Origin of the sequence: Mesorhizobium sp. WSM4989 (assembly GCF_029625795.1) — a bacterium.
GTDB lineage: Bacteria > Pseudomonadota > Alphaproteobacteria > Rhizobiales > Rhizobiaceae > Mesorhizobium.
This window is the reverse complement of the sequence record NZ_JARTVN010000002.1, coordinates 797,929-909,859: the sequence shown is the minus strand read 5'-3', so window position 1 is coordinate 909,859 and position 111,931 is coordinate 797,929. Positions and strand designations below refer to the sequence as shown.

Sequence of the window (111,931 nt, the reverse complement as noted above, 5' to 3'; positions counted from 1 at the left end):
CCAAGCTGAAGATCGTCCCGATCAGCTGGGCGCAGCGCTGGCCGTCGCTGCAGTCGGGGGACGTCGACATCATCATCAAGGCGTCGGGCGGCACGCTCAGCCGAGATACCGAGCTCGGCCTGCAATTCTCGATGTCCTATTACCTCGGAACGACCAAGGTGATGGCGCATAAGGAGCTCAATCTGAAGTCGCTCAAGGACGCCGATGGCGGCTCGATCTGCATCCCCGCGGGGACGACCATCGAGCAGCAGGTCGCGGCCTATGCGCAGAAGGTCGGGATCAAGCTGGAGCCTGTCGTCATCGAAAAGACGGAAGAGCTCGAGCAAGCATACTTTTCGGGGCGCTGCGACATGTATGCCCAGTGGGGGCCAGTTCTCGCAATCGCGCGTGTCGCCAAGGGCAAGGTCGACGACCACGTGATCCTGCCCGACGTGCTCGCCGTCGAACCCGAGGTCATGATCGTGCGGCAAGGCGACGACAACTGGGTCGACGTCGCCAACTGGACGCTCTCCGCCCTGCTCTTCGCCGAGCAGGAAGGCATCACGTCCAAAAATGTCGATGAGATCAAGGCCAAGCCCACGTCGCCGGCAGTTGCCAAGTTCCTGGGTGCCGCGCCAGGCATGGGCAAGGGTCTCGGACTTCCTGACGACTGGGCTTACAACGTGATCAAGAAGGTTGGCAACTACGGCGAGATCTTCGATCGCGATCTCGGCAAGGAGTCGCCCTACAAGATGGATCGCGAGCTGACCAACCTCTGGAACAATGGCGGCGTCCTGTTCCCGCTGGTGATCGACTGACTCCACCTCTCAACGCAGCTCGCTCTGAGCTCCGCCTGGCACCGCCAGGCGGAGCCGGCGACAATTCGGGGAAGACCATGATGGTCAGCCTGCTAAGAAATCAGAGGGTCCGCAATACGCTTTTACAGGTTCTTTATGTCGGCTCGATTGCCGCGATGATCCTTGCCTGCGTGATGATCGCCCGGCGGAACCTGGCGCAGCAAGGCATCACCTCCGGCTTTGACTTCCTGTTCAAGTCGACGGGCTGGGATGTCAACTTCTCGCTGCTGCCCGCCACCGCCAACGACCCCTACTGGTGGTTCGTCCTCATCGGCGTCATCAACACGCTATTCCTAGGATGCACCGGGCTGATCCTGGCGACGATCGTCGGCACCATCGTCGGCCTGGCGCGGACCTCCTCGAACGAGCTGGCGCGGCTGCTTGGCCGCACTTATGTCGACATTTTCCGCAACATCCCGCTGATCCTCCAGGTCTTCTTCTGGTACGCCGTCATCACGCATCTGCCGACGCCACGCGCCGCGCACGAGGCCTTCGGCATTCTGCTGACCAGCCGCGGCCTCTATGTGCCGGTCCCCAATGTCGGCGGCGTCGCGTTTGCGGCAGCTTTCCTTGCCGTAATCGCGGCGATCGCGCTGCCGGTTTGGCTGGGCCGGACCACGCGCCTCAGCCAACCGCCCGGCGAGCGGCTCGGCATTCAACTGACCGCGGCCGCGACGGCACTGGCCAGCGCAGTCATTGTCCTTGCGCTGGGCCGCCTGCCGGACCTGCCGCTGCTCGACTTCCCTGCCCTGCAAGGTCTCAATCTCAAGGGTGGCCTGCGCATCCCTCCCGAATTTTCCGCTTTGGCCATCGCCATCGCCATCTATGGCGGCTCCTATATCGCCGAAATCGTGCGTGGCGGCTTCAAGGCCGTCGGGAAGGGCCAGATGGAGGCCGCACTTTCGCTGGGGCTGAGCCCCTGGCGCGTGTTCACGCTGGTGCGGCTGCCGCTGGCGCTGCGTGCCATGCTGCCGATCCTCGCGAACCAGTATGTCTGGCTGATGAAGGCGACGACCATGGGCATTGCGGTGGGCTTCACCGACTTCTTCATGATCGTGGCGCTGACCATCAACCACTCCGGCCAGACGCTGGAAGCGATCGGTATCCTGATGGCAGGGTTCCTGGCGATCAATCTCAGCCTGGCCGCCGTGTTCAACCGCATCAACAAAACCATTGCCCTCAAGGGCAATCAGTTGAGGGGGTGAGTGATGGAGATGGTAATTGTCGCTCCCCCTGCCCCTGGCAAGCTCGAAGACGTGAGGCGCCGTTTCTTCGCCACGCCGCTGCAGGCGCTGTTGTCGCTGACATCCCTGACGATCATGGCTTTCGTTCTCTGGAAGCTGCTGAACTGGGCGGTGTTCTCAGCGGTGTTCACCACCAGCGGCGGGCCCGAGGCCTGCCAGGCGGCGGCAGGAGCCTGCTGGTCGGTCATTGCCGCCAGGTGGCGCATCATCCTCTTCGGCCTCTATCCCTTCGAGGAGCAATGGCGCTCGGCCTTGGCCTGTGTGGCCGTCGTGGTCATGACCGTGCTGAGCTGCATCCCGGCCTTTTGGACCGGTAGCCGCATCGCGCTCGTCTGGGGCGCCGGAACGGCGCTCTACTATGTACTGATGAAAGGCGGCGTGCTCGGTCTTCCCTATGTCGGCGAGGAAGCCTGGGGCGGGCTGGCGCTCACCCTTTTCATCTTCGTCACCACCTGCCTGATCGGCTTCCCGCTGGCGATCTGCCTGGCTCTCTTGCGCCGCTCGGAGCTGCCCTGGATATCCAGGACCACGGGCCTGATCATCGACGGAGTGCGCTCGCTGCCGCTGATCTCTATCCTCTTCACCTTCGCCGTCGTGCTGCCTTTCGCGCTGCCGCAATGGATGGCAGGCGACAAGCTGTACAGAGTCATTCTCGGCTCGGCCCTGTTCTTCTCGGCCTATCAGGCCGAGATCGTGCGCGGCGGCATGCAGGGCGTTCCGAAGGGCCAGGAAGAAGCCGCCATGGCGCTCGGCATGAGCTACTGGCAGCGAATCGGCCGCATCCTCCTGCCGCAGGCCATGCGCAACGCGCTGCCGGCGACGATCAACCAGTTCGTGATCTCGTTCAAGGAAACCTCGCTGGTGGTTATCGTCGGTTTCTTCGAGATCCTCGCTTCCGGCAATGCCGCCTACGGCACCGGCGAATGGCGCTTCGCCTATGTCGAGGTCTATGCCTTCATTGCGTTGATCTATTTCGTCTTCGTCTTCAGCCTGTCCCGCTACGGTGCTTACCTCGAGCGCCGCATGTCGGTCGGCGAACGGTAGGGAGGCGCGCAAAGTGAATTCGACGCAGTCATCTGGCGCCGCGGTTCATATCGAGAACCTGGACAAATACTACGGCTCTTTCCACGCGCTGCGGAACATAAACCTTTGCGTGAAGCGCGGAGAAAAGATCGTCGTCTGCGGCCCCTCGGGCTCCGGCAAGTCGACCATGATCCGCTGCATCAATCGGCTCGAGCAGCACAATGGCGGGCGCATCACCGTGCTCGGCACCGAGCTCAACGACGATGTCGGCAACATTGACGGGATCAGGCGCGAAGTCGGCATGGTGTTCCAGCACTTCAACCTGTTCCCGCACATGACCGTGCTGGAGAACTGCATGATCGCACCGATGATCGTGCGCAAGCGACCGCGCGCCGAGGCCGAGGCGACCGCCCGGCGCTATCTGGAGAAGGTCCGCATTCCCGAGCAGGCGACGAAGTTTCCCGGACAGCTCTCCGGCGGCCAGCAGCAGCGGGTGGCGATTGCGCGCGCGCTTTGCATGCAGCCGCAGCTCATGCTGTTCGACGAGCCGACGTCGGCGCTCGACCCGGAAATGATCGCCGAAGTGCTGGACGTCATGGTGACCCTTGCTTCGGACGGCATGACGATGATCTGTGTCACGCACGAGATGGGCTTCGCGCGCCGCGTCGCCGACCGCGTCATTTTCATGGACAGCGGCGAAATCGTCGAGGAGGCGCCGCCGGAGCAGGTCTTCACCTCTTGCCGGAACGAGCGCACCCGGCAATTCCTGTCGCAGGTGCTGGGTCATTGAGCCAGGCGCCGCTGCTGTCTATACGCGGCGTGCCACACATCGCAGGTATCGCAATGACCGACCCCGTGACCGCTTTGCGCGAGATTCTCGGACCGAAAGGCTGGCTTTCGGGCACCGACGCCAAGCCTTATCAGCGCGACTGGCTGAACCGCTATGGCGTCGCGCCTTTGGGCGTTGCCAGGCCCGCAAACACGGCCGAAGTTGCGGCAGTCGTCAAGGCATGCCGGATGGCGGGCTTGGCCGTGATTCCGCAAGGCGGAAACACCGGCCTATGCGGCGGCGCCGTCGCCGATCGGGCGAGCGCGGTGATCGTCTCGCTTTCGCGCATGACGGCAATAGGCGAACCGGATCCGGAGAGCGGGTCGATAGCGGTTGACGCGGGCGTTGTGCTCGCCGCGTTGCACGACGTGCTGGAGCCGCATGGCCTGATGTTCCCGATGCATCTCGGCGCCGAAGGCAGCGCCAGGATCGGCGGCCTGATCGGCACCAATGCCGGCGGCAGCCAGGCGTTTCGCTATGGCATGATGCAGGACCTTGTGCTCGGCCTCGAAATCGTGACCCCGGACGGCGCGATGTGGGACGGCCTTCGCGCGGTGCAGAAGGACAATGCCGGCTATCAGCTGCGCAAGCTGTTCTGCGGGGCCGAAGGCACGCTCGGCATCGTCACGCGCGCTGTCCTCAGGCTCTATCCCACCCCAAAACAACAGGCGAGCGCGCTTCTGGTAATGTCCGACTTCGCCGCGGCCGTTTCCTTCGGCACCTATCTGCGCGGCGAGGCCGGCGAGTTCCTTGCCGGGCTCGAATTCTTCTCCGATGTCGGCCTGACGCTGGCGCTCAAAAATCTGCCTGATCTCGCCTACCAGCTGGAAACACGAGGCGACGTCTACCTGCTCGTCGAACTGGCGTCAGGTTCGGCGCGCGTTCCGCTGGACGAGATCCTCGATTCGGCACTGGAATGGGGTATGGAGGAAGGTCTGGTCGTGGATGGCGCGCTGGCCAATTCGGGCGCGCAGCGGGCGCAATTCTGGCGGCTGCGCGAGGAACAACCCGAGGGGCAGCGGCTGGAAGGCGAACAGTTGAAGCACGACATCTCGGTGCCGCCGGGCGCCATCGCCCGCTTCATCGAGACCGGCGCCGGGATTTGCGACGACATCCTGCCCGGCGTGCGGATCAACCCGTTCGGGCATCTCGGAGACGGCAACATCCACTACAATCTGTCGCCGCCGGAAGGCCGCGCCGATTTCGACGGCAAGGCGGGACAATTTGCCGAGGCGCTGGCTGCGCTCGCTACCGAGATGGGGGGCAGCTTCGCGGCGGAACATGGGCTTGGGCGCGCCAAGATCGCCATGGCCGAGCGGAATCGCAGTTCTGTGGAGCGGGAACTCATGGCGCGGCTGAAGGGCGCGTTCGACCCGCAGGGCACGATGAATCCCGGTGTCCTGGTTCGAATTGCAGAATAAAGAAAAACTTTCGAATGGATCGCATTTCTTGATTTCGCGTCGGCCCGCCAGAGTGCAGGTATAAGTTCGAAAGGCAGGCTCCGTCTGCTTGCCACCAGCGTAAGAGGATGCCGAAGCATGGTCCGCAATGGCGGTCGCCTTCTTGTCGAGTGCCTGATCTCGCTTGGCGCGACCAAGAGCTTCGGCGTTCCCGGCGAAAGCTATCTCGCCGTTCTCGACGCGCTGCACGACACGCGTGGAAAGCTGGACTACGTGCTCTGCCGCAATGAGGGCGGTGCGGCTTTCATGGCTTCCGCCTACGGCAAGCTGACGGGCACGCCGGGCATTAGCTTTGTGACGCGCGGCCCGGGCGTGACCAATGCCAGCATCGGCGTGCACACCGCCATGCAGGACAGTTCGCCGATGATCCTCTTCGTCGGCCAGGTCGGCACCGACATGAAAGGCCGCGAAGCCTTCCAGGAAATAGACTACCGGGCGGTGTATGGAACCGTCGCAAAATGGGCGGTCGAGATCGATGACGTCAATCGTCTTCCCGAAATCGTGGCGCGGGCCTGGACCACCGCTTTGACCGGACGGCCCGGCCCCGTAGTGGTCGCGCTGCCGGAAGACATGCTGACGGCCATGACCGGAGCCGCGCCGCTCGGCGGACCGGCGTCTGTCTTCGAAGCGGCGCCGGCACAGGAGGCAATTGCGTCGGCATTGAAGATGCTTGCCGCCGCCGAAAATCCGGTGCTGCTGATGGGCGGCACCAACTGGACGGCTGACGGACGCGCGGCGCTTCAGGCTTTCGCTGAGGCCTCCGATATCCCGGTCGTGACAGCCTTCCGGTATCAGGACCAGTTCGACAACCATTCGCCGGTGTTTGTCGGCGAGGCCGGCGTCGGGATGGTGCCGCATGTGAAAAACCTGATCCGCGATGCGGACGTGATCCTCGCCGTCAATGTCCGCTTCGGCGAGATGACGACCGACGGCTACACCCTGCTCGAAGTTCCCGTACCGCGCCAGAAGCTGATCCACGTGCACGGCTCCGATCGCGAGATCGGCAAGATCTATGTGCCCACGATCGGTATCCATGCCGGTCCGAACGCCTTCGCCAAGGCGCTCACCCCGATCAAGGGTTCTTGGGCCGACTGGCGCACGACGGCACGCAAGGCCTATGAAGGCACGTTCGCTGCGCCCGTGCAGCCCGGCCCGGTCGACATGGTCGCGGTCAGCACCTGGCTGCGCGAGAATCTCCCGGCCGACGTCATCCTTGCCAACGGCGCCGGCAATTTCACCGTGTGGCCGAACAAGTTCTTCAAGTTTGGACCGCAAGCGCGCCTGCTTGCGCCGCAATCCGGCGCCATGGGCTATGGCCTGCCGGCCGCGATCGCGGCCAAGGTCGCATACCCGCAACGCACCGTGGTCTGCTTTGCCGGTGACGGCGATTTCCAGATGAACTGCCAGGAACTCGGAACCGCCATGCAGGCCGGCGCGCAGCCGATCGTGCTGATCGTCAACAATGGCATCTACGGCACCATCCGTGCCCATCAGGAGCGCAACTATCCGGCTCGCGTCTCCGGAACCTCGCTCGAGAATCCCGACTTCGTGGCGCTGGCGAAGGCCTATGGCTTTCACGCCGAGCGGGTCGAATCCACGGGGGATTTCGCGGCGGCGTTCGAGCGGGCGCTTAGCTCGACGACCGGCGCCGTCCTCGACATCGCCATCTCGCCCGAAGCGATAACGCCCCGGCAGACCCTCTCTCAGATGCGCGACGCCGCGCTCGCTTCCCAGAAGGCCAAGTCATGACCTCCAGAACTGACGACATCCGTCTCGGCGCGGACATCGGCGGCACCTTCACCGACATCGCCCTTGATGTCCGAGGGACGATGTTTTCGACCAAGGTGCTGACCAACTATGCGGCTCCCGAGCAGGCGATCCTCGACGGCATCGCCATCGTCATTCGCGACGCCGGAATTTCGCCGTCCGAGATCGGCATCATCATCCACGGCACGACACTCGCCACCAACGCGCTGATTGAGCGCCGTGGCGCGAAGACCGCGCTGGTCACGACGGAAGGGTTCCGCGACGTGATCGAGATGCGAACGGAAAACCGCTTCGAGCAGTATGATCTGAACCTGCAACTGCCGACGCCGCTGATTCCGCGCGAGGATCGCTTCACCGTCAAGGGCCGCATCGGCGCGGAAGGCCAAGAGCTGCAGCCGCTCGACGAAGCCGCTCTGGAGGACATCGCCGACCGCATTGCGGCGGGTGGTTTCGGCTCGGTGGCGATCGGCTTCATCCATGCCTATGCCAACCCCGACCACGAGCGCCGGGCGCGCGAGATCCTCGCCAGAAAACTCGGCATCCCGATCTCGATCAGCGCCGAAGTCTCGCCGCAGATGCGTGAGTTCGAACGCTTCAACACGGTCTGCGCCAACGCCTATGTGCGGCCGCAGATGGCCGACTATCTCGCCCGCCTGCAGACGCGCCTGAAGGACATGGGCGCGGATTGCCCCGTCTTCATGATCCATTCCGGCGGCGGCCTGATCTCGGTGGGGACCGCTTCGGAATTTCCGGTCCGGCTGGTCGAATCCGGCCCGGCGGGCGGCGCGATCTTCGCCGCAGACATCGCCAGGCGCTTTGGTCTTGAGAAGGTCGTCTCCTACGACATGGGCGGAACCACCGCCAAAATCTGCCTGATCGAGGACTATGCGCCGCGCACGGCGAGAACCTTCGAAGTGGCGCGCACCTACCGCTTCTCGAAGGGCTCGGGCATGCCGATCTCCATCCCGGTTATCGAGATGATCGAGATCGGCGCCGGCGGCGGTTCCATCGCCTGGGTCGACGCCATGGGCCGTATCCAGACCGGGCCGGAGAGTGCCGGCTCGGAGCCGGGGCCGGCCTGCTACGGGCGCGGCGGCAAGCGTCCGGCGATCACGGATGCCGATCTCGTGCTCGGCAAGCTCGACCCCGACAATTTCGCCGGCGGGGCGATCAAGCTGGACAGCACTGCGTCCGAGCAGGCGATTCTGCGCGATGTCGGCGAGCGGCTGTCGCTCGATGCCATGTCGACTGCCTTCGGAATCTGCGAGGTAGTGGACGAGAACATGGCCAATGCTGCCCGCGTCCATGCGGTCGAGAACGGCAAGAACATATCCGACAATCTGATGATCGCCTTCGGCGGCGCCGCCCCGCTTCACGCGGCGAGACTGTGCGAAAAGCTCGGCATCGACCAGTGCATCGTTCCGCGCGGCGCCGGCGTCGGCTCGGCGATCGGCTTCCTCAAGGCGCCGTTCGGCTACGAGGCGCTGGCCTCGAAGCTGACGCGCCTGTCGCGGTTCCAGCCTGCCGAAGTGAATGCCCTGCTCGCCGATCTCAAGGCCTCCGCCGAGGGTTTTGTGCGCGGCGGCGCCAGCGGCAGGATCGTCTGCGAAATCACCGCCTTCATGCGCTATGCCGGCCAGGGCTGGGAAATCCCCGTGCCGGTGGCAGACGAGCCGTTCGGAGACGATGCCGTTGCAGAACTCAAGGCGTTGTTCGAGGAGAATTACCAGCGCTTCTTCGGCCGCGCCATCGAGGGGCTCGACGGACTGGAAATCGAGATCGTCACCTGGTCGGTCAAGGCGACGGATGTTCGTCCCGCCGTCGCCAGGCACGAGCTCACAACTGGCAAGACAACGAGCGAACTCAAAACGACCCGCGAGGTGTTCGATCCGGTCAGCGGCGCACCGCGCAGCTACGGCATCGTCGAGCGCGACTCGCTCCGCCCCGGCGATCGGATCGCGGGCCCCGCGGTCATCGTCGAGCGCGAAACTTCCACCGTCGTCACCACCAGCTTCGACGCCGTCATCCAGAGCGACGGCGCGATCCTACTGATCCGCAAAGGCAGCCAGGCATGAGCGATATTGGCGAAATCCGCATGCAGGTCATGTGGAACCGATTGATCTCGGTGGTCGAGGAGCAGGCGCTCACCCTGCTGCGCACCGCCTTCTCGACTTCGGTGCGCGAATCCGGCGACCTGTCGGCTGGCGTGTTCGACCCGCGCGGCCAGATGCTTGCGCAGGCAGTCACCGGCACGCCGGGCCACGTCAACACCATGGCCGAGGCGGTGCTGCATTTCATGCACGAAATCCCGCGCGACCAGATGTTCGAAGGCGACACCTACGTCACCAACGATCCCTGGCAGGGCACCGGCCACCTGCACGACATCACCATGGTGTCCCCGTCCTTCCTCAACGGCGAGCTCGTCGCCTTCTTCGCCTGCACGGCACATGTCGTCGATGTCGGCGGGCGCGGCTTTGGCGCCGACGGCAAGTCGGTCTACGAGGAAGGCATCCAGATCCCGATCATGAAGTTCGCGGAAAAGGGCAAGGTCAATCTCGATCTGGTCAGGATCCTGCGCGCCAATGTGCGCGAGCCCAACCAGGTGGTCGGCGATTTCTATTCGCTCGCTGCCTGCAACGAGGTCGGGCACCGGCGCCTCGTCGACATGATGAAGGAGATCGGCCTGACCTCGCTGGATGGGTTAGGCAATTTCATCTTCTCGCGCACCCGCGACGCCATGCTGGAACGCATCGAGGCGCTGCCCAAGGGAAGCTGGTCGAACGAGCTGGTGACCGACGGCTACGACGAGCCGGTGAAACTCGCGGCCACGGTGTCGGTCCGCGAGGACCATGTCGAGGTCGACTTCACCGCCACCGACCCGATGAGCCGCTGGGGCATCAACTGCCCGATCATCTACAGCAAGGCCTATGCCTGCTATGCGCTGAAATGCATGGTGGCGCCCGACATCCCGAACAATGCCGCCTCGCTCGCCTTCTTCACCGTGTCGTCGCCGGTCAACATCCTGAATGCCGTGCGGCCGGCCCCGGTGGCGTTGAGGCACATCTTCGGCCACATGGTGCCCGATCTGGTACTTGGCGCGTTCTCCAAGGCGTTGCCCGGAAAGATCCTCGCCGAAGGCGCCGGCGCGCTGTGGAACATCCACATTTCGGCGCGGCCCGTCGCCGGCGCGTCCGGCCGCCGCGCCGAAGTGCTGATGTTCAACTCCGGCGGCATGGGCGCGCGGCCTGAGCTCGATGGGCTGTCGGCGACGGCCTTCCCGTCCGGTGTCCATACGATGCCGATCGAGGCGACGGAGCATACCGGTCCGATCGTGATCTGGCGCAAAGAGCTGCGGCCGAATTCCGGCGGCGACGGCGAGTTCCGCGGCGGCCTGGGTCAGATCATCGAGATCGCCGCGACCGACGGCCACGAGTTCGACTTCTCCGCCATGTTCGACCGAGTGAACCATCCCCCGCGCGGGCGCAATGGCGGCGAGCCCGGCGTCGCCGGCGTGGTCAAGCTCGACGACGGCACAAAGATGCGCCCCAAGGGCTGGCAGCACGTCCCCGCCGGGCGGCGGCTGATCCTCGAACTGCCGGGCGGCGGCGGCTATGGCGATCCGGCCAAGCGCAGTGCCGCCGCGCGGGTCAACGACCGATCCAAGGGTTACATCTCGGAGAACGACCAATGAGTTACGTTGCCTCGCGCCTCTCGGCGGTGAAGCCTTCGGCTTCCATGGCGGCTTCGCAGGCCGCCAAGGCGCTGCGCGCCAAGGGTGTGGACGTGATCGACCTCGGGTTGGGCGAACCCGATTTCCCGACCCCGCTTCACATCATCGATGCCGCCCATTTCGCGGCGAAAGCAGGACAGACGCTCTACACCGCTGCCGCTGGCACCATCGAAGTGCGCGAAGCCGTGGCCGGCAAGTTCCGCCGTGAGAACGGGCTGGACTACACGGCCGACGACATCGTCGTCGCCAACGGCGCCAAGCAGATCATCTTCAACGCCCTGATCGCGACGCTGGAGCCAGGCGACGAGGCGATCCTGCCGGCGCCCTATTTCGTCTCCTATCCCGAAATGGTGAAGCTGCTCGGCGGCACGCCCGTCGTCGTCGAATGCCCGGAGACCACAGGTTTCCGGCTGACGCCGGCGCTGCTGGAAAAGGCAATCACGTCAAGGACAAAGTGGCTTTTCCTCAACATGCCCGGCAACCCGTCTGGCGCGGTCTATTCCGCGTCCGATCTCAAGGCGCTGGGCGCGGTCCTGGCAAAACACCCGCAGGTGCTGGTCCTTTCCGACGAGATCTACGAGCACATCCTCTTCGACGGACGCGAATTCGTCTCCTTCGGCAAGGCCTGCCCCGAGCTCAAGGACCGCACCCTGATCGTCAACGGCGTCTCGAAGTCCTACGCCATGACCGGCTGGCGCGTCGGCTACGCAGCCGGCCCCGCGCCACTCATCAAGGCGATGTCGACGATCCAGAGCCAGTCCTGCACCTCGGTGTGCTCGATCGCACAAGCCGCGACCGTCGCCGCCCTCAACGGGCCGCAGGATGAAGTCGCGCGCTTCCGGCAGGCCTTCGAGGCGCGCCGCAACCTGGTAGTGGACGGCATCAGGAAGATAAACGGACTGACGTTGTCGCCGCCGGAGGGCGCCTTCTACGCCTATATCGGCTGCGCCAGCCTGATCGGCCGCAAGACGCCCAAGGGCCTCGTCCTGGAGGATGACGCGGCCGTGGCCAACTATCTTCTCAACGAAGGACGCGTGGCGTCGGTGCCGGGTTTCGCCTATGGACTGTCACCCTATTTCCGCATCTCGACGGCGACCGGCGAAGGGGTGCTGGCCGAGGCGATCTCGCGGATCAATGCCGCCGTCGCGCAAGTGGAGTAAACGATGCCGCACTACGAACGTATATTGATCACCGGCGCCGCTGGCCGGCTCGGCTCGCAATTGCGCAAGGGACTGGTGCCGCTGGCAAGCAAGATCCGCCTGGCGGGCCGCGGGCCGTTCAGCGATCTTGCGCCTCATGAAGAAGAAGCCGTCTTCGATCTTGCCGACATGGAGGCGACCATCGCGGCCACCAAGGACTGCGATGCGATCGTGCATTTCGGCGGCGCGCCGCTCGAATGCGAGTGGCAGACCATCCTCGATTCCAGCATTCGCGGCTCCTACCACATCTATGAAGGCGCGCGGAAACACGGCGTGAAGCGCGTCGTCTACGCCTCCTCGGTACATGCCATCGGCTATCACGAAATCGAGGCGCACATCGGCGTCGACGCGCCGGTGCGCCCGGACAGTCTTTATGGCGTGTCGAAAAATTTCGTCGAAAGCCTCAGCCGGCTTTATTGGGACAAGTTCGGCATCGAGACGGTGTGCCTGCGCATCTTCTCGTCGTTCCCCGAGCCGGCCGACCGGCGCATGCTGTGGTCGTATCTTTCCTTCGCCGACTGCGTGCGCCTAGTCGAGGCATCGCTGACAGCGCCGCGCGTCGGCCACACCATCTCGTTCGGCCTATCCAACAACAAGCTGAAGATGGTCGACAACAGCGGCGCCGATCATCTCGGATTTATCCCGCAGGACAGCGCCGAGCCGTTCCGGGCCGCCGTCGAGGCGAAGACGCCAATTCCCGACCCAAGGAGGCCGTCGGTGAAATATCTCGGCGGCTGGTTCTGCGAACTCGGTCATCCGGACGACAAGCCCGAATAACCATGCCTCGCAAGCAGGTCAGTTCGGAAATGCCGATCTGACCGAGCCGACACGGGCGCTGCCATAGTGATCGATGGGTCAGTCCCGTGGCCGCACCTGCGGCAGCGCGGCCTCGAGCGACCGTTCGAACGCGTCGACCAAAGCGTCGACCTGAGCCTCGGTAATGATCAGCGGCGGACAGAAAGCGATCGCATCGCCCATGTTGCGCGAGATCACGCCGTTGTGCTGCATGAACCCATTGACCAGCGCACCGAGAGCCGCAGGCTTGCCCCATGGCGCCTTGCTCGCCTTGTCGGCGACCAGCTCGACGGCGGCGATCAGGCCGACGCCACGCACCTCGCCCACCAGTGGATGGGAACCGAGCTTGCGCAGCCTGGCCTGCAAATGCGCGCCGACCGTGCGCGCATTGCCGACAAGGTCGCGCTCCTCGATCAGCTTGAGGTTTTCCAGCGCGACGGCCGCGGCGACAGGATGACCGCCGCCGGTGAAGCCGTGGCCGAAGGTGCCGATGCGATCGCTCTCGTCGGCGATCGGTTCGAAAACCTTGTCGTTGATCAGCAGCGCCGAGATCGGCAGGTAGGACGACGAGATCTGCTTGGACAACACCATGATGTCGGGCTTGATGCCGAAGGTCTGCGAACCGAACATCTCGCCGGTGCGGCCGAAGCCGCAGATGACCTCGTCGGCCACTAAAAGAATGTCGTATTTCGACAGCACCGCCTGGATTTTTCCCCAATAGCCGGCGGGCGGAACGACCACGCCGCCGGCGCCCATGATCGGCTCGCCGATAAAGGCGGCGATGGTTTCCGGCCCCTCTGCGAGGATCAGCTTTTCCAGGTCGTCGGCCAGACGGCTGGAAAACTGCTCCTCGCTTTCGCCGGGCTCGGCATCGCGCCAGTGGTGCGGCGTCGAGGTGTGCAGGATATTGGCGATCGGCAGGTCGAAGGACAGATGATTGTTCGGCAGCCCGGTCAGGCTTGCGGACGCGATGGTGACGCCATGATAGCCGCGCTTGCGGCTGATGATCTTCTTGCGCGTCGGCTGGCCGAGCGCGTTCGACCGGTACCAGATCATCTTGACGGCCGTGTCGTTGGCCTCGGAGCCCGAATTGGTGAAGTAGGCCTTGCTCATCGGCACCGGTGCCATCTGCACCAGCTTCTCGGCCAGATCGATTAGCGGCGAATGCGCCTTCGAGCCGAAATCGTGGTAGAAGGGCAGCTTCGACATCTGCCGCATGGCCGCCTCGACCAGTCGCTTTTCCGAGAAGCCGACGGCAACGCTCCACAGGCCGGCCATCGCCTCGATATAGCGGTTGCCGGCAATGTCCTCGACATAGACGCCGTCGCCCTTTTCGATGACCAGCGGTCCCGTTTCCTGATGCTTGCGGGCATTGGTGTAGGCGTGCATGTGATAACGGATGTCGCGGGCTTCAGGGGAATTCGGTCTGGCGTCCATGATGGCTCCTGTCTGCGAGTGTAGGACCATCTCGCTGGTCGAGAAGTCCGAAATTTGCCCTCGTGTCTGAGCTGTGATGCATCATCGCGGGTTCAAGCCGCAAGAGCCGCCCTGTCACGATCGATAGCGCCATGGGAACCTGGCGCATGGTCGGTCTCGGAAGCGGCGGCGGGCACATCATTGCCCGACAGCAATGGACAACAGCCAAATGATCCTTGAGAAGGGGCTGTGAGGCGCCGCTCGCGCAACCGAATGGACTGGGCATGGAACGGGTTGACTGCGTGATTGCCGGTGCCGGCGTGGTCGGCCTCGCAATCGCGCGCGGCCTTGCCGCGCAAGGTTTCGACACGCTGATCGTCGAAGCGGCGGATGCCATCGGCACCGAGACGAGCTCGCGCAATTCGGAAGTCATCCATGCCGGCATCTATTATCCGCAAGGCTCGCTCAAGGCGCGGCTCTGCGTGGCCGGACGCGAGATGCTCTATCGCTACTGCGCCGAGCGCTCGATCCCGCACCGGCGTTGCGGCAAGCTGATCGTCGCGTCCGATGATGCGCAGGAGCCGGTGCTTGCCAAAATTCGAGCCAATGCCGCGGCCTGCGGTGTCGATGACCTGCGTTTCCTCTCCGCCGCCGAGGCTCACAAGCTTGAGCCGGCGCTGCATTGCACCGCTGCGCTGCTTTCGCCCTTGACTGGCATCATCGACAGCCACGCGCTGATGCTCGCCCTGCTCGGCGAAGCCGAGGGCGGCGGTGCGATGCTGTCGCTCAACACCCGCATCGTGTCGGGCCGGATCGAAGCCGACCGCATCGTTCTCCAGACAACCAGCACGGGAAGCGGCGAAGATTTCGAGATCGCCACATCGCGGCTCGTGAACGCGGCGGGGCTCGGCGCTGTCGCGCTTGCCGGCTCGATCACAGGATTCGATCGCCGGTTCCTGCCCGGGCTTCGCTACGCCAAAGGCAACTATTTTTCAGTGGCGACGCGAGCGCCCTTTTCGCACCTCATCTATCCCGTGCCGGAGCCCGGCGGGCTTGGCGTCCATCTGACGCTCGACCTCGGTGGCACGGCGCGCTTTGGGCCTGACGTCGAATGGACCGATGCGCTCGATTACCGCGTCGACCCCGCACGCGGCACCCGCTTCTATGCTGAAATCCGCAAATACTGGCCGGAACTGGCCGACGGCAGCCTGCAGCCGGCCTATAGCGGTATCAGGCCAAAGCTTTCCGGTCCCGGCGAAGCCAACAGCGATTTCGTCATCCAGGATACCGGGACGCATGGCATCGCGGGCCTGGTCAATCTATTTGGCATCGAAAGCCCTGGGCTGACCTCGAGCCTGGCCATCGCCGAGCATGTGACGCGCATCTTGCTGGAGCATCGCTAATGGATAGAACTCATCGGAGCTCGAGCGAAAGCATGACGCTGAGAAGCCGCCTCAGGCCTGCGGACCGCCCTGATCGCACCGGTCGCAGCAAACAATATCCTTGCGGGCCTCGCGGGCGCTGACCATAGTTCGGGTATGAAATTAAGTTTCCCTGTTAGATTCCGCAGCACGAAATGAGTTCCGCGAAAGAATCCCTTGTTGTCGTCGAGAGCCGCCCTGTCGAGAATGTGGGGCTGGTCGAAATCAATCGTCCCGAAGTGCGCAACGCGCTCAACCTCGAAGTGCGGCAGAAGCTGGCCGCCGCCGTGGCAAGCTTTTCCGAGGACACGGAAATCCGTTCGATCGTCATTGCTGGGCGCGGCGGCAACTTCGCTGCAGGAGCCGACATAAAAGCGTTTGAAAAGCTCGGCTCGGCCGACATGCTTCTGCAGCGCACCCACCGCTACTGGGACGCGATCGCAAGGTGCCCGAAGCCGGTCATTGCCGCGGTCGAAGGCTTCGCGCTGGGCGGCGGGTGCGAGCTTGCCATGCACGCCGACATCATCGTCGCCGCAAGGTCAGCCACTTTTGGCCAGCCTGAAGTCAAGCTCGGCTTGATGCCGGGCGCCGGCGGCACCCAGCGCCTGCTCAGGGCAATCGGCAAATACAAGACGCTGATGCTCCTTCTCACCGGCGACATGTTTTCGGCCGAGGATGCCGAGCGTGCCGGCTTGGTCAGCACCCTGACGGGTGAGGGCCAGGCCTTGCAGCATGCGCTGCAAATCGCTGAGAGGATCGGCCGTCTTCCGCCGCTGGCCGTCGAGCAGATCAAGGAGGCGGTCGTCAACGGCGAAGACGCTCCGTTGGAAACCGCCTTGAGGCTGGAACGCAAAGCCTTCCAGCTGCTTTTCGATACCGCGGACAAACGGGAGGGCATTGCCGCCTTCCTGGAGAAGCGCAGACCCTCGTTCAAGGGGCGCTGACTTGGCAGGCGCGGGAGGGGAGTCCATCAGTCGGATCGAGAAAGCCGGTGTCGTAGGCGCCGGGGTGATGGGTTCCGGCATAGCGGAGGTCCTGGCGGCGGCAGGCATCGATGTGATGATGGTCGATGATGCCCCCGGAAAGGCGGCGGCGGCCATCGAGCAAATCGCGTCGCGTCAGCGCGCCAGGGCAGCCGCCGGCAAAGTCAGCTCGGACGTGGTCGAGAAGCTGCTCGCCCATATCGAACCTGCCGAAACACTTGAGCGACTGGCAGGCGCCGATCTGGTGGTGGAAGCTATTGTCGAACGTCTCGAGCCCAAACGTCAGCTCATCGAGGCGCTGGAGACAATCGTCAGGCCGGACGCCATCATCGCGACCAACACCTCTTCACTGTCCGTCACGGCGATCGCTTCCGCGGCCAAGCGACCTGAGCGGATTGCCGGCTACCATTTCTTCAATCCCGTGCCCGTGATGAAACTGGTCGAGGTCATCTCAGGAGCTCACACGGCGCCTGAGGTCGAGCACACGCTGGTCGAGCTTGCAGCCCGCTTCGGCCACCGGCCCGTCGTCGCCAGCGACACGCCCGGCTTTATCGTCAATCACGCCGGCCGCGCCTTCGGCACCGAGGCCCTGGCCATGCTGCGGGAGGGCGTGGCCTCGATCGCCGAGATCGATGCGATCCTGCGCGACGCCGCCGGCTTCAGGATGGGCCCCTTCGAATTGATGGACCTCACCGGGCTCGATGTCTCCCACCCGGTGATGGAGGGTGTCTACAACCAGTTCTATCAGGATCCGCGTTACCGCCCTTCCGTCATCGCGGCGCAGCGTGTGGCGGCGGGCCTGCTCGGGCGCAAGTCCGGACGCGGCTTCTATGCCTACGACGGCAACCGGGAAGCCGTTCCGCCCGCATCGACACAGCCGGCGGAAACCGCCGGGATTCCGGACCGCGTCACCGTTCTGGCCGACAATGACGCCGGCGAAATGCAAAAACTGGTCGCGTCGGCCGGCGCCACTGTTTGCGGTCGCCAGGATCGGGCGCTAGGGCGAGACGGCCTCATCCTCGTAGGGTTGGAGGGGCACGATGTCGCCGGCGCCGCGATGCGTCTTGGCCTCTCACCTTCACTATGCGTCGGGTTCGATCCCTATTTCGGCTTGGACCGTCACGTCACGCTCGTCGCGTCGGCGGCGACATCCGACACGGCCAGGAGCGCCGCCCTCGCGCTTGCCAAAAGCGCCGGCCGCAAGGCGACCCTGGTGAGCGATAGTTGCGGCGCGGTCTGCCAGCGCGTGGTCGCGATGATCGTCAATATCGGCAGCGAGATCATCGAGCAAAAGATTGCATCGGCGGCGGATGTGGACGCCGCCGTACGGCTGGGGCTCGGCTATCCCCACGGACCTCTGGAGTGGGGCAACAAGCTCGGCCCTGCCCGCATTCTGCGCATCCTGGATACGATCCATGACCGCACCCGGGATCCTCGCTACCGCGCAAGTCTTTGGCTGCGACGGCGCGCCGAATTGGGGCTTGCGCTGGAAGAATAAGCTGGCCGGAAGGAGACGATTTGGCCCAAACGGTTTGGGCAGTTCAGCACTTCCGCGCGATGAACTGCCCGTGCCAGGCCTGAGCGCCTTGCATCAGCTCGAAATGTAGGAGCGATCAAATCCGGCTGTTTTGATCAGTCCCGGAAGATCGTGCAACTCGACGACCCCGTAACGGAATGAGGCCAGGGCGGTCTGTCGCAACGTTTTCAACACGCGACTCACATGCACAGCCGAAAGTCCCAATGCATCGGCCAGTTCGCCCTGGGTCAGCGGGCATTCAAAGCGGGCCGGATAGCTCGTTGCCGATCGATGTGAGCGGCAGGCCAGTTCGAGAAGGAAATGGGCCGTACGCTCAACGGCACCCCTTCTGCTGACGCTTGCCAGGTGTTCCGCAACCCTTGAATATCGATCCGCCTCAGCCCGCAGGATTGCTTCGCAGATGGACTGCGGATAACGCGCAGAACATGTACGGACGGGGCCGGCCAGCTCGATCGCGATAACGTCCGAGAGGGCCGTCACCGTATCGCCCGCTTTTCCGGCGAACTCGATCACCGCAATTTCGCGAGGAAGCGCAAAATCGACGATGAGACGTGAGCCATTTGGCAATGTCTTCGCAAATGCCGCCCAGCCGGCGATCATAATCAGAATAGAGGATTTGGTGTGGTATTCGCCTGCAATAGTCGCGTTGGCCGCATAGGTGCGGCGCACGGCTCCTGGCAGTACAGAGATTCCCCTTTCCCAGCTTGCGTCAGCAAGCGTGGGTCCTTTCACCAATCCAACTTGCTTCGATAAATTCATTTCCCCGAATCGCCCAAGCCCATGATCCACCCCCCCGGGTCAACCTGAAGCTGCAACTATCGACTAGGCAAAAAGTTCCATCTGTCACCTCATCCGAATTGCAGCGCAGTCTACCACCTTTTGGTACAACCCTACACCCTTGGTATATTAAAGTCGCTCAGGCAGCACAGCTTTGGCTTGCAGCGCACGGTTGTTCCGAAGTCAACGATACTGTCGGGCGCAGTATGCGGGATCGGTGCGGTGGGGCCTGCATTTCGACGGCATGCGGGCACGCCGCGGCATGCTGCTTGGCATATCGTCTGGACCATCGCAAAGCCCCCGGCGAGAGGCCGGCAGGATCTCGTCGGAGCAAGGACATTACGCGCGACGCCGCGGATGCAGTGAAAAGTTGAACCGCGCTGCTGAGACTCGGTCCGGACAGGCCGCCCGGGAATCTGCCGCCGCAAAACCGATCCTTGTCTTCGAACCTTTGTTGTCAGGGGCTCCCACCCGACGATGAGGCAAAATTGCGCCCTGCCGATTGCGTTGACGCCGGAGCCGCGGATTCCGGTCGCGGACCGGGCGCTTGCAGCTCTTGCCAAGGCGGCCCTGGGATATATCGCGTCTCGTTGTCTGGATTGTCCGTCGCGCCGACCGCGACGGTTTGCACCATTGCTCCGGCTTCCGGCCTCCGGCGCGAACGCCTGACGCTGTAGGTCTGTCGCCGCTCCTCGGCGACTTCCAGGCCGTCTATTGCCGACGCGACCAATGCGAGGCGGTCCTCGATTTGCTTCATACGCCTCCAGGTGGAAAGCAAGGCCAATGAAACGAGGACGCAATAGGCGAGAAGGGCGGCGACCGCTCCCGCCCAATTCTCGATACCCAACAAAAGCAACATGACAGTGCCGATAATGACGGCAAGGGTCCCGTAGCCCAGCTGCCGGCCCTTAAGAAGAAGCATCAGCGGCAGGGTTGCCGCCAGCAGAAGAATGACCCCGGGACCGTCGAGCACCCAACCTGCAAAACTCGGAACGACTTCGCTATAAGTGTCCATGTCAACCTCAGAACTGCCGAGGCCGGCCGCTTCTCTCATCGTCAGGAGCATCCTTGACGATCGTAGCGTTGTAGTGGACCTCCCTGAAGGGCGAGAGGAAGGTGTCTCGGCGACTTCTTAAAGCTCGGAGAGGCATACGGGGTAGACCAGATCGACCTTTAGCCGAGTTACTACTCAATAATGGTAATGGCGGCGATGTCCGCGAAGCTGATATGTTTCTGCCTTACCGGTGACGCGATCGGTGAGTGGGCGCAGAAGAGCGATTTGGACATGTCGGCGGGACACCAACCCTTACGATTCATGCGTTTGAGAGCGCATAACAGCTAGCTGCCCGACCCATTTTGAAATGAACGCCATTCAGCCGACGCTGAAGGGCTGGGAGTTGTGCTGTCGATCGTGAGGATTCGGGAAATGGCCAGTCCAACTGATAATCCGAGGATGATTCGGGAATTCCTGCCCCTCGACGTCAGGGAAGTCTTCGATTTCTTTCTTCGTCGGTGGAAGCTGGTGTGCGGAATTGCCGTCATCACTTTCACACTGTTTATGGCTGCCGCATATACTCTTCCGACAACATACACCGGCGTCTCTCAGATATTGCTCGACGCTCCGATCGACTATATGACTCCACAGGATTACTCCAATTCCGATTTTTCTGACAATCCAACATTCATTGAAAGTCAGATCGCTGTCTTGAGGTCTGCGTCACTTCTTCAGCAGGTCGTCGACAGCCAAAAGCTGGCGGAAGACCCCAAGATAGGACCGGGAGCATTGGTATGGCTCCAGAACGCGCTGGGAGTTTCGCGCGTCGGGCTTGGCAACGTCATTGAGCTTGATGTAGGCGCCTACGATCCGGAAAAAGCGGCATCGCTCGCGAACGCGATTGCCCAGGCCTATGTGGCAGATCGAATAAGGTCCCGTTACGAAGGGGTCCAGAAGGCCTCCTCGTGGCTCAGCGATCGGGCCGCCTATCTGCGAGCGGAGCTCAGCCGCTCGGAGCAAGCTGTCCAGAAGTTTCGGATCGATCACAATCTAGTAGCGACGCAGGCGGGCAGCTTGACTGACCAGCAACTGTCCGAGTTGAACGTCGCCCTAATCAATGCTCGCGCCGAGTTGTCCGAGAAACGTTCGCAATATCAGCAAGTTAGCAAGGTACAGGCTGCCGGAGGCGACATCCAGTCGATTCCGGACGTGCTGCAGTCGGTGGTGATTAACGCGCTCAGGGCTCAGCTCTCCGGAGTGACCCGGCGGGAAGCCGACCTCAAATTGAAGTATGGCGAGCGGCATCCCGAGGTCTTGTCCGCTCAGGCCGAGCGCCGCGACATCGAGGGACAGATCGCCGCCGAAGTCCAGCGCCTGATCGGCAATCTCAAGAACGAGGTCGACGCGGCCGAAGCTCGGGAGGCTTCTCTGGCTCGCGCCCTGGACTCGGTATCCAACCGCTCCGAAATCGAAGGTCAGGTTGGCGTCCAGTTACGCGATCTGGAGAGGATCGCGGCCGCGAACAAGGAACTCTTCGAGACGTTCCTGTCGCGCGCCAAGCTCACCGAGGAGAAATCCACCCTCCTCAACAGCGGCGTGCGTGTAATCACCGATGCCAGCGTTCCTGGCGCTCCGAGCTTCCCAAACAGGCCTCTTTTTGCGGCTTTGGGTGTGGTTTTCGGCATCTTCTTCGGGGGCGCCGGCGCCGTTCTGCGTGAACTCTTCGCTTCTGGCTTCATGGCAAAGAAGCAGATCGAGGAAGAATTGGCCGTTCCGGTTCTTGCGTCGATGCCAAGGATGTCAGGCTGGTCGAAAGACGTCCATGCTCAGCCTGTGGCCTATCTCGAGCGCAAACCGCTCTCCAGGTACAGCGAAGCGGTGCGGCGGCTTCGCCTCGGTATCCAGGCCACGCCGGAACTGGACCGTTCGCCGCGCCTGGTGCTCGTGACATCGGCGATGCCCGGCGAAGGCAAGACAACGCTGGCATTGAGCCTGGCTTGCTCGGCGGCTGCCGACGGCGAACGGGTTCTGGTCATCGACGCGGACTTGCGTCTTTCGGCCGCCACGGCCTTCTTCGGCATGGCTGACAAGGTCGGATTGGTCGATCTCCTGACCTTGCCGGTGAAGGCCGCAAACGCGATCCATCTGGACGAACGCTCGGGCATATCCATGCTGCCCGCAGGAGCAAGAACCCGCAACCCGCCTGCCCTTCTTGCTTCGGCGCGAATGCGCTCGCTGCTTGAGGAAGTTCGGGGCAAATTCGACACGGTGATCATTGACGCACCACCCGTCGGACCCGCGGCCGATGCCTCGATCCTGGCCAGGCATGTCGACAAGGTCGTCTTCGTCGTGAGGTGGCGGGAAACCTCGCGCGAGGCCGTTGCCGAAGGAATTCGACATCTTGGCGATCGGTCCAAGCTTGCCGGCATTGCCCTGACGATGGTGGACGAACCAAAGCTGCCCAGATACGGCCGTTACACGTCGCTCGAAAGCAGTGTCTCGGACAGTTACTACCTCAATTAGGGAAAGACACGGTATTGCGTCATGCTGCACACTAACTTCTGCAACAACGGTTTTCCTGACTCGGCGGACAAAAGTCATGGCGGCGAAGCTGCGCGCTGGTGCGTGGTCCAGACGCACCAGCATTCCGAGAGCCTTGCCGAGCGGCACCTGCTATCGCAGAACTTCCGGACCTATCTGCCCAAGCGCAGGCGAACCGTCCGGCACGCCCGCAGGGTCAGGACCGTCTCCAGCGCGTATTTCGACTGCTATCTGTTCGTCTCCCTGGCTGTCCATCAGCAGAGCTGGTACCCGATCAACTCGACCGTGGGCGTCCGAAAGCTCGTCATGAGCAAGGGCATGCCGGTACCGGCGCCTTATGGGGTGGTTGAATCCTTGATATCGGCAACCGATGAGGACGGGATTTTGCACCCGGACATCCTGTTGAGGCCGGGCCAGAAAATCAGGATCATAGACGGGCCATTTTCGGACCAGCTCGGGGTACTTGATCATGTCGGAAGCGCCGGAGCGGTCAGAATCCTTCTCGACATCATGAACCGGTCTACTCCTATCACTATTGATCGGGACAAGTTGTCGATAGTGTCTTGAAACTACTCGGTGAGTTTTTACTCACCGCTTTCGTTACACAGATGCCGAAATACTCGGCAGGGAGTGATGAGTTGGCACCCAATTCACCCTCGGTGCGGTAGCCTGCGAAGGTGATGTCAGAACCTGCGGGCCGGCACTGAGACGATTGGTCGTTCGACATCCCAGGAACACCAGCCCACCGAGGGGCTTGGACTTACCGCACGCCAGTTCCACGACGTTTCCGGCGACGACAAGCGAGTGATGCTCGCCCGCGACCAATCACGAGAAATCTCTTGCAAACACCACGCAAGTCCAAATCGGCAGCCTTCCCTCCGGCCGCGGCCGGAGACCTTCGGGATCGTCTGCAGCCGCAGCAGTATCGACGCTGGGCTACGGAGGCCAAGGCGGAGATCGTGGCGGAAACGTTGGCGCCGGGAGCGAATGTTTCAGCGTCGGCGAAGACTCTTGGCGCGGGCGCATTGGGCAGCCACTCAGGTGCAGCGCCGTATCAAACTGACGGAGAAGCTCCTTTCAGGCCGATCGAAACGGCGCCGGCACTGCCGATTGCCAGCGAACTGTTTCGAGCACTCAATGAAGCTGGCGTGAGGTACGGAATTATTCAGGATCTCGCGTCCGTGCACGACGGATTTGCCGGCCGGGATGATCTGGATGTCCTTTTGGACAAGCATGACTACCCGCTCTTCTGCTCCATCGTCTGTCAATTGCACGGCCGGCGCGGCGTGAGCCTCTCCTGCTACGACAATGTCTGTGCCGGCAGAGAAGACTGGTTCCTGCCTGACTTCACGCATGGCCGCTATCTCCATCTCGATATGCATATCGGTGCCCGCGTCGGCCGGGAATTTCGCAAGCGCTATCCGGCTTTCGATTATGCGGCGATCACGCGATGGGAGGCGATTTGCGTCGACGGAGTATCGGTTCCGGTGGTCTCTCCCGAAGACGAGCTTCGAATAGCGATTGCCCGCTTCGCCTTCCGCGCCTCGGCGCTTCCATGGAGGCAATGGATCACCCTCGACGAGGGTTGGAAGCAGCACTTTGCGCGCCTGCCGTCCACGTCGGACGAGCACGGCTTCCAGGTCGTCGACTGCACGTTTGACGGCGCAAGAACGGTGCGCTGCAGGTTCCTGCAAAGCGCCGACGCCTTGGCCGCCCACCGCGGAGATCTGGCCAGGCTGCGGCGTTCGATCCGGGAAATGTGTGGTTACACGGGACGCCCCCCTATCGCCGATGCGGCGGTGCATCTGGTGCGCAAGACCTGCTATCTCGCCCTGAGATCCCTCCACCGCTTGCTGCCGGGGCGCTTTCCACCGAAGAGACGGCCCGCAGCTGGTGGATTCGTGGTGGCCTTGATAGGTCCCGATGGCATGGGCAAGAGCACTCAGGCTACCTGGCTGAGGCAGATATTCGGGTGGAAATTCGGATGTGCCCAAGTCTATGTCGGAACTGGCGATGGCAATGGATGGCGGCTTCGCAAGGCACTGCAGGCCGTCGTCTCTCCCCATAGACGGCGCCTCAAGTCCCTGGCCCAGAACGATGGCAACGATTCCTCCGGCCGGGCTTGGTCGAAGGGAGGATTTGTCGCTGCCGCGTTGGCGTTTTGGGCGGTTTTGATCGCGTTTGAGCGATACGCTGTAGTGAAACGCGCACATCGATGGTCGACGCGCGGCATGATCGTCATTTGCGACCGGTGGCCGCAGGCGCTCGGCAGGGGATATCTGGACGGGCCGACCATCCCCGCTCGCCTGTTCTCCGTCCCAGGCCTGTCAGCCCTCGCCCGGCTTGAGCAGCGACTCTACGAGAAGATGGCGGAACGCCGCCCACACCTCGTTTTGCACCTCGTTTCAGACTTTGCGGTCTCCGAACAGCGAAAGCCCGGGGACATCAGGAAAGAAGCGTTCGACGCGCGGCTATCGCTGATGGCGGAACTGCGGGCGAAGGACAAGGATATCCGGACCGTTGACGCCAGCGCCGGCATAGAGGCCGTCGGCCAAGAGTTGTTCAGGCATATCTGGCTGTCTCTCTGAGAGGCAAATCGGGCGGTCCAACCGCCCCGCATCATCCCCGACGTGCAGCTTTTACGCGATCGCGCCGAACGACGGGCGAGCCCGGCCCGTGCCCCGAAACCCGCGGAAGGCGCCCCGCGACACTCCCGCTCGATCCCCTCGATCTCTCGCCGCTCCCGGATTTCATGTCCCTGAGGTACAAGCAAATGAAGATCGTTCATGTGATCACCAGACTGCTTCGAGCCGGCTCCGAGGAGAACACGTTGGCTTGCTGTCTCGCTCAGGCGCGGCACGGCCATGAAGTGCTGTTGGTTCACGGCGCGGAATACGACCCAAGGTTACGGGCATCCCTTGCCGGAGCCCTGCGAGTGGTGACGCTGGAAAAACTTATCAATCCGATCGCGCCATCCCGCGACGTTTCCGCCTTAAGGCAGCTCACCCGCCTTATGCGTGATTGGCGGCCCGACATCGTGCACACCCATCAAAGCAAAGCCGGCATTGTCGGCCGCCTCGCCGCCAAGGAAGCCAATATCCCTGGCATCATACACGGTGTCCACATCTTGCCTTTCGTGCATGTCGGCCGCGGGCAGAGGCTGGTGTTCCTGGCCGCCGAACGCCTGGCCGCGAGGTTCACGCGCGCTTTCATCGATGTCAGTCAGGCTATGCGCGACATCTGCATCGCCAATCATCTGGGCAGCCCCGATCAGCACCATGTCGTCCATTCCGGCTTCGATCTGGCACGCTTCGCGAACGCGCGGTGGCCGCAAGATCCGCATCTGCTCCTGGGGACGGCTGCCGGGGAGCCAAAGCCGCCGGTGGTCCTGATGTTGGCCGCGCTGGAACCGAGAAAACGCCACGTCGAGTTCATTGAGGCATTCGGCAAAGTCGTTGACCGAGTTCCAAACGTGCGACTGCTCCTCGCCGGTGACGGACCGGCGCGTTCGGACGTTGAATCGGCGATTGAACGATCCCCATTCCCAAACAACATTCGCATGATCGGCTACCATAGCGAGCCCGAACGACTGATCAGCCTGGCGGACGTGTGCGTGCTGACCTCGATGCGAGAGGGATTGCCTCGCGTCATGATGCAGTATCTGGCCGGCGGTCGAGCCAGCGTGGTCTCGCATTTGCCCGGCGTGGAAGAGGTTGTCCGCCATGGCGTGAACGGAATTGTGACGCCGGCCGAGGATGTGGGCGCCGCGGCGGCGGCTGTCGCCGGTCTTCTCGAGAACCAGCAGCACCGCACTCAACTGGCCGACGGCGCGAAACGCACCGACCTGTCGTCCTGGGGGCTGGACGCCATGTGCGAAAGCGTCGAGCAGATTTATCAATCCGTGCTGGAGCCCGCCCCTTCGGCCGCGAGGCCAAACGAGGCGAGAATTCGCGACCGCCTCGCCGGGCAAACCTTCGGGCTGCACGGATTTTGATCAGCCTTTGCTGCTCCGATGGAGTTCGCAATGCAGGATTACTTCTCGAACCATAGGAAGAACCTCGTGTCACGCTCCCGCCGGCGAATGTCGGCGGGCCCCGATGGCAGCAGGCTAGACAACCGGAGTACCGACGATGCGTATGCGTGTTGACCAGCAATTTCCTTCCAAGCCTCTGCGCATGAAGGACTGGTGCCGACGGCTAATTTCCAACTTCGAACCCGCGGTCGGCAGCATGCTCGCAATGATCGGTGGGCTTGCCGTTGCCATTGTACTGCTCACCGCAAGTGCCTCCCGCGCGGATGGATACACCTTCGACACCGGCGACATCCTGCGTGTGTCCGTGATCGGCGAACAATCCTATCCGCTGGAGGTCGTTGTCGATGATCGGGGCTCGATCTCACTGCCAATGTTGGGTGATATCAAAGCGCGCGGCCTGACCACCGTTGCCCTCTCGCAGGCCATCCAGCAAGCATTTCAGCAGCAGAAGCTGATCCTCCAGCCGTTCGTGAAAGTGGAGATCGGACAATACCGGCCATTTTTCATCTCCGGAACGGTGGCCCACCCCGGATCCTATCCGTTTCAACCCGGAATAACGGTTCGCCATGCACTCGCTATAGCAGGCGGGTTTCGCGCCAGCGCTGTGGGCAACACGGAGCCCGCCCTGGAAATAGCTGATCTGCGAAGCGCGCGTTCAAACCTGGCGCTTGAAGAATATCGCCTGAAGGTCCGTCTTGCTCGGCTCCAGGCGGAAAGTCGACTGGAAAAGTCCTTCGTCGCTCCTCCCGATTCGCCGGTCGAGTTTGGCGGGCAATTGATTGACGGCATCATCGCGTCTGAACAGCAGCAGTTGGACGCCCGGCTTGCCGCGTATCGGGATGACGTTTCCTACCTGGAGGCCTCGCTGGATCGGGCGAAGAAGGAAGCGGCCATGCTAGCCGCGGCCAGGGAAGAACGTGAAAAGACCGCGAACATCCAACTGCAAGAACTGCAGTCTGCCCGGTCTCTGCGGGAAAAGGGTTTGATAACGAACTCGAATGTGTTGACGGCGGAACGAGCACATACCAGCTATCGGGCTGAACTGGCGCAGACCGAATTGCAGCAGGAACAGGCGCAGCAGGCGATGCTGAACGCTGAAAGCGAGCTGCGAAAGAAGCACCAAAGTCACGAAATGGAATTGATCGGCCAGACCCAGGACGCGCAAGTTGAGCTCGGAAAAATCCAAAGTCAAATCAGATACGTGGCCGACAAGCTTCTCTTTATCTTCACTTACGGCGAACAGAGAACCTTCGACGACCTGCAGGGCTCGGTGAGGATTTCCATCTTCAGGCGCGACCAGAAGATCGCCCACGACATCGTCGCCGATCAAAACACGGAAGTGAGAGCCGGCGACGTCATCGAGGTTTCCGTCGTGGCCAACAAGGGGTTCTACGCTCCGGACTCTGGTATCTCTCCCAAAGTGCAAAATCCGGCCGTCCAGCGCAGCATGGTCGGCCAATAGAGCAGCAGATATCTTCGGAATTTTGACGTGATCTTTGGCACAGCATTGACGGCCTTTGGAGCGCGTCCCTGCCGGGCGAATTTCCATGCCAAGACGAAGCAGCGGCTGCCAAAGCGCCCCCGCGCAACTGCGCGCCGCAAGAAGTCGAGCAAGGCCCCGCGCCGCCGCCTCATCGTCCGACTTCCCGCTGCAATCCTGCTCCTCCTCGCCGCCGCGCTTGCGGGTGCGGAGTTTCTGCCACGCTTTGTTGATCTCGCCAGGGTTTCGCAGACGCGACCCTGGACGGACCTCGTGGCTGGCTGGCGCTATTTTTACGACCTGCAGGCCCTGCTGGCCGGTCCGGGCGCCCTCCAGGTTTTCGTGGCGGTCGCGGCCCTTGGTCTCCTCATAGCAGCCGTCCGCAGCGCAAGGCGGAGACGAAGAAGCGACTTGCCCGGCGCATTCGCGAACGCCGGCGCCCCGTCCCCGACCAAGGAACCGGCGCCCGGCTCCGAACTGGCCAGTGCGTTGCGTTCCTGCAAGGCAGCCTTCGCGGGCGTTGCAGTTTTCAGCGGCGTGAGCAACATCCTCATGCTGACCGGCGCAATGTTCATGTTGGAGGTCTACGACAGGGTGCTGCCGAGCCGCAGCGTCCCCACTCTGATCGCCATGGCAATACTGGCCGGCGTTCTGTTTGCCGGGCAGGCAGTCATCGACCTCGTGCGCGGCCGCATCATGAACCGGATCGGCGCTGAGCTGGACGAAGCGGTCGGGGGACGCGTATTCACCGCCGTTTCGAGGTTGCCCCTGTACATCGGCCAGCAGGGAGATGGATTGCAGCCGCAACGCGATCTCGACAACATCCGTACTTTTCTGTCGAGTGCCGGGCCTGGCACCCTGTTCGATCTTCCCTGGCTGCCCTTCTATCTGGCGATCATCTGGAGCCTTCATCCGACCCTCGGGACAACCGCCGCTTGCGGCGCGTTGGTGCTGGTGACGCTGACGGTCGCGACGGAGATCCTCACGCGCAGACCGATGGGCGCCGCGGTTCAAAGCAGCGTGAGGCGCAACAGCTTGGCCGAGGCCAGCCGCCGCAACGCGGAGGTGCTTCAGGCGATGGGCATGGGCAGGCGCCTGCACGACCACTGGCGCGAAGCGAGCCGCGAACATCTTGCGCTGCAACAGCGTGTCAGCGACATCGTTGGCGGTTTCGGCAGTTTCGCTCGCGCGTTGCGACTGATGCTTCAGTCGGCGATGCTGGGTGTGGGCGCCTGGCTTGTGATCGAGGGCGAGGCGACCTCCGGGATCATCATCGCCGGCTCCATCCTTGTAGGCCGTGCGCTGGCGCCCGTCGATCTTGCCATCGCCCATTGGCGCAACTTCGTCGGGGCGCGACAGAGCTGGAGCAGGCTGAGCAAATTGCTCGCCCGGTTGCCGCAGGACGCTCAACCGATGGCGCTTCCGGTGCCCGGGTCGAAGTTGACTGTGGAGCGCATCGCGATCGGTGCGCCGGGCGCGCAACGCATCATCGTGCAAGGTGTGGAATTCAGTCTGGATGCCGGCTCGGTGCTAGGCATCATAGGACCAAGCGGTTCCGGCAAATCGAGTCTGGTTCGCGGGCTGGTCGGCGCATGGCGACCGCTGGCGGGCCGTATCAAGCTGGACGGCGCCGCTCTCGACCAGTGGTCGTCGGAGCGGCTGGGCCGTTACATAGGCTACCTTCCGCAAGACGTCGAACTGTTCGCGGGAACGGTTGCCGACAATATCGCGCGCTTCGATCCCGGGCCGGACCCGCAGGCCATTGTCGCAGCCGCCCGCGCCGCGGGCGTCCACGAGCTCATCATCGGTCTCCCCAATGGATACGAGACGCAGATCGGAGAGGGCGGAACCGCGCTTTCAGCCGGCCAGCGTCAGCGCATTGCGCTGGCGCGCGCGCTGTATGGCGATCCGTTCCTGGTGGTCCTCGACGAACCCAACTCCAATCTCGATGCCGAAGGTGAAATGGCGCTTGCCGCTGCCATCCTCGCAATCAAGGCCCGCGGCGGCATCTTAGCGATTGTGGCGCATCGGCCGAACATTCTCAGCACAGTGGATTTCCTGCTCGTGATGAAAGAAGGCCAGACGCAGATGTTCGGCACCAGGGAAAGCGTTCTGTCGACACTCTTGCCCGCGCCACAGACCGTGACCGCAGGCCTGCAGCCGGTTTTCAAGCTCACCCCGACACCGCGTTGATGGCTGACCCGGAATGGAAATGGGGAAATGACAGCTGCCCTTTCGAACGTGTCGCTTTTGAACCGACGGTCGATCCGTCGCAATCTCCTGGGTGGCACGACCATCGTCGCATTGCTCGTCGGCGGAATGGGAGTCTGGGCCGGGACGGTGGATGTTTCGGGAGCGGTGATTTCGCACGGCACGGTGGTCGTCGACAGCAGCGAAAAGAAGGTTCAACACCCGACCGGCGGTGTGGTCGGCAAGATTTTTGTGCGCGACGGCGACCGCGTCAGGGCCGGAGACGTTCTGGTCCAGCTCAGCGACACCGTTCCGCGTGCCAGCCTGGCCTACGTGACGAAGAACCTGGATGAGCTCTATGCGCGAAAATCCCGGCTCGAGGCCGAGCGTGACGGCAGCGAGCGCATCACGCTTGCTCCGATGCTCGTCGCGAGAATGAACGACCCTGAGATAGCTGCCACGGTGGCGAGCGAACAGCGGCTGTTCGAGCTTCGTCGAACCGAGGTGTCTGGCAACAAGGCGCGCCTGCGCGAACGCATCGAGCAGTTCGGGAAGCAGATCGAAGGCTATTCGGCGCAGGAATCGGCAAAGACGAAGGAGATCAAGCTGATCAACGACGAGCTCGTCGACATACGCAGTCTTGTCGAAATGAAACTCACCCTGAAATCGAAGCTGACCGAATATGAACGTGAGGCAACGCGCATCGAGGGTGAGCGGGCGCAACTTGTGTCGAGCATTGCGCAGGCAAAGGGAGCGATCGCCGAAATCGAGCTGCAGATCCTGCAGCTGGACAAGGAGTTTTCCAGCGAGACCGGGAGCGATCTGCGCGATGTCGAGGCCAAGATCGCCGAGTTCGAGGAGCGCAAGGTCGCCGCCGAGGACCAGCTGTCGCGCATTGATATTCGCGCCCCCGCCAGCGGCACGGTCCATCAATCCGCAGTCCATACCGTTGGCGGCGTGATTGGCGCGGGGGATCCGATCATGCTGATCGTGCCCGACACCGATGCTCTCGCGGTCGAGGTAAAGGCCGCACCTCAGGACATCGATCAGCTCTCGATCGGTCAGCGCGCGCTTCTTCGATTCACGGCTTTCAACGTCCACACCACGCCCGAAACGGAAGGTATGGTCTCCATGATCGCGGCAGACGTGACGCGCGATCAGCATACCAACGAAATCTACTACACGGTGCGCATCACCCCCGACCCCCAGGAGCTGAAGAAGCTTGGAGCGCTCTCGCTGGCGCCCGGCATGCCGGTGGAAGCGTTCGTACGGACTGGCGACCGCAAGGTGCTCTCATACCTGATGAAGCCTTTGACGGACCAGATGATGCGTGCGTTCAGAGACCAGTAGCAGCGCGTTGTCGTGCGCATCCGTGCATCCTGGTTGACCTTTAGCGATAGGGGCTTGTCATGACGACAGCAGAGTTGAAACCTCCGATTTTTCTGATTGGCAACTACCGGTCGGGCACCACCATCACGCAGAAATTGATCGGGCTGCACCCGGATGTCGTCACCTGGTACGAGCCAAAAACATTGTGGCTCTATGCCGATCCGGCGCGCCGGCATGACGAATTTGTCAAAGCCGATGCCAGCGAGAAGGTCGTGCGCTACATTCGCAACCGGTTCCTCGACTATCAGCTGCGGAACGGCAACCGGCAAATCATGGAAAATACGCCCGCCAACGTCTTGCGCGTGCCATTTATCCACCAGATATTCCCAGAAGCTATATTTCTATATATTACAAGGAATCCGTTTTCCTATATAAGCTCCATGGAACTTAAGTGGCAGCGCGCAAAAAGTTTCAAAGGTCTTCTGCGACTATTGAAAGAAACGCCGGCCACACAAGTCCATTACTACGTGGGAGACGTCGTAAAGCAGATAGTCGCCAAGAGGATACTACACAGAAAATACACGTCGATCTACGGACCGCGCTACAAGGGAATAGATCGGGATTTGCAGGAGCATCAAAAATTGACAGTGATCGCGCGCCAGTGGGCGCGCGGCAATCGAATGGCCCGAGAGGATCTCGCCAGGCTGGGCGAAGGCCGCGTGCTGTCGTTTCGCTATGAGGATCTGATACAGGATCCCGAGTTGGTCTTGCGCCGTATCTATGAACATTGCGGGCTGCATTGCTCTGACGACATCCTTCGCGTGGCGAAGGAGATGATCGATCCCGGCCGCCAGCAGAAGTGGCTGCGCCTGGATGCGAACGAACTGGCGGCGATCATCCCCGAGGTGCGGGATGAGATGGGATTCTACCGCTACGAGATCCCCCCGTCCCTTCTCGTCGGGCATGGCTCGCGGCCCACGCGGGCGCCGTTGGCGTTTCAGCATGGCCATCCGAATATCCCCTCCCCCCGCTGAGCGGTTCCGGGGAGATGCATGGCCGCCCTTCTTTGGTCGGTCGAGTAAGCAAGGCGGCATGTGGAGATTGGCGTGAGCGACATCCGGCGCGGGCTGGCAAAACGCAGTGTCGTAGGCATGTTCTGGACGGGCCTGTCCATGGGCGCCTTGGCGGTTGCCGAGCTTGTCGCCCTCGTCCTCCTGGCCCGGTTGCTCTCGCCCAACGAGTTCGGTCTCTACTCCGCGGCACTGATCGTCATCAAGTTTTCGGCCATCTTCCAGGGCCTCGGCATCACGCCTGCGATCGTGCAGCGACCTGTACTGGAGGAGCGGCATCTCCGGGTCGGATATACCCTGTCGCTCTTCCTTGGGCTTACCGTAACCGCTTTGGTATGGGCGTTGGCACCCGCTATTGCCGGTCTTCTTCGCCTGCCCGAGCTCACTCCGATCGTGCGTGCGGTCTGCTTCATCTTTCTTTTCCAAGGAGCCTCCATGGTGGCGCTGGCCTCGGCCCAGCGTGCCTTGCGGTTCCGTTGGCTCGCGCTTGTCGACGCGGTCGCTTTCGCCATCGGCTACGTGGTCGTCGGTCCAGTGCTGGCTTGGCTCGGCTTCGGTATCTGGGCACTTGTCGCAGCGATCCTGGTCCAGCAGTTGTTCCGCACGATCGTGCTGCTCGTCGGCCAGCGGCACCCGATGCGGCCGTTGCTCGAGCGGAGCGCGATTTTCGAACTGCTCTATTTTGGCGGCGGCTTCACCATTGCGCGGGTCTGCAACTACCTTGCCACTCAGGTGGACAGGCTTGTCGTGGGCCGCTATCTCGGCGCCGATGCGCTCGGTGTCTACGGTTTGTCGTCCCAACTCATGACCACTCCGGCGGTGATCGTCGGCCAGGTTCTCGATCGCGTGCTGTTCCCCACCATGGCGCTGGTCCAGGAAGAGCCCGTCAGGCTTGCGCGCGCCTATCGCAGCGCGGTCGCCGGTTGCAGCCTGCTTGTCCTGCCGGCCAGCGTGGTGGTGGCGATCGTCGCGCCCGAATTGGTTCGGGTCATTCTCGGACGGGGCTGGGAAGGCGTGGTCGGCCCGCTCCAGATCCTGGCGTTCAGCATGCTGTTCCGCACGAGCTACAAGCTTAGCGACTCCGTCTCGCGGGCAACCGGAACGGTTTACGCCCGGGCCTGGCGCCAGGCTGTTTTCACCGTCGGTGTCTGCATCGGAGCCTTCACAGGGCAATTCTGGGGCGTGGAAGGGGTGGCGTTTGGTGTCGGCCTGGCATTCGGGGCAAATTTCTTTCTCATGGCGCAGCTGAGTCTCCGCGTGACCGGGATGACGTGGGCGAATTTTTTCCTTGCGCACCTGCCTGGCGTCGCGCTCGCCGGCGTTGTCGGAACCGGTATCTGGGCATTCGTGGACTGGCTTCGCGCCCTCCATCTATCGCCTCTTCCGCTGCTCATCGATACGGCATTGCTGGCGTCTGTGGGGGGCTTGCTGTTGTGCTGGCTCCTGCCGTCGCTATTCCTTGGGCGGGAAGGCCTGTCACTGCTGCGCCTGCTCGCGGCAGTCGTGCCCGCATGGCCAAGACTGAGGCAGGCAACAGACTGATCAGCGGCGGAACTCGAGGTCAGTTCCCAGGATCACGTTCTTCACGCGCAACGACGCCATCGCCTTGCTCGATCATGGGCTCAGCCTGACGCCCGATCGGGCACCGGGAGATTCCGTCGTTGCGGAGGAAATTTACGAGAGGAGACCGACTATGGCTGAACTATTCGAAGCGCGGCTGGCGGCCGCGGGCGATGATGTCGAGGAGAAAGGTTCCGGCTCGATTTCGACCAATGTCGACGATCTGGAACTGGGCTTTGCCAGCACGACCCGCCAGACGGTCGGCCTACGCTTCACCGGCGTCGATATCCCGCAAGGCGCGATCATCACCAGCGCCTACATCCAGTTCCAGGCCAATGAGGTGAAGACCGGCGCAACCTCGCTGCTGATCAAGGGCCAGGACACCGACGACGCAAGCGCCTTCACCAGCACCAGCTTCAATGTATCGTCACGGGCAACGACCGACGCGTCGGCGACCTGGACGCCGGCCCCGTGGACCACGGTGGGCGAGCAGGCCCTGGCCGAGCGCACGCCCGACCTGACGGCTATCGTCCAGGAGATCGTCAGCCGCTCGGGCTGGGCGGCGGTCAACGATATGGCGTTCCTGATCACCGGCACCGGCACGCGCACAGCCGATTCCTACGAGTACAATCCGACCAGCGCGCCGCTGCTGCACATCGAATATGTCTTGCCCGGATCCGGAAGTCCGGTGGCCTTCAACACGCCTGCCGATGCCGATCCCACTGCCAACCAGATCGCCGAGCTCGCCGCGGCGGGAGCGCCGACCGGGATCACCGCTTCGGCCACGGATCCCGACGCCGGCGCGACCGTCACCTACAGCCTCAACGACTCGCGTTTCGACATCAATGCCAATACCGGCGTCATCACGCGCTCGGGCACAGGCACGCTCGACTTCGAAACCCAGTCGTCCATCAATCCGACGGTGACGGCAATCTCTTCCGACGGCAGCACCGCCACCACGAGCTTCACCCTCGATGTCCTCGACAGCCCGGAGCCGATCGCGTTCAACACGCCGCCGGATGCCAACACCGCGGCCAACCAGATCGGCCAGAACGCTGCCGCCGGTACTGCCGTCGGCATCACCGCTTCGGCCTCGGATCCCGATGCCGGCTCGACGGTCACGTACACGATCGACGACACGCGGTTTGCCATCAGTTCCAGCACCGGCGTCATCACGCGATCAGGTACCGGCACGCTCAACGCCCAGTCCGAGCCGTCTGTCAACCTCACCGTCACCGCCACCTCGTCGGACGGGAGCGTCGTCACGCACCCCTTCACCGTCGCCGTCACGGCCGGCGAACAGCCTGTGGCCTTCAACACTCCGCCCGACTCCAACCCCGGCTCCAACCAGATCGCCGAGCTCGCCGCGGCGGGGACACCGACAGGGATCACCGCTTCGGCCACCGATCCCGATGCCGGCTCGACGGTCACCTATAGCCTCAACGACACGCGCTTCGCCATTGATTCCAGCACCGGCGTCATTACGCGCTCGGGCACAGGCAGCCTCAACTTCGAGACCCAGTCGTCGATCGACCTGACGGTGGCGGCAACCTCTTCCGACGGCAGCACGGCCAACAAGGTCTTCACCCTCGCCGTCCTCGACAGCCCGGAACCGGTTGCGTTCAACACGCCGCCCGATGCCAACACCGCGGCCAACCAGATCGGCCAGAACGCTGCCGCCGGTACTGCCGTCGGCATCACCGCTTCGGCCACGGATCCCGATGCCGGCTCGACGGTCACCTACAGTCTCAACGACCCGCGCTTTGCCATCAATCCCAGCACCGGTGTCATAACACGCTCGAGCACCGGCACGCTCAACGCCCAGTCCGAGCCGACGGTTGCGCTCACGGTCACCGCGACCTCATCGGACGGCAGCACCAACACCCACGCCTTCAATGTTGACGTCACCGGCGGCAGCACGCCTGGGACTTTCGAGGCCAGGGTGGCGGCCGCGGGCGACGATGTCGAGGAGAAAGGTTCCGGCTCGATTTCGAGCAACGTCAGTGATCTGGAACTGGGCTTTGACGGCTCTACCCGCCAGACGGTCGGTCTCCGCTTCACCGGTATCGATATCCCGCAAGGCGCGATCATCACCAGCGCCTACATCCAGTTCCAGGCCAACGAGGTGAAGACAGGCGCGGCCTCGCTGCTGATCAAGGGCCAGGACACCGACGACGCAAGCCCCTTCACCAGCACCAGCTTCAATGTATCGTCACGGGCAACGACCGACGCGTCGACAGCTTGGACGCCGGCCCCGTGGACCACGGTGGGCGAGCACGCCCAGGCCGAGCGCACGCCAGACCTCACGGCTATCGTCCAGGAGATCGTCAGCCGCTCGGGCTGGGCAGCGCTCAACGACATGGCCTTCCTGATCACTGGCACCGGCACGCGCACCGCCGATTCCTACGAATACAATCCCGCCAGCGCGCCGCTGCTGCACATCGAATATGTCTTGCCGGGATCCGGAAGTCCGGTGGCCTTCAACACTCCGCCCGACTCCAACCCCGGCGCCAACCAGATCGCCGAGCTCGCCGCGGCGGGAGCACCCACCGGGATCACAGCTTCGGCCACCGATCCCGATGCCGGCGCGACCGTCACCTACAGCATCAACGATGCACGCTTCGCCATTAATTCCAATACCGGCGTCGTCACGCGCTCGGGCACAGGCACGCTCGACTTCGAAACCCAGTCGTCCATCAATCTGACGGTGACGGCAACCTCTTCCGACGGCAGCACCGCCACCAAGAGCTTCACCCTCGGTGTCCTCGACAGCCCGGAGCCGATCGCGTTCAACACGCCGCCGGATGCCAACTCCGGGGCCAACCAGATCGGCCAGAACGCTGCCGCCGGCACTGCCGTCGGCATCACCGCTTCGGCCACGGATCCCGATGCCGGCTCGACAGTCACCTACACGATCGACGACTCGCGCTTTGCCATCAATTCCAGCACCGGGGTCGTCACGCGCTCGGGCACCGGCACGCTCAACGCCCAGTCCGAACCGACGATCAATCTCCAGGTGACAGCGACGTCGTCCGATGGCAGCAGCGCCACGAGCACCTTCACTGTCAGCGTCACGGCCGGCCAACAGCCCGTGGCCTTCAACACTCCGCCCGACTCCAACTCCGGCGCCAACCAGATCGCCGAGCTCGCCGCGGCGGGGGCACCGACAGGGATCACCGCTTCGGCCTCGGATCCCGATGCTGGGTCGACGGTCACCTACAGCATCAACGACACGCGCTTTGCCATCAATTCCAGCACCGGTGTCATCACGCGTTCGGGCACAGGCACGCTCGACTTCGAGACCCAGTCGTCCATCAACCTGACGGTGACGGCGACCTCCTCCGACGGCAGCACCGCCAACAAGAGCTTCACCCTCGCCGTCCTCGACAGCCCCGAACCGATCGCGTTCAACACGCCGCCCGATGCCAACTCCGGGGCCAACCAGATCGGCCAGAATGCCGCCGCCGGCACTGCCGTCGGCATCACCGCCTCGGCCAAGGATCCCGATGCCGGCTCGACGGTCACCTACACGATCGACGACTCGCGCTTTGCCATCAATTCCAGCACCGGCGTCATCACGCGATCGAGCAGCGGCACGCTCAACGCTCAGTCCGAACCGACGATCGATCTCCACGTGACAGCCACCTCGTCCGACGGCAGCATCGCCACGCACACCTTCACCGTCGGCGTCACCGCCACCCAGTTGCCGACATCCGTGACCTTGGCGCACACTATTCTGACTTCGCAGTGGTCACCGCCGAGCCCCGACCCGACCGATATCGTCTATATCTCCCATCTCGGCAAGCTGCTGGTGACCGATAGTGAGGTGGAGGAGATGTCGATTTTCACCGGCAAGAATCTCTTCCAGATGAATCTGAACGGCACCCTGACGGGCACGCTCACCACCATCAATTTCTCGGATGAGCCGGCCGGGGTCACCTATAATCCGGCGAACCACCATCTCTTCTTCTCGGACGATACCGGCACGAAGAGCGTCTACGAGTTGAACCCGGGCAACGATGGGCTTTACAACACCTCCGACGATATCGTGACCTCGTTCAGGACCGCCGCGTTCGGCAGTACGGATGCGGAGAGTATTGCCTACGACACAAACCGCGGCGTGCTCTATCTCGAGGATGGCACAACCCATAGGATTTACACCATCGCTCCGGGCCAGAACGGCAGATTCGACGGCGTCCCAAGCACGGGGGGCGATGATGTCGTGACGAGTTTTTCTGAAGAGGCGCTCGGAACCCCTTCTGACGGGGGCATCGCGTATGATCCGGTCCACGACCTGCTTTATGTCATCGTGTCACGCACCTCCGTGGCAATGGTGACGCCAACCGGGGATCTGCTGGGCACGCTCGACATCTCCGCCGCCAACGCGAAAAAGCCGGCGGGACTTGCCCTGGCGCCGAGCAGCGACGATCCGAGCCACCAAATGAGCCTCTATGTCGTCGATCGCGGCGTGGACAACGACTCGAATCCGACCGAGAACGACGGCAAGATCTATGAATTCCATTTGAACGATTGGCTGCTCGCCTGATCTGACAGGGGAGCGACCGCCAACAAACAAATACCCCGACCGCGGCGTGCCGCCAGCGATCGGGGTATCAAAATTGAAGCGCGCCGCCCGGATCAATCCCCGCGCGACGCGCTTTTGGTTCTCAAGACGCTGCTTCAGCGACCCTGACGGTCAACCTTACGACTGGCCGGGAGGCCCGAGGTGAATGTGGTTTTTATCGCCCCAGCCGTTGCCCGGGCGTGTTCCTCCCGATTTGGCGATTGCTCTGGAGTTCAGGCTGGTGCCGAGCAGAACCGTTATGGCCGGTGGAGTCACCGCCGCAAAACGCCCTGCCTTCTTGAGAAAGTCCCGGCGCGCCTGAGCCTCTGAAACGAGGACTTCCTGCGTCCTTTCCGAGCGTTTCGTGCTTTCGGTTGGCATGACGATTCTCCCATGCGGGTTCCAAAGTATCACAACAGCTTATGTTTCCCGATGCCAGGATACTAGTTCACCAAAAGGCTTAGATTTTCGCGCTTGGAAGCAAAAGCGTACGAGCGATGCGCCGCGCGAAATCGGACGAGCCCCCCCTCGCCGAACCCCTGGCGCTTAGAAACCGCCGCGTTCCCCAAATCAAATTCCCGGCCAGGCGCAACGGAGCGCCGATGATCGGGTGGGTTGCCGTGAAGACGCGCCTCCAGTGCTGGAAACGGACGATCGGGCGCCGCGCGCATCTTGCCGGGATCCTGGTTCCGAAGAAGTGATGCAAGGCCAGGAGCTGGGTATCCAGGGCATTGCGGGCGCTTCGGTCCGACATGGATGCCTGCAGCGCGCTCCAGTCCACGTTCTCGGTCTCCGCCAATTGCGCCAGGTCGTGAAGGTGCCTGAGATCAATCCTTCCGCGCCAATAGTCGCCCTCCTTAAACAGGTCGTGCACGATCCAGTGCAGAGCCCGGGACTGGGCAGTAGGAATATTCACCCACAAATCGTCGTGCTGGACGAGCTTGGGAGGTTCAAAGTCGATCGCCCGGCGCGCCCGGAGTTCCAGCATTCCGGCATCCTGCTCACGCGCCATGCCTCGCTCACCTGCCACCTCGACATAGCCGAGCTCTTCAAGGCAGATTTGGGCGGCAGCCGCTTCGGCCGGCTCCACGGCCAGATCGAGGTCGCTTGTCATCCTGCTGGGAGCCTGGCCGGCCGGCGCAAGGAACAAGGGAACAGCGCCCTTGAGCAGGAGCGGAACGATGCCGCGGCGATTAAGCGCCGCAACGGCTTCGCGCAGTTGCGCACGCAAGCGCAAGTTCCGCTCCCGATTGCAGTCGTGAACGAACCGGAGATATTCGTACACGTCCTGCGGCAGCCGGTGGATCTGGCCGGCGCGTGCGAGGGAGGAGAACAAATCCGGCGTGAGCAAAGTGCGATTGGCCAGGGCGATTACGGCGTGCCAATCGGCCCGGTCGGCCGGACTGCCGCGAAGTCCGGCGATCAGAGCCTCGAGCGCGTTGCCTCTGTGTCTCACCGGCATGCCTTCGTGATCAGCTCTACTGCATCATCGAGCTTCGAATAATTCAGGCAATAGGTGCCCGCCGATCCGATGACTTCGGTCAGAGTGTCGAAGGCGCTGCCACTCAACTCTCGGCCGGGTGCGAACGCCCCGTTGAGCAGCACACGCAATGCGCTGGCCGGGTCGATCGGCTCGAGGCAAGCTTTCGCGTCGCGACCTCGACGAAGCTGGATTGCATAGCCGATTGGTATGGGAGAGGACGGCACGACCTCGCTGGGCACCGCAAACCGAACTCGCCTGCGGTCTGGCCGGCGACAAACCGGAACAGCGTCGAGATCGGGGAAGCGTTCGGCCAAAAGCGGCCATGCTCCTGCCTTGACGGCAGGCGCAAACGGCAGACCAACGCCATGTCCCCGGGAGTCCAACAGGGTCACATCGTCAGATACGAAACCGAACCCTGCATTGACCAGCGCCAGGGTCAACGTAGTCTTGCCTGCGCCCGGGTTGCCGCAAAGAAGCACGATGCGCTCATTTTTGAGAAGCGCAGCCGCGTGCAGAGCAAGTTCGTAGGCGCTGCGATCGAGGACCTCGATCAGCATTTGCCCTTTCACCATGACGGGCAGCTCGTCGGGCGCGCAGGAAAGAACCCAGTCGCCATCCCGGAACAGGTGGACCCGTCCTTCATGCTCGACCAGTTGGAACAGAATGTCGGCAGTCTCTCGTCGGACCTCGAGATGCCGGAACACGGCGACCGCGGGAAAGGCGCAGGCTGCAGGATACTCGATGCGTACGGAAAGGCCCGCGATCGCGACGACCTGGCTCACAGCCTCTCGAGCCGACACAGACGGCGGTGCGTCGGGCCGTATCAAGCTCAGCCGCTGCCAATCCCTCAGCGCGGCCTCGACATGCCTGTTTGCCTCGATCCCATCGACGCCGGCGCGGGCCATCTCGGCCGAAATGGCGCGCGGCGATGTTCCCTCTTCCATGGAGCGCCAGATCTCGGCGGCAGTATCGTTGACGGCGAAGATGGCCCGCTGGGAAGGACTGAACAGGATATTCTGCCCCCTGACGCGTGCCAGCCGTCCCTGGGTCACAAACGTGGCCGGGATATGAGCGGTGGAGCCTGGCGGCGCCGTTCCGTTACCCGCCTCGTGATTCATCGAGTAGTCCTCTCCCCCTCTGCCGGAACGCGACGGCGGTCCAACCTGTCGTTGCGAAACAAGTACGTTCAATGGGCGAAGCGACAAGCGTTTCGGCAGGAGTTCACTTCGCCCAACACAGCTAAGCAACCGAGTGTTTGCCCCCGAGTGCGACTTCTCACAGCGCTTCGTCGGAGAACCGGGCCACGTTCTGATGCGCCGCGACCCATTGCAGATGCGCCTTGTTCCAGTATTCGCGCGCGTCAGCGCCCGTCAGCACCTTGAAACCGGATGGCGGCAGCGGCAATTCCGAAGGAATTGGTTCGTCGGGCAGCCACAGCAACACGTTGTCCCGGCTTTCGATAGCCAGCCCCCAGGTTCTTTCCAGGCGACGGAGTCCACGCATGTTCACCGAAGCCAATGCGAAAACCGATCCCGTTATCCTCAGCCTGGGTGACTGATCGACGGCCTTGATCGGCGCCTGATGTGTGATTTCGCCCTTGGAGAGAAACGGGTGCATGCGAATGAGGGTCCGATCGATCTGCACTGTCTCCCCTGTCCCATCCCGCTCGTTTGAGGCAGGATCCACGCTGATCCCCGAAAAACAGCCGTCGAACAGGCAATCCTCGACAATGCCGCTGAGCAGGTAGTCGTTCTCCACCGCATCATCCCTGATTTCGCTGAGCCAGCAGCCTTTCAGGTGAAAGCCGTCGGCCCGCGCCGCGAAACGCACGCCATCCCAGCAGCGCCGCGCGCGGACGCCTTCTATTGTCGCATTGGCGGTTCCGTCCCTGACCAGCAGAGCCGCGCTGTTGCAGTAGGTGTCGCGCCAATCGGAGGTCAGCGGCACCTGGCCGTCGAAGCGCCCCCCGATGAAATGAACGTCCGGACAGTTGCGGATGACCACCGGGTAGCGATTGACCGGCAGGTCTCCTTCGTCGCAGCCCATCATCGCGCTGGGCTCAGGATTTCTGCTGTTGGCGACTGTGAAGGAAGCATTCCGGGCATCGATTGTCGCCCCGGCTTCGAGATCCCGAAACATTTGTTGTTCGTAGCCGTGCTCGCCCGTCAGAACGAGCTGCTTGCCCTCCGGCATCTGCCCGCCCTCCGCCTGGTACGCGCCCGGCAACAGCGCGAACACGGGAGACAGCCCAGCAAGACCCATGAATGAACGGCGGTTCATCCTCATCCTCATTGACCTGAAGAAAGGGATTGCCGATGCCGGTCGAGACAGGCCGAACGGACCGCCTCGAGAGCTCTCGAGGCCACGGCTTCGGGCGAAGCAAGCCTTTCGATGTCGATGGCCGCCAGCACGCCCATGCGATCTTCCGTTCCCATTCCCCGCTCAAGGGCGGCCGCCATTTCGCGGCAGGCCCGATCCGCCGCCGACCAAAGGTCGGGATCGCTGTCCGGAGATGTCCGTTGCAGCCGCGAGGAGCGATCGCCCCTGGTCAGGAGCCGGTCTCTGGCGATGCCGGTCTCGCTGCGCAGGTGGACAAAAACCATGTCATGCAATCCGACGGCAGAAAGCATATCCAGCCAATTCTCGGATGTTTTTCTGCATCTGCTCTTCAGCAATATGGACCAGAATCCCTGCAGCAACCCCTGATCCATTATGATTATTGAATTTCTTCTTGCCCTCTCATGCTGGATAAATGCGACCAGGCTGATAAGATTCCAGACAAGCCTGATGGCATCAAGGCGCGACACTTGCCTGCTTTCGATGACGAAGCGGGCAATTCGAGCAAGCAACGAGCGAAACTCACGATCTAGCAGCCGAGGGGCGACAACGCCCATTCTGTGTATCTGCCTCTCGATGAATGTTCTTCCTTCCCACGCCACTCGCACGTCGCCTTCCAGCGGGCCGCACCGTCGCAGGCTGTTCGCCAGCAGGCCGGAGGTAGTTGTCTTTCCGACCCCGGGCAGACCAAAGAATTCGACAAATCGAATGTCTGTCCGCAGCGCGCGTGCTTCGACGCTTGGCGGGAGGCTTGCCGCCAGGTCACCAACAGTGTGCGAGGTCATTGGATTTCGGGTGGTACGATGAACTCTTGGAACGCCAATGAAGTCAAGGCGATGTGCGAGGGGCATACTCAACTTCAAGCAGCTGAGACCCGGTCCCGACATACAACCTCGGGGTCTTGGCAAGGCCGGTCTGCAGCGATCGCTGCATGCCGCGGTAGACTATGAGCAAAGCGAGCGGCAGCCAGAAGAAGGCGGCGGTTGACGGCCCGAAGGAATCGCTCATCTGGTTGGCGACCAAGTAGTTCCATACGGCGACCGATGTTCCGAGCACCATGACATTCACTTCGGTCGCTTGTTCGCTCCTGCCCCTGTCGACCAATGTGTGCAGAACGGCGCTGATCAGATAACCCACCACCAGCAGAACCATGATCACCACCAAGGCGAGGCCGGGCACTCCCAGCGTTCTAAAATAATCGATGAACAGGTTGTGGCTGTGCGGAGCGATGTCGCCCACCCATTGCCCTGCGCCCACGCCCATGAACGGATGCGACAGGCCCAGATCGATTGATATCGACCACAGTCGCTGCCGCGAAACGATCGAATGTGCCTCCCCGCCGGAGAGCTGAAGCGACAGCAGCTTGTAGGCCCGTGGGTTCAGGAACTGCAACATCATAAAGCTAGCCTGGAACAATATCGGAGCCGTAACGGTCGCCGCGATCACTGTTACCGGACGCTGCTTCCTTATCACCAGATAGATGCAGTATAGCCCGTAGAACGTGCCGAGACCGACGACCCCAAGAACGAAATTCGTCTTGGATCCCGATTTGACCAAACCCAGCAACCCCGCGAGGAGGCAAACCGAAAGGAGGATTCGGTGCCTTCGAGAAGCGACCAGCTTCGCGGCGACAAGCGGCAGACCGGCCGACAAGGCAATTCCGAGCTGGTTTGCGTGCTTGAAATAGCCCTCCGCCCGATCGGCGAATCGAGCATCGCCGAGGCCAATAACGACAAGGCAGGATGTAACAGCAACCATGATGGCCATGGTCATCCCAATCCTGTCGATTGCCTCAAAACTCCTAGGCCTCGCGGCGATCAATGCAATGGTCGGGATAGTGGCGAAACCAAACACCTGGGCGAAGACAGCGCGCATGGTCCTGACCGGATTGTCCGCGTGTAGCGCCGACAGCAGCGATAGAACCATGATGAGGGCAGATGTTGTCAGCACGGCAGTTGCCAGGGCCGTGTCGGTGCGATGCAGACGTTTTGTCGCTTCGGCGTAGGGAACGAGGCTTACCAGGCCGCAGAACAAAGCGAGCAAAAAGGAAATCGAGCCATCTGTTCCGGCAATCCGCGTGGCGCCAGGGAACCATATCGACACGATCAGCAAAAGGATGGAAGCCTGCAGCATCGATGGACGTCACGCTGAAAATGCTATGCAACAACCGCGGGCCGACGCGCTCTTGCCTCGCCAGGCTGCGTCCGGTGCCCCTGTGTCCTGAACGGCAACGCCAAGAAATAGAGACACAACGTTCAGTCCAGGACGGTGATTCAAGGCGCGCTGCCGCACCGCGGGTGAATACTCCGCGTACCTATTTCATAAGCAGCGTAGGCGCAGCGGGATGACAAGGAAATGAGCGAAAACGCGTCATTGGGACAAGGTGTCCTACGCCTTTTGTGCAAGGGCTGGTGGTGCTGCGATTCCAGTCTGCCTGGTCGAGATCCGGTCCAGCCGCGGCGGGGATTCGGTGTTGGTGCGGATTTGCACATGTGGGAGACTTGGGCGCGGCACACCGAGTCTTTCACACCGTAGGAGATCGCCGTGCTTTGGGGTCTTGTCGCTGTCGGCGTGATCGGCATTTTGCTCGGATTTCGTGTTCGCGCGCCGGCGCTCATCGTCATGACCGCGGTGATTGTGGTGTTCAGCGCCATTGCAGGCGGCATCGGCAGCCTGTTTGCCTGGGACCGTCTGCTTTCGATCCTGCTTTTCGTTGTCACGCTGCAGGGCGCCTACCTGCTCGGCGTCTTCCTCGGCATCGTGTGGCGTCGCGCCGTGACCGATGAGCATTGACGGACTGCGGCTGCCATTTCGTCGCCGGCGCCGGAATTTTTTTAAAGCGGCGATGCCGCCAATGCTCGCTGCCTTCCTCGGCAGTCAGGACGCATGATCGAATCTCATCACAGCGAAGACCGTCCGAACGAGAATGACGACGTCGGCCCCTATGGACCAGTTTCGCACGTAGCGGCTGTCGAGGGAGACACGGCTGGGATAGTCTATTGCGTCTCTGCCCGTCACTTGCCACGCGCCGGTCAGCCCGGGCCGGGTTCGAAGATAATCGATAGCGCAGGCGCCGTAACGTTGCAGCTCGTCGGGGACGACCGGCCGAGGGCCGACGCAACTCATGTCGCCGCGCAGCACGTTGATGAGCTGAGGCAACTCATCAAGGCTCGACTTTCTGAGAATGTGCCCCAGGAAGGTGACGCGCGGATCGTTCTTGAATTTCAAATTCTGCTCCCACTCCTTGGCGGCTTCGGGATTGCTCGCAAGATAGTCGGCCAGAACCTGCTGGGAGTTGGCAACCATGGTCCTGAATTTGTAGCAGGCGAAACGCCTGCCGTTGAAGCCGACCCGAGTGTGAGAGAATATCGCCGGTCCGCCGTCGGTCGCCAATATTAAGAGGGCAACCACAAGCATGATCGGAGCGGCCAGCACAAGCGCGATCGATGCGATGGTGACGTCCATGATCCTCTTGCGCCGCCCCCCAAGCGGACGATGGTTTTGGCCGACGCCTATTCCGGGTCTGCGGGGGTTCGTGTCGAATGCGCTGATTGTCATGAGCTTCGCCAAGGAAAACGGCTGATTTTAGCGCTCAACTTCACGCGGCGGATCATTCCCGGCAAGAACCGAAAAGGAGGTAGCGCCCTATCTGGCGCCGGTTAGCCTCTTAGCCTGAACGCGTATTGCCTGCGCGGTGTCGATAAGCCTTCTGATCAAACGGCGTAACACTGGCACCCATTTTCTGCAGTAGCAGTGTGGGCACCTTCGACTGTATTCGTGATCGACGAAATCAACTGGTCCGGCTAGGGGCGATCCAGACCGCCGACTGAATTCAGGCCCTAGCTCTGATGGCAAGGATGCCGAGAGAATGTCTGGAGCCACTGGTGCCGGATGGGCGAGCCGGCAGCCGTCTGGCAATGCCTGAAAAGCATGCGCGCGCATGCGACGAGATTCGACGAGACAGATCTTCCGCGTCGAAAGAATGCCTGCCAGCCTGTCAGTGGAGCACGCAACGTGACGCCCATTCCGAAGCCTTCGTCCGGTGACTTCCCCGCAAGGCCGGGCGCTCGTCAGTTTCTGGAGGTCGACCATGCGGAAGCACTTGCCGTCGTCCGCAAGCAGATAGCTTTGCTCGATCTTGATCTCTCCGGCCTCACTGTCGTGGCTGGCGCGGCGACGGGCTATCAGGCGGTGACTGCGACAGCCGCGGCGCTCGCCAATGCCGACCGTGTCGTTGCACTCACCCGCGTATCCTCCAGACATCCGAGCCTGGCGGCGGCCGCGGACGCGACGTTGGCATTTGCCGAGTACGCCAAGGTCGCCGAACGCGTGGAAGTGACGAACCGCATCGAAAGCCGCAAATGGCAGGAGGTCGACCTCATCACCAATTGTCCCCAGGTCGGACCGATTTCGAGATCGCTCATCGAGCTCTTGCCCTCTCACGCGGTCGTTGCGCTCATGGCGGAGCCTTGGGAGCTTCGGCAAGGCGTGTTGGACTTCGATGCCTGTGACGAGGCCGGCATCAAGGTTGCTGCTCCAAATCTCGGTCACCCGGCCATAGACCTGATGCCGGAATTCGCGCGCTTATGCCGGGTCCTACTCGAGGATGCCGGTGTCGATCAGCGTGCCTCGAGATTCGCCGTCGTCTGCGACACGCCCTGCGCACCATTCCTCGAACGTATGCTCGCCGAACGTGGAGCAAGAGTTGGTGTTTTTTCGCATCCGGTTCTGCTGACCGATGATGCATGGGAGGTGATCATCGTCGCTATGCGGCCCTCCGCCAAACCCCCAATGGACATCAACAGTCTGGGCCGCATCGCCAGGAGAACGCGCCAGGCGCTGCTGGTGCAGTTCAGCGGCGGGATCGACCGCTCGGCCGCCAGCTATTTCGGCCTCAGGGTATGGCCGCCGAAGCGCCCCAACCGCGGCGAGCTGGGCCTGCCGCTCGAGATACTCGGAGCGGCTCCGGTGATCCGCAGACTGACGGGAGGCCTGAAGGCTGCCGAAGCAGCATATCGCGGTGCGGAGTTGGGCCGCGACAGTGTTGGATTTCTCGTGAAGGCAGGATTCGAGATGCTCGACCGGGAACATGCCTGAGCATCGGCCTGAGCGCATCCGTTTCAAGACCTGCAGGCACCGTCCTATTTCTGAATCTCGAAGGGAGGCGGACCTGAAATAGGTCCGCCTCCACGTCGAGGATCGGCGTGCGTCGTTCTATTGCCAGGCACCAGGCCTGGGCAGCCTTCAAAGCATCATCTGTCTAAGCTTGTAGGCCACCTCAGTGCGGTTCGTGGCTTTCAGTTTTTTCATGATGTTGCGGATATGGACCTTGACCGTGCTCTCGCAGAGGTTGAGCTCGTAGGCAATGATCTTGTTGGCCTTGCCTTTCCTGAGCGCTTCCACGACCGCGGCCTCGCGCGAGGTGAACATTCCGGCGAGCGGACGGGCGCCGTTTGCCGTCGAATGGATGATCTCGCGAAGCGCCAGCACGCAGCTGGCGGGCACGAAGATTCCTCCGGCGCGGGCGAGACCGATGGCCTCGGCAGCGACCTTCACCTTGACGCTCGTGGGAATGTAGCCGCGGGCGCCGCATTCGAGAGCCGCAAGGATCTCCCCCGGCTCGTCGGAATCCACCACGACGATTACCGGTACGGCGCCGACCTCGGAGATGAGGTGCACAAGTTCCGCCCGAACGCTCTGGTCGGTCACCTTTCGGGCGCCGAGAATAACGAGGATCGCGGAAGCCTCCGCCCCGCCGGCGACGTGCTGAATCTCATCAAGAGATCCTACGGCGCTGACGCGCAAAGCCGGATTATGTTCGATAAGGCCTCGAGCAAGACATTCGCGCTCGAGTGCCCGCTTGTCCACAATTACCACCAGACCTTCGGTCGGGTGTCCTTCTTCGAGATCAGACGTGCCGAGCCCGTTCACGTCCGTCAGATGCCCGTTCTGCAACGACCCCGTCGCGTCTTTCCAAGACTCGGAAATTTGAAGATGTCCCATCGCCTTATTTACTCCTCTCCGCCGCCGACTTCGCTCGCTCCCCTTTTTATCTTGACTCCCACGCAGGGCTTGTTCAGCGGCATGAACTGATACGCTGTTTACCGTGTGTCGGGCGACTTGCTGCGAAGTGAGGAATAGATTCAAGGAGTAGTGCATACGCCGGCCCAACCCACGGACGTATGGGATCCCCGCTCCATTGAGGTAATCCAGCCTCAAACGCATACTACGATGCTGTGGAAAAGGCGCATTAATCCTGGTTAACAATTTGGTAATTATATCTTAGGTGGCTAATATGACCGAAAGGATGACAACCTTAAGTTGCTATCACAGGAATTCTGCTCCTCAAAGCTGCGCGCGAGCATATCTCGACCTTAGAGCGAGATTTGCGGTTTGAAGCAAACGGCGCCACAGTTCTGAGAAAAACATTGACCTCGGCTGCCGTGCCCCCCACCCAACCACTGCAGCCGGGGTTCCTTTTTTGGCCGGCAATCGCAGTCTTGTCGGGCCGACAAGTCAATCTTCGCGCGGCCTATCTCCACAACATCAAAGCGTCGCGCCTCGGAAATACGTACGCCTACCGGTACTAGCGTTTCAGGTTAGGCCTGACTGTCTCGACTTCTTCACGCGTGGTGGTGTCCGGCAATTCGCCGGGACCGTCCGGATTCCGTGTCGGGTTTTCGCGCGTGTCCCTCGGCGGCTTTTGCTTTGGGTTGGGGTCAGACGGATTTGGCTTGCGAGCTTTTTCCCGTTTCGCTGGTTTAGGCATCTACACGCTCCCTGCCTGCGCAATTTCGGAGAAACATTGCGGTTCCCGTCAAACAGCAGTTGATCGGTCGCTTTCGGCTGTAGCCGGTGCGGATCGTCCCATAACGTTCAGGTCCAGGCCGAAAGGACCGTCTCCATCTCGACGGTCTCGACCTGTTGCGCGAAGCGCTGATGGTAGACGGTCATCAGGGCATCGTGCGTCGCGTCCGATGAACTGCAAAGCGCATCCGTGACCAGCACGACGCGATATCCGATGTCGATCGCCCCCAGGACGGTTGCGAGCACGCAAACATCGGTTTCGCCTCCCGTGACCACCAGGGTGTCGATGCTGCGCGCGGCAAGTGCCGTCTGCAGTCTGCCCTCCGGCCAGGGCGAATAAACATGCTTGTCGATCACCTGCGCCGGCGGACAGAAGGATGACAGCGGCGGCAGCAACCCGACCATTTCTCGCCCGACATTTTCGATCGTCATCGAGGCCCAGCGCTCATAGTAGCGCCTCCAGGTGCCGGCACCCAGGCCAGGCTTTTCAGCCGGCACGAAGCGCGTGAAAAGGGTCTGCTCGGCTTTCCATTCGACGAGGCTGACGATCCTCGGAAGGACGCGGGTGATCCACGGCGTGGCCCATTCCGAAGGTTCCGCGAACAATTTCTGCATGTCGACGCATAGATGCGCGCAGCGCTCGCCCAGAGGACCATAGCTCAAGCCGGAAGCCGACATCGGATTTCCTGTCGGAAGTTCATGTTCGCTCTGGTGAAGAAGTGCCCGACGCGGTCAAAGCTCGACATTTGGTTTCTGAACTTTGGTGAGGCAACGCCTCGCCGTGCAACTCGTTCCCCTCGACCGGAAACTACAGGTGTGGTCGAACGTTCTACCGAGATGGAGACCTCCAGGATTACGTCCCAACCGGCGATCTCGAGTCCCGAGTTTCCGCTGTCTTTGGATACGCCGCCGATGGAGGCGCGGACCGCGGACGCCTTGCCTGAAGGTCCCTGGCAGTACGAACCCAAATGGGACGGGTTTCGCTGCCTGGCCTTCAAAGGCCGCGACGCCGTCGAGCTTCGCGCCAAATCCGGCAAGCCGCTCGGCCGCTACTTTCCCGAACTGACCACGATGCTGCGCGACCTCGCCGCAAGGCAATTCGTCGTGGACGGCGAGATCGTGATCGAGATCGACGGGCGCGTCTCCTTCGACGCGCTGCAGATGCGCCTTCATCCGGCCGAGAGCCGTATCCGCAAGCTGAGCGCGGAAACACCGGCGCGGTTGATCCTGTTCGATGCACTGGCTGCCCCGGGAGGCGAGATGTTGCTCGATTTGCCCTTGCCCGATCGGCGCCGGGCGATCGAGGACTTCGTTGCCAGGGCAGAGAACGCCGGGCTGAAGCTCTCGCCGGCCACAACGAGCCTCGCGACCGCCAGACGATGGTTGCGCGGCGCCGGCCGAGGTGCCACCGATGGCGTGGTCGCCAAGGCACTGGCCGAACCCTATCGCCCGGGCGAGCGAACCATGATCAAGGTCAAGCGGCTGCGCACAGCAGACTGCGTGGTCGGTGGCTTTCGCTACCTGAGCGGCAAGCGCCAGATCGGCTCGCTGCTGCTTGGCCTCTACAACGACCGTGGCCAGCTCGACCATGTCGGCTTCACCTCGACCATCGCCAGTGACGAGCGAGCGGCGCTGACCAAGAGGCTTGAAGCGTTGCGCGGCGGGCTCGGCTTCACCGGCAAGGCACCCGGCGGCCCGAGCCGCTGGAGCACCGAGCGCAGCGGAGAATGGGAGCCGGTGCGGCCCGAATTGGTCGTGGAGGTCCGCTTCGACCATGTCACCGGCGACCGATTCCGGCATGGAACAAGGCTGGTGCGCTGGCGGCCCGACAAGGCGCCGCGCCAATGCACGTTCGAACAGATCGCGTAGGACACCTACCAGGGAGAGGCGACGCCACAACGGCCGCCACTTGCTGCAACGGGCGGAACCACCATTCGCCTGAGCGGTTTTCCAACTGAGCGAACCGCGAGCCGGATAGGCTTGCAGCATTGGAGAACGAGATGGACCCGCGCAAAAAGCAACGCACCGCAAATCAGGACGAAACCGAGGCTCCGGCAGTCGAGCAGCAGGACTGGGACGCGATTGAGGGCGGCCGGATCCTGCCCGACAGCGTCGCCGTCAACGGCGACCCGCAGGACGATGAAGAAGCGGAGGGAACGCTCCCCGAAGAAGACGACGACAATCCCTATCAGGAAAGTGACGAGGCACTCCCGGACGACGAGGAGGAGCGGGTCCTCGCGCGCGATCCCTCCAAGGAAGGAAGCCGGTTCGACGAGGTCTGAGCGGCCGTTCTTGGCGTCAAGCTGACTTGCGTTTGCCTTGCTTCGCGCCTTTCGCGGCGATGCCCTCCTTGGCAAGGCTCTTGCGCAGAACGTCGGCAAGATTGATGACGTTCTCACGCGGTTTCGGCGCCGCCTTGGGCAGCTTCTTGCCTTTGCGCTTGGCCTCGATCATGGCGATCAGCGCGTTCTCGTATGTATCCTCGAATTTCGAAGGATCGAACTTCGTCGCCTTCTTGTCGATCAGCAGGCCGGCGATCTCGAGCAGGTCCGCCTCGTAGTCCTGCTTCTTCAGCCCTTCGAACACCGTCGCCTCCGAAACCATCTCATTGCGGTCCCGCAGCTCGGTGAGAAGCATTCCCTTGCCGAAGGGCTGGATGAGAACCTCGCGTCCGCGCTGGTAGAGGACGACACAGGATCGCGCCGCCACCCGTTTGTTCTTCATGGCCTCCCGAAGGACGTTGAACGCCTCTGCGGAAGCATCCTCCGCCGGAATGAGGTAATAGGGCTTCTCGAGATAGCGCGTGTCGATGTCTGCGACCGGCACGAACTCGCCGATTTCCAGCGTGTGCTCGGAGGTGAGTTTCAGCGCCTTGATCTCCTCGGGCTCGATCTGGATGAAATCCTCCTTATCGGTCTCGAAGCCCCTGACTTGGTCCTCGGCGTCCACCGGTTCGCCGGTCTCCTCATCCACATAGGCGCTTTTCACCGGCAGGCCGTCCCTCCGGTTCAATATCCTGAAATGGATTTTCGACGCTTCGCTGGTGGCGCCGACGATCTTGACGCCGCATGAAACCGATCCGACCTTCATGAAGCCTTTCCAGATCGCGCGAGGCGCAGCCATCGAGCTTACTCCGTCCGGATGCGCCCGACAGGCGCCGGCGGATCGTCGGTTTCATCGGGATTTGGGCGCAGCACCTCGTCCGGCAGCCCGTGCCGCTCCGGCTTCCTGACCGGCTCCGGTTTCCAGCTGGGCGCCGGCATCGGCGTGTCGCGATCGGGATCCGGTTGTCTGGGGTCAGGCATCGAAGTTGGTTCCGTTGGTCTCCTGCACAACTCATCGCTGCCGGCATGGTTCCGAAGCGGCAGGCAGCGCTGCGCCTCAGATTTCGAGCAGCGCGTAAGGACGGCCGGTCGGCTTCGCGATATGCATGGCGACGTTGTAGACGCTGGCCCCACCAGGGGTCCGGCCTTCATACGAGCCGCGATGGGCATGGCCATGCACCACGGCGCTTACCTTGAAGCGATCGATGGTTTCGGCCAGCCGCGAGGAGCCGAGGAACGGAAAGATTTCCGGAGGCTCTCCCGCCACGGTCTCCGGGACCGGCGCATAGTGGAGCACCACGAGCGTGCGCTTGGCGCGCACCTGCCGCATAGCATTCTCGAGCCGCATTGCCTCGTTGACGCTTTCGGCCACCATCGCCTTGATGGCCGGCTCACCGAAGGAGCCCAGCATCCTTCGACCGAAGCCGCCGACAAAACCCTTCACGCCGACGAAGCCGACATCGTTCAGTTCGATCGCCTGGCCATCGAGGAGATGGACCCCCGCCTGGCGGAGCGTTGCAGCGATCTGCTCGACGCAACCGGATTCGTAGTCATGGTTGCCGAGAACCGCGACCACGGGAATCGAGCATGCGCGCAGATCCTCGGCCAGAAGTTCCGCCTCACGCGGTTTTCCGAGATTGGTGAGATCGCCTGTAAGGACCAGGACGTCGGCCTCGCGCGATATCTCGCCGAACAGGTCGCGGTACGAGGTCTGGGCATCTTCCTGAACATGCAGGTCGCCCATGGCGGCGACCTTGATGACACCGTTGCCGTTTGATTTCGCTGATGTGGCTGGTTCAGGCATCGCGCATCTCTCCAACGCCGCCGACGCCGGCAAACCCCCATTCCTTGACGTCGATCTCATAGTCGACCTGCGACAGCAGGCGGCCGCGGCAGATCTTCATTTTGGGCGACGGCAGCTGCCGTTGCCGCGCAAGCCGGCCCAGCAGTTCGTCGAGCAGCCAGTCTGGGATGCGGTCCCGCTCGCTGGGATAGATCCACCGGAAGTTGAGGACCTGCATCAGCAGCACTTCCCAATGGACATCGAGATAGGCGAGCAGCCTTTGCCAGTCGATCTGGTCGTGCGCCTTGAGGATGGTGTGGGCGATGTCGGCGCCGTCGTGGCGTCCTCTGTCCTGGATGAAGCATTTCGACCAGATGAGCTCCGTTGGGCCGATGATCCGGACCCGGCTGCCCAGCAGCTCGACTTGGCGGGCATGCTCCAGCCACTGATCTTTGACCTGCATTGTGCCGTTGGCCGAGGCAAAGATCACATCGAAGAAGTGCTGGCCCTCGAAGACCTTCCCGAGCCAGCGATCGTCCCGGATCTCGACCGCATAGCCGATGTTCTTGAAGTGCTCGAGTATGCGCGCGCAATCTCCGGCCTTGCAGAAGATATCCAGATCCTTGGTTTGCCGAACCACGCCCGTATACGCGCTCACCGCGTAGGTCCCGGCGACGAGGAAAGGAATGTCGGTAGCGGCGAGCTCGCGGATCGCATGGGTGTAGAACGCCTCCGCCGCGGCGCTTCTCAGCGTTGGCTCGGCTTTCGCGTCGATCACGGGGAGCGATGCTGGCAGACCCGGCAACTCGTCGTTGGTCATCAACTGCTGCTCCGATTTCGGACCTTTCGATAACAGCCGCGGGGCCCGCTTGTTCCGCTGTCGGAGCTTGCGAAATGGGCCCGGCAACACCGTCCGGAGATCAGGCAAGCCGCGCCGCGCGCGGAGCGTTGCCGAAATCGCGGGAAAACAACGACTTGGCCGCGACAGCTTGGCTGGTGCGCTAGTCCTTTTGCTCGCGGTACAAGCGCTCGGTCGCGCGGTCGCTCTCGCGCCGTTCGACTGGGCCTCTGTGACGGCGGGTGAAAAGCACGTAGATGATCGCAATGAGAAGGATCAGCGGACCGCCGGCAACAACGAACAGCCATAAATCGGAGCCGAACATGGCGTTTCCCTTCCTGTCGAAGGTGGTTTCTCCAGCAACCTATCGCTGGTCTTGAGCTAACCGATAAGGGCTGCAAATGTTCCTGTCCAAGGGAGTAGGCGGCTGCGTGGTCAGCCGCCTACGCGCCCGGCGGGATCGCCTTGGCGACCATGTCCGGCCGTTGCGGCACCCTGAGCCAAACGGCCGAAGGAAATCGCAGACCCTCTTTACCAAACCGCAGCAGGAAAGGCCGTCCCCCGTTCAAACGACTGCGGCGAGCAAGAACCTCTGAGGTCGGCTTGTCGCGGAACGCAGCCTGCGGATCACAGTTCCGGCAGACGCCATCTGAAAATCGAAGGACTCCGACTGGAACAAAGCCCTGAGTCGCTTGTTCGGCTCCGGCCCATCGGCCACAGGAGCTTGAACCCATGAACATGCGGACACTTCTCGCGCCATTGGCCGTCGCTGCGACCTCCTCGTTTTTTCCGGCGGTCGCAGCCGATAACGCGCAAACCTTTGGCGACCGATAGTAATCGATAGGAGACATCAAAATGCAGACGATCACCGCACTGTTCGACGATTATGACGATGCCGCCGATGCCGTGGGCGAGCTGGAGTCCATGGGCGTACCGCCGAGCGATCTCAGCATCATCGCTAACAATGCCGACGGCCGGCATTCTTCCGCGGCCGCCGAAGATGCAGCCAGTGGAGCCGGGATCGGGGCGGTCGTGGGCGGCGCCGGCGGCTTGGCGACGGGCCTCGGCGCCATAGCAATACCTGGCGTCGGTCCGGTCGTGGCGGCTGGCTGGCTGGCGGCGACAGCCGCGGGCGCGGCCGCGGGCGCAGTTGTCGGTGGAGCGGCCGGCGGCATCATCGGCAGTCTGACCGACGGCGGCGTGTCGGAGGGGGACGCCCATGTCTATGCCGAAGGCATTCGCCGGGGCGGCACTCTGCTTACCGCTCGCGTCGAAGATGACCTCGCTGCGCAAGCACAAGCGATCCTCCATGATTCCAGGTCGGTGGACATCGGCGAACGGCGGAACGACTACGAAGCTGGCGGTTGGACCGGATTCGATCCGCGGGCCGGCGATTACCGTCAGCAGAGCAAATAGGAGTCAGCGTGAGACGAGTGCTGTTGCCGCTGATCCTGACAGTGGTTGTGCTGTTGGCATGTTACTGGGCCTTCGCCTATGTCCAGAGTAGCTGGCCGACGGCACCGCTGAAGCGGACACCTGAGCAGAACCAGGGCGGAAACGCACCCCAGGACACGTCTCCCGCCGCCGGCATAAAAAAGGATCCGCAAGGCAGCAACAAAATGCCGGGCAATCAATAGCGGCAGGCGTAAGCAGCGAGCATCAGGCGAGCGAATTGCTTTCCGCCTGATCGCATGGCGCTTCTCTCATCCGCGCTCGACGAATTTGTTGAAACGGCTGGGCAAACCTTCCGCCGTTAGGTCTTGGTGCACGAAGGCAAGTTCGTTCTCATCCAATATGGCGAAGAACTCTTCCCATTCGACGGGCTGCAGATCCTCTTCGTGCTCGCCGAAGTCGACGCGCAGCACCGCCCCCTTGCCTGCAGTCCGCGCGACTGCAGGTCTGCCTTGGCGGGCTTCAATCCAAGCCCGGATCACCTCGTGATTTGTGGTTTTCAGTGGCTCGCTCATGATCAACCCTTCCGGCTAATCGCCAATCCTGGCGCTTTGCTCGTCAGCGAATGAGGATTCAATCCGCGTCCGGCTCGCTCGTTCCCGCGAATTCGCCTTGCGAGGCGGTGGCCTGGCTGCGTGGCCAAGGGAACCAACTGCCGCCCTACTGGTTCGGAATGCATTCATTGGAGCCTGGCCATGCCAAATGCAGCCGAAATTTTCGTCGACACTCGGGTTGCTTGGGATGTCGAGGTCATGTTCGGCCTGCCCGGCGATGGCATCAACGGCATCATGGAGGCTTTGCGGAAAAACCGGGACAAAATCTCCTTTGTCCAGGTGCGCCATGAAGAATCTGCCGCATTGATGGCTTGCGCCAGCATCGAACGGGCCGACGAGGTCGAGCGCGTTATTGACGAAGCCTTGATGCCGAAGATGCCGCCCGATTATGCCAAGAATTTCCGCAAGGCGCTGCCGGAGACTCCGGGGCGCGAGCGGATCGAGGAGAACGTCGCGCGGGAGCCGGCCAGGACGATGATGGAAGCCGAGGGATGACGTTGCCGCAGCCGCTTGCGATTCCAACTTCTTGTTGAGGATGCACATGCTCGACCTGTCCCGCGAACGTCGCCGAATGGTCGATGTTCATCTCCGCCGCCGCGGCATTCATGATCGTGAGATCCTGGCAGCGATGCGCGAGGTCCCACGCGAGACTTTCGTGGACCCTGGCTTCGAAGAATTTGCCTACGAGGATGGACCGCTGCCGATTGCCGAGGGCCAAACGATATCGCAGCCCTATATCGTCGCGTTCATGCTGGAAATGGCTGAGATCGGGCCCGGCGATCACGTTCTCGAGGTCGGCACGGGATCTGGCTACGCCGCCGCCGTGATGAGCCGCATCGTCGATCATGTCTACACGATGGAACGGCACGCCGGCCTGGCGGAAACCGCGAGACGGCGCTTCGAGACGCTTGGCTATCGCAACATCGATGTGCGCACCGGCGACGGCACCAAGGGCTGGCCCGAAGCGGCACCGTTCGATGCCATTGTCGTCGCGGCGAGCGGGCCCGGCGCGCCGCTCGCGCTGCAGCAGCAGTTGGATGTCGGCGGCAAGCTGGTCATTCCGGTCGGAGATGACCCTGACGAGCAGCGCCTCCTCAAAGTCACCCGCACGGGCGCTTCCACCTACAGCGAGGAAGATTTCGGTGCCGTGCGCTTTGTCCCTTTGATCGGCGAAGAAGGCTGGCAGGAGGACAACCGCATCCGATCCAGCCGTGTCTCCCCGCTCTTGCCAGCGCGCAGTCTTCCGCAGATGATTGCCGCAGCGGCCGAACCGCTTCCGGAGTTCGATGATCCCGCCTTTGTGGAGGCCTTCGATCGCTTTGCCGACCGGCGGATCGTGCTTCTCGGGGAAGCGAGCCACGGTACATCCGAATTCTATCGGGCGCGGGCTTGGATCACCAGAAGACTGATCGAGAAACATGGCTTCACGATCGTCGCCGCTGAAGCCGACTGGCCCGACGCCGCGGCGATCGACCGCTATGTGCGCCACCGCCCACCTTCGCCGCGCGCCGACATGCCTTTCCAGCGGTTTCCCACCTGGATGTGGCGCAACGCCGAATTCGCGGCATTCGTGGAGTGGCTGCGTGCGCACAACGAGCAGATCGAAACACCGGCAAGCCAGGCAGGGTTCTACGGCCTCGATATCTACAATATGAAAGGCTCGATCGCGGCGGTTTTGGAATATCTCGACCGCATCGATCCGGAGGCGGCAAGCATTGCCCGCGAACGCTACGGCTGCCTGACGCCGTGGCAGCACGAACCCGCCACCTATGGCCGGGCGGCGCTAACCCGAGGCTACCGGGAATGCGAGGAGGCGGTGCTGCGGCAATGCCGGGACATGCTGTCGCGTCAGCTCGATCACGCCGGCCAGGACGGCGACGAATTGTTCGATGCCGCGCAGAACGCCCGGCTCATCGCCTCCGCCGAGCACTACTATCGCGTGATGTACTATGGCGGCGCGCAATCCTGGAACCTGCGCGACACGCACATGTTCGACACACTGCAACATGTTATCGAAGCGCGTTCCCCCGATGCCAAGGCCGTGGTCTGGGCGCACAACTCCCATATCGGCGACGCCCGCTTCACGGAGATGGGAATCGTCAGGGACGAAGTGAACATCGGTCAGCTCTGTCGCCAGCGGTTCGGCGACGACGTAGCCCTCATCGGCTTCGGCACGCATGCCGGGACGGTCGCTGCCGCCAGGCATTGGGACGGCGAAATGGAAATCATGTCCGTGCGGCCTTCGCGCGAGGACAGCTACGAGCGGCTTTGCCACGACGCCGGCACCGCTCGTTTCCTGCTCGACCTTGGAGCCGATCCAGCCCTTCATGAACGGCTGACCGAACGTCGGCTGGAACGGTTCATCGGAGTGATCTATCGACCGGAAACGGAACTGCACAGCCACTATGCCGACGCCTCGCTTGCGCGGCAATTCGATGCCTTCGTCTGGTTCGATGAAACTACCGCCGTGACGCCGCTCGGGCTGGAGCATGTGACGCGCGGTGTCCCCGACACCTACCCCTTCGGGGTGTAGGTGATGGACGGATGCATTCGACATCGCGCTATGCGGAACCTTCGGCGCACAGGTGATGCGGCGAGCGAAGACTACTATTCTTTCACATAGGTACCAGACCGGCGGCCGCCTTTGGGCGCTTTTGCATCCTTGGATTGCTTGGGGACCGATGGGCCCGCTCCGGAAGTCTTTTCCGTCGCAGGACCAGGCGTCGCCCGTCCCGGAGGGTTTTGCCCTTCCGACTGATGTGTCTTATCTTCCACCTCGCCCTGTCTGCGGGTGAGCCCAAAGCGATCGTGAGGCTTTTCGTTGCCGGCCGCAGCCTGCGAAAACCGGTCTGAGGGATCCGGATCGGTGTTGGCCGGGTACTTCCTGGCGCCGGTCTCGCGGCGGTTCTCGTCATTGCCCATGACACTCTCCGGGTTGATCTGAGGGATAACCAGATCGTCGGAAGAGCGTTCCCCGACCTGGCCGATAAGGGACGCAGGCAATCGGCTCCATCAGTCCGATGGAACAAACACGCCATCGCCCAATTAGGCAAACAGAGTTCGGAGGCCAAGCGCGGTCCGGTTGCGCCCGATCCGACAGTCGGCGCGGCTTCGGCTCCAAACACGAACAAGCCGGGCGGCTAGCAGCGGACGAAAGGATTTCTGATGCCCCGGATCGTTGCAGTGATCGCGATCGTGGTGATTTTGTTGATAACCGTTTGGGCCTGGATCGGCCGAGAGCCCGAGCGCCCGAGCGGCGGGAGCCAGCAGCCAGCGCCCCACGCGATCGACCAGAACGGCTGAAGCAGGGCCTTTCGATCGGCGACTTGCCGTTCTCACCGCATCGCCGTCTTCGCCGCATTGCGGTCTCGCGCGCCCTGCATGGACCTATCGCTCCGCGGATCGATCAACGTCCGAGCAAAGCCGGCGGCTGTCGCAACAGCCGCGATAGCGAGCAGGTTGAGACGCAGTCAGTGTATGAAGCGGCTTCTCAGCCAGGCAAAAATGCGATTGCCTGTGACAATTCTCCGGACGCGTCCAGCAGCCCAACTGGCCTGCATGGTTGCGCCGGTGTGGCAGCTGCAGACGACTTCATGCAACTGCCAATCGGAGAGTTCAAAGAAGCGTTTGGCTTCCCCATAGGTATCGGACTGCAGGCCCGAGGCCCTCAGCAGCGGGTCTTCGAACGCAACCGTCAGCGGGGATCCAGCCGCCCGCGCCTCTTCCCGCATGCCTGGATAGAGATACTCGGTGCCGGTGAGCGCGGCGAGACAGCGCAACGGATTCCGCTCGAGCAGTTCTGCCCACCTCTCTATCTTTTCAGTCCTTGTCGTGAGCGGCACCAGCGGATTGATATCAGCGACTGCGTGCAGTTGGTCGAGCGTTTGGTGTTTCATGATAGGCTCCCGTCCATACTGACCGGCTTGTCCTGGCGGGGTCGGCAGGCCCGCGTCTGAGGTGCGGGCCGATCAGTGTTTCCCACCGATCTCCGGCAGGCGCCAAAAAAGCGGCGCCTGCAAATCATCGAACTGACAGTCGTCCCCAAAGTTCCGGATGAACACGGAATTCATTTGGAATGAGGTTCCGCAGTGCAGGACTGCACGGCGTTTCAGTTGCGAGCCCAGGCTGGACTAAGATGCAGGCGCATTGTCGAATATCTCATATCCAGTGATAGGAACGGGAGCATGGTCCTTTCTCAGGCCCCCGCGGTCCTCATTCCGCTGCCGCCTTCTTCCGTTTCGCCTCGTCGAAGTCGATTGACAGCACGATCTTTCCGTTGGCGTCGCGAACCCGGACGGCCCAGCCCTGCTGCCCACCTTCGGCGGCCGTGTCGTCAAGCAAATCAATCGCCGAACGCAGCGCCTCGTCGTGCACGGCCTCCAGGTTCGGGAATTCCACGCCCTTGAGCTGCCGCACGCCATCATTGTCGCGATATTCGAATGTGAAGGGGCTGTCCGGCTTGGCGGGCTCGCTGAAGTCGCGGCTGCTCTGCTGCTCGGACCGGTTTTCCATGGTCTCGAAAACCGCGCACGGCACCATCATCTCTTTGGCGCGATCGATAAGAGCGGTCGCCGTACGTGGGCCGTGGATCGGATCCAGCCATTGTGACGGCAATCTTTTCGCCGCCCTCACCGAGAAATTCGACTGTCACCACGCCTTCCGACCTGGAAAGTATGTGGGTCTCGAGAACCTGCATCGGTGCCTCGTCATCTTAGATAACGAAGGTAAAAGCTGCCCAACAGGAAATGTTCCGGCCGCGCTCAGCGATTGATAGTTCCCCCTTCCCGGAAACGAGTTCCCGCACAGCAGCGTTTCTAGTTCGCGTTCAAGATCCCGTGGGAACACCGACGCCGGACAGATGTTTGGTAGCGAAGGAGCTGTCCGATGACCTCACCGAGCAAGCGAACACCCGCCGAGGGTCGAGGCGAAATGCAGATGGGCTTTACCCGGGACAAGACGCCCGGATTCGACCCTTCTGCCGCCCCGCAGGAAACCGATGCAGAGGCGGGAGGGTCGACGAGTTCCGCCCATCGCGTCGCATCAGATGAACCGAAATTCACCAATCAGGCGAGCTTCGCCAACGCCATGCAGCGCCCCGAGAACGCGCCCGGCCTTCAGCCGAGCAGGAACGGGCCGGTGCTGGTGATTGCGGCGCTCGTGGTTCTGGCGGGCGCCGCTTTCCTGCTTGCCGCCCGGCTGGGTTGATGGATGCCGGCTCGCCGAGGAAGTGGCGCTCCAACCCGGAACGCCCGATGCAAGGTCTGATAGCTAGGGAGTATGTGCATGCCCATGTTGAAAAAGCTTCTTCGCCATCTTTGGCGACGGAAAATCCAGCCGGCGGCCAATCCATCCCCAGTCGATGCGATCGTGCGGCTGTTGCGTGAAAGCGAGGAACGCAACGGATAGATTTTTGGATCGTGCCCGGTGCGCCCCGGCGCGCGAAATCCTCGAGCTCGTGCTCTTCTGCCACGGACGGTGTTTTAGCCCGCGCTGAGCGTTACCCGAATTCCTCCTCGGCGAAGGCGCCAAGCCTCCAGCCTTGTTTGCCTGTCGCTCACCGCACAGACAACTGCTATGCCGACTTGCGCCCCCGTGCAGAATTCTTCGTCTTTTTTCGTTTCGGCGCTCCCCTGGACTTCGGGGATTTGGGTTTTGCCCCGGCCTCCGCGCCGAGGCTCTTTTTCAGCGCATCGAACAAATTGACCACATTGGACGGCTTGGGTTCCGCCTTGGCTTTCGGCGCCTTCCTGCCGGCCTTTTTGGCGCGAACCAGTTCCAGCAGTGCCTCCTGATATCGATCTCGGAACTCGGTGGGATCGAACTTGCCCTTCTGCTTATCGATGATGTGCTCAGCCAACCCGATCATCTCGCTGTCGGGCTTTCCCGACTTGATCTCGGCGAAGACGCCGGCGGGCTCGCGCACGGTGTCGCCATAACGCAGGGTGGTCAGCATCATGCCCTTGCCGCGTGATTCGACCACCACCGGGCGTTCCCTCTGATAGAGCACGATGCGAGCGAGCCCGGCCATCTGCTTTTCGGCCAGCGCGTCGCGGATCACCGCAAAGGCCTCTTCCGAGACCTTGTCGGCGGGCGTCACGTAGTAGGGCGCGTCGAGATAGATCTGCTCGATCGACGATTTGTAGACGAAGCCGTCGAGATTGAGCGTGTGCGAAGACTCGATCTGCACCGCCTCGATGTCTTCCTCTTCGATGAAGATGAATTCGTCCTTGCCGACTTCGTAGCCCCTGACCTCGTCGTCTTTGTCCAGCGGCTTGCCGCTCTCGGCATCGACATAGACGCGCCGGACCCTGTTGCCGGTCTTGCGATTGAGCACGTGGAAGGAAACCTTCTCGGCATGGGTCACGACGTTCGTCAATTCGACGGCGCAGGTGACCAGCGACAGTTTGAGATAACCGCTCCAGGCGGGACGCGGCGCCATGGCGATCTCCTTGGCGACAGGAATGCAGCCGGAACGGCGAACGCACCGCTTCGGTTCCGACGTCGCAGGCCGGCGCATCGCGTCGGCTTCAGCCGGCTGAACCGCGAAGCAGCGCTGAACTTCCCGGCGGGAGAAGCAACGGGAGCTTCCGACAAGGGCTTGGCCCGACATAGTCGAGTTGCAGACATTTCGTTCGAAACGTCCGTGCCTCGCGGGATCATTCGGAACAATGGGCCTTCGGGCAAGTTGGATACGGCTCCAACGGCGAATTGATCTGGGACGACCGTGGCGACGCGGAAGATCGACAAGGACAGGCGTGAGCGCACCTCGAATGCGGCGCGCGAACTGCTTGAGACGGAACGACTGGCGCGCCAGGCAAAGACGGCGCGACTACGCGAGCAGCGTTTGGCCGCGGCACCGGCGGCAAAGTCGCCTCCTCCCGCAGCCAGGCCGGGCCGGACGCCCAAGAAGCGAAAAATCATAGATATCAGCTAGCGCCTGGCTCCGTTCGGCGCTGCCGCTTTAGGGCGGCCGGAAATCGATGACGCGTCCAGCCAGCTTCTCTCATTCCTTGGCCGCTGGCTCTCCAGGCCCAATCTCGGTCTCATCTAATATGTGCTCGTGAATGATGCCGAGGATTTGCAGCCTGACCGCCTCACGCGCCTCCGGCTGGATGAACGGCATGAGGAGATCGACCTTCTCCTTGACCCGCCGGGGCAGATGAGCGCTGGGATCGGTCAGCTGGCTGCCATGCTCATAGAGGTTGTCGGTAAGTTTCTTATCCAGATCGGAAAAATGCCCATGGCTGTCGCTCCACATTGACGGCGGAACAGCCGTGCCCCGAATTGGTTCCGTCTCGCCGAGCCTCGTTTGCCGCGCGTTGCCGAATCCCAAGAATTCGAACGGAACAATCGCACTCTGCGCATGTTCGGCCGGACCACACTCGAACGGTCGGAGAACGAAATGGAAAGCGGAAAGCTCGCCGTGGTGACCGGCGCTTCCAGCGGCATCGGCAAGGAACTGGCGAAATTATGCGCGAGAGATGGCTACGAACTGGTGATCGTGGCCGACGAGCCGGCGATAGAGCAGGCTGCCGAGGCGCTGCAATCTCACCACGTTGCAGTCGAGGCGGTAGAAGCCGACCTCGCGACCGAGGAAGGGGCCAATCAACTGATCGCGAGGATTGGTGACCGCGCTATTGACCTTCTGTTCCTCAACGCGGGACGAGGCCTGGGCCGGGGCTTCATCGATCAGGACTGGCCCAAGGCGCGCCGCGTCATTGACACCAACATCACCGGCACGGTCTATCTGGCACATCGGCTCGGCCGGCAGATGGTCCGGCGTGGCCGCGGCCGGATCCTGTTCACGGGCTCCATCGCCGGCTTCATGCCCGGCACCTTCCAAGCGGTCTACAACGGCACCAAGGCCTTCATCGATTCTTTCGCCATCGCGCTGCGCCATGAGTTGAAGGACAGCGGTGTGACCGTGACAGTGCTGATGCCCGGCGCGACGCAGACCCGCTTCTTCGAGCGGGCCGACATGATGGACACCGAAATCGGGACTCAGGAGAAAGACAATCCGGCCGATGTGGCCAAGGACGGCTATGACGCCATGATGGCCGGAAAAGAGCAGGTCGTTAGCGGTTTGAAGAACAAGATGCAGGCTGCCGCGGCCCATGTCACGCCGGCCGGCACGCTGGCCGAGCAGCATCGCAAGGCCGCCGAACCGGGCTCCGCGAACAACGGATGAATCCGAGGCGCCGCCCGGGGAACATTCCAGCCGGGCGCAAGTTCGATGCACTCAATCCTCCAATCGACAGGAACGGCACGATGAAAGCGCTGACATGGCACGGCAAGGGCGATATCCGGTGCGACGCGGTCGCCGATCCCGCGATCGAGGACGACCGCGACATCATCATCAGGGTTACCTGCTGCGCCATTTGCGGTTCGGACCTGCATCTGATGGACGGCTATATGCCGACGATGAAATCGGGCGACGTGCTGGGCCATGAGACCATGGGCGAAGTGGTGGAGGTCGGCCGTGGACACAGCAAGTTCAAGAAGGGCGATCGCGTCGTCGTTCCCTTCAATATCTCATGCGGCGAATGCTGGTTTTGCCAGAACGGCCTGTTTTCACTCTGCGACCGGTCGAACCCCAACGCCGACCAGGCCGCCAAGGTCATGGGCCAGTCGCCCGCGGGCCTGTTCGGCTATTCGCATCTGGTCGGTGGCTATTGGGGCGGGCAAGCCGAGTATTTGCGCGTGCCTTTTGCCGATGTCGGCCCGATCAAGGTGCCGGACGGCATGGACGACGAACAGGTCCTGTTCCTCTCCGACATCTTCCCGACCGGCTATATGGCGGCGGAGAACGCCGGCATCCGGGAGGGCGACACCGTCGCCATCTGGGGCTGCGGGCCGGTCGGCCAGTTCGCGATCCAGAGCGCCTGGATGCTTGGCGCCGGACGCGTGATCGCCATCGACAAGGTGCCGGAGCGGCTTGCTATGGCGCGGGACCACGGCAAGGCCGAGACCCTCGATTTCAGCAACGTGAATATCTACGATGCCCTGATGGCCATGACCAACGGTCGCGGCCCGGACAGTTGCATCGACTGTGTCGGCACCGAAGCCGATGCCAGCGCCACCCCGGATTCCATGCTCGATAAGGTCAAGGCGAGTGTCTATCTTGGCACCGACCGGCCGCATGTGCTGCGCGAGGCGATCTATTGCTGTCGCAAGGGAGGCACCATTTCGGTGCCCGGCGTCTATATCGGCCTTGTCGACCACATCCCGTTCGGCGCGGCGATGAACAAGGGGCTGACGTTCCGCATGGGACAAACCCACACGCAACGCTATCTCGAGCCTCTCCTGCACAAGGTCCAAAGCGGCGACATCGACCCGTCCTTCGTGATCACCCACCGCGCCGGGCTCGAGGCCGGACCCGACCTCTACAGGAAGTTTCGCGACAAGCAGAACGGCTGCATCAAGGTCGTGATGCGCCCTCACGGGTGACCACGTCTTTGCCCGGAACTCGCCCGGGCGCCCTGTCGTTGCGATCAGGTAAGGAGGTATCAAATGGCTCAACTGAAAAACACATCTCGGCCGGCCACCAGGTCACCGAACGCCGAAGGCCTTCCGCGTCCAAACCGCGATGCCATGGATAGCGACGCCGGCGCGAGACCGGCAGTTCCCAAAACAGCCGGCGCCGCCGAGGAACAGTCGACATCACCGCTCGACAGTAAGGTTGCCAATCGCAATGCCGGTCGCAAGCGCGAGGCCGGAACCACCCCGCGCCCAACCGACAAGCCATTGGATTGAGGCAACCGGGGCGGCGCGGCAGCCTCCGCCGGTCGGGCCGCTTGCGTGCGTTCGTTGCTGGTTACCTGCCGCCGCCCGCGTCAACCATTCCCGCTCCGCTCGACAAATTTGTTGAAGCGGCTCTTTCCTCCGCTCCCGGCCTTGTCCTGATGGAGGAAGGCAAGGTCGTTCTCGTCGAAGATCCGGAAGAACTCATCCCACTCGATCGGTTCGAGCGCTTCCTCCGGCTCGCCGAAGTCGATGCGCAGGATACCGCCCTCGCCCTTGGTGCGAACCACGGCGGGATGGCCGTCCCTCTCCTCAACCCATTTGCGAATTTCGTCGTGATTGGTGGTCGTCTTCGCTTCAGACATGGCATTCCCTTTCTCGCCGCACGTCGGTGAGCGGCCCTAACAGCGCGCAAAGGGCAATGTTCCCAGGCATGCGGGCGACCCGCCGACAGCTTCGCCACGGAGGGAACTTTGATGAAGCAGGGAACAAACCTTTTGTCCCGAAGTTCGGGAGCCCAACGCTAAATCGGCCCCAACGCTAAATCGGCCCCAACGCTAACTCGGCAAGGAGTTCTCGTGAAACGTGTCCTGGTTACGGGAGGCTGCGGTTTCATTGGCCGGCATGTCGCCCAGGAACTCATCGAGCATGGCTACGAGGTCCGTGTCCTGGACGCACTCTTGGACCAAGTGCACGGCAATGAAGCCGTCAGCATTCCAGCTGGCGCCGAGCTGATACGGGGAGATGTACGTGATCGAGACGCGGTCGCCGACGCGGTAGCGGATGTCGACACCGTCATCCACCTCGCTGCCGAGGTCGGCGTCGGCCAATCCATGTACGAGATCGCCCGATATGTCGGCACCAACGATCTCGGCACCGCGACCCTGCTCGAGGCGTTGATCAAGAAACCAGTCGAACGCATTGTCGTCGCATCGTCGATGAGCATCTACGGCGAAGGCCTCTACAAGACACCAGACGGGCGGCGTATCGACGATGCCCATCGCAAGCCAAGCGACATCAGGATCGGCCAATGGGACCCGCTGTCGGCTGCCGGCGAAGCGCTGTCGCCGATTCCGACCGACGAGGAGAAACGTCCTGACCTCGCTTCGATCTACGCGCTGACCAAATATGCGCAGGAACGCGCGGTGCTGATCTTCGGTCAGGCTTATGACGTGGATGCGGTGGCATTGCGCCTGTTCAACGTCTTCGGCGCCGGTCAAGCGCTCGCAAATCCCTACACCGGCGTGCTTGCCAACTTCGCTTCGCGGCTCGCCAACGGCAAGCGGCCGATGATCTTCGAGGACGGCGAGCAAAAGCGCGACTTCGTCCATGTGCGCGATGTCGCCCGCGCTTTCCGCCTGGCGCTGGAGCAACGCCAGGCAGCCGGCCACGCGATCAATATCGGCAGCGGACGGTCCTACACCATCAGCGAGGTCGCTCGATTGCTTGCAGAAGCGATGGGCGTTCCGAAGCGGCCGCCCGAAATCCTCGGCAAGGCGCGCTCCGGCGACATCCGCAACTGCTTTGCCGACATTGCCAAGGCGCGCGAGCTGCTTGGCTTCGAGCCGAGCCATCGGCTTGAGAACTCCCTCGGTGAATTCGCGGCCTGGGTTCGCAACACCGTCGTCATCGACCGAGGCGCCGACATGAAGCGCGAGCTTGAAGAGCGGGGGCTGGTGTCATGAGCGAGCGGCATCGCGGCCTCGGCAAAGCGCCGGTGGCCGTCATCGGCGGCAGCGGCTTCATAGGCTCAAACCTCGCCGACAGCCTGTTGTCGGATGGCGAGCCAGTTCTGGTCATCGACAATCTCAGCCGAGCCGGCGTCGAGCAGAACCTCGAATGGCTGGCGCAAAAGCACGGCAACCATCTCAGGGTTGAAGCCGTGGACGTGCGCGACCAAGCCAAACTGGCCTCGGTGCTGACGCCAGCAAGAGCGATCTTCCATCTGGCCGCCCAGACCGCTGTGACCACGAGCCTGATCGATCCCGCGGAGGACCTCGACATCAATCTCAAAGGCACCTTCAACGTGCTTGAGGCGGCGCGCCAGGTGAGCGCCCCGGTAATCTTCGCCAGCACTAACAAGGTCTACGGCAGCTTGCCCCAGCTCGCGGTGCAGGAAACGGACGACCGTTACGAGCCTTGCGACGAAGCCATCCGCGCCAATGGCGTCGACGAGACGATCGGGCTCCATTTCTGCACGCCCTATGGCTGCTCCAAGGGCGCTGCGGACCAGTATGTCCTTGATTATGCCAAGTCCTATGGCCTGCCGACGGCGGTGCTGCGCATGAGCTGCATCTATGGACCGCGCCAGTTCGGCACCGAGGACCAGGGCTGGGTCGCGCATTTCCTCCTCAGCGCGCTCAGCGGCCGGCCCATCACCGTCTATGGCGACGGCAAGCAGGTGCGCGACATCCTGCATGTGTCCGACGCGGTTGCCGCCTATCGCGGAGTGCTGGCCAGGATCGAAGACCTCAAGGGACAGGCGTTCAATCTTGGCGGCGGACCGCGGAATGCCGTCAGCCTGCGCTCGCTCCTGTCGGAGATCGCCATCATGACCGGCCGCGACATCGTGGTGCGGCAGGATCTCGAACGCACCGGCGACCAGCCCTTCTTCATCGCCGATACCCGCAAGATAGAGGCCGCGCTTGGCTGGCGGGCGCATGTCCCGTGGCGCGAAGGCATCAGCGACCTTGCCGGCTGGCTGTTGCGGCACCGTCTTCAGCCGCACGCTGAAGTGGCGAGGTACGTCGCATGAAAGTCGCACTGGTCAATCCACGTTGGACGTATGAACACAGCATCTATTTCGGCTGCCGCCAGCCGCATCTGCCCCTGGAGCTTGGCTACTGCAAAGCGCTCTTGGACACCGACGGCCACAGCGTGCTGATGCTGGACGGGCAGTTGCAGCATCTCGACAACGCGGAACTTGCCGAGCGCGTGGCGGCGTTCGCGCCGGACATGACCGTCGTGACCACCGCGCCGACCTATCTGTTCTGGCGCTGCGCGCCGCCGGAGCTGCGGGTGCCGGCAGAATTCCTGAAGCATCTCGCCGGGCGCGGCGGGCGCACCGCCGCCGTCGGGCCGCATGGCTCGGCGACGCCGGCCCCTACCCTGCGCAAGCTTGGCGTCGATGTCGTCGTGCGCGGCGAATGCGAGGAGGTGGTGGCGGAGCTTGCCGGGCGCGGCGAATGGAGCGCCGTCCCTCACACGGCGCGGCTCGAGAGCGGCGTGCTGGCCTGCAACGGTGGCGTGAGCGTCAGCCGCTTCGTCGACCACCCGGCACTTCATTGGCCGTCCGATTGGATTGCGGCCCATTCGCACCACCATCATCGGTTCGACGCGGACCAGAAGGGCGCCGGTGCAGAGGTGGAAGCTTCGCGGGGTTGCCCCTATAATTGCAGCTTCTGCGCCAAGATCGATTTTCGCGACGCCTACCGCCGCAGGAACCACGACGCGGTCGTCGCCGAGATCGACGGTCTGATGGCCCAGGGCGTCGGCTACATCTACTTCATCGACGAGATTTTCCTGCCCCAGAAGGCGCTGCTCGAGGCCCTTGTCGACCGCGATATCCAATTCGGCGTTCAGACGCGCATCGACCTCTGGAAACCGGAGTTGCTGGAATTGTTGGGCGAGGCCGGCTGCGTCTCGATCGAAGCTGGCCTGGAAAGCCTGACCGTCGAAGGCCGCGAGATGCTGGCCAAGCGCTGTCGGCTGGGCACAGAGGAATTGGCCGCGCTGCTGGTCGATGCCCGCCGCCATGTTCCTTTCGTCCAAGCCAATCTGATCGGCGTGGTCGAGGACGATCCGGCCCTGGTGGAGTATTGGCGCAAGCACCTCATCGACAACGGCGTCTGGGCCAACGAGCCGGTGCCGCTCTATCCCTATCCGAGCTCGCCAAGTTACCGCGAGCTGTGGGGCGAACCCGACGATTTCGCCTGGGAGCGCGCGCATGAGCACTATCTGGCTTCGTTCCGGACGTTCAGCGACATCCAGGACCAGCGCCCGCGCGCGCTGGCCGAATTGGAGTCCTCATGCTGCAATCATTGATCCATCGCCCGCGGCGCATCCTGATGACCACCGACTCCGTCGGTGGCGTCTGGCGATATTCGCTCGACCTGGCGCGCGAGCTCACCAACCGAGGGGACAGCGTCGTGCTGGCCGGGCTAGGGCCTCGGCCTTCTCGGGAGCAGGCACAAGAGGCGCAATCCTTCGCGACGCTCGCATGGCTCGAGACCCCTCCGGACTGGATGACGCGCAACGAGAGCGATCTCGACGGCCTGCCCGGCGAGCTTCGGGAGCTTGCAACGACCTCTGCCGCGGACCTCGTTCATCTTAACGCTCCGGCCCAGGCGGCCGAGGTCGATCTGCCCTGCCCCATCCTCGTGGTCTCGCATTCCTGCGTCGTGACGTGGCTGCATGCCGTGCGCGGTCAGGTCCCGACCGACGGCTGGGCCTGGCAGAAAGACCGCAACCGGGCTGGTTTCAATCGCGCCGATATTGTGGTGGCACCCAGCCGAAGCCACGCCGACATGCTTGAGGCCTGCTACGGGCCGGTCGCGCGGCTAAGTGTTGTCCACAACAGTGCTCTTCCCGGCCCGGTCGCCTCGCGGCGCGAGCCTTTCGTCCTGGCCGCCGCCCGCTGGTGGGATGAAGGAAAGAATGCGGCGGTGCTGGATGCCGCGGCTGCCATAACCGAATGGCCGGTCCATGCCGCCGGCCCCCTCGACGGGCCGGACGGGCAGATGGCGTGTCTCGATCATTGCGTCGCGCTCGGCTCGATCGGCCATGCCCAAGTGCGCCAGCGGATGGCGCGGGCCGGCATTTTCGTTTCGCCATCGATCTACGAGCCCTTCGGGCTTGCCGCTCTGGAAGCCGCGCTCTCGGGCGCGCCGCTGGTCCTCGCCGACATTGCGACCTATCGCGAACTCTGGGACGGCGCGGCTATGTTCTTCGACACGCGCGATCCGCATGCGCTTGCCGGATGCATCGCCCACCTCTCCCGCGACGAAAATTTGCGGCGCCAGCTTGGCCGGCGCGCCGTCCGTCGCGCGCGCAAATTTTCGCCGCAGGCGCAGGCGGCCGCGATGAGTGAAATCTACGATCGTGCGGCGATGGCCGTCGCAGGGCGCTGACCATGCATTTCGTATTCTACACCCATTCCGTCGTTTCCGATTGGAACCATGGCAATGCGCATTTCCAGCGCGGCATCATGCGCGAGCTTGTTGCGAACGGACACCATGCCCTCGCGCTCGAACCCGCGGACGGCTGGAGTCGTTCGAACCTTCTGGCCGAGCAAGGCCCCTTCGCCGTCGAGCGCTTCCGGAAAGATTTTCCCGAGCTGATGCCGGTGACCTACGATGCGTCCTTCGATCACGAGGCCTGGATTGCGAAGGCGGATGTGGTGATCGTCCATGAATGGACCGATCCAGATCTTGTGGCGCGGATCGGGCGGGCCAAGCTCAACGGCGGCAAGTTCACGCTGCTGTTTCACGACACGCATCACCGCGCCGTGTCGGCGACGCAGTCGATCTCGGCACTGAACCTGGAGCACTATGACGGCGTCTTGGTCTTCGGCGAGGCGTTGCGGGAGAGCTACCTTCGCGCCGGCTGGGGCCGACGGGCTTTCACCTGGCATGAAGCAGCGGACGAACGGTTGTTCAAACCCTCTCCCGAAGCCGACGCCGTATCGGATCTGGTCTGGGTCGGCAACTGGGGCGACGACGAACGCAGCGCCGAAATCCAGGAGTTCCTCGTCGCGCCGGCACGCGAGCTTGGCCTGTCGGGAACCGTTCACGGGGTGCGCTACCCAGCGCAGGCGCGGGCCGCGCTCGCCGACGCCGGCTTGCGCCACGAAGGTTGGATCGCCAATGCCGACGTCCCGAAAGCGTTCGCGCAGCATCGAGTGACGGTGCACATCCCGCGCCGACCCTATCGGGACCATCTGCCGGGCATTCCCACGATCCGCATGTTCGAGGCATTGGCCTGCGGCATTCCCCTCGTCTCTGCGCCATGGTCGGACGTGGAAGAGCTGTTCCGTCCCGGCAAGGACTTTCTGTTTGCCCGCGACGGCTCCGAGATGCGCCAGCACCTGCGCGACGTGCTGCACGACGCCGGGCTTGCGAAGGCTCTGGCGGCAGCCGGGCTGGAAACCATCCTGGCGCGGCACACATGCCGGCGCCGCGCCGACGAATTGTTCGACATACTCGCCGCATGCGGCAATCGCCATGCGGTTGACGGGGTGCCAACAAGGGAGGCCGCCGCATGAAGATCGCCTTTTACGGATCCAGCCTGCTGTCGTCCTATTGGAACGGCGCCGCCACCTATTATCGCGGCCTGCTGAAGGCACTTTCCCGGCGCGGTTACGACATCGTCTTCTACGAGCCGGACGCCTTTGACCGGCAGAAGCACCGCGACATCGAGGTTCCCGACTGGTGCGACGTCGTCGTCTACGAGGCGACGCCGGATGCGCTGATGCAAGTCGCTTGCTGCGCAGCGCAGGCCGACATCGTCGTCAAGGCAAGCGGTGTGGGCTTCGAAGACGAAGCACTGCTGCGCGCCGTGCTCGACCACGCCCGCAATGACGCGCTGACAGTGTTCTGGGACGTCGACGCCCCGGCGACGCTCAGCGACTTGCGGAACGATGCCGGCCATCCTCTCCACGAGGAGCTCAAAAGGATCGCCCTCGTGCTGACCTATGGCGGCGGAGATCCGGTCGTGTGGGACTATAGGGCGCTTGGCGCCGCCGAATGTGTGCCGATCTACAACGCGCTCGATCCTGAGACGCATTTCCCTGTCGCCCGAGATCCCCGCTTCGCCTGCGATCTCGCCTTTCTCGGCAATCGCCTGCCGGACCGCGAGGCCCGCGTGGAAGGCTTCTTCCTCGAGCCGGCCGGAGCGCTGGAGGACCAGAAGTTCCTGCTCGGCGGATCAGGCTGGGGCGACAAGGCGATGCCGGAGAATGTCTCCTGGCTCGGCCATGTCGGCACTCGAGACCACAACGCCTTCAATGTCACGCCGAAGGCGGTGCTGAACATCAGCCGCGACAGCATGGCCAGCAACGGCTTTTCGCCGGCAACGCGGGTGTTCGAGGCGGCCGGCGCCGGTGCATGCCTCATCACCGACGCCTGGGCCGGTGTCGAGCTGTTCCTTACGCCTGGCGAGGAAATCCTGGTGGCGCGAGACGGCGCCGACGTTGTCGAGATCATGTGCACGCTCACACCAGGGCGCGCAAAGGCGATCGGGGCGGCAGCGCTTCGGCGTGTTCTGGCCGAGCACACCTACACGTTGAGGGCTGAACGGGTTGACGCAATCTTAAAGGCGCATTTCGAGCGCGAGACCGTGGAGGCCGCAGAATGACGAAGGCACTCGATATCGTGTTCCTGGGTCTTTCTCTGTCCTCTTCCTGGGGCAATGGCCATGCGACGACGTTTCGGGGGCTGCTGCGGGGCCTCGACGAGCTCGGCCATCGCGTCACCTTCTTCGAACGCGACGTGCCCTGGTACGCGCACCACCGCGACCTGCGCGACCCCGATTATTGCGACTTGCGCTATTACGACACCGTCCAGGAGCTTCGTCGCAGCCATGAACGAGACCTTCAGCAGGCCGATGTTGTGGTCATCGGCTCGTTCGTGCCTGAAGGCAGGGCGGTCATCGACGACCTCGCGTCGCTGTGCACCGGGCTATTCTGCTTCTACGACATCGACACGCCGGTGACGCTGGCCAGGATTGCCGAGGATGACTGCGACTATCTCGCGCGTCGGCAGATTCCCTATTTCAACCTTTATTTCTCCTTCACGGGCGGACCGACCCTCCATCGCCTGGAGCTCGAATTCGGCGCGCGTCGGGCCGAACCGCTCTATTGCTCCGTCGACCCCGAGCGGCACCATCGAAACCGAAATGTGATCAAATGGGATCTAGGCTATCTCGGCACCTACAGTCCGGATCGGCAACAGACCCTGGAAACGCTTCTGCTCGAGCCTGCGCGTCGACTGCCGGATCGACGCTTCGTGGTCGCGGGCTCGCAATACCCGCACGATATCGACTGGCCCGACAATGTCGAGCGGATCGAGCACCTGCCGCCGGCCGAGCATGCCGGATTTTATAGCCGGCAGCGCTACACGTTGAATGTGACACGCACTTCGATGGTCGAAGCCGGATGGTCGCCCAGCGTCCGGCTTTTCGAAGCAGCGGCGTGCGGGACGCCGATCATCAGCGATCGCTGGCCCGGCCTCGACAGTTTCTTTCCGGCTACGGCGATACAGACGGCCGGCAGCGCAGATGATGTGACGGGAATTCTTCTGGGACAGCCCGACCGCGCCAGGCTCAGCATGGCCAGGCAGGCCCATTCGCTGGTCCTGGAAAGACACACCGGAGTTGCTCGGGCACGAGAGTTCACGTCGATGCTGGCGCGGGCAAGACAGACACGTCCGGTGCTCGATCTGGATGTCGAAAGTGCAGCATGACAGGCAGACAGGAGAACACACAGATGCGGCGTTCAAGAAAGGCCCAACAGACACGGACGGCGCTTGTCGCCGGCGGTGCCGGTTTCCTCGGTTCGCACCTATGCGAGGCCCTGTTTGGCATCGGCTATCGCGTGATCTGCATCGACAACTTTCTCACCGGCCGAATGGAGAACATTACGCCGCTTATCGGCCAATCGCGCTTCCGGTTGATCGAGCAGGATATCTGCAGCCCGCTGGAACTGGGTGAACCGGTCGACCGTGTCTTCAACCTGGCATGCGCGGCGTCACCGCCCCGCTACCAGGCCGATCCCGTTCACACCACGCGCACCTGCGTGGTCGGGTCGCTCAATCTCCTCGAGCTTGCCGTTCGCGACGGTGCACGCTTCCTGCAGGCATCGACCAGCGAAGTGTATGGTGATCCCGAGCAGCATCCGCAGCGTGAGGACTATCTCGGCCATGTGAACTGCACCGGCCCGCGCGCCTGCTACGACGAAGGCAAGCGCACTGCGGAGACGCTTTGCTTCGACTACCTTCGGGCCGATCGGGCCGACGTGCGTGTCGCCCGTATCTTCAACACTTATGGCCCAAGGATGGACCCCGCCGACGGTCGCATCGTCTCGAATCTGGTCATGCAAGCACTTGAAAAGCGGGCGATGACGATATTCGGCGATGGCCGGCAGACGCGATCCTTCTGCTACGTCACCGACCTGGTCGAAGGCCTGCTGCGGCTCATGGACATCGAGCCCAATCCGCGCCAGCCGATCAATCTTGGCAACCCCGGGGAATTCACCGTCCTCGAACTGGCGAGCCTGGTGAGGGAACTGACCGGCACCAGGTCGCCCGTGAAATTCCTGCCTTTGCCGGAAGACGATCCCCGCCGGCGACGCCCCGACATAGCGCGTGCGAAGGAGCTTCTCGGATGGGCCCCCAAGGTACCTCTCCGGCAGGGCCTGCTGCAAACGGTCGTCTACTTCGCCGAACTCGACGGCAGCGCGACCGTGTCGCCCGCCACCGCGACCAACAGGTCCGGGGCAGACGGAGTTGAAACCGGCGGCCCGCAGGATCCCGATGCGTCCCGCGTTCTTTTCACCGAAGCGGAACATCCGACCGAGATTCTGGTTGGGCCCGATAACCGGCACGGAGAACGCAGTCGTGCAGTCGAAGCGATCAGCCAAGGACATCGAGCAGATGGCGGCCGCGGAAACCGCCGCCTTCCTGCGACGAGCCTCCATCACCTACCTCGAATGTTGCGTCAGCCTGATGATGACGCATCTTCAACGCGAAGAAGTCGCAACCATCCTCGAGCGGGAAGCTGACATGCTGCGCAGGCTGGACTGAGCCCCCAGCGCCTCAGACGAATGACGAACAAATAGCATATGAGCCCCGCAGTCTGAGGTCCGAACGTCCACCTCGCCAATGAAGGGGACCCGATATGAGTCTCGGCACAATCCTCATTATTATCCTGATCTTGTTGCTGATCGGCGCGATCCCGGCCTGGCCGTATTCGTCGGGCTGGGGCTATGGGCCTTCGGGCGTGCTCGGCGTCATACTTGTCATCCTGGTGATCATGGCGCTCATGGGCCGGATTTGAGGCCGAGCGGGCGAGATTCCATTAGCCGCACTCCGAACGTCGCGTCCTGCGGTGGCCGTTCGGAGACAACCCGGCAACGGGAGTCTTGAACGTCGACCGCATCGGCGAATTTTCCACCTCTCAAGGAACATTCCTGACCGGTCACAGTTCGGCGCGAGGAACTTACCTCCAACAATAGAGGCGGCGGTTTCGTGACATCGAAAAAGGTTCGCATCGGCATCGTCGGTGTCGGCAATTGCGCATCCTCCCTAGTGCAAGGCCTCACCTATTATCGTCAGGCAAAAAGCAACGAGCCGATCCCCGGGCTGATGCATGCCGATCTCGGCGGCTACCATGTCGAAGACATCGAGGTCGTCTGCGCCTTCGACGTCGCCAAGAGCAAGGTCGGGCGCGATGTGGCCGAAGCAATCTACAACGCCCCGAACAACACCTTCCGTTTTGCCGATGTCGCGCCGATCGGCGTGCGCGTGCAACGCGGACCTACACTCGACGGCATCGGCAAATATCTGCGCGATGAAATCGAGGAAGCGAATGAGCCGGTCGCCGACGTGACCGCAGGCCTTCGGGAAAGCGGGGCCGAGGTGCTGGTGTCCTATCTGCCGGTCGGCTCGGATGCGGCAACCCGCTACTATGCCGAATGCGCGTTGGCGGCCGGGTGCGCTTTCGTCAACTGCATACCGGTCTTCATCGCTTCGCGGCCGGAATGGCGCCGCCGCTTCGAAGAGCGCGGCCTGCCCCTGATCGGAGACGACATCAAGAGCCAGGTCGGCGCTACCATCGTTCACCGGCTGCTCGCCAATCTGTTTCGGGAGCGCGGGGTGCGCATCGACCGCACCTACCAGCTCAACTTCGGCGGCAACACGGACTTCCTCAACATGCTGGAGCGTGAGCGGCTGGAATCGAAAAAGATCTCCAAGACGCAGTCGGTCACCAGCCAGATCGATGTACCGCTCGAGCCCGGCAACATCCATGTCGGACCCAGCGATCATGTGCCTTGGCTCACCGACCGCAAATGGGCCTATATCCGGGTCGAAGGCACGACCTTCGGCGGCGTCCCGCTGAATGCCGAACTCAAGCTGGAAGTCTGGGATTCGCCCAACTCCGCCGGAGTGGTCATCGACGCGGTGCGCTGCGCCAAGCTGGCGCTCGATCGCGGTATCGCTGGGGCGCTCACCGGGCCTTGCAGTTATTTCATGAAGTCTCCGCCGGAGCAGTTCACCGATGCCGAAGCCCGCCTGCGCACCCTCGCCTTCATAGCCGGTAGGGGCGAGCCGATGCTCGACGCCGCGGAATGACAACGACTATTTTCCTCGTGCGGCATGCTGCGTATGACAATGTCGGCCGCTATCTGGCAGGCCGCCAGGATATCGATCTTGGCCAAACCGGCCAGGCACAGACGCTGCGTCTGGCCCGCCGTCTGGCGAGGGAACCGCTCGCGGCCATTTTCAGCAGCCCGCGCAAGCGCACCTTGGAAACCGCGAAACCGATCGCTGTCGCCTGCAATATCGAGCAGATCGGAATCTGCCAGGAATTGGACGAGATCGATTTCGGCGCATGGTCCGGCAAGACATTCGAAGAGCTGGCCGATGACGCCGCCTGGCGGATGTGGAACGACCAGCGACAGAGCGCCCGAACACCGAGCGGCGAGACCATGCAGGACACCCAGCAGCGGATCGTCGACCTCATGGACGTGCTGCGCGAACAGGCCCCAAACCGATGCGTTGCACTGATCAGTCACGCGGACGTCATCAAGGCTGCGGTGTGCAAGGTGCTTGGCCTTCAGCTCGGCGACTGTTTTCGCTTCGACATCGAACCTGCCTCGATCACCACCGTCGTCCATGGCGACTGGGGCTCTAAGCTCATTCGCCTGAACGAAATCGCCTGACTGGAGCTGCCCGATGCGCATGGTGATCTTCGGCCTCACGGTCACCTCTTCCTGGGGAAACGGACATGCCACGCTTTGGCGCGGGCTGATACGCGCGCTGGCGCCACTCGGCTGGTCGATCAGCTTCTTTGAGCGCGACACGCCCTACTATGCCGGCGCAAGGGATCTCACCCATCTCGATGGCGGCCACGTGGTGCTCTATCCGGGATGGGATGATATTGCCCAGGCTGCGGCAATCGCGGTCCGGCAGGCTGACGCGGTCATCGTCACCTCCTACTGCCCGGATGCTGTTGAAGCCTCACGCCTCGCGCAGGAGAGTTGCCGTGGGCTCAAGGTGTTCTACGATCTTGATACCGCGGTGACGCTCGCGCGCATCGAGCAGGGCGAGCAGCCTCCCTATTTCGGTCCGGAAGGCCTTCGCGATTTCGATTTGGTGCTGAGCTACACCGGCGGCGAGGCACTCGGTGCGCTCAAGTCCATGCTGGGCGCGCGCCGCGTCGTGCCGCTCTACGGCCATGTCGATCCGGAGCGTCATCGGCCGGCAAAGCCCAGGGCCGAGTTTGCGGGCGATCTCTCCTACCTCGGCACTTACGCTGCGGATCGCCAGGCCGGCGTCGAGAAGCTGCTCGTCGCGCCCGCTGTCCGGCTGCCGGATCGACGTTTCGTCATTGGCGGCGCTCAATATCCGCAGGAGTTTCCGTGGAGCGACAACATCTTCTTCGTCAGGCATTTGCCGCCTGCCGATCATCCGGCCTTCTTCTGCTCGTCACGTCTCACCCTGAATGTCACCCGCGAGGCCATGGCGCGCAAGGGCTGGTGCCCCTCCGGCCGGCTGTTCGAAGCGGCTGCCTGCGGCGCCGCCATCGTTTCCGACGACTGGCCGGGTCTGGACGACTTCTTCGAGCCCGGCTGCGAAATCCTGCTTGCACATTCCACCGACGATGTGGTCGCCGCGCTCGGTTTATCGGACGGCGAGCTCGAGGCGTTGCGCCGCCGAGCCCGCGAACGCGTCCTCGACGAACACACATCCGCACGCCGCGCCGCGGAACTGGACCGGATTCTGGTCGAAGCCGCCACCGCGCCAGCAAGCGAACCGATGAAGGAAACCGTCTGATGTTGGGTATCGTGCCTGCGGCGGGGCGCGGCAGCCGCATTCAACCGCTGGGTTTTTCCAAGGAACTGCTCCCGGTTGGCAGCCGGATGGACGGGCAAACCGAGCGTCCGTGCGCGGTCAGCGAGTATCTGGTGCGCCGAATGGTGCGCAACGGCGTCGACAGGATCTGCTTCATCATCGGTTCGGGTAAGTCCGATATCCTCGAATACTATGCGGCCGGCTATGACAGCGCGGCCGCGATTTTCGTGGCCCAGCCCTCTCCCGTCGGTCTTTGCGACGCGATCTTCCGCGCCGCCCCTCTCGTCGCGCCGCAAGAGACCGTCCTGATCGGTCTGCCGGACACGATCTGGTTCCCCGAGGACGGCTTCTGCCATCTGCCGGACGACCGGCTGTCATTCCTGCTGTTTCCTGTAGACCGTCCCGAGCTTTTCGACGCCGTGGTCGTCGATCAGGACGGCCGCGTCGAGCAGATTCAGGTCAAGCAGCAGGACGCAGCCACGGACTGGGTCTGGGGCGCGTTCAAGATGCCGGGCTTCACCTTTCAGCGGCTCGCGGCGCTTTGGCGCGAGCGGGACGGCTGCGACGAGTATTTCGGAACGCTGGTCAATGCTTACCTTGCCGTCGGCGGTGAAGCCTGGGGCGTCAAGGCAGGCTCGGCCTATGTCGATGTCGGCACCTTCAACGGCTACCGCACGGCGCTCCGGCTGCTTGAAAACAACGACGCCTCGGAAGACGAAGACACAGCGATATTCGTGCCGCCGAGCCGCTCGCAGGTGCCATCCTTGCCAGGCGAAGGAGGCTGACCGTGCTGCATTCCGACGCGGAAATTCGCCGCCGCATCGATGCGCTTGGACCGTGGTTCCACAACATGGAACTGGCGGGCGTGGAGACCGCTCCCGACCATTTCCTCGGCAACTATCCTCTGGTGAAATGGCAGAAATTCGCGGATGCGATCCCGGCCGATCTCTCGGGCAAGTCGGTGCTCGATATCGGCTGCAACGCCGGGTTCTATTCCATTGAAATGAAGAAGCGAGGCGCCGATCGCGTGCTCGGCATCGATTTCGACGTGGACTATCTGACGCAAGCGCGTTTCGCCGCCGAAATCGCCGAGTGCGACATCGAATTCCGGCAATTGTCGGTCTACGACGTCGGCGCGCTCGGCGAGACCTTCGACATCGTGCTCTTCATGGGCGTGCTTTACCATCTACGCCACCCGTTGCTGGCGCTCGACCTGATCCGCGAGCATGTTGCGCGCGACTTGATGGTCTTCCAGTCGATGCAACGCGGGAGCAGCGAAATCCTCGCGCTCGAACAGAACTATGATTTTTGGACGCTCGACCTGTTCGATCGAACCGAATTCCCGAAGCTGCACTTCATCGAGCACCGCTACGCCGACGATCCGACCAACTGGTGGATCCCGAACCGCGGCTGCATCGAGGCGATGCTGCGCAGCGCCGGCTTCCAGATCCTGCTTCACCCGGAAGACGAGGTCTACTTCTGCCGCGCGTCCGATGAGCCGGCGGGTGAAGGTGCGGTCTACCCGTCGAAAGGACGAAATGATGATTGAAGCCGCCATGATCTGGAATGAGCCCAACAACAAGTCGCATTGGGACCCAGAGCTCGATCCGGACTGGAGCCGCTTCGCCGGCATGAGTATCCTGGCGGCGGACGCGATCGGGCTTGAAAACCCGGCGATCACCAGAGTGCTTGGCGGCATTTCGCCGATCGATGCCGGCTTCATGTCGCTGATCAAGGGATATGGTGTCCTCGACCATGTCGATGCCGTCGCCGTGCACGGCTTCCCGCTGGACTGGAACCTTTGGCAGATCCACGAATGGCCGCAAAAGCTCGGCGAGATCGCCGAAGTCACCGATCTGCCGATTTGGATCAGCGAAGTCGGCGTGTCGAGCTTCGGCGCCGAGGAGGTCCAGGTCTGGGGCCTGCGGCGGACGGCGGAGCTTCTGCTTGGCAACGCGCCCCGCGTCCAATGGTATAGCCTTTATGATTTGCCTCATGCTTGGGGAGCGACCACACGGCATCGCGAGGTGGAAGGCTCTTCCTATTACCGTCATTTCTACATGGGTCTTCTGCGCGAGGATGGCTCGCCCAAGCCCGCGCTCGAAGAGTTCGTGCGGCACACTCCGGAAATGGGCCTCGTCCAGTGGTTCCATTTCGAGGACCACCGGCTGGACGACGCCGTCGCCTGGATGAAGCGGCTGGGCGTCACCAGTCTGCGCACCGGCCTCTCTTGGGCCGACAGTTTCAGACCGAATGCCCTCGATTGGTTCGATCGCCAGATGGAAGCCCTGGCAGACTTCAACGTCACCATCACTTTCTGCTTCACGCCCGAGCACCGAGGCCTGCAGCCCCATCACACCAGCCCGCCACAGGCGCCCGAAGAGTTCGCCGAATTCTGCGCGAAGATGGTGCGCCGCTACGCACCTGGCGTGCGCGACGCCGCGATTCCCATGCGGCGGGTCTCGGCCGCATGAGGTCACTTCGGCTCGATCAGCCATGACGCTTACAGTGCTCAACGTCGCCTATCCGCTTGCGCCTGTCGGCCTCGATGCGGTCGGCGGCGCCGAGCAGGTGCTGTCGATGCTGGATCACGCACTGGTCAGGCAAGGCCATCAATCCATCGTCGTCGCCTGCCGGGGCTCCAGCGCGGCCGGGACCTTGGTCGAGACGCCTGCCGAAACAGGCGCGCTCGACGAGACGGCAAAGAGCCGCGCCCAGGACGCGCACCGCGCGGCGATCGCAGCCGCGCGTGCGCGCTGGCCGATCGATGTCGTCCATCTGCATGGCATCGATTTCGATGCCTATCTTCCCGATGACGGCCCCACGCTCGTGACACTGCACCTGCCGCTTGCCTGGTATCCGGCCGGAGTGCTGAGCCCGGCCCGTGAAGACCTGTGGCTGCACGCGGTCTCGGAGGCGCAGCAAGCAACCGCGCCGGCCGGATCGAGACTGATCGCGCCCATCCCAAACGGGGTTGACGTCAATGCGCTTGCCGCCCCCCGGTCGCATCGCAATTTCGCGCTCGTGTTAAGCCGAATATGCCCGGAAAAAGGCATCCACCTGGCGATCGACGCCGCGAAGCGCGCTGGAGTGCCGCTTGCAATAGGAGGGCAGATATATCCCTACCGGACACATGTTCAGTATTTCGCCGACGAGGTGGAGCCTCGCCTCGACAGGCGGCGGCGTTTCCTGGGACCGCTCGGGTTTTTCGCCAAGCGGCGCCTTCTCAACGCCGCCCGCTGCCTGGTCATTCCGAGCCTCGCCGCGGAGACGAGCTCGCTCGTTGCCATGGAAGCCCTCGCCTGCGGCACGCCGGTTGTGGCCTTCCCGAATGGCGCCCTGCCCAATGTCGTTGAGCACGGCAAGACCGGGTTCCTGGTCAATGATATCGACGAGATGGCGATAGCCATCGACGCTTCGGCCGACCTCGACAACGAAACATGCCGGGCCGAGGCGCGAGATCGGTTTTCGCTCGATCGCATGGTTTCGGCCTATATGGATGCCTATCGGGCATTGGCAAAGCTCGGCGATTCCCGAGCACGGTTGGGAGCCGCCGGGTGAGCGGCCTGCGTGCCGATGTCATCCGCGACCAAGAAGCGCTCGACGGTCTAGAGCAGCATTGGTGGCCGCTCTGGTCGCAATGCAGCTCTGCTACGCCTTTCCAGTCACCCGCCTGGCTCCTGCCATGGTGGCGGACATTCGCGCCGGGCGATCTCTCGGCGATCGCCGTGTGGAACGGAAACGATCTCGTCGGCCTGGCACCACTCTACCTCGAACGGCACGCTTCCGGTTTGCGCCTGCTTCCGATCGGAATATCGCTGAGCGACTATCTCGATATTCTTTGCGCACCCAAGTTCGAAGAAGCCGTCGGTACCTTGATTGCCGAGACTGTGCTTTCGCTCGAATGGTCGCAATGGATCCTGCCGGACCTTTCGAGTGAAGCCGCATCCCTGGAGCTTTTGCTGCCCGATATCGAAGAGAGCCGATCTACCGGCCATGCCGCCTGCCCCGTGCTTGCCTTGGCTGGCGACGAGACGCTTGCAGGCTGCGTTCCCGCGCGGCGAAGACGCCAGCTGCGTCGCGCGCTGCGAGCCGCGCAACGGAGAGGCCGGGTGACGATCAACCGGGCGGAGGCCGCGCCGGAGATATTTCTCGGTCAGCTGATCCGCCTGCACGACGCCCGCTGGGCCGGACAGGGCGGCGGCGTGCTGACGCAAAGCGCGATCGAGTTTCATCGCAATGCCTTGCCCCGTCTCGCCGCGAGCCATTTGGCGCGGTGCTGGCTGATGGAAATCGACGGCGCCGTCGTCGGCGCCTATTACGGTTTTCATCACCACGACCGCGCCTATGCCTATCTCGGCGGCTTCGACCCCGCTTACGCATCGGAGAGCCCCGGCGCCATTCTGATCGGCAAGGCTATCGCCGAAGCCGTTCAGGACGGCGCGCGAGAGTTCGATTTTCTACGCGGCCGGGAGAGCTACAAATACAGCTGGGGAGCAAAGGACCGATGGACGGTGCAAAGGGTCTGGACCCGGAGCGCCTCGCCATGACCACAGCAGAGCGAGTGAGGTCGACCGCGAGGCATATCCTCGAGGATTGCATGGCGACCGACCTGTCCGCCGAAGTCGCGGTCGCCAGATTGGCCGTCGAGACGGATATCCGCGCGCCAGAATTGGCGGACGTCGCATTGGACATGCGTGCAAGCGCTGTCGAGCAAAGGGGCTGGCTCGAGGACATAGCCGTGCTTCTTTCGGGCAAGGCAGATGCCTTCGATAGTCTGAGGTCAACGGCAGCTTCGGTTTGTCATGACCGTCTGCGCGGCGAAACCGGTGAGATGACGATCCGCCGGCTGGCCGGGGGCTTTGACGAAGCGGTCGCCATCTCTCCGGCGGCCAGCGTCCAACTTTCGTCGCTTGGCGACGAGGAAAAGCTTTTTGCTGCAACGGCCGAAATCGTCTCCTGGCTGGAGCGACAGGATTTTACCGGCGCGGATAAGACAATACTCGATATCGGCTCCGGCATCGGCCGCTTCGAATGCGCGCTCCACGCCAGAGCGGAGCATATCGTCGGCATCGATATCTCCCCCAGGATGATTGCCGTCGCGCGCCGACGCTGCGCCGGTCTTGGCAATGTTGAATTCCGCCGGACCTCGGGCCTCGATCTTCGCGAATTCGTCGACGCGGGTTTTGATGGCGTGCTGGCGGTCGACAGCTTCCCTTACCTGGTACTTGCCGGCGTCGCCGAACGGCACTTTATCGAAGTGGCGCGCGTGTTGCGGCCGGGAGGGATGGCGGCAATCCTGAATTATTCATACCGGATGTCGCCCGCCGCCGATTCCTCCGACATCCGCCATCTCGCCCGAATATGCGCCATGGACGTCCTCATCGATGGTGAGATGCCTTTCCGTCGATGGGACGGCACCGCCTTTCTTATTCGTCGTACCGGCGGAACATAACCGACGGACCGAAGTTCGGCTCCCAGACCACTTGCGCAGAATCTAGAAGACCCAGGAGAAAAAGATGGCGTCCGGCGGTAAGAAACACATGGGACGCGGCAGTCAGGGCAAAGGTGCAGGGACCGGAGCGAAGACGACGGTTCCGAAAGACATGATTGGCGAAAATGACGTCCTGTCGAACCGGGATAAGAAACAGCATGCAAAAGAACGCGGCCTCGACAGCAATCGGATCAAGTCCGATCAGTATCAGGACCACGCGGCAAACCGGATCCCGGAAGACTGATCTTGCGGCGAATATCGCAAGACTTTGCAGGCTCGCAACGGATCAGTTCAGGCAAAGGGTTTTCGCTCCGCCACGATCTGCTGCGGGGCTGAAGCTGATCGGCGGCTGGAAGCGCCTTGCAAACTCCGGCCGTGTATGGTCTCAAGTGAATCTCGAAGGGGCCACATTTGCTAAGAGAATGCCATGTCTCGTCCGAGCCAGCGCGATCCCGTCAGCCAGGCAAGCCTGGGCATAGACCAAGAGATCGCGTCGTTGTTGACCGCCATTGAGCAGGAAAAAGTTCCTGATCGCCTGGCTAAGCTCGCGATCGAGTTGCAGAATGCGCTGATCGAGAAGCGCCGGTGCAAAAAGGAGAACTGACGGCAAGCCTCATCGATGCCTGTCAGCGCTTCTGTCCCAGTGATCTTCCGCGAGATGGTCGTGTCTTTCGACCAGCGCTTGCGATGAGCTTTCATCAAGGAATTCCAGGACGCTTGCACGCGCGCGGTTGAGACGGCTTTTAACGGTCCCGACCGCGCAATCGCATATCTCCGCGGTTTCTTCGTAGCTGACGCCCAGCACACCGATAAGCGTCAGTACCTCGCGCTGATGTATCGGAAGCTTCTGGATGGCGCGGTAGACTTCCTTGGTCCGAACGGACCAGTCCTGCGAGGCTTCCGAAATCGGCCGGCTGGAGGCGCAGTCAAGCAAACCGGGCGCCTCCCTAGCTGCCGCCTTGACCCGCGTATAATGCGTATTGCGCATGATGGTGAAAAGCCAGGACTTCAATCGCGTCCCCGGCTCGAACTTGTCCAGGTTCGCAAGCCCCTTGGTCAGGGTCTCCTGCACCAAATCGTCGGCATCATCGGGCAAGCGGCAAAAAGTGCGCGCAAAAGCACGCAAGGCAGGAATGAGGTCGACGACAGCGACCTCGCCCGGTACGCAGTCAGGCACGGCATGGCCTTTGGGTAACACGGTTCTCACCCCAGCAGAGAGAGTTGATGGGCATTGATTAGGGAGAATGCGTGACGATGATGATCGTTCCTGTTGTAAACGAACTTGCTTGAACGCCTCCGGCCAACCAACGGGGTCGCCGTTCGAGCTAGAGAAACCAACTCGCGACCAATCCGCCGAGGCCGCAAAGATCACCACGCTCGTTATGCTCCGAGGTTGTTCGTGGTCCGACTATTGACCCGGCCGCCCGTGATCCTGCGATCATTCGTCAGCAAAAGAATCAACACTAGCGGAGGAGTAGAAAAGACCCTCGACGACGAGGATTCGCAGGCCCGATAATGGAGCGCTCTTGTTCATGCGTAGCCGGGCAGCGGCTCGAAGGCTTCGGTTCGGGCAAGGGGGATTTCAAGCAGGCACTCCAGGCCGGTGGGCCGGAAGTTCAATTCGACACTCCCCCTCAGCTCGTACTCCAAACTCTGCTGGATGAAAGTGGTTCCAAAATTTCTGCGGGATGGCTCTTCCACGGCCGGACCGCCGAGTTCCTTCCAGCTGATCGAAAGCATGCCCGGCTTCACCACGTTCCAGGAGACCTCGACGCGTCCGGTCTCGGCGGAAAGCGCCCCATATTTGGCGGCGTTGCTGGCAAGCTCGAAGAACACCATGCCGAGTGCCGCCGCCGTTGCCGCATCGAGGTGGAACGGCCGGCCGTGAACGACTAGATTCTGGCGTCCCGTGCTGCTGTAGGGGGAAAACGTCGCCCTCAGCAGTTCCTCGAGGTCGGCGTCGCCCCAATTGTGGGAAGACAGGACCTCATGCATGCGCGCCATCGCGTGCAGTCGCTCATGGAATGATGTCGCGAATTCCCCCATTGAGCTTGACGAGCGGATCATGCGCGAGGTCAGTGCGGTGATCGTGGCTAGGATGTTCTTCACACGATGCTGCAGCTCGTGCAGCAGCCTCTCCTGAGCGCGCTCGGCCTCCTTATGGTTCGAGACATCGACCAGGGCCGCAATAGCGCCCCGAACCCTGCCGGACTCGTCAAACAGCGGATTGGCCGACATCATCACGTCGATGCTTGAGCCGTCCCCCTGCGCGATTCGGGCTTCGTAGCCGGGGACGGGCTTGCCCGTTCGCATCGCCTTCTGCAGCGGCTGCTCGTGCGTTTCCACCACGGAGCCGTTCACCATCAGCGGCAGGACCGCCGGCACAGTGCTGAGCTTGCCGTCCGCGGCGCGCCGGCCGGCGAGCTCGGCCGCGCGGCGATTGGCGCGGATGGCATCGCCGTCGTCGTCTTCGGCGATCAAGATGCCGACAGGCACAAGATCCAGAACAGTCTCCAGGCTTTCGAGGCGGTTGCGCAGGTCGTGCGACAGCGCGCCGATCTTTTCCTCCGCCTGCGCGATCTGGGTAATGTCGACGAAGGTGACGACGACGCCGGCGATGACATTGTCGACGGTACGATAGGGCATCACGCGCATGATGTAGCGCTTGGCGCTTTCAATGACTTCCACCTGCCTTTCTATCGTCCCCAGCCGCTGCAGCACCTGCTCCATGTCTGCCTGCAGCCGGTCCGCGGCAAAGCGCGGCCGCACATGCGCGAGCGGCCGGCCGACATCGCTTTCGACCAGCCTGAACAGGTCCCGCGCCGTCGGCGTGAAGTTCTTGACGCAAAGATCGCGGTCGAGGAACACGGTCGCGATCTGCGTGCTCTCGAGCAGGTTGGACATGTCGTTGTTGGCGCGGCTGAGCTCGTCGACGCGGATGTTGAGCTCGGCATTGACGGTCTGCAATTCCTCGTTGATCGATTGCAGTTCTTCCTTCGAGGTTTCCAGTTCCTCGTTCGAGGACTGCAGCTCCTCGTTGATGGAGGACAGTTCCTCGTTGGAGGATTTCAACTCCTCGTTGGAGGATTCTAGCTCCTCCGTCGTGATCTGCAGCCGTTCCCTGGTTTCCCGCAGCTCCTTTTCGAGCTGACTGACATTGGCGCTTTCGACATCGTCGGTCGTGTGGACGGGCTCGTCCTCTGCCTCCGCCTTTATCCCGCCGATATCGCGGAAGACCAGCATGTAGAGCGGATCCGAATTGCCGTCGACCGGCAGCGGCTGCACGGCGAGGCTGATCGTCTGGCGTCCGCCATTGGTGCCGATGCTGATCTTGTTCTGCACCGCCATCTGTCCGGTGCTGACTGCCTTGTGAAGGGCAGCGCGCAGATCCATGCGCAGCCCGCGACGGGCCATGGAGAAGACGTTGTGGTCGGGCGCGCCGGCGGCAAGTTCCAGATATTTGCCTGTCCCGCCCGAGCTGTGCATCAATTCGCCGGCGGCGTTGATGACCACGTAGGCCGGAGCATAGCGCTCGACCAGGAAGCGTTCGGCAACTTCTTGCAGGGTTCCTGTCGCTGCCTGCGGGCGCGTGCTGGGAACAGCCTGCCTGGCGGCGGCGGCAAGTGGGAATTCCGGCAGGCGTTGCGCGGCGACCTCACTGCGCTTCTGGAAGATGCGGGTCGCCTTGTCGATGGTCGAGAACAGGCGCGCATGGCGCGTAACGTTCTCGGACGAGCCGAGGAAGAGATAGCCGTTATTGCGCAACGCATAATGGAAGATCGGGATGATCTTCTCCTGCAGCTCCGGCCCCATATAGATCAAGAGGTTGCGGCAGGCGATGAGGTCCAGCTTGGAAAACGGCGGGTCGCGCAACAGATTGTGCGCCGAGAACAGGCAGGCTTCCCGCAACTCGGCGGAAACACGATATGTGCCGTCCTCGCGCGAGAAGAATTCCTTCAGGCGCTTCGGCGTGATGTCGCTTGCGACGGTCGCCGGATAGCGGCCGGCGCGCGCCACTTCCAGCGCACGCTCGTCGATGTCGGTGGCGAAGATCTGCAGGTTGGGAGAAGCGGCGCCCCGCGGCGCGTTCTCCTTCAAAAGCATGGCGATCGAATAGGCTTCCTCTCCGGTGGCGCAGCCGGGCACCCAGGCCCTGATCGTCTCGTCCGGCTTGCGGCCCCCGAAAAGCTTCGGAATAACCAAGCTCTCTAGCGCATCGAAGGCCTGCGGGTCCCGGAAGAAGCTGGTCACGCCGATGAGCCGTGGGATCGTCGATCTGCAGCACCTGCATGCGGCGTTGGATGCGCCGCAGGATGGTGTTGTCCTTGTAGCCGCTGAAATCATGGCCCGTGCGCGTACGCAACAGCCCCGTGATCCGCGAAAGCTGTTCGCCCACTTCGCGCTTGCGGCGGTCGCGTTCGCTTTCATCGCGGTTGGCGTGGCTGAAATAGCCGACGAGCTTCGCAGCCATCTCCTCGGCCGGCAGCACCATGTCTACCAGGCCGCTCTGCACGGCGCTGCGCATCATGCCATCATATTCGGCGCTCTGCTGCGCCAGCGTCAGGCCGCCATGTTCCTTTATTGCCCTGAGCCCGATCGTGCCGTCGCTGCCGGTTCCGGAAAGGATCAGCCCGGCCGCATCCTCCCCTTGATCCTGTGCCAGGGACGTGAAGAAATCGTCGATCGGCGTCCGCTTCGCGCGCGTGGCGGCCATCTTGGCCATGTTGAAACGCTGTCCCCGGATGGTCATCGAGACGCCCGGCGGGATGACGTAGATGTTGTTCGGCTCGACTTCCGCGCCTTCGACCGCGGTCTGCGTTTCGATCGCGGTGGAGCGCTGGATGATGCTCGCGAGCACACTCTCATGCTCGGCATCGAGGTGTTGGATCACGACATAGGCAAAGCCGCTGTCGGCCGGCACTTCCGGAAAGAACTTCTGCAACGCCGCGATGCCGCCGGCCGATGCGCCGATGCCGATGACAGGGAACAGCGCGGGCTCTCTCTCATCCTGGCGCGGGCTAGTCCGTGCCTTCCTTGTGCTTGCCTTCCTCGCCGCCTGCGCCATTGCCTGTTACCTGTGTCCGCCTGCTTTCCAGGATGCGCTCGATGACGGAGGCATCCGCTTCGTATTCCCTCGCCCGCTTGCCGAACTCGCTGGCGAGTTGGGAGCGATGTCGCGTCTTCTCCCGCTCCGCCATGCGCCGGGCAAACTCCGCCCGCTGCTGATGCGACCGCAGCAGGCTCCACAGGATCTCGTCCGCCTCGATCGCCTGCGCCTCCATGATCGCATCGGCGGTGAAAGCGTGCCCGGTATGGCACCGATAGCGCAGCATGTCACCGTCCTCGATCTCCCACAGCGGCCCGTGGCATTCCGGGCATGTAAACACCGACAGTTGCCCAAGTCGATCTGGTTCTTTCATGGTCGAATGCTCCTGTGCCGCGATTGCGGCCTCCAGCCTGACCGTCGGAGGGGCCGGCAACGTTTCTCCGGCCGGCTCGGCCGCCAGCTTGCCCAGCAAGCCGCCGAGTTTGGCGGCGGGTTCGCAATGATCGATGTCGACATAACGCAGCGCGCTTTCCACCATGGAAGGCACCAGCGCGTCCTTGGGATGCTGGACCACCGCGAGGCCGCCGACCGCCTTGATTGCCCTCAGGCCGGCGGTGCCGTCGGAAAGCGCGCCCGACAGCAGCACGCCGACGACGCTTGCGCCGAAGCTCAGCGCCGCCGAGCGGAACAGCGGGTCTACCGCCGGCCGCGCGAGGTTTTCGCGCGGGCCGCGGCGCAGCATCATGTGATCGTCATGCAGAAGAAGATGGAAGCCGGGCGGCGCGACATAGATGTTTCCCATCTTGAAGGACTCGCCGTTCTTGGCGCCGGAGGCTTTCAGCGCTCCCGCACGGTCGAGGATTTCCGGCAGATAGCTGACCTGGCCGACATGGACCACGACGAACACGGTCGCCGGTAGATCGGCAGGCAGGTCGCTCACGATGGCTTTCAGGGGCTCAACCCCGCCAGCGGACGCCCCGATGACGATGATGGAGCGGTTGCGCGCCTTAGCTTGCCGCGAGCTTGTCTCGGCCTCGCGGGCAGGTGAGATCCGGTTTCGAAAGTCGGCCATGGCTCCCCTTTCGGGTCGCCCCCGGCCCATAACACAATGGCCGAAGGCAGGACTCTGTTCCATGAGCCGCGCATGGAACGAAAGCAACGATCACCGGGATCGCACCAGTACGAGCGGGTCTCGGCCGAACATGGGCGATGGGCTGCCGGCCTTGCTTCCCTCGGGCCTGCGCAAGGACCGGTCGCCTGTCCGGCTGGCATTCGAGCCCCACGGCGGAACTTTCCATGCCCTCTCCCGCGCGAGATTTGAAGGAACCAATAGCGCCGAGCATTGGTTTTCTCAGTTCAGGTTCGGCGGGTGGGCTCCGCAACAAAGGGAGATAGCCATGAAGGTCGGCAGTTGCATGACAAAGGACGTTGCCGTCGCGAATCCCGAACAGTCGATCCGCGAGGTGGCGCTGATGATGGGCAAGCTCGACGCCGGCGTCGTGCCTGTCGGTGAAAATGACCGGCTGGTGGGGATGATCACCGACCGGGACATGGTCATCCGCGGGATAGCGCTGGGCAAAGGTCCCGATACCAAGGTGCGCGATGTCATGAGCCAAGAGGTAAGATATTGCTTCGATGACGAAGACGTCGATCATGTTCTTGCTAACATGGGAGACTTGCAGGTGCGCCGGCTCCCGGTTCTGAACCGAGACAAACGGCTCGTTGGCATCATCTCCCTCGGAGACCTCGCAAGAAAGGGTGAAACACGGGAGGCTGGAGAGGCTTTGAGCGGCATTTCGGCGCCGGGCGGTGTTCATTCGCAGACCGCCCATTGATGACAACGACGACATCGGGGTCTGTTTGATCGTCGGTTGACGCCCGCCGGGCGTGACTGGGTTGCGGCGGCCTCATCGCGGCTTCGCAACCTAATCACGTCCTGATGGACCGACAGGTGGCGACGATCCCTCTCAGGTTGTCAGCCTAAGCCAACGCGGTCTGGCCCAACGCCTGATTTCTTTAGCCTGAGGGTCGCGCGTAGTGTTGCGTTCTCCGGCGTTGCTTGACCGTCACCTCTCCGTCTTTCCGACGCCTGGCTTCATAACCAGCCTGAGGTCCGCCCGGCTTCCGCTGCTCACCGAATAGGCGCGCGTGATTTCGGCGCCGAACAGAAAGATTTGAGCCGAGTAATAGACCCATAGCAGCACCACCATCAGCGCGCCGGCGGCGCCATAGGAAGTGGCGATCGAACTGCTGCCGATGTACCAGCCGATCAGCGACTTGCCGATGGTGAAGAGAAGCGCGGTGACCAGCGCACCGACAGCGACATCGCGCCATTTGAGACTGCGGTCCGGCAGGACCTTGTAAATCGCCGCGAAGAGCAGCGCGATCAACGCGAACGATACGATCGTGTTGATCGAACTCACGATCAGTTCGCCGAACGGCAGGTGTTGGTTGATGACATCGGCCAAGACCGAGATGGCCGTGCTCGCGGCGAGCGACACGAGGAGCATGAACCCGAGCGCGGCGACGAGACCAAGGCTCGCCGCCCTCGCCCGCACCAAACGCGAGAGCGACATGGCCCTTGGCTCGACCTTCCAGATCTCATTCAGCGACTGCTGCATCTCGCCAAAGACGCCGGAAGCTGTGATCAGGAGCGTCACCAGCCCGATAATGGTGGCAAGCGCGCCGGACCAGGGACGCGAAGCGGTCTCGATCGTCGCCTTCAAGAGGTCGGCGCTCTGCGGACCCATCACGCCCGATATCTGGGCCGAGAGCGCGAGCTGGGCGGCGTCCTTGCCGACGACGAGACCTGCGACCGCCACCACGATCAGAAGGATCGGCGCAAGAGAGGTGGTGGCATAGAAGGCAATCGCCGCCCCGTGGCTCAGCGCGTTGTCATCCATATAACCGCTGACGCTTTCCTTCAGCAGAAGCCAGGCTTCCTGAAGCCAGCCGGTCTTCGATTTCCTGTCTTTCGCCATGCGCTCGACACCGAACTGAAGCGGGTCGGGTGGACAAGAGCTCGACTGCCTTTTCGTTGGCCAGGATGTGAAGCCGGAAAAACGACCCTGTTCTCTTTGCCACCAGGTCCGGCTGACGCGGCCCGCAGAGGTCAATGACGCCGCGGGCGGGAGGTTCCGATCTATTCGCTTGCGGGGTCTTTTGGACATCGCGCTGGGCCTTCACGCTGCCGATGCCGTCGTGAACGCGACTGCGCGATCAGGTCGAAGCTGGCGCTCGTTGAAGGCTAAAAGAATGCCCGGCCGAAACCGGGCAGGAGACTTTGTAGGAGCCGATGATGGGACATCCGGCCTCGCTAATGTATTCGCACCTTATGACGGACTCATGAAGGCCGCCATCCTCCAGGAACAAACCCCGGATTGGTGCGTATTGGCTGAACAGCCGGGTCCAGATGGGGGCACAATGTCAACTCGCAAGAAGCGCCACACCCAAAATGCATTCTCGCTTTGTGGAGACCTGATGTTGGCACCCGCTGTCGTCGCCATGCGCCTTCCGCTGATTGCTTTGGATGCAAGCAGCCGTGCCCCGAAAGGGATTGAGGCGATGCTTGCGGTCAACGAGAAGGCGCTCGCCTTCGCCGAAGGCATGGCGGCTGCGCAATTGGTTATCTTACGATCGGCGCTAAGGTTTTGGCCGGAAGTTCTATCCGGCCGGAGCCCGTCTTTTCTAAGCGGCGGTGCTCTGAAGGAGTCCATGGTCGCGGCACTCAAACCTGCGGGCCGCCGGGTCCGAACAAATTTCAACCGGCTCTCCAACCGGACTGATTGAGCCAGATTCCTGTTCACCCAAGCGGTCGCGGATCGCCGGTAATCGAGTTTCTGATGACGATGGCAGTCGAGGCAGCCGGCCGTGGCACACATGCCCGGGTCGATCGGCGCTTGTCCAGCCGCCATGTGGCGATTGAAGGCGAGCTCGGCCTTTTGGCTGAATTTTGATTTATTAGTAGATGCGCATATACTCGTTCGCCGGCATCGTGTTCCCTAAGCCCCTGCCGGCCAAGGCCCGGTGGCCACCCCCATAGCCACCCAAGGCTACCGGGCCACCTGCCCCGCCTAGAGGCGCCCAAGGCTGCCCTGCAATCGCTCGCTATGGGCGAGCGAAAATGGAAGCCCCGGAACAACCCTCCTCGCTCCAAGTTCGGGTCGCTGCTTGGAGCGATCATGAAGACATACCGAGTTGAAGAGATGGCTGGCGACCAGGTGGTGGCTTATCACGTTGCCAATGCCCGTGCCCCTTGGGAGGCTGCTCAGAAAGTCACCGGCAAAGACGTCCTGGCGAGACGGGATGAACATTTCTGGGTGCGGGTGACCGATGAGGGAAACCGCGCAATTTATAAATATGCCTTCAGGCTTGACGCACCGGACTGCCTTTGAGGCTCCGTCCGGTCGGGCTTGGGAAAGGGAGGCGGCGCATTCGGGTCCGGGCAATCGACGCTTGGCACCTTTCCGCAGGGTGATGCGGGATCATTGCCCGCACCGCCATACCGCTCTACGAGTTTTGCAAACCCGTAGGCGAAGGCGGCGAGAAGCGCCAGGACAACCGCTATCCGAACGGCCATTGGAGATTATACCCCGGTCGGCCTGCGGATAGTAATCACTACTGCTATCCCGGCGAGCCGCCGGCCAGGCTGAATTAGCCGGATCAGCAGAAGAGCCCGCCGCACCTCCTCCGCGGGCGGGCTCTTTGCGTCGGGGGCAACCCGACCAAGGCGCGCTCGACCGTCTCTTCTTGCCGGGAGCTGCACCCAGAATGCGAACTGCAGCGGCACCGAATTGTTCCAAGACAAACAAAGAGCCCGCCCGCCTGGGGAGGTCGAATGGGCGCTGAGGAAACGCCTTTCGCGGCGAGGTGAACCTCAGCTGAGGCACACGCCGCGCGACACAACCGGGACGATTGGCAGAATGTCCCCTTCCGCCGATGCGACAGAAGTCCGAGAGGCTGACGCTTTGGTCCCCATGCTGAAACCTAAGCCTCGCTGCATCATTTGATAGAGCCGGTGAGGAAGTGCGTCACCTTCCTGGTCGGTAGCAGCTAGAGAGATGCCCGCCATTTCCTGCCTGGAGTGACGGGCATCGTCCTTATTGGGACGTCGCGCCGTTCACGAGGGAGACGACGATCACGGCCGTAACGGCGGACAGGCGGTCACGCTTGACCAGGACGGGCTTTTCATAAGTGCGCTTCATGGCGAATCCCCCTTGCTGAAGTTGGCTCGCCGATCTGGCTGAGGCAGCACCCGACCGTCATTTAAAAAAGATGTAGGTCCGGAAGTAGCGACGAAGGGCCGAAGCACGAGGAAGCGGCGCTGATCGACGACAAGGCCCTACAGACAAGGCCATACAAAAGAAAAGCCCGCCGACCAAAGCCGACGGGCCATCTTCCCTCAAAACTGCTGTGCGCCCCTTTCCCAGATGGTCCGCCCGATTCCGGGAACCCCGCACAAGCGTTTCCTAATACAGTCGCGCCCAAAGGGCTGTAGCCCAGCGGCAACAATGACGAATATTCACAAGGCGGCGGGCGGCAGGCAGTCCAGTCCGTTCAGACCGTTACCTACCTAAAGGTAGCCTGGATAGCGAAACCAGTTCATTCTCGTCCACAATTCCCGCCATGAAGTTGGCGATGATGCGAGAGGCCAGCGCCTCACGCTGCTCGGTCGTTTGGCCATCATTTTTCAAGCGGTCGAAGACGCGGGCCAGAATTTCCAGCTCTTCCGGATCGAAAATTTCCGCTTCCAGTGCTCTTTGGCGGATCGCCATGGCGGTGAACTCCTATTCGTGCCTGGCTCTGCCGGCAGGCTTGCGCATGCGAACCCCAATGGGAAACTCGAATTTGATTCAATATGGAACTCCCGTAAGCGTTCCCTTAGCGCGATCTGAAAGAACGGCCCGCCCCTGATGGGAGCCAGGGAGCGGGCCTGCGGAGAATGGGAGGCTCCGCCCGGCGGCTGTGCACATGATCGGGAGGGAATTGCGCCGCCGCGCCCCAAACCTCTTCGAATGCGAGGTGTTCCGCGATGACGGAACATTTTCTTGATGATCCGTTTGTCTCGGGCAGGAGGAGTGTTTCCGTACCGGTTGTCATCGGCATATAGGCTTTGCCATCGTTCAAGCCTGCGCACGCTGACACTCCCTCTGTTTCATTTCAGGACGGAATATGCTGGCATCAGCCTTGCAAATAGGATGATGCCGGTACCCTCCCGGGTCGGCACTCGTCGGGCTTGGGGCTGGGCTATGGGGCGGCGAGCCCGGCGAGTTCTCAATACATTAGCAACTGCTTGTAGACATAGATGAACAGGCGGATATCAGGCCACGCGCGTACGAGGAGCTTTGAGGGAGTTCCAGCCATGCGACCGATCCTGCTGATCGTCGCCGCCCTTGCCGCGTTCTTCATCTGGGATGGCGTGGCGAACAAAGGCGCCTATCGAATTGCGCTGATGAAAACATAGACCAGTCCGAGCACTTCCCAGGTCTAGTGCGGGTTTCTCTGAACCAATGATTTGAAAGCATTGTCGCTCCGGACGGAAGTCGGACATCCAAACGCATTGGTCCCAGTACTGAAACATTAAGCCCGTTCCGACATTTGGTAGAGCCGGCGGAATCCTTCAGTCGTCGGCGGAGAGAGGTCAGGTACCCGCCATACACTCCCCCGGGTGGCGGGTACCTGTTTGGGTTTTCAGCCGTCAAGCCGCCTTCGCGGTGCTGCTTCGCACATGAAGGGTATCGACCCACAAGTTCAGTGGACCAGAAAGCCCGTCGCGCAATGGCGCAAGCGCGACGGGCTTCTGTTGCTTACGGAGTAGAGCGGCCGCACCCTGAATGGGAGAAAACGAGTGCGGTCGCATGTTACCAACCCAACCGCACCGTTCGGGTTCCATCAGCCTGCTCGAACATTAGCGCCAGCTTGAAGCCATAATATTGGCTGCACTGATCCGGCTCGGCTTTATCCTTATGAATGCGTTCCGGCTATACAATCAGGGGTATATGCTCATTGGTCAGCCGGCGCCGTGTTGCGATTCCGAGCCCCCGCCGGTCAGGCCCGGCTCAATTCTGGCCTTTGTCGGCCAGAGAGCCGGGCCGCTCCGGACACCGGCGCGGTGTACGCCTTTTGGAGAACTACTTTCTTTGCAGACAGCAATTAATGTATCTTGCAGGAAAGGAGTGCTAAAATGCCGAATGAGAGCAAAAGGCTTATTGAAAAGAATTCCGAAAAGCTTGTTTCAGAGGCCAACGCGCGCCGCGATTTTCTCAAGCAGGCTGGACGCTTTGCTGCGGTGACGCCTCCGGCCATTACATTGCTGCTCGGCACAAGCTTGAACTCCAGGGCGATTGCCAAATCGGGAGGAACACGTCCGGGCAATGGATGGGGTGACAAGAACCACGTTCACGTCGGGCCCAAGCCAAAGTTTCTTAAATCCGGCAACGGAGGGTCGCGGGGGGACAGCTATGGCGGCGGAGCCCATGGGGGCTCGAGGTCCGGCGATCCCAACTAGTGCCGTCGAGGAACGACCTCTTTCCGCTCGACTGAGGTTAGACAGGCCGGCGCATTGGTCGTTATGCTAGCAACAACTTGCCCGATGCATCATTTGGTAGGGCCGGCGAGGAAATGCGTCACCTTCTTCGTCGGCAGCAGTGAAAATAGATGCCCGCCATTCCTGGAATGACGGGCATCTGTTGCGTCTTTCGGCTAGAGCGCTCTCCCAGTGCTGCATCGCCTGAGGATCATTTCGCACAAGCTCTTCCGAACGCGCTCATTTTGCTCAGAACCCGTCTACGCGAACTTTCGCTTTAGTGGACTTGTTCCAGCCGAGGGCACCAGGCTTTAGCGCACCTTCTCGAGTTCTTCCAACAGCTGGTCAGCGTCAGTTACACCGCGTCCAAAAAGGCTCATGACTTTGACCGCGACGTTTTCGCGCTCGTCCTTGCGTTCGATTTTGTGACTGGAGCAGTAGTCACTCACCGCCTTGGCCAGAATGTTGACCTCTGCAGGTTCAACTATACCGCATCCCGCACTTTTGGGCGGGACAGCATTGCGATCGCTTCCACGCATCGTTTACCTCACCCCGATACGCCACAACGGGGAAAGGATACACCCAAAAAAAGTCAGCTACGAGTCAATTGGATCGGACTGAGGTCCCGGGCAAATAGCCGATTGCCTCCATGCTGCGCTACCGAGCAACGGCCGCCCACCGAACTTTTGTCCGGCGTCACTGCGCGGTCTGTGAATTTCGTCTCGGCAGGAGCCCTATCGGCTTGGTTCGCGCATGACATTATAGAGCAGCAGGCCGGCCAGTATCGACACGACTGCGCTTAGCATATCATCGCCGGTCAGCCCTGATGAATATGCGAAAGTTGATGCCAGCTCGGCCATCGTTCGACCCAAGGAGTGCGGGATTGCCCGAGGAGAACTTTTAGATGCCGCTAAAGTTCCTTGTGAGCGCTGGCGGGCTGTCTGCTCATGCCGCGAAGGTGTTTCGGGCTCGTATCGGGGCCAGTGTGAACGCCGTCAGAGACGGCACATTCATCTTCGGCCGGAAATCCCATTCCCAAGCGGAGGAACGCTAGACCCGTTGCCGTGACCCGCCAAGGTTAGACAACGGGCCTAGCTATCGGTTCGCTTCTCAAGTCGGTGACACTGTCGCCGCAAACCGAACCCAACTCCAAAGCCCAGGGCAACGCCCGCCCAGTCATCTACGCAGTTCATTAGCAGGTCCGCAGTAACAAATGTTAATGGTACACTGCTGGCTTGGCGAGAAAGGCGCCGCTGGAGGAAAGACTGACGCAAGCGACCTTGGCCCGTCGCAGCGCCCAAGGGATCCGCGCAACGGGCCAAGTAACCCGGCCTTCGGCTTTGTTGAGGCCGGTCCTCCCATCCTCCGCCGTGGCGGGCGGAGTGACGTTAATCCTGCACGAGCGAGCAGTCCGTTTTCGATAACTTTTGTTAGTCCCGCCTAAAATTGCCGCTTGCCGCGCCTGGAACATTCCTGCGCGGCCGCTGTTATTCCCTGCCGGAGGAACAAGCGATGGCAGACGACAAGAGCAAGCGTGGTGGCAGTGACCGCAACCGGGTATCAGCGGACGATGACTACGAAGTCCGGCATTTCGCCAACAAGGTCGGGCTGACGGCGCAACAGGTTCGCGATCTCATCAAACAGCACGGCAACGACCGGAAGACCTTGGAACGCGAGGCCGAAAAGCTTCGCGGATGACCAAGAGCTCCAACGCAGCGGCGATCGCCGGGATCCACGCCAAAATCATGAGCAGCGCAGCACGAGCCGCTTGAACTGGACGCTGAATAGCCGGTCAATCATCGTCATCGCTTGTTACGCGACGATATCGGAAGCGATTGCGGATGTGCGCGTTGAAAAAGCGGCCCTTGGCAAAGGCTGATCGGAATGCCGCGAACGTCTCCGGCGGCACCCCCTCGAACTCGTAGCGTTTCCCGCTGGTCACAAACCATACGGAAAGAGTCCCTTTGGCCGGATCGTATTTTGTTTTCTTGATCGAGGACGGCATGGCGCGGCACCCGGTGGTCTGGCATAGAGCGAACGATCCGGCCGGCCTTTTGTTTCCGAAGCTAGTGAGTGAGAGCCAAGTCTCGCAGCCGACGCCGCCGTCCCAGATGCGGACGGGCAGCGGCAGCGCGAGCGCCGCATTCCATGGCATCGAAAAAGCCCGCAGACCGGAGCCTGCGGGCTGAGTATTCTGGAGGTTGGTACCTGAGTGCGCAAACCTGGCAACGTGCGCAGCAGGCATCCAATCAACAAAATCCGACAGCGACCGTTCCCTAAAATTCTGGACCTCGGCCACCGGTCCCAGCGAATGCGGGACAAATGTCGTACGGGCCAACTCAAAGGTCGGGGGCAGGAAACATCTTGCGAGAAATTTCATTGGGTCGCGACTGGCGAGGATGAGCCCCTGCCACCCTCGAGGTCATCTCAACAGACGGAGAGTTCGCAAAGGTTGCCAGGCAGGCCGAGCGGCTGGGCGATAGCAGGTAATGGCAAATCAGTCTGTTCATCGGCCCCCGCACTGTTCGAGGCTCTTATCCTCGGTCTGGCACTAAGATTGGAACCACGGAGGCAATTATGATCGAAATTTCCAACGCCTTGGCCACCAAGTTGACGGGTCTCCAAGAAAGGCTGCGGGCGGCCAACGTGAGCATGGATGACATGCAGGCATTTCAAAGGGTCGCCGACCATATGGACAATGGTCGCGGCGGCATCGACGCCGACGATCTGATCGCGCTCTCCTTTGTCATGTCGGATGACGCTGAGCGATCGCAGATGGAAACAGCGCCGGCGATCGAGCCTGCAGCCCATAGGCAGCATCGGTCCGTCGGCCGATCCCGCGGCGCGAAAGGGACGGGCTACATCGTTCCGCGCAAGGCGGGCTGAACGCGCCCCTATCCGGGTTAATTGCAGGCTTGGCTTTCAATCGGACTTGCCCGAGTCCTCAAGTCCGACGATTGCAGCCAGTATGGCATCGTAAGCGCTCCCGATCTCCTCTTCAATCTCATGCTCGGAAACACCTGCGGCCTTCGCATCTGCAAAGAGCTTGGTCGTCAATTCCGCGACGGAAATGATGTCAGCGCCGACGCTGCCGCGCATCACGTTGTTGGTAATCCATTCGCCAAAGAATTCGGCCCCGCGTTCGCTCATAGGCGATGCCGCGCCTTCAGAAAATGAGCCTCTCGAAGCAGGGAATTCCAATCGGTCCCGATCAACTCGATCAGTTCGCGGGCTTGCTCTTCGGAAATGTCTGCCTCCCTGGCCAATCGGCCGGCCAGGATCTCAACGGCACCGTCATGCGAGTCGCCTTTGTCGGTGTGCTCGTTCATCGAAACCTCCTAGCCTTGAAAACTGCCGAAAGGCCGACAGGTTCAGGCTTGTGCCGAAAATCTGAATTCCTTCGGACTCTTCCCAGCGTCTGCGACTGCCTTGCCGGCCGCTTGGCCAACCAGATTATCTGGGCGGCCCGTCAGGCCGGATTACCAAGACGGCCGGCGGATCGAGAACCGCCTTTTTCATCAAGACCTTCATATAGGCGGCCGCGGTCAATAGCCCCCAATGATCGGCAGGATCTCGCCGGTGATATAGCTGGAGCATTGCGGCGAAGCGAGAAATACATAGGCAGGCGCGATCTCTTCCGGCTGGGCTGGCCGTTTCATCGGGGTCTTTGCGCCAAACTGCGAGACCTTCTCCGCTTCCTTCTCCGACGGGTTCAGCGGCGTCCAAACCGGCCCCGGCGCCACGGCATTGACGCGAATGCCCTTGCTGATCAGGTTACCAGAGAGCGCCCGGGTGAAGGCGTGAATGCCGCCCTTGGTCATCGAATAATCGATGAGTTCCTTCGAGCCTTCGATGCCGGTGACCGACCCGGTGTTGATGATGGCCGAACCCGGCTTCATATGCGGAACGGCTTCCTGGGCCATGTGGAAGTAGCCGTAGAGATTTGTCTTCAGCGTGGTGTCGAAGTGTTGCTCGGTGAGGTCGGCGAAATCGGTCGAATGCACCTGGAAGGCAGCGTTGTTGACGAGCACGTCGAGCCTGCCGAAGGCCTTCAGCGTCCGCTCCACCGCCTTGTGGCAGAAGGTCCGCCTGGCCACGTCGCCGCGCATGATGATGCAGCGCCTGCCTTCGGCCTCGACTGCCTGCTTTGTCGCCTTCGCGTCGCGATCCTCGCTGAGATAGGCGATGGCGATATCCGCCCCTTCCCGGGCGAACAACACGGCAACTGCGCGGCCGATGCCGGAATCGCCGCCGGTGATCAGCGCCACCTTGCCTCCCAATTTGTTCGACCCCTGCCAGAACGGCGCGTCGTAGAGCGGCGCGGGCTCGATCGCCCATTCCTCGCCGGGTTTGGGATGATGCTGCTTCGGGAAAGGCGGCACCGGGTATTCCCGTGCGCCGGCCTGCATGGCGCCTTGTGATTTGGATTTGCCGTTCGACTTGGCGCGATCGGTCGCGTCGACCTTGCGTTGCACGCTCCGCTGCTTGCTGGCCGCCTGCTCGGAGGTGGATTTGGTACGCGGGGCCGATTTCATCGGTGTGGCGGAGTCGGTCATCCTGTCGGATTTCGTCGGCATCGGTGTCTCCTTCGCTTTCGAGGGACAACGCACGCGAACAGAAAAGGTTGGCCTCGCTCCGAAGCTGCCGGCTCTCAATCCGGACATCAGTCGCGACATCCGTCGGGACCTCAACCACGGCCGCCACCACCGCCGGCGCTGCTCACCCGGACGGCGATCAGTAAGGAGCACGTTTTTTGACCGCCACGGGCCGGCTGAATGCAACTACCCGGCAGCAGCTTCGTTTTATGCGATCTCAAACAGGCGGTAGCACCATGAAATCCTTTCGGACCGATAATCCCTTGGCGGCGGCGCCGACCGCGGACCTCTTCGTCGAGCCCGCCCGGCCTGTGTGCGAATGGCTAGGACGGTGAAAGAGCCTTGAGCAGATTCCTGCCCCTCACCATCCACTTCGTCAACGGCGGCACGATGATGGTGTCATCGATCGCTGACGCCAAGAAGGCGCTTGGCCGGAAATGGAAGAGCAAGGACTCACCAGCCTATCGCAAGGCGGTTCGGCTGGTGGAAGACGCGACCAACGGGATTTGCCGGCCGGCAATCGCCTTTGCCGCCTTCAAGAAGGCGGCCGCCGAGCAGGGTCTGCTGGAGCATGCGGGTCCCAGTGCAGCGCTCAGCATGCTCGACCAACTTTCGTCCCGCAACGGCAAGGGCACGCCGAAGTAACGCTCGCGCACCTCGGCTCGTCGTCCCGGCTTCAAAAAATATTTCGCGGGAACATCGGTCGATCCCACCGGTTTTGTTTGGTCAAGAAAGTCGAACGAAGGAGACGTCGATGGCAAAGAAAAGTTCGTCCGGCGCGGCGAACGGCTTGGAAAGCCTGTTCGTGGATGGCCTGAAAGACCTTTATTATGCAGAGAAAAAGATCCTGAAGACGCTGCCTAAGATGGCCAAGGCGGCGCAGTCACAGGAAGTGGGCGCGGCCTTCGAAAAGCATCGCACCGAGACTGAAGCTCAGGTCGACCGGCTCGAGCAGGTTTTCGAAATGCTGGGCAAGCCGGCGCGCGGCAAGACGTGTCCCGCGATCGATGGCATCATTGAAGAGGGTTCGGAGATCCTCGAGGAATACAAGGACGAGCCGGCGCTCGACGCGGGCCTTGTGGCTGCCGCCCAGGCGGTCGAGCATTATGAAATAGCGCGCTACGGCACGCTGATTGCCTGGGCGGAGCAACTGGGCCTGAAAGACGCCCTCCCCTTGCTGCGCGACACCCTCAAGGAAGAATCCGCTACCGACGAGACACTTAGCAAGCTCGGCGAAAGCGGTGCGAACAAGCGGGCCATGCAGGCGGCCGCGTAAGGCGCCCGATAAACGCTTATTCGCATGCCAAAAGTCGACTTGGCGACGCGGCCCCGGTCTCTTTGACCGGGGTCGCGATTACGGGCCCGCCTCCTCGCGAAACGCTGCAAGTTTTTTCAGCGGAGCGGTCGCCTTCTTGGCGTCGCGCCCGCCTTCAGTTGATTTCTTTGCCGGTGCCCAGCGCCAAGGACAGGATAAACGGCTGCATTTCGGTGCAGTTCATCCGGCACACTATCCTCAGGCTGGCTTGGCGGGAAATTTCGTCAGGGTGAAAGTCCGGAGTTCAACATTGGAAAAAGCATTCAATCGGCTCGCGGAGAATGTCGCCCATGCCGCGGGTCGTGCATGGGCCTTCGTCTTGTGCGTGGTTTCGGTGGTCCTCTGGGCCATTGCCGGCCCGGCCTTTCATTATTCCGAGACTTGGCAGCTGATCATCAACACCGCGACGACGATCGTTACTTTCCTGATGGTTTTCCTGATTCAAAATACCCAGAACCGCGACGGCGTGGCCATTCAGGCGAAGCTCGATGAGCTCATTCGCTCAGGCCGCGCAAAAAACGACTTCATCGGCATCGAGCATCTCACGGAAGCGGAGGCCCAAGAATTCAGAACCAGGTGTGCCCAAACCAAGACCGCCAGCAAGGGGACGATCGCATCTCACGCCGAAAGCCGCCCTGCCTAAAACATGTCTTCCGAAAGTGGAAACCGGCTTCGGGACCAAGACATGCGTGACGCGATTTAGTCGCCACGATGCTTGTTGTGGCCGCTTTCCTGATTCTTGCCGCGAAGCATGTTGCGATCATTGGGGTCGACGAGGTCGGGCGTGTCGCTCCTGAGGTCCGAACCTTTCCGCCGCGCTTCGCGCTCCGCGCCCGGCTGCTTCAGCTCCGCCTTGGCGTCGAATTCCTTGGGCGCGTTCTTCGTGTTCTCACGTTCTTCCAGAATGCGCACTTGCTGGTCATGGGTTCTGCGTCCGCTCACCGGTTCCTCCTGTTCTTTTGTCGGTAACGGCAGTTGGACTCGATCGTTCCGAACATGCGCAAGAGCGACCCGTCTGATCCTCGTTGTAACCGCTCAGACGAAAGACGCGGCAACGCAAGCCCCGCCAGAGGAACATTGGCAGACGGCGGCCGTTCTCAGCTCGAAGGAGGCGGCTCATGAGTGCAACCAAGGAGTTCTTTCGAAGCTGGCTCGAGGAGAACGTCGGGAACTTGCCTGCCGACACGCAAGTCGGCGTTCCGGTGCTTGTGCGACAGTTCGAGCAGGACGCCGACGCCGCGGGCTACGGGCACGAGGTTCGCGAGGAGGAAATCGGCAATATCGAAGATGCAATCGAACGGGCGCTCGACATGACGGCCGAGCAGGAGGACCCGACAGAATCAAATCAGCGGAAAGAGACCTCGCTTGCCCCGGTCATTGAAGCTCTCGAGGAGTCGGAACCGGCACAGGCGGAAGACCATGAGGATCGGGACTGACCGACTGCCGCACGGGATAGCCGGAACAAAGAGACAGCTCGCCTGTTGGGCTGCTTCTGAACAGATCGGCACGTGATCCGCCGACGTGGCAGGCCAGATAGGTAAGTAAGCCAATGACGAAGCATTCTGCAAAGGACGATCCGTCCAAACTGGGATCGGACAGTGACCGGGCGAGCGAGCAAGGCACAAAGCGAACAGATAAGCGTCTGCCGCAGGAAGATCCTGTCGAGGGCGCGCGTGACACGGTGGAACGCGAGCTTGAACGGCAAGATCGACCGGTCGACGCTGAGGGAAGAGAGCGCGAACGCAGGGCTCTCCAGGAACAGGTCGAAGAGGAGACGAAGCTGCCTCAGAAGGGCTCGGCCTGAAAGCTCCTTCTTTGGAAGCCAGCGCCTGGGTACATCCGCCGCTTCTCTCAACAGCGGCTTGTGCCATGGCTCCGTAGCAGCACGGGATCATGCCTGACATCGCCACGTTCAACGACGTGGTCCTCCTCCTTGCCGCGGCAGCGGCCGGGCTTGCCCTCTACAATGGCCTGCGAGCGCGGCGGGCGTTACGCGGCCGACGTTTTGGACGCTTCGTCGAAGTCGACGGAGCGCGGCTGCACCTGATCGAGGATGGCCAGGGCATGCCGCTGTTGTTGCTGCATGGCAACGGCTCTTCGGCCGAGGATTTCACGACAAGCGGCATCGTCGACAAAGCGGCCGCAGACTATCGTGTTCTGGCTTTCGACAGACCAGGCTTCGGCAGGAGCTCGCGCCCGATCGGCAGGATCTGGTCGGCCGCCGCGCAGGCCGATCTGATCGATGCCGCGGCCGCGAAACTCGGAATTGGACGCTATATTGTTGTTGGCCACTCTTGGGGTGCCGCGGTTGCGCTCGAGATGGCGCGACGGCGCCCTGGGCGCGTTGCCGGGGTCGTGCTTGTCTCCGGCTACCACTATCCATCGCCAAGGTTCGAACTCGCCTTGTCGGGGTTGCCGATCTTGCCTTTGATCGGAACGGCCTTCCGCCACACCTTGCTGCCGCCGCTGGTCAGGCTTGGCTGGGCTTGGTCAATGCGAAAGATATTTGGCCCGGCGGCGATCTCGGCGGCATTCACCGCAACGACGAGGGAGTTGGCGAGCCGCCCCTCGCAACTGCGGTCGATCGCGGCGGAGTCCTTCCTGATGTGGATCGCAGCGGCGTTTGTGACGCCTCGGCACAACGACATTTCCGTTCCTGTTGGGATAATCGCCGGCGCCGGCGATCAGCTTTTCGACGCGCCGGCCGAGGCGTTTCGGCTGCACGCGGATCTCGCAAACTCGGTAGTCGATATCGTCTCCGATGCCGGGCATATGGTGCACCTGACAGCCCCGCAGGCGGTGCTCGCCATGATCGACAAGATCGCCGCTCTTTCGACCACCGAGGACGCGCAGCGGAGCGACCGATAAGCGGCAGTGCCGTGCAACCGGCCTTCGACGGGGAACCTTCCGATCGGCGCCGCTTTATCTCCATGTTCGAAGCAGCAGCAGTGAGAGGAAGCATTGCGCAGCATTGCTCGGCGGAAACTGCCTTTACTGCAGGTGCTTGCACTGACACTTGCTTCCTGCTCCTCGTCTGAAACCGTCGAACAGCAATCGAAGCTAGCCGTCTCGACCGCGCAGGCGGCGGTGCTGGTCACCGATGCCTGGCTCTCCGGCGCCGCGCCGTCCCACTACGCGTCCTCTGCCCTACAATCCTTCGCCGAGACGCTCGCCGATGCCGGCCGGCAAGTCGAATCGGCCTCGCCGTCCGATCCTGCGACGCGAGACACGCTGAAGGCGGCGGTCAGCCGGCTGTCCACCGCGGCAAGCGGGGCCGAGTGCGCGGTCGAGGCCGGACAGCAGGCGCAGGCCAGCCGGGCACGCAACGAGCTTCGCGCCGCGCAGGCGGATCTCGCCACGGCCTATCGCGGCTATTTCGCGCCGCAACGATGAAGAAGCTGCTGGAAATTTCGCTTGGCGTCGTGACCAGCGTCGGTGGCTTCCTGGAGGTCGGTTCGATGGCGACAGCGGCGCAGGCAGGCGCCCTGTTCGGCTTCCAACTTATCTGGGCGATCGTGCTCGGCACCATCTGCATAATCTTCCTGGTCGAGATGGCCGGTCGCTTCGCCGCCGTGAGCCATCACACCATCGCCGACGGTATCCGCGAACGCTTCGGCTTCAATGCTTTCCTTTGGCCGCTGCTTGCAGTCGTGCTGGTCAATTTCCTGGTCCTCTCGGCAGAAATAGGCGGGGTTGCCATCGCTGCCGAGCTTGCCACCGGGATCAGCTTTCAATGGTGGGCATTGCCAGCGGCTTTCCTCGCGTGGCTGCTGCTGTGGAAAGGCACGTTCGGCCTCATCGAGAAAGGCGTGTCGATGCTTGGCCTGATCACGCTCTGCTTCGTCGTCGCCGCGGTGATGCTGAAGCCCGAATGGAAACAGGTGGCTGCCGGTGCCGTGCCCAGCCTGCCGCAACACGATACGGCGAACTACTGGTTCATGGCCGTCAGCATCCTCGGTGCTTCCATCTCGCCCTACCTTTTCATGTTCTATTCCTCGGGCGCGGTCGAGGATCAATGGGACAAGAGCTATCTCGGCACCAATCGGGCGATTGCCGGTCTCGGCATGAGCTTCGGAGGAACGATCTCCGTGGCCGTGCTGATCGTGGCCGCGCTTGTGCTCGGCGCCCATGGCGTGAACCATGTGGACGACTACAACCAGCTCCCGCTGATGCTGATCTCGGTGTTCGGCTTCTGGGGCTTCGTCCTTTTCGTCGCATCGCTCGGCATCGCCTGTTTCGGAGCCGCTCTGGAAGTGGCGCTGCAGCAGGCTTATCTCGTCGCGCAAGGGTTCGGCTGGACCTGGGGCGAGGATCTCAAGCCGCGCGACGATCCCGGCTTCAGTCTCGTCTACACGCTCACGCTTTTTCTTGCAGCCGTTCCGATAGCGCTTGGTCTCGACCCGCTGAGGCTCACCATCTTCTCAATGGCGTTGACCGCCGCCAGTCTGCCGCTGACGGTCGTGCCGTTCCTCTTCCTGCTGAATGACGAGCGCTATGTCGGCCAGCACCGCAACGGCGTCATCTCTAATGCCGCCGTGATCTTCGCCATCGCGCTCGGCTTCGTGCTGGCGGTGGTGACTATTCCCCTGCAGATATTCGGAGGCACCTGATGCAGCTGCTGCGCGATATCCTGGACAAGCAGGTCGTCGACCGCGAGCAGGTCAAGATCGGCAAGGTGGATGGACTGGTCGCCGAGCTGAGGCAGGGCAAGCCGCCGAGGGTGGTTGCGGTCGAGCTTGGCGCGATTGCGCTGGCCCGACGGCTTGGCGCTCGGCCTGGGCGATTAACGGCGCGGCTGGCCGCAAGGCTGAGCGGGAAGCAGCAGGCACGGCCGCATCGCATCGCCTGGACCAAGGTGCGCGACATCGGCGTCGACATCGAATTCGATATCGACGTGCGCAGGACCAAGATCTTGGCCTGGCAGAGCTGGCTGCGCGATCGCATCGTCGGCCGAATCCCGGGAGCCTGAGGATGGCAAATGTGAATCTCGAGCATCTGGCTGGCCGGCGCGTTCTCACGCAGGGCGGCAGGAGCATCGGCCATATCGAGGAGGTCATCGCTGAGCAGGACGGCGACGACCTCGTCGTCACCGAATTCCATGTCGGCATCTTCGCAGCTTTTGAACGCCTGTCGGCCTCGGCCATCGGCACCGCATTGCTCGACTTTTTCGCGCTGCGCCGCCGCGAGGGCCTCTACCGCATACCTTGGGACAAGCTCGATATCTCCGATCCGGCGCAGCCGCGGCTGCTCTGTTCGGATGACGAGCTTGCCGGCTTCGGAGGCGCCGATCGGGGTAAGTAGCTACTTACAAAAAATCCTGGTCACGGAAGGGAACATCGCGGCGGGCGCGAAGTTGGAACAGGCAAGGAGGAGCCTGCGCCATGAACAGTGTCATCTATCTTATCGGTCTCATCGTGGTTGTGCTCGCGATACTCTCCTTTCTCGGCTTTCATTAGGAGGCGTCATGCAGCGCGAAAATAATCAGGGCCGCGAGCCGGCCGACTTCGCCAAGGCGAAGAACGAAGTTTCCGATCGAGTTAAGAAAGAAACCCAAAGCGCCGGCGAAGCGCTCCACGATGCCCGCGACGAGGTTGCTCGCAGGGCAGTCGACTATGCGTCGGAAGCACAGGAGGCCCTGTCGGAAAGGGCCGAGGAAACGCAGCGCGACATCGGATCGAGCCTGGCGGCATTCGGCGGCGCTCTGCGTGCCGCAAGCGACCATCTGGCCAACAGCGACCAGAGCTCGGCGTCGAATTTCATGCGGGATGCGGCAGGCGGACTGGAAAGGCTGTCCTCCTCGTTGAAGGAGAAGCCCTTCGGCGAGGTGCTTGAGGACATTCAAAACTTCGGCCGCCAAAATCCCGGCACTCTGATCGCTGGTTCGGTGCTGGCAGGACTGGCGCTCGGACGGTTCATAAAGGCTTCTCCCCCCGAAACGCGCCGCGCGGGGCAGAGCGCAGCTACACCACGGAAGACCGGGAAGACTGGTAGGGAAACGAGCAGGCAGACTGGTGCGCAGGCGAGCGAGCCATGGGATGACGCGACGACCAATTGGGGCGTCGACGGCGGCGCTCCCAGGAAGGCAGCGGAGCTAAAGAAATGAACACTCAAGACAACCAAAGCCTCGGCACTCTGGTCGCCGACCTGGCACAGCAGGTGAGCACGCTGGTGCAAACGGAGGCCAGACTCCTGCGAGCGGAGCTATCCGAGAGCGTGACTAAAGCGGAGGCCGGCGCCGTCGGGGTTCTGGGCGGCGCGGTATGTCTCCTCGCCGCGCTGATGGTGCTGCTGCAAGCGCTCGTCATTGCCCTGACCCGCCTCGGCCTGGGCGCCGGCTGGTCCGCCTTGCTCGTAGGAGTGGTCGTTGCCGTGCTGGGTGTCATCCTCTTGCGCACCGGCATGGCAAGCATGTCGCCCTCCGAGCTGGCGCCGGACCGTACGCAGGAGCAACTGAAGCGTGACGCGAACGTAATCAAGGAACAAGCGAGATGAGCGACAAATCCGCAGCCGAACTCGAACGCGAAGCCGAGGCCACGCGAGCAAGGGTGGTGGCGACCGCCGAGTCCATTCGAGGCAAGATGACGCCCGGCCAGCTCTTCGATGAGTTCACCGGTATTTTCAGCGGCGGTGCAGGCTCCGACATGCTCCACAACCTGAAGGCTCAGGTGCGAGACAATCCTCTGCCACTAACCGTAATCGGCGCCGGTCTGGCCTGGCTGATGCTGGGCAGCGGCGCTTCCGCCGCAACCGCCGCGCCCGGCTACGCGACCCGTCGCGGTTCCGACCGCCATGACGGCACATCTACGGCTGGAACCGGAGCCATGACTTCGGACACCTATGCCTCTGTCGGCGACATGGCCAGCGGTGCGGCCGGCACTGTCTCGGGAATGGCCAGCAGTGCGGCCGGCACCATGTCTGACATGGCGAGCAGCGCAGCCGGTAGCGTTTCTGACTTGGCAAGCGGCGCGGCGGAGACGCTGACGAACTCGGCGACAGCCACGGCCGACATGGCGACGAGGGCCACTCGTTCCGCGCAGCAGTTGATGGAGGATCAGCCTCTGGCAGTTGCTGCTGTCGGTCTCGCGATCGGAGCAGCGATCGGCGCGATGCTGCCCCACACGCAACTCGAAGACGAGCGGCTCGGCGGCTATCGCGAACAGCTTCGCGAGAGGGCCGAGGACGCGCTCGAGAAGGGCGTCGACCAAGTGAAGCAGGTTGCAGCCGAAGCCTACCAGGCGGCCAGCGACGAAGCAGGACGGCAGGCGTCGAGCGAAGGTACGCTCGCTGACAAGGTCAGCGATGTCGTCAAGTCCGCCGCCGACAAAGCCGATGAGGCGGTGCACCGGAGGCTGTCCGATACCGAACCGTCGACAACGAACAAGTCCTGATCTGAACAGACCGGATCGATTTGCAAGAATCGCATTCGAGGAACATTCGAGTCGGGCCTGGTGAACCATTCGAGCCCGACCCGTTGGATGGCTGTGGGTAGAAGCCGCGCCACAGGCTCGGGCGCGCTATCGCGGCTCTCTCGCCGGAGCGAGCCTTTTTAGCTTTTTGGGGATGGCTCCGCGAAACTTCCCCTGCAGACAGCGTAAATCCTCGCCAAGATTCCTGCAGCATCGCCACCAACGCACACCGACTGCATTGGACGTTGATCCCATTTGTTCGGTGAATAACTGGCGGCGCCCAGTCTCTGCACGGTCATACCTGCCGCCGGGCCGTCCTCCAATACGACGATCGAACCGGATCGGGTGGCGAATAAGTGCGGGTCGGTCAGGTAGACTGCGGCGCTGCAGTCGTGCACAAGCATACCCGCTTCGCCCCATTGCAAGTAGAAGTCGATGTAGCCTTGCGACAGTGCGGCTACCATTTGCATGGCGGCATCGGCACCTTCCGAGGCCGCGGCGAGATCCTGTCGCGTCATCACCGTTCGATTTGTGAGATTGAGCGGAACCGCGGTCACTTTCCACGAGGCTGCAAACACTCGATCGGCTGCCTTCGGATCTGCATAGATATTGGCCTCGGCAACGGGCGACACATTGCCAGGGACTTCGAACGCGCCACCCATGACGACGACGTCCTGCACTAGATCTGCTATCGCCGGATCGGCCTCCAGTGCCCGCGCCAAGTTGGTCAGGCCTCCGACAGCAAGCAACCGCACCTGACGCGGATTCTGCCGGACGGTATCGACGATGAATCGCGCGGCAGTGTCCTTCTCCTCCCGCGCTTCCTGGGCAATAGGATAATCCCCCAGCCCGTTCGCGCCATGAACATGGACAGGATAGGGGTGCGGCGCCCCGGACCAGTTTAGCGGAACGGAAGCACCGGCGTGAACGGGCGCTTTGATCCCCCAAGCCTCGGCGAGGAACCTGGCATTGCGCGTTGTAACCGATATCGATGCGTTGCCGAAGACAGTTGTGATGCCGAGCAGTTCGATGTTCGGATGACGGTGCAGGTAAAGCAGCGCGAGGGCATCGTCTACGCCAGGATCGGTATCAAAAAGAATTCTCTGCTTTGTCATGTCTCTATGGTCACGCTCTTTCCCACACTGCCGCCAATTATCTTAGCCAGCCTTCTTCGAGAGGCGAGGCCGACAGAATCGTGGCTCCGAGTGTCACCACCGAAGGGTATCGTGAATATGTCGCCGGGTGACGCGCTTGGCGCGTTTCTCGTCGGCGCGCCGGTCTCCTCGCCGCCTGGTGGGGACCGCGAGGCCGACATCGCTGTCCTCAAAGGGCGCTGCGGTCCGCCCACAAGATGACACGGCGTCCCCGCCTCAGCGGAGGAGCCC

General features: G+C 62.4%; 112 protein-coding genes and 3 pseudogenes (2 of these 115 running past the window's edge). 76 read left to right on the top strand and 39 right to left on the bottom strand.

The window, feature by feature from the left end; translation table 11 throughout:
• The 10 genes from P9217_RS17140 to P9217_RS17095 form a co-directional block, all read left to right on the top strand.
• Positions 1-797: the 3' portion of an amino acid ABC transporter substrate-binding protein gene (locus P9217_RS17140; RefSeq protein WP_082980382.1), read on the top strand. It extends 238 nt beyond the left edge of the window; only the last 797 of its 1,035 coding nucleotides appear in the window; the start codon falls outside the window, past its left edge; the stop codon is at positions 795-797.
• A gap of 77 nt (positions 798-874) precedes the next feature.
• Positions 875-2,041: an ABC transporter permease subunit gene (locus P9217_RS17135; protein WP_278087328.1), complete on the top strand. Its 1,167-nt coding sequence runs from the start codon at positions 875-877 to the stop codon at positions 2,039-2,041.
• A 3-nt stretch (positions 2,042-2,044) separates the two neighbouring features.
• Positions 2,045-3,124, top strand: coding sequence for an amino acid ABC transporter permease (locus tag P9217_RS17130; protein WP_278087327.1), 1,080 nt, complete (start codon positions 2,045-2,047; stop codon positions 3,122-3,124).
• A 13-nt stretch (positions 3,125-3,137) separates the two neighbouring features.
• On the top strand, positions 3,138-3,893 hold the full coding sequence (locus P9217_RS17125; RefSeq protein ID WP_278087326.1) for an amino acid ABC transporter ATP-binding protein: 756 nt from the start codon (positions 3,138-3,140) through the stop codon (positions 3,891-3,893).
• Between the two features lie 53 nt (positions 3,894-3,946).
• Positions 3,947-5,353 (top strand): FAD-binding oxidoreductase, encoded by a 1,407-nt coding sequence (locus tag P9217_RS17120; protein ID WP_278087325.1) that lies wholly within the window; start codon positions 3,947-3,949, stop codon positions 5,351-5,353.
• A 117-nt stretch (positions 5,354-5,470) separates the two neighbouring features.
• The gene (locus tag P9217_RS17115; RefSeq protein WP_278087324.1) at positions 5,471-7,141 is read left to right on the top strand and encodes a thiamine pyrophosphate-binding protein; all 1,671 of its coding nucleotides are present in this window, start codon (positions 5,471-5,473) and stop codon (positions 7,139-7,141) included.
• Entirely contained in the window at positions 7,138-9,234 is a 2,097-nt protein-coding gene (locus P9217_RS17110; protein ID WP_278087323.1) for a hydantoinase/oxoprolinase family protein, read from the top strand. The genes P9217_RS17115 and P9217_RS17110 overlap by 4 nt, the downstream gene beginning before the upstream one ends.
• Entirely contained in the window at positions 9,231-10,850 is a 1,620-nt protein-coding gene (locus P9217_RS17105) for a hydantoinase B/oxoprolinase family protein (RefSeq protein ID WP_278087322.1), read from the top strand. The genes P9217_RS17110 and P9217_RS17105 overlap by 4 nt, the downstream gene beginning before the upstream one ends.
• The gene (locus P9217_RS17100; RefSeq protein ID WP_127239877.1) at positions 10,847-12,049 is read left to right on the top strand and encodes a pyridoxal phosphate-dependent aminotransferase; all 1,203 of its coding nucleotides are present in this window, start codon (positions 10,847-10,849) and stop codon (positions 12,047-12,049) included. Before P9217_RS17105 ends, P9217_RS17100 begins: the two co-directional genes overlap by 4 nt.
• 3 nt (positions 12,050-12,052) lie before the next feature.
• On the top strand, positions 12,053-12,865 hold the full coding sequence (locus P9217_RS17095; protein ID WP_095802273.1) for an NAD(P)-dependent oxidoreductase: 813 nt from the start codon (positions 12,053-12,055) through the stop codon (positions 12,863-12,865).
• A 78-nt stretch (positions 12,866-12,943) separates the two neighbouring features.
• On the opposite strand, the gene P9217_RS17090 is transcribed toward P9217_RS17095, so the two are convergent.
• Complete coding sequence (locus P9217_RS17090; protein ID WP_278087321.1) at positions 12,944-14,320, bottom strand: aspartate aminotransferase family protein; 1,377 nt, start codon at positions 14,318-14,320, stop codon at positions 12,944-12,946.
• Between the two features lie 263 nt (positions 14,321-14,583).
• Between P9217_RS17090 and P9217_RS17085 the strand changes: the two genes are divergently transcribed.
• From P9217_RS17085 to P9217_RS17075, 3 genes are all read left to right on the top strand, one after another.
• Entirely contained in the window at positions 14,584-15,702 is a 1,119-nt protein-coding gene (locus tag P9217_RS17085; RefSeq protein ID WP_278087320.1) for an NAD(P)/FAD-dependent oxidoreductase, read from the top strand.
• Between the two features lie 173 nt (positions 15,703-15,875).
• Complete coding sequence (locus P9217_RS17080; RefSeq protein WP_127245864.1) at positions 15,876-16,664, top strand: enoyl-CoA hydratase-related protein; 789 nt, start codon at positions 15,876-15,878, stop codon at positions 16,662-16,664.
• A gap of 1 nt (position 16,665) precedes the next feature.
• Positions 16,666-18,201, top strand: coding sequence for a 3-hydroxyacyl-CoA dehydrogenase (locus P9217_RS17075; RefSeq protein WP_278087319.1), 1,536 nt, complete (start codon positions 16,666-16,668; stop codon positions 18,199-18,201).
• 93 nt (positions 18,202-18,294) lie between these two features.
• Here the strand turns inward: P9217_RS17075 and P9217_RS17070 are convergent, their stop codons facing one another.
• Together P9217_RS17070 and P9217_RS17065 are read right to left on the bottom strand one after the other, a co-directional pair.
• Positions 18,295-18,999 (bottom strand): Crp/Fnr family transcriptional regulator, encoded by a 705-nt coding sequence (locus tag P9217_RS17070; RefSeq protein ID WP_082954067.1) that lies wholly within the window; start codon positions 18,997-18,999, stop codon positions 18,295-18,297.
• Positions 19,000-19,474: 475 nt separating this feature from the next.
• A complete protein-coding gene (locus P9217_RS17065) occupies positions 19,475-20,032 on the bottom strand; it encodes a hypothetical protein (RefSeq protein ID WP_278087318.1) in 558 nt (185 codons plus the stop codon).
• A 411-nt stretch (positions 20,033-20,443) separates the two neighbouring features.
• Between P9217_RS17065 and P9217_RS17060 the strand changes: the two genes are divergently transcribed.
• The 10 genes from P9217_RS17060 to P9217_RS17015 all read left to right on the top strand — a co-directional run bounded on the left by P9217_RS17060 (position 20,444) and on the right by P9217_RS17015 (position 38,760).
• Positions 20,444-22,534 carry a polysaccharide biosynthesis tyrosine autokinase gene (locus P9217_RS17060; protein ID WP_127239875.1) on the top strand — a complete coding sequence of 697 codons (2,091 nt, stop codon included), beginning with the start codon at positions 20,444-20,446 and terminating at the stop codon, positions 22,532-22,534.
• A gap of 21 nt (positions 22,535-22,555) precedes the next feature.
• Entirely contained in the window at positions 22,556-23,119 is a 564-nt protein-coding gene (locus P9217_RS17055; RefSeq protein WP_095802267.1) for a transcription termination/antitermination NusG family protein, read from the top strand.
• A gap of 272 nt (positions 23,120-23,391) precedes the next feature.
• Positions 23,392-25,140, top strand: coding sequence for a hypothetical protein (locus tag P9217_RS17050; RefSeq protein WP_278087317.1), 1,749 nt, complete (start codon positions 23,392-23,394; stop codon positions 25,138-25,140).
• Between the two features lie 185 nt (positions 25,141-25,325).
• Positions 25,326-26,546 (top strand): glycosyltransferase, encoded by a 1,221-nt coding sequence (locus P9217_RS17045; protein ID WP_278087316.1) that lies wholly within the window; start codon positions 25,326-25,328, stop codon positions 26,544-26,546.
• Between the two features lie 136 nt (positions 26,547-26,682).
• A complete protein-coding gene (locus P9217_RS17040; protein ID WP_245299543.1) occupies positions 26,683-28,047 on the top strand; it encodes a polysaccharide biosynthesis/export family protein in 1,365 nt (454 codons plus the stop codon).
• A gap of 429 nt (positions 28,048-28,476) precedes the next feature.
• Entirely contained in the window at positions 28,477-30,258 is a 1,782-nt protein-coding gene (locus P9217_RS17035; protein WP_278087408.1) for a type I secretion system permease/ATPase, read from the top strand.
• 27 nt (positions 30,259-30,285) lie between these two features.
• Positions 30,286-31,605 (top strand): HlyD family type I secretion periplasmic adaptor subunit, encoded by a 1,320-nt coding sequence (locus P9217_RS17030; protein WP_066992059.1) that lies wholly within the window; start codon positions 30,286-30,288, stop codon positions 31,603-31,605.
• A 59-nt stretch (positions 31,606-31,664) separates the two neighbouring features.
• A complete protein-coding gene (locus P9217_RS17025) occupies positions 31,665-32,618 on the top strand; it encodes a sulfotransferase (protein WP_082954065.1) in 954 nt (317 codons plus the stop codon).
• Between the two features lie 72 nt (positions 32,619-32,690).
• On the top strand, positions 32,691-34,196 hold the full coding sequence (locus P9217_RS17020; protein WP_278087315.1) for a lipopolysaccharide biosynthesis protein: 1,506 nt from the start codon (positions 32,691-32,693) through the stop codon (positions 34,194-34,196).
• Positions 34,197-34,347: 151 nt separating this feature from the next.
• A complete protein-coding gene (locus tag P9217_RS17015; protein WP_278087314.1) occupies positions 34,348-38,760 on the top strand; it encodes a hypothetical protein in 4,413 nt (1,470 codons plus the stop codon).
• Between the two features lie 156 nt (positions 38,761-38,916).
• On the opposite strand, the gene P9217_RS17010 is transcribed toward P9217_RS17015, so the two are convergent.
• The 6 genes from P9217_RS17010 to P9217_RS16985 form a co-directional block, all read right to left on the bottom strand.
• Positions 38,917-39,159, bottom strand: a complete 243-nt coding sequence (locus P9217_RS17010; RefSeq protein ID WP_082980372.1) for a hypothetical protein — start codon at positions 39,157-39,159, stop codon at positions 38,917-38,919.
• A 79-nt stretch (positions 39,160-39,238) separates the two neighbouring features.
• Positions 39,239-40,240, bottom strand: coding sequence for a nucleotidyltransferase family protein (locus P9217_RS17005; RefSeq protein ID WP_278087313.1), 1,002 nt, complete (start codon positions 40,238-40,240; stop codon positions 39,239-39,241).
• A complete protein-coding gene (locus tag P9217_RS17000) occupies positions 40,231-41,379 on the bottom strand; it encodes a PqqD family peptide modification chaperone (RefSeq protein ID WP_278087312.1) in 1,149 nt (382 codons plus the stop codon). The genes P9217_RS17005 and P9217_RS17000 overlap by 10 nt, the downstream gene beginning before the upstream one ends.
• Before the next feature lie 157 nt (positions 41,380-41,536).
• Positions 41,537-42,541, bottom strand: coding sequence for a hypothetical protein (locus tag P9217_RS16995; protein WP_067320796.1), 1,005 nt, complete (start codon positions 42,539-42,541; stop codon positions 41,537-41,539).
• A gap of 8 nt (positions 42,542-42,549) precedes the next feature.
• Positions 42,550-43,383 (bottom strand): hypothetical protein, encoded by an 834-nt coding sequence (locus P9217_RS16990; protein WP_278087311.1) that lies wholly within the window; start codon positions 43,381-43,383, stop codon positions 42,550-42,552.
• A gap of 43 nt (positions 43,384-43,426) precedes the next feature.
• Positions 43,427-44,731: an O-antigen ligase family protein gene (locus P9217_RS16985; RefSeq protein WP_095826287.1), complete on the bottom strand. Its 1,305-nt coding sequence runs from the start codon at positions 44,729-44,731 to the stop codon at positions 43,427-43,429.
• 411 nt (positions 44,732-45,142) lie between these two features.
• Here P9217_RS16985 and P9217_RS16980 point away from each other — a divergent pair, with 411 nt between their 5' ends.
• The gene (locus tag P9217_RS16980) at positions 45,143-45,391 is read left to right on the top strand and encodes a hypothetical protein (protein ID WP_066992046.1); all 249 of its coding nucleotides are present in this window, start codon (positions 45,143-45,145) and stop codon (positions 45,389-45,391) included.
• 84 nt (positions 45,392-45,475) lie between these two features.
• On the opposite strand, the gene P9217_RS16975 is transcribed toward P9217_RS16980, so the two are convergent.
• On the bottom strand, positions 45,476-46,063 hold the full coding sequence (locus P9217_RS16975; RefSeq protein ID WP_278087310.1) for a sugar transferase: 588 nt from the start codon (positions 46,061-46,063) through the stop codon (positions 45,476-45,478).
• Positions 46,064-46,612: 549 nt separating this feature from the next.
• On the opposite strand from P9217_RS16975, the gene P9217_RS16970 reads away from it, so the two are divergent.
• Entirely contained in the window at positions 46,613-47,695 is a 1,083-nt protein-coding gene (locus tag P9217_RS16970) for a hypothetical protein (protein ID WP_127213743.1), read from the top strand.
• A 147-nt stretch (positions 47,696-47,842) separates the two neighbouring features.
• Here the strand turns inward: P9217_RS16970 and P9217_RS16965 are convergent, their stop codons facing one another.
• The gene (locus tag P9217_RS16965; protein WP_245299539.1) at positions 47,843-48,529 is read right to left on the bottom strand and encodes a response regulator transcription factor; all 687 of its coding nucleotides are present in this window, start codon (positions 48,527-48,529) and stop codon (positions 47,843-47,845) included.
• A gap of 945 nt (positions 48,530-49,474) precedes the next feature.
• The gene (locus P9217_RS16960) at positions 49,475-50,083 is read right to left on the bottom strand and encodes a cysteine hydrolase family protein (protein WP_066992037.1); all 609 of its coding nucleotides are present in this window, start codon (positions 50,081-50,083) and stop codon (positions 49,475-49,477) included.
• 159 nt (positions 50,084-50,242) lie between these two features.
• Between P9217_RS16960 and P9217_RS16955 the strand changes: the two genes are divergently transcribed.
• Both P9217_RS16955 and P9217_RS16950 read left to right on the top strand, forming a co-directional pair.
• On the top strand, positions 50,243-51,274 hold the full coding sequence (locus P9217_RS16955; protein ID WP_278054044.1) for an ATP-dependent DNA ligase: 1,032 nt from the start codon (positions 50,243-50,245) through the stop codon (positions 51,272-51,274).
• Between the two features lie 131 nt (positions 51,275-51,405).
• A complete protein-coding gene (locus P9217_RS16950; protein ID WP_278053341.1) occupies positions 51,406-51,687 on the top strand; it encodes a hypothetical protein in 282 nt (93 codons plus the stop codon).
• 16 nt (positions 51,688-51,703) lie between these two features.
• Here the strand turns inward: P9217_RS16950 and P9217_RS16945 are convergent, their stop codons facing one another.
• The 5 genes from P9217_RS16945 to P9217_RS16925 all read right to left on the bottom strand — a co-directional run bounded on the left by P9217_RS16945 (position 51,704) and on the right by P9217_RS16925 (position 54,675).
• A complete protein-coding gene (locus P9217_RS16945) occupies positions 51,704-52,528 on the bottom strand; it encodes a Ku protein (RefSeq protein ID WP_278087309.1) in 825 nt (274 codons plus the stop codon).
• Positions 52,529-52,533: 5 nt separating this feature from the next.
• A complete protein-coding gene (locus P9217_RS16940) occupies positions 52,534-52,710 on the bottom strand; it encodes a hypothetical protein (RefSeq protein ID WP_278087308.1) in 177 nt (58 codons plus the stop codon).
• A gap of 76 nt (positions 52,711-52,786) precedes the next feature.
• Positions 52,787-53,533: a metallophosphoesterase gene (locus P9217_RS16935; RefSeq protein WP_067320643.1), complete on the bottom strand. Its 747-nt coding sequence runs from the start codon at positions 53,531-53,533 to the stop codon at positions 52,787-52,789.
• Positions 53,526-54,332 carry a nucleotidyltransferase gene (locus tag P9217_RS16930; protein ID WP_278087307.1) on the bottom strand — a complete coding sequence of 269 codons (807 nt, stop codon included), beginning with the start codon at positions 54,330-54,332 and terminating at the stop codon, positions 53,526-53,528. Before P9217_RS16930 ends, P9217_RS16935 begins: the two co-directional genes overlap by 8 nt.
• Positions 54,333-54,513: 181 nt before the next feature.
• Complete coding sequence (locus P9217_RS16925; protein WP_082953723.1) at positions 54,514-54,675, bottom strand: hypothetical protein; 162 nt, start codon at positions 54,673-54,675, stop codon at positions 54,514-54,516.
• 530 nt (positions 54,676-55,205) lie between these two features.
• On the opposite strand from P9217_RS16925, the gene P9217_RS16920 reads away from it, so the two are divergent.
• Entirely contained in the window at positions 55,206-55,766 is a 561-nt protein-coding gene (locus P9217_RS16920) for a hypothetical protein (RefSeq protein WP_278087306.1), read from the top strand.
• A gap of 8 nt (positions 55,767-55,774) precedes the next feature.
• Positions 55,775-55,987: a hypothetical protein gene (locus tag P9217_RS16915; protein WP_082953722.1), complete on the top strand. Its 213-nt coding sequence runs from the start codon at positions 55,775-55,777 to the stop codon at positions 55,985-55,987.
• Between the two features lie 66 nt (positions 55,988-56,053).
• Here P9217_RS16915 and P9217_RS16910 read toward each other — a convergent pair whose 3' ends face one another.
• Positions 56,054-56,317: a hypothetical protein gene (locus P9217_RS16910; RefSeq protein WP_095802790.1), complete on the bottom strand. Its 264-nt coding sequence runs from the start codon at positions 56,315-56,317 to the stop codon at positions 56,054-56,056.
• Positions 56,318-56,497: 180 nt separating this feature from the next.
• Between P9217_RS16910 and P9217_RS16905 the strand changes: the two are divergent.
• Positions 56,498-56,674, top strand: a pseudogene (locus tag P9217_RS16905) (thiamine pyrophosphate-binding protein); the annotation flags it as partial.
• Positions 56,675-56,897: 223 nt separating this feature from the next.
• A complete protein-coding gene (locus P9217_RS16900; RefSeq protein ID WP_278087305.1) occupies positions 56,898-58,889 on the top strand; it encodes a protein-L-isoaspartate(D-aspartate) O-methyltransferase in 1,992 nt (663 codons plus the stop codon).
• Positions 58,890-58,963: 74 nt separating this feature from the next.
• Here the strand turns inward: P9217_RS16900 and P9217_RS16895 are convergent, their stop codons facing one another.
• Positions 58,964-59,278, bottom strand: a complete 315-nt coding sequence (locus tag P9217_RS16895; protein ID WP_127245876.1) for a hypothetical protein — start codon at positions 59,276-59,278, stop codon at positions 58,964-58,966.
• Positions 59,279-59,521: 243 nt separating this feature from the next.
• Between P9217_RS16895 and P9217_RS16890 the strand changes: the two genes are divergently transcribed.
• The gene (locus P9217_RS16890; RefSeq protein WP_156752600.1) at positions 59,522-59,659 is read left to right on the top strand and encodes a hypothetical protein; all 138 of its coding nucleotides are present in this window, start codon (positions 59,522-59,524) and stop codon (positions 59,657-59,659) included.
• Positions 59,660-59,826: 167 nt separating this feature from the next.
• On the opposite strand, the gene P9217_RS16885 is transcribed toward P9217_RS16890, so the two are convergent.
• Together P9217_RS16885 and P9217_RS16880 are read right to left on the bottom strand one after the other, a co-directional pair.
• The gene (locus P9217_RS16885) at positions 59,827-60,252 is read right to left on the bottom strand and encodes a hypothetical protein (protein WP_067320635.1); all 426 of its coding nucleotides are present in this window, start codon (positions 60,250-60,252) and stop codon (positions 59,827-59,829) included.
• Positions 60,253-60,568: 316 nt separating this feature from the next.
• Positions 60,569-60,868: a hypothetical protein gene (locus P9217_RS16880; protein WP_141247156.1), complete on the bottom strand. Its 300-nt coding sequence runs from the start codon at positions 60,866-60,868 to the stop codon at positions 60,569-60,571.
• On the opposite strand from P9217_RS16880, the gene P9217_RS16875 reads away from it, so the two are divergent.
• Together P9217_RS16875 and P9217_RS16870 are read left to right on the top strand one after the other, a co-directional pair.
• Positions 60,867-61,127 (top strand): hypothetical protein, encoded by a 261-nt coding sequence (locus P9217_RS16875; RefSeq protein WP_278087304.1) that lies wholly within the window; start codon positions 60,867-60,869, stop codon positions 61,125-61,127. The two genes, P9217_RS16880 and P9217_RS16875, sit on opposite strands and share 2 nt — an antisense overlap.
• Before the next feature lie 113 nt (positions 61,128-61,240).
• Positions 61,241-61,561: a hypothetical protein gene (locus P9217_RS16870; protein ID WP_095802773.1), complete on the top strand. Its 321-nt coding sequence runs from the start codon at positions 61,241-61,243 to the stop codon at positions 61,559-61,561.
• Between the two features lie 367 nt (positions 61,562-61,928).
• Here P9217_RS16870 and P9217_RS16865 read toward each other — a convergent pair whose 3' ends face one another.
• The gene (locus P9217_RS16865) at positions 61,929-62,795 is read right to left on the bottom strand and encodes a Ku protein (protein ID WP_067320778.1); all 867 of its coding nucleotides are present in this window, start codon (positions 62,793-62,795) and stop codon (positions 61,929-61,931) included.
• 564 nt (positions 62,796-63,359) lie between these two features.
• Positions 63,360-63,614 carry a hypothetical protein gene (locus P9217_RS16860; RefSeq protein ID WP_095802772.1) on the bottom strand — a complete coding sequence of 85 codons (255 nt, stop codon included), beginning with the start codon at positions 63,612-63,614 and terminating at the stop codon, positions 63,360-63,362.
• A 144-nt stretch (positions 63,615-63,758) separates the two neighbouring features.
• On the opposite strand from P9217_RS16860, the gene P9217_RS16855 reads away from it, so the two are divergent.
• The 3 genes from P9217_RS16855 (at position 63,759) to P9217_RS16845 (ending at position 66,109) form a co-directional block, all read left to right on the top strand.
• Positions 63,759-64,544: an SDR family NAD(P)-dependent oxidoreductase gene (locus tag P9217_RS16855; protein ID WP_278087407.1), complete on the top strand. Its 786-nt coding sequence runs from the start codon at positions 63,759-63,761 to the stop codon at positions 64,542-64,544.
• 80 nt (positions 64,545-64,624) lie between these two features.
• The gene (locus P9217_RS16850) at positions 64,625-65,803 is read left to right on the top strand and encodes a zinc-dependent alcohol dehydrogenase (protein WP_095802787.1); all 1,179 of its coding nucleotides are present in this window, start codon (positions 64,625-64,627) and stop codon (positions 65,801-65,803) included.
• A gap of 63 nt (positions 65,804-65,866) precedes the next feature.
• Complete coding sequence (locus tag P9217_RS16845; protein WP_128292676.1) at positions 65,867-66,109, top strand: hypothetical protein; 243 nt, start codon at positions 65,867-65,869, stop codon at positions 66,107-66,109.
• A gap of 80 nt (positions 66,110-66,189) precedes the next feature.
• On the opposite strand, the gene P9217_RS16840 is transcribed toward P9217_RS16845, so the two are convergent.
• Entirely contained in the window at positions 66,190-66,462 is a 273-nt protein-coding gene (locus P9217_RS16840; RefSeq protein WP_095779479.1) for a hypothetical protein, read from the bottom strand.
• A 213-nt stretch (positions 66,463-66,675) separates the two neighbouring features.
• Here P9217_RS16840 and P9217_RS16835 point away from each other — a divergent pair, with 213 nt between their 5' ends.
• From P9217_RS16835 to P9217_RS16740, 20 genes and pseudogenes are all read left to right on the top strand, one after another.
• Complete coding sequence (locus P9217_RS16835) at positions 66,676-67,782, top strand: SDR family NAD(P)-dependent oxidoreductase (protein ID WP_067320618.1); 1,107 nt, start codon at positions 66,676-66,678, stop codon at positions 67,780-67,782.
• Positions 67,779-68,852, top strand: a complete 1,074-nt coding sequence (locus P9217_RS16830) for an NAD-dependent epimerase/dehydratase family protein (protein WP_095802771.1) — start codon at positions 67,779-67,781, stop codon at positions 68,850-68,852. Before P9217_RS16835 ends, P9217_RS16830 begins: the two co-directional genes overlap by 4 nt.
• Entirely contained in the window at positions 68,849-70,141 is a 1,293-nt protein-coding gene (locus P9217_RS16825; protein ID WP_278087303.1) for a TIGR04295 family B12-binding domain-containing radical SAM protein, read from the top strand. Before P9217_RS16830 ends, P9217_RS16825 begins: the two co-directional genes overlap by 4 nt.
• The gene (locus tag P9217_RS16820) at positions 70,126-71,226 is read left to right on the top strand and encodes a glycosyltransferase family 4 protein (protein ID WP_095802769.1); all 1,101 of its coding nucleotides are present in this window, start codon (positions 70,126-70,128) and stop codon (positions 71,224-71,226) included. Before P9217_RS16825 ends, P9217_RS16820 begins: the two co-directional genes overlap by 16 nt.
• A gap of 2 nt (positions 71,227-71,228) precedes the next feature.
• On the top strand, positions 71,229-72,359 hold the full coding sequence (locus tag P9217_RS16815; RefSeq protein ID WP_095802768.1) for a glycosyltransferase: 1,131 nt from the start codon (positions 71,229-71,231) through the stop codon (positions 72,357-72,359).
• Entirely contained in the window at positions 72,356-73,450 is a 1,095-nt protein-coding gene (locus P9217_RS16810) for a glycosyltransferase (protein ID WP_095802767.1), read from the top strand. The genes P9217_RS16815 and P9217_RS16810 overlap by 4 nt, the downstream gene beginning before the upstream one ends.
• Positions 73,447-74,556 carry a glycosyltransferase gene (locus P9217_RS16805; protein ID WP_095826276.1) on the top strand — a complete coding sequence of 370 codons (1,110 nt, stop codon included), beginning with the start codon at positions 73,447-73,449 and terminating at the stop codon, positions 74,554-74,556. The genes P9217_RS16810 and P9217_RS16805 overlap by 4 nt, the downstream gene beginning before the upstream one ends.
• 23 nt (positions 74,557-74,579) lie before the next feature.
• Positions 74,580-75,536, top strand: a pseudogene (locus P9217_RS16800) (UDP-glucuronic acid decarboxylase family protein); the annotation flags it as partial.
• 452 nt (positions 75,537-75,988) lie between these two features.
• A complete protein-coding gene (locus tag P9217_RS16795; protein ID WP_066991972.1) occupies positions 75,989-76,147 on the top strand; it encodes a DUF3309 domain-containing protein in 159 nt (52 codons plus the stop codon).
• A 191-nt stretch (positions 76,148-76,338) separates the two neighbouring features.
• The gene (locus tag P9217_RS16790; protein ID WP_067320599.1) at positions 76,339-77,442 is read left to right on the top strand and encodes an inositol-3-phosphate synthase; all 1,104 of its coding nucleotides are present in this window, start codon (positions 76,339-76,341) and stop codon (positions 77,440-77,442) included.
• Positions 77,439-78,032, top strand: coding sequence for a histidine phosphatase family protein (locus tag P9217_RS16785; protein ID WP_067320596.1), 594 nt, complete (start codon positions 77,439-77,441; stop codon positions 78,030-78,032). The genes P9217_RS16790 and P9217_RS16785 overlap by 4 nt, the downstream gene beginning before the upstream one ends.
• Positions 78,033-78,045: 13 nt before the next feature.
• Positions 78,046-79,146 (top strand): glycosyltransferase, encoded by a 1,101-nt coding sequence (locus P9217_RS16780; RefSeq protein ID WP_095802764.1) that lies wholly within the window; start codon positions 78,046-78,048, stop codon positions 79,144-79,146.
• On the top strand, positions 79,146-79,949 hold the full coding sequence (locus tag P9217_RS16775; RefSeq protein WP_095827599.1) for a sugar phosphate nucleotidyltransferase: 804 nt from the start codon (positions 79,146-79,148) through the stop codon (positions 79,947-79,949). The genes P9217_RS16780 and P9217_RS16775 overlap by 1 nt, the downstream gene beginning before the upstream one ends.
• 2 nt (positions 79,950-79,951) lie before the next feature.
• The gene (locus P9217_RS16770; RefSeq protein WP_095827600.1) at positions 79,952-80,713 is read left to right on the top strand and encodes a TIGR04290 family methyltransferase; all 762 of its coding nucleotides are present in this window, start codon (positions 79,952-79,954) and stop codon (positions 80,711-80,713) included.
• Positions 80,706-81,638, top strand: coding sequence for a beta-xylosidase (locus P9217_RS16765; protein WP_127245890.1), 933 nt, complete (start codon positions 80,706-80,708; stop codon positions 81,636-81,638). The genes P9217_RS16770 and P9217_RS16765 overlap by 8 nt, the downstream gene beginning before the upstream one ends.
• Before the next feature lie 22 nt (positions 81,639-81,660).
• Positions 81,661-82,725 carry a glycosyltransferase gene (locus P9217_RS16760; RefSeq protein ID WP_127245891.1) on the top strand — a complete coding sequence of 355 codons (1,065 nt, stop codon included), beginning with the start codon at positions 81,661-81,663 and terminating at the stop codon, positions 82,723-82,725.
• On the top strand, positions 82,722-83,714 hold the full coding sequence (locus tag P9217_RS16755; RefSeq protein ID WP_278087302.1) for a GNAT family N-acetyltransferase: 993 nt from the start codon (positions 82,722-82,724) through the stop codon (positions 83,712-83,714). Before P9217_RS16760 ends, P9217_RS16755 begins: the two co-directional genes overlap by 4 nt.
• Positions 83,711-84,619 (top strand): methyltransferase domain-containing protein, encoded by a 909-nt coding sequence (locus tag P9217_RS16750; protein WP_278087301.1) that lies wholly within the window; start codon positions 83,711-83,713, stop codon positions 84,617-84,619. Before P9217_RS16755 ends, P9217_RS16750 begins: the two co-directional genes overlap by 4 nt.
• Positions 84,620-84,683: 64 nt before the next feature.
• Complete coding sequence (locus tag P9217_RS16745) at positions 84,684-84,902, top strand: hypothetical protein (RefSeq protein WP_278087300.1); 219 nt, start codon at positions 84,684-84,686, stop codon at positions 84,900-84,902.
• A gap of 183 nt (positions 84,903-85,085) precedes the next feature.
• Positions 85,086-85,262, top strand: a complete 177-nt coding sequence (locus P9217_RS16740; RefSeq protein ID WP_082953720.1) for a hypothetical protein — start codon at positions 85,086-85,088, stop codon at positions 85,260-85,262.
• Positions 85,263-85,271: 9 nt separating this feature from the next.
• Here the strand turns inward: P9217_RS16740 and P9217_RS16735 are convergent, their stop codons facing one another.
• The 4 genes and pseudogenes from P9217_RS16735 to P9217_RS16720 form a co-directional block, all read right to left on the bottom strand.
• Entirely contained in the window at positions 85,272-85,835 is a 564-nt protein-coding gene (locus P9217_RS16735; protein ID WP_067320579.1) for a sigma-70 family RNA polymerase sigma factor, read from the bottom strand.
• Between the two features lie 353 nt (positions 85,836-86,188).
• Positions 86,189-89,002, bottom strand: a complete 2,814-nt coding sequence (locus tag P9217_RS16730) for a CheR family methyltransferase (protein ID WP_278087299.1) — start codon at positions 89,000-89,002, stop codon at positions 86,189-86,191.
• Positions 88,935-89,723: pseudogene (locus P9217_RS16725) on the bottom strand (chemotaxis protein CheB); the annotation flags it as partial. The pseudogene P9217_RS16725 and the gene P9217_RS16730, both read right to left, overlap by 68 nt.
• Positions 89,677-90,777: a chemotaxis protein CheB gene (locus P9217_RS16720; protein WP_278087298.1), complete on the bottom strand. Its 1,101-nt coding sequence runs from the start codon at positions 90,775-90,777 to the stop codon at positions 89,677-89,679. The pseudogene P9217_RS16725 and the gene P9217_RS16720, both read right to left, overlap by 47 nt.
• 325 nt (positions 90,778-91,102) lie before the next feature.
• Here P9217_RS16720 and P9217_RS16715 point away from each other — a divergent pair, with 325 nt between their 5' ends.
• On the top strand, positions 91,103-91,540 hold the full coding sequence (locus P9217_RS16715) for a CBS domain-containing protein (protein WP_095779493.1): 438 nt from the start codon (positions 91,103-91,105) through the stop codon (positions 91,538-91,540).
• Between the two features lie 231 nt (positions 91,541-91,771).
• On the opposite strand, the gene P9217_RS16710 is transcribed toward P9217_RS16715, so the two are convergent.
• Entirely contained in the window at positions 91,772-92,686 is a 915-nt protein-coding gene (locus P9217_RS16710) for a YihY/virulence factor BrkB family protein (protein ID WP_278087297.1), read from the bottom strand.
• Positions 92,687-93,050: 364 nt separating this feature from the next.
• Here P9217_RS16710 and P9217_RS16705 point away from each other — a divergent pair, with 364 nt between their 5' ends.
• The gene (locus tag P9217_RS16705; RefSeq protein ID WP_278087296.1) at positions 93,051-93,494 is read left to right on the top strand and encodes a hypothetical protein; all 444 of its coding nucleotides are present in this window, start codon (positions 93,051-93,053) and stop codon (positions 93,492-93,494) included.
• A 392-nt stretch (positions 93,495-93,886) separates the two neighbouring features.
• Positions 93,887-94,099, top strand: coding sequence for a hypothetical protein (locus tag P9217_RS16700; protein ID WP_095779495.1), 213 nt, complete (start codon positions 93,887-93,889; stop codon positions 94,097-94,099).
• 705 nt (positions 94,100-94,804) lie between these two features.
• Here the strand turns inward: P9217_RS16700 and P9217_RS16695 are convergent.
• Both P9217_RS16695 and P9217_RS16690 read right to left on the bottom strand, forming a co-directional pair.
• Positions 94,805-94,909 carry a putative RiPP precursor gene (locus P9217_RS16695; RefSeq protein ID WP_206516957.1) on the bottom strand — a complete coding sequence of 35 codons (105 nt, stop codon included), beginning with the start codon at positions 94,907-94,909 and terminating at the stop codon, positions 94,805-94,807.
• Positions 94,910-95,269: 360 nt separating this feature from the next.
• Positions 95,270-95,479 carry a hypothetical protein gene (locus P9217_RS16690; RefSeq protein WP_127245897.1) on the bottom strand — a complete coding sequence of 70 codons (210 nt, stop codon included), beginning with the start codon at positions 95,477-95,479 and terminating at the stop codon, positions 95,270-95,272.
• Between the two features lie 1,409 nt (positions 95,480-96,888).
• On the opposite strand from P9217_RS16690, the gene P9217_RS16685 reads away from it, so the two are divergent.
• The gene (locus P9217_RS16685; RefSeq protein ID WP_245458926.1) at positions 96,889-97,212 is read left to right on the top strand and encodes a hypothetical protein; all 324 of its coding nucleotides are present in this window, start codon (positions 96,889-96,891) and stop codon (positions 97,210-97,212) included.
• Positions 97,213-97,541: 329 nt separating this feature from the next.
• Here P9217_RS16685 and P9217_RS16680 read toward each other — a convergent pair whose 3' ends face one another.
• On the bottom strand, positions 97,542-97,769 hold the full coding sequence (locus P9217_RS16680; RefSeq protein ID WP_066994854.1) for a hypothetical protein: 228 nt from the start codon (positions 97,767-97,769) through the stop codon (positions 97,542-97,544).
• Between the two features lie 973 nt (positions 97,770-98,742).
• Between P9217_RS16680 and P9217_RS16675 the strand changes: the two genes are divergently transcribed.
• Positions 98,743-98,928 carry a DUF3606 domain-containing protein gene (locus tag P9217_RS16675; protein ID WP_066994850.1) on the top strand — a complete coding sequence of 62 codons (186 nt, stop codon included), beginning with the start codon at positions 98,743-98,745 and terminating at the stop codon, positions 98,926-98,928.
• 94 nt (positions 98,929-99,022) lie between these two features.
• Here the strand turns inward: P9217_RS16675 and P9217_RS16670 are convergent, their stop codons facing one another.
• Positions 99,023-99,610: a KTSC domain-containing protein gene (locus P9217_RS16670; protein ID WP_278087295.1), complete on the bottom strand. Its 588-nt coding sequence runs from the start codon at positions 99,608-99,610 to the stop codon at positions 99,023-99,025.
• 197 nt (positions 99,611-99,807) lie between these two features.
• On the opposite strand from P9217_RS16670, the gene P9217_RS16665 reads away from it, so the two are divergent.
• A complete protein-coding gene (locus tag P9217_RS16665) occupies positions 99,808-100,116 on the top strand; it encodes a hypothetical protein (protein ID WP_127239691.1) in 309 nt (102 codons plus the stop codon).
• A gap of 36 nt (positions 100,117-100,152) precedes the next feature.
• Here P9217_RS16665 and P9217_RS16660 read toward each other — a convergent pair whose 3' ends face one another.
• From P9217_RS16660 to P9217_RS16650, 3 genes are all read right to left on the bottom strand, one after another.
• Positions 100,153-100,380, bottom strand: a complete 228-nt coding sequence (locus P9217_RS16660) for a DUF768 domain-containing protein (RefSeq protein WP_095779498.1) — start codon at positions 100,378-100,380, stop codon at positions 100,153-100,155.
• Entirely contained in the window at positions 100,377-100,559 is a 183-nt protein-coding gene (locus tag P9217_RS16655) for a hypothetical protein (protein WP_067320556.1), read from the bottom strand. Before P9217_RS16655 ends, P9217_RS16660 begins: the two co-directional genes overlap by 4 nt.
• Positions 100,560-100,775: 216 nt before the next feature.
• The gene (locus P9217_RS16650) at positions 100,776-101,765 is read right to left on the bottom strand and encodes an SDR family oxidoreductase (protein ID WP_095802652.1); all 990 of its coding nucleotides are present in this window, start codon (positions 101,763-101,765) and stop codon (positions 100,776-100,778) included.
• Between the two features lie 402 nt (positions 101,766-102,167).
• On the opposite strand from P9217_RS16650, the gene P9217_RS16645 reads away from it, so the two are divergent.
• From P9217_RS16645 to P9217_RS16635, 3 genes are all read left to right on the top strand, one after another.
• Positions 102,168-102,470: a DUF982 domain-containing protein gene (locus P9217_RS16645; RefSeq protein WP_066994825.1), complete on the top strand. Its 303-nt coding sequence runs from the start codon at positions 102,168-102,170 to the stop codon at positions 102,468-102,470.
• Between the two features lie 109 nt (positions 102,471-102,579).
• Positions 102,580-103,101: a ferritin-like domain-containing protein gene (locus tag P9217_RS16640; protein ID WP_066994822.1), complete on the top strand. Its 522-nt coding sequence runs from the start codon at positions 102,580-102,582 to the stop codon at positions 103,099-103,101.
• Between the two features lie 289 nt (positions 103,102-103,390).
• Positions 103,391-103,783 (top strand): low affinity iron permease family protein, encoded by a 393-nt coding sequence (locus P9217_RS16635; RefSeq protein ID WP_278087406.1) that lies wholly within the window; start codon positions 103,391-103,393, stop codon positions 103,781-103,783.
• Positions 103,784-103,839: 56 nt separating this feature from the next.
• Here P9217_RS16635 and P9217_RS16630 read toward each other — a convergent pair whose 3' ends face one another.
• Positions 103,840-104,082, bottom strand: a complete 243-nt coding sequence (locus P9217_RS16630; protein WP_278053388.1) for a hypothetical protein — start codon at positions 104,080-104,082, stop codon at positions 103,840-103,842.
• A 176-nt stretch (positions 104,083-104,258) separates the two neighbouring features.
• On the opposite strand from P9217_RS16630, the gene P9217_RS16625 reads away from it, so the two are divergent.
• From P9217_RS16625 to P9217_RS16580, 10 genes are all read left to right on the top strand, one after another.
• Positions 104,259-104,576, top strand: a complete 318-nt coding sequence (locus P9217_RS16625) for a hypothetical protein (RefSeq protein ID WP_278087294.1) — start codon at positions 104,259-104,261, stop codon at positions 104,574-104,576.
• A gap of 113 nt (positions 104,577-104,689) precedes the next feature.
• The gene (locus tag P9217_RS16620) at positions 104,690-104,944 is read left to right on the top strand and encodes a hypothetical protein (RefSeq protein ID WP_278087293.1); all 255 of its coding nucleotides are present in this window, start codon (positions 104,690-104,692) and stop codon (positions 104,942-104,944) included.
• Between the two features lie 89 nt (positions 104,945-105,033).
• Positions 105,034-106,008: an alpha/beta hydrolase gene (locus tag P9217_RS16615; RefSeq protein ID WP_278087292.1), complete on the top strand. Its 975-nt coding sequence runs from the start codon at positions 105,034-105,036 to the stop codon at positions 106,006-106,008.
• A 93-nt stretch (positions 106,009-106,101) separates the two neighbouring features.
• A complete protein-coding gene (locus tag P9217_RS16610) occupies positions 106,102-106,533 on the top strand; it encodes a hypothetical protein (protein ID WP_278087291.1) in 432 nt (143 codons plus the stop codon).
• Positions 106,530-107,750 (top strand): divalent metal cation transporter, encoded by a 1,221-nt coding sequence (locus tag P9217_RS16605; protein ID WP_278087290.1) that lies wholly within the window; start codon positions 106,530-106,532, stop codon positions 107,748-107,750. Before P9217_RS16610 ends, P9217_RS16605 begins: the two co-directional genes overlap by 4 nt.
• Complete coding sequence (locus P9217_RS16600) at positions 107,750-108,109, top strand: hypothetical protein (RefSeq protein WP_067320534.1); 360 nt, start codon at positions 107,750-107,752, stop codon at positions 108,107-108,109. Before P9217_RS16605 ends, P9217_RS16600 begins: the two co-directional genes overlap by 1 nt.
• A gap of 2 nt (positions 108,110-108,111) precedes the next feature.
• Positions 108,112-108,441 carry a hypothetical protein gene (locus tag P9217_RS16595; protein WP_066994801.1) on the top strand — a complete coding sequence of 110 codons (330 nt, stop codon included), beginning with the start codon at positions 108,112-108,114 and terminating at the stop codon, positions 108,439-108,441.
• Positions 108,407-109,243, top strand: coding sequence for a hypothetical protein (locus P9217_RS16590; RefSeq protein WP_278053395.1), 837 nt, complete (start codon positions 108,407-108,409; stop codon positions 109,241-109,243). The genes P9217_RS16595 and P9217_RS16590 overlap by 35 nt, the downstream gene beginning before the upstream one ends.
• Complete coding sequence (locus P9217_RS16585) at positions 109,240-109,632, top strand: phage holin family protein (RefSeq protein ID WP_127323778.1); 393 nt, start codon at positions 109,240-109,242, stop codon at positions 109,630-109,632. The genes P9217_RS16590 and P9217_RS16585 overlap by 4 nt, the downstream gene beginning before the upstream one ends.
• Entirely contained in the window at positions 109,629-110,528 is a 900-nt protein-coding gene (locus P9217_RS16580) for a DUF3618 domain-containing protein (RefSeq protein ID WP_127323779.1), read from the top strand. The genes P9217_RS16585 and P9217_RS16580 overlap by 4 nt, the downstream gene beginning before the upstream one ends.
• Positions 110,529-110,686: 158 nt before the next feature.
• Here the strand turns inward: P9217_RS16580 and P9217_RS16575 are convergent, their stop codons facing one another.
• Both P9217_RS16575 and P9217_RS16570 read right to left on the bottom strand, forming a co-directional pair.
• The gene (locus P9217_RS16575; protein ID WP_095826172.1) at positions 110,687-111,661 is read right to left on the bottom strand and encodes a nucleoside hydrolase; all 975 of its coding nucleotides are present in this window, start codon (positions 111,659-111,661) and stop codon (positions 110,687-110,689) included.
• Positions 111,662-111,916: 255 nt separating this feature from the next.
• Positions 111,917-111,931, bottom strand: partial view of a hypothetical protein gene (locus tag P9217_RS16570; protein WP_278087289.1) — the final stretch only. Its footprint extends 618 nt past the window's final position; only the last 15 of its 633 coding nucleotides appear in the window; its start codon lies off the right edge, out of view; the stop codon is at positions 111,917-111,919.

What these genes read in the sequence shown, in the direction of transcription:
- P9217_RS17135 (WP_278087328.1), top strand. Translation starts at nt 875, where the DNA reads ATGATGGTCAGCCTGCTAAGAAATCAGAGGGTCCGCAATACGCTTTTA.
- P9217_RS17130 (WP_278087327.1), top strand. Translation starts at nt 2,045, where the DNA reads ATGGAGATGGTAATTGTCGCTCCCCCTGCCCCTGGCAAGCTCGAAGAC.
- P9217_RS17120 (WP_278087325.1), top strand. Translation starts at nt 3,947, where the DNA reads ATGACCGACCCCGTGACCGCTTTGCGCGAGATTCTCGGACCGAAAGGC.
- P9217_RS17115 (WP_278087324.1), top strand. Translation starts at nt 5,471, where the DNA reads ATGGTCCGCAATGGCGGTCGCCTTCTTGTCGAGTGCCTGATCTCGCTT.
- P9217_RS17110 (WP_278087323.1), top strand. Translation starts at nt 7,138, where the DNA reads ATGACCTCCAGAACTGACGACATCCGTCTCGGCGCGGACATCGGCGGC.
- P9217_RS17105 (WP_278087322.1), top strand. Translation starts at nt 9,231, where the DNA reads ATGAGCGATATTGGCGAAATCCGCATGCAGGTCATGTGGAACCGATTG.
- P9217_RS17100 (WP_127239877.1), top strand. Translation starts at nt 10,847, where the DNA reads ATGAGTTACGTTGCCTCGCGCCTCTCGGCGGTGAAGCCTTCGGCTTCC.
- P9217_RS17095 (WP_095802273.1), top strand. Translation starts at nt 12,053, where the DNA reads ATGCCGCACTACGAACGTATATTGATCACCGGCGCCGCTGGCCGGCTC.
- P9217_RS17090 (WP_278087321.1), bottom strand. Translation starts at nt 14,320, where the DNA reads ATGGACGCCAGACCGAATTCCCCTGAAGCCCGCGACATCCGTTATCAC.
- P9217_RS17085 (WP_278087320.1), top strand. Translation starts at nt 14,584, where the DNA reads ATGGAACGGGTTGACTGCGTGATTGCCGGTGCCGGCGTGGTCGGCCTC.
- P9217_RS17080 (WP_127245864.1), top strand. Translation starts at nt 15,876, where the DNA reads ATGAGTTCCGCGAAAGAATCCCTTGTTGTCGTCGAGAGCCGCCCTGTC.
- P9217_RS17070 (WP_082954067.1), bottom strand. Translation starts at nt 18,999, where the DNA reads ATGAATTTATCGAAGCAAGTTGGATTGGTGAAAGGACCCACGCTTGCT.
- P9217_RS17065 (WP_278087318.1), bottom strand. Translation starts at nt 20,032, where the DNA reads ATGGACACTTATAGCGAAGTCGTTCCGAGTTTTGCAGGTTGGGTGCTC.
- P9217_RS17060 (WP_127239875.1), top strand. Translation starts at nt 20,444, where the DNA reads ATGGCCAGTCCAACTGATAATCCGAGGATGATTCGGGAATTCCTGCCC.
- P9217_RS17055 (WP_095802267.1), top strand. Translation starts at nt 22,556, where the DNA reads ATGCTGCACACTAACTTCTGCAACAACGGTTTTCCTGACTCGGCGGAC.
- P9217_RS17045 (WP_278087316.1), top strand. Translation starts at nt 25,326, where the DNA reads ATGAAGATCGTTCATGTGATCACCAGACTGCTTCGAGCCGGCTCCGAG.
- P9217_RS17040 (WP_245299543.1), top strand. Translation starts at nt 26,683, where the DNA reads ATGCGTATGCGTGTTGACCAGCAATTTCCTTCCAAGCCTCTGCGCATG.
- P9217_RS17030 (WP_066992059.1), top strand. Translation starts at nt 30,286, where the DNA reads ATGACAGCTGCCCTTTCGAACGTGTCGCTTTTGAACCGACGGTCGATC.
- P9217_RS17025 (WP_082954065.1), top strand. Translation starts at nt 31,665, where the DNA reads ATGACGACAGCAGAGTTGAAACCTCCGATTTTTCTGATTGGCAACTAC.
- P9217_RS17015 (WP_278087314.1), top strand. Translation starts at nt 34,348, where the DNA reads ATGGCTGAACTATTCGAAGCGCGGCTGGCGGCCGCGGGCGATGATGTC.
- P9217_RS17010 (WP_082980372.1), bottom strand. Translation starts at nt 39,159, where the DNA reads ATGCCAACCGAAAGCACGAAACGCTCGGAAAGGACGCAGGAAGTCCTC.
- P9217_RS17005 (WP_278087313.1), bottom strand. Translation starts at nt 40,240, where the DNA reads ATGCCGGTGAGACACAGAGGCAACGCGCTCGAGGCTCTGATCGCCGGA.
- P9217_RS17000 (WP_278087312.1), bottom strand. Translation starts at nt 41,379, where the DNA reads ATGAATCACGAGGCGGGTAACGGAACGGCGCCGCCAGGCTCCACCGCT.
- P9217_RS16995 (WP_067320796.1), bottom strand. Translation starts at nt 42,541, where the DNA reads ATGAACCGCCGTTCATTCATGGGTCTTGCTGGGCTGTCTCCCGTGTTC.
- P9217_RS16990 (WP_278087311.1), bottom strand. Translation starts at nt 43,383, where the DNA reads ATGACCTCGCACACTGTTGGTGACCTGGCGGCAAGCCTCCCGCCAAGC.
- P9217_RS16985 (WP_095826287.1), bottom strand. Translation starts at nt 44,731, where the DNA reads ATGCTGCAGGCTTCCATCCTTTTGCTGATCGTGTCGATATGGTTCCCT.
- P9217_RS16975 (WP_278087310.1), bottom strand. Translation starts at nt 46,063, where the DNA reads ATGGACGTCACCATCGCATCGATCGCGCTTGTGCTGGCCGCTCCGATC.
- P9217_RS16960 (WP_066992037.1), bottom strand. Translation starts at nt 50,083, where the DNA reads ATGTCGGCTTCCGGCTTGAGCTATGGTCCTCTGGGCGAGCGCTGCGCG.
- P9217_RS16955 (WP_278054044.1), top strand. Translation starts at nt 50,243, where the DNA reads ATGGAGACCTCCAGGATTACGTCCCAACCGGCGATCTCGAGTCCCGAG.
- P9217_RS16950 (WP_278053341.1), top strand. Translation starts at nt 51,406, where the DNA reads ATGGACCCGCGCAAAAAGCAACGCACCGCAAATCAGGACGAAACCGAG.
- P9217_RS16945 (WP_278087309.1), bottom strand. Translation starts at nt 52,528, where the DNA reads ATGGCTGCGCCTCGCGCGATCTGGAAAGGCTTCATGAAGGTCGGATCG.
- P9217_RS16940 (WP_278087308.1), bottom strand. Translation starts at nt 52,710, where the DNA reads ATGCCTGACCCCAGACAACCGGATCCCGATCGCGACACGCCGATGCCG.
- P9217_RS16935 (WP_067320643.1), bottom strand. Translation starts at nt 53,533, where the DNA reads ATGCCTGAACCAGCCACATCAGCGAAATCAAACGGCAACGGTGTCATC.
- P9217_RS16930 (WP_278087307.1), bottom strand. Translation starts at nt 54,332, where the DNA reads ATGACCAACGACGAGTTGCCGGGTCTGCCAGCATCGCTCCCCGTGATC.
- P9217_RS16925 (WP_082953723.1), bottom strand. Translation starts at nt 54,675, where the DNA reads ATGTTCGGCTCCGATTTATGGCTGTTCGTTGTTGCCGGCGGTCCGCTG.
- P9217_RS16920 (WP_278087306.1), top strand. Translation starts at nt 55,206, where the DNA reads ATGCAGACGATCACCGCACTGTTCGACGATTATGACGATGCCGCCGAT.
- P9217_RS16910 (WP_095802790.1), bottom strand. Translation starts at nt 56,317, where the DNA reads ATGAGCGAGCCACTGAAAACCACAAATCACGAGGTGATCCGGGCTTGG.
- P9217_RS16900 (WP_278087305.1), top strand. Translation starts at nt 56,898, where the DNA reads ATGCTCGACCTGTCCCGCGAACGTCGCCGAATGGTCGATGTTCATCTC.
- P9217_RS16895 (WP_127245876.1), bottom strand. Translation starts at nt 59,278, where the DNA reads ATGGGCAATGACGAGAACCGCCGCGAGACCGGCGCCAGGAAGTACCCG.
- P9217_RS16890 (WP_156752600.1), top strand. Translation starts at nt 59,522, where the DNA reads ATGCCCCGGATCGTTGCAGTGATCGCGATCGTGGTGATTTTGTTGATA.
- P9217_RS16885 (WP_067320635.1), bottom strand. Translation starts at nt 60,252, where the DNA reads ATGAAACACCAAACGCTCGACCAACTGCACGCAGTCGCTGATATCAAT.
- P9217_RS16875 (WP_278087304.1), top strand. Translation starts at nt 60,867, where the DNA reads ATGGTCTCGAAAACCGCGCACGGCACCATCATCTCTTTGGCGCGATCG.
- P9217_RS16880 (WP_141247156.1), bottom strand. Translation starts at nt 60,868, where the DNA reads ATGGAAAACCGGTCCGAGCAGCAGAGCAGCCGCGACTTCAGCGAGCCC.
- P9217_RS16870 (WP_095802773.1), top strand. Translation starts at nt 61,241, where the DNA reads ATGACCTCACCGAGCAAGCGAACACCCGCCGAGGGTCGAGGCGAAATG.
- P9217_RS16865 (WP_067320778.1), bottom strand. Translation starts at nt 62,795, where the DNA reads ATGGCGCCGCGTCCCGCCTGGAGCGGTTATCTCAAACTGTCGCTGGTC.
- P9217_RS16860 (WP_095802772.1), bottom strand. Translation starts at nt 63,614, where the DNA reads ATGTGGAGCGACAGCCATGGGCATTTTTCCGATCTGGATAAGAAACTT.
- P9217_RS16855 (WP_278087407.1), top strand. Translation starts at nt 63,759, where the DNA reads ATGGAAAGCGGAAAGCTCGCCGTGGTGACCGGCGCTTCCAGCGGCATC.
- P9217_RS16850 (WP_095802787.1), top strand. Translation starts at nt 64,625, where the DNA reads ATGAAAGCGCTGACATGGCACGGCAAGGGCGATATCCGGTGCGACGCG.
- P9217_RS16845 (WP_128292676.1), top strand. Translation starts at nt 65,867, where the DNA reads ATGGCTCAACTGAAAAACACATCTCGGCCGGCCACCAGGTCACCGAAC.
- P9217_RS16840 (WP_095779479.1), bottom strand. Translation starts at nt 66,462, where the DNA reads ATGTCTGAAGCGAAGACGACCACCAATCACGACGAAATTCGCAAATGG.
- P9217_RS16830 (WP_095802771.1), top strand. Translation starts at nt 67,779, where the DNA reads ATGAGCGAGCGGCATCGCGGCCTCGGCAAAGCGCCGGTGGCCGTCATC.
- P9217_RS16825 (WP_278087303.1), top strand. Translation starts at nt 68,849, where the DNA reads ATGAAAGTCGCACTGGTCAATCCACGTTGGACGTATGAACACAGCATC.
- P9217_RS16820 (WP_095802769.1), top strand. Translation starts at nt 70,126, where the DNA reads ATGCTGCAATCATTGATCCATCGCCCGCGGCGCATCCTGATGACCACC.
- P9217_RS16815 (WP_095802768.1), top strand. Translation starts at nt 71,229, where the DNA reads ATGCATTTCGTATTCTACACCCATTCCGTCGTTTCCGATTGGAACCAT.
- P9217_RS16810 (WP_095802767.1), top strand. Translation starts at nt 72,356, where the DNA reads ATGAAGATCGCCTTTTACGGATCCAGCCTGCTGTCGTCCTATTGGAAC.
- P9217_RS16805 (WP_095826276.1), top strand. Translation starts at nt 73,447, where the DNA reads ATGACGAAGGCACTCGATATCGTGTTCCTGGGTCTTTCTCTGTCCTCT.
- P9217_RS16795 (WP_066991972.1), top strand. Translation starts at nt 75,989, where the DNA reads ATGAGTCTCGGCACAATCCTCATTATTATCCTGATCTTGTTGCTGATC.
- P9217_RS16785 (WP_067320596.1), top strand. Translation starts at nt 77,439, where the DNA reads ATGACAACGACTATTTTCCTCGTGCGGCATGCTGCGTATGACAATGTC.
- P9217_RS16780 (WP_095802764.1), top strand. Translation starts at nt 78,046, where the DNA reads ATGCGCATGGTGATCTTCGGCCTCACGGTCACCTCTTCCTGGGGAAAC.
- P9217_RS16775 (WP_095827599.1), top strand. Translation starts at nt 79,146, where the DNA reads ATGTTGGGTATCGTGCCTGCGGCGGGGCGCGGCAGCCGCATTCAACCG.
- P9217_RS16765 (WP_127245890.1), top strand. Translation starts at nt 80,706, where the DNA reads ATGATTGAAGCCGCCATGATCTGGAATGAGCCCAACAACAAGTCGCAT.
- P9217_RS16760 (WP_127245891.1), top strand. Translation starts at nt 81,661, where the DNA reads ATGACGCTTACAGTGCTCAACGTCGCCTATCCGCTTGCGCCTGTCGGC.
- P9217_RS16750 (WP_278087301.1), top strand. Translation starts at nt 83,711, where the DNA reads ATGACCACAGCAGAGCGAGTGAGGTCGACCGCGAGGCATATCCTCGAG.
- P9217_RS16745 (WP_278087300.1), top strand. Translation starts at nt 84,684, where the DNA reads ATGGCGTCCGGCGGTAAGAAACACATGGGACGCGGCAGTCAGGGCAAA.
- P9217_RS16740 (WP_082953720.1), top strand. Translation starts at nt 85,086, where the DNA reads ATGTCTCGTCCGAGCCAGCGCGATCCCGTCAGCCAGGCAAGCCTGGGC.
- P9217_RS16730 (WP_278087299.1), bottom strand. Translation starts at nt 89,002, where the DNA reads ATGATTTCAGCGGCTACAAGGACAACACCATCCTGCGGCGCATCCAAC.
- P9217_RS16720 (WP_278087298.1), bottom strand. Translation starts at nt 90,777, where the DNA reads ATGGCCGACTTTCGAAACCGGATCTCACCTGCCCGCGAGGCCGAGACA.
- P9217_RS16715 (WP_095779493.1), top strand. Translation starts at nt 91,103, where the DNA reads ATGAAGGTCGGCAGTTGCATGACAAAGGACGTTGCCGTCGCGAATCCC.
- P9217_RS16710 (WP_278087297.1), bottom strand. Translation starts at nt 92,686, where the DNA reads ATGGCGAAAGACAGGAAATCGAAGACCGGCTGGCTTCAGGAAGCCTGG.
- P9217_RS16705 (WP_278087296.1), top strand. Translation starts at nt 93,051, where the DNA reads ATGAAGGCCGCCATCCTCCAGGAACAAACCCCGGATTGGTGCGTATTG.
- P9217_RS16700 (WP_095779495.1), top strand. Translation starts at nt 93,887, where the DNA reads ATGAAGACATACCGAGTTGAAGAGATGGCTGGCGACCAGGTGGTGGCT.
- P9217_RS16695 (WP_206516957.1), bottom strand. Translation starts at nt 94,909, where the DNA reads ATGAAGCGCACTTATGAAAAGCCCGTCCTGGTCAAGCGTGACCGCCTG.
- P9217_RS16690 (WP_127245897.1), bottom strand. Translation starts at nt 95,479, where the DNA reads ATGGCGATCCGCCAAAGAGCACTGGAAGCGGAAATTTTCGATCCGGAA.
- P9217_RS16685 (WP_245458926.1), top strand. Translation starts at nt 96,889, where the DNA reads ATGCCGAATGAGAGCAAAAGGCTTATTGAAAAGAATTCCGAAAAGCTT.
- P9217_RS16680 (WP_066994854.1), bottom strand. Translation starts at nt 97,769, where the DNA reads ATGCGTGGAAGCGATCGCAATGCTGTCCCGCCCAAAAGTGCGGGATGC.
- P9217_RS16675 (WP_066994850.1), top strand. Translation starts at nt 98,743, where the DNA reads ATGGCAGACGACAAGAGCAAGCGTGGTGGCAGTGACCGCAACCGGGTA.
- P9217_RS16670 (WP_278087295.1), bottom strand. Translation starts at nt 99,610, where the DNA reads ATGAAATTTCTCGCAAGATGTTTCCTGCCCCCGACCTTTGAGTTGGCC.
- P9217_RS16665 (WP_127239691.1), top strand. Translation starts at nt 99,808, where the DNA reads ATGATCGAAATTTCCAACGCCTTGGCCACCAAGTTGACGGGTCTCCAA.
- P9217_RS16660 (WP_095779498.1), bottom strand. Translation starts at nt 100,380, where the DNA reads ATGAGCGAACGCGGGGCCGAATTCTTTGGCGAATGGATTACCAACAAC.
- P9217_RS16655 (WP_067320556.1), bottom strand. Translation starts at nt 100,559, where the DNA reads ATGAACGAGCACACCGACAAAGGCGACTCGCATGACGGTGCCGTTGAG.
- P9217_RS16650 (WP_095802652.1), bottom strand. Translation starts at nt 101,765, where the DNA reads ATGAAATCGGCCCCGCGTACCAAATCCACCTCCGAGCAGGCGGCCAGC.
- P9217_RS16640 (WP_066994822.1), top strand. Translation starts at nt 102,580, where the DNA reads ATGGCAAAGAAAAGTTCGTCCGGCGCGGCGAACGGCTTGGAAAGCCTG.
- P9217_RS16625 (WP_278087294.1), top strand. Translation starts at nt 104,259, where the DNA reads ATGAGTGCAACCAAGGAGTTCTTTCGAAGCTGGCTCGAGGAGAACGTC.
- P9217_RS16620 (WP_278087293.1), top strand. Translation starts at nt 104,690, where the DNA reads ATGACGAAGCATTCTGCAAAGGACGATCCGTCCAAACTGGGATCGGAC.
- P9217_RS16615 (WP_278087292.1), top strand. Translation starts at nt 105,034, where the DNA reads ATGCCTGACATCGCCACGTTCAACGACGTGGTCCTCCTCCTTGCCGCG.
- P9217_RS16605 (WP_278087290.1), top strand. Translation starts at nt 106,530, where the DNA reads ATGAAGAAGCTGCTGGAAATTTCGCTTGGCGTCGTGACCAGCGTCGGT.
- P9217_RS16600 (WP_067320534.1), top strand. Translation starts at nt 107,750, where the DNA reads ATGCAGCTGCTGCGCGATATCCTGGACAAGCAGGTCGTCGACCGCGAG.
- P9217_RS16595 (WP_066994801.1), top strand. Translation starts at nt 108,112, where the DNA reads ATGGCAAATGTGAATCTCGAGCATCTGGCTGGCCGGCGCGTTCTCACG.
- P9217_RS16585 (WP_127323778.1), top strand. Translation starts at nt 109,240, where the DNA reads ATGAACACTCAAGACAACCAAAGCCTCGGCACTCTGGTCGCCGACCTG.
- P9217_RS16580 (WP_127323779.1), top strand. Translation starts at nt 109,629, where the DNA reads ATGAGCGACAAATCCGCAGCCGAACTCGAACGCGAAGCCGAGGCCACG.
- P9217_RS16575 (WP_095826172.1), bottom strand. Translation starts at nt 111,661, where the DNA reads ATGACAAAGCAGAGAATTCTTTTTGATACCGATCCTGGCGTAGACGAT.